92 protein-coding genes and 6 pseudogenes (1 of these 98 running past the window's edge) are annotated in these 115,022 nt (G+C 70.6%); 56 read left to right on the top strand and 42 right to left on the bottom strand.

The annotated features are described in order from the left end of the window. The 4 genes from ACH5AC_RS21935 to ACH5AC_RS21920 form a co-directional block, all read left to right on the top strand. A protein-coding gene (locus ACH5AC_RS21935; protein ID WP_398863668.1) for a DUF4357 domain-containing protein crosses the window boundary here: on the top strand, positions 1-1,651 show its 3' portion. The gene continues 179 nt to the left of window position 1, outside the view; only the last 1,651 of its 1,830 coding nucleotides appear in the window; the start codon falls outside the window, past its left edge; the stop codon is at positions 1,649-1,651. After that, on the top strand, positions 1,648-2,871 hold the full coding sequence (locus ACH5AC_RS21930) for an McrC family protein (RefSeq protein WP_398863667.1): 1,224 nt from the start codon (positions 1,648-1,650) through the stop codon (positions 2,869-2,871). Before ACH5AC_RS21935 ends, ACH5AC_RS21930 begins: the two co-directional genes overlap by 4 nt. A gap of 625 nt (positions 2,872-3,496) precedes the next feature. Then, on the top strand, positions 3,497-5,407 hold the full coding sequence (locus ACH5AC_RS21925; RefSeq protein ID WP_398863666.1) for a DNA/RNA helicase domain-containing protein: 1,911 nt from the start codon (positions 3,497-3,499) through the stop codon (positions 5,405-5,407). A 177-nt stretch (positions 5,408-5,584) separates the two neighbouring features. Then, on the top strand, positions 5,585-7,702 hold the full coding sequence (locus ACH5AC_RS21920; protein WP_398863903.1) for a DUF2075 domain-containing protein: 2,118 nt from the start codon (positions 5,585-5,587) through the stop codon (positions 7,700-7,702). 51 nt (positions 7,703-7,753) lie between these two features. Here the strand turns inward: ACH5AC_RS21920 and ACH5AC_RS21915 are convergent, their stop codons facing one another. After that, complete coding sequence (locus ACH5AC_RS21915) at positions 7,754-7,882, bottom strand: DUF6408 family protein (RefSeq protein WP_398863665.1); 129 nt, start codon at positions 7,880-7,882, stop codon at positions 7,754-7,756. 687 nt (positions 7,883-8,569) lie between these two features. Here ACH5AC_RS21915 and ACH5AC_RS21910 point away from each other — a divergent pair. Both ACH5AC_RS21910 and ACH5AC_RS21905 read left to right on the top strand, forming a co-directional pair. Then, positions 8,570-9,231 (top strand): annotated as a pseudogene (locus ACH5AC_RS21910) (Scr1 family TA system antitoxin-like transcriptional regulator); the annotation flags it as partial. Between the two features lie 34 nt (positions 9,232-9,265). Continuing rightward, a complete protein-coding gene (locus ACH5AC_RS21905; RefSeq protein WP_398863663.1) occupies positions 9,266-9,490 on the top strand; it encodes a DUF397 domain-containing protein in 225 nt (74 codons plus the stop codon). A gap of 63 nt (positions 9,491-9,553) precedes the next feature. On the opposite strand, the gene ACH5AC_RS21900 is transcribed toward ACH5AC_RS21905, so the two are convergent. Both ACH5AC_RS21900 and ACH5AC_RS21895 read right to left on the bottom strand, forming a co-directional pair. Continuing rightward, positions 9,554-10,405 carry a helix-turn-helix domain-containing protein gene (locus tag ACH5AC_RS21900; protein ID WP_398863662.1) on the bottom strand — a complete coding sequence of 284 codons (852 nt, stop codon included), beginning with the start codon at positions 10,403-10,405 and terminating at the stop codon, positions 9,554-9,556. A gap of 10 nt (positions 10,406-10,415) precedes the next feature. Continuing rightward, positions 10,416-11,169: pseudogene (locus ACH5AC_RS21895) on the bottom strand (DUF6879 family protein). Between the two features lie 174 nt (positions 11,170-11,343). Between ACH5AC_RS21895 and ACH5AC_RS21890 the strand changes: the two are divergent. The 4 genes from ACH5AC_RS21890 (at position 11,344) to ACH5AC_RS21875 (ending at position 13,213) form a co-directional block, all read left to right on the top strand. Next, positions 11,344-11,553: a hypothetical protein gene (locus ACH5AC_RS21890; RefSeq protein ID WP_398863661.1), complete on the top strand. Its 210-nt coding sequence runs from the start codon at positions 11,344-11,346 to the stop codon at positions 11,551-11,553. Next, on the top strand, positions 11,546-11,782 hold the full coding sequence (locus ACH5AC_RS21885) for a hypothetical protein (RefSeq protein ID WP_398863660.1): 237 nt from the start codon (positions 11,546-11,548) through the stop codon (positions 11,780-11,782). Before ACH5AC_RS21890 ends, ACH5AC_RS21885 begins: the two co-directional genes overlap by 8 nt. Positions 11,783-11,985: 203 nt before the next feature. Continuing rightward, complete coding sequence (locus tag ACH5AC_RS21880; RefSeq protein ID WP_398863659.1) at positions 11,986-12,486, top strand: hypothetical protein; 501 nt, start codon at positions 11,986-11,988, stop codon at positions 12,484-12,486. A 70-nt stretch (positions 12,487-12,556) separates the two neighbouring features. After that, positions 12,557-13,213: a class I SAM-dependent methyltransferase gene (locus tag ACH5AC_RS21875; protein WP_398863658.1), complete on the top strand. Its 657-nt coding sequence runs from the start codon at positions 12,557-12,559 to the stop codon at positions 13,211-13,213. A 412-nt stretch (positions 13,214-13,625) separates the two neighbouring features. Here the strand turns inward: ACH5AC_RS21875 and ACH5AC_RS21870 are convergent, their stop codons facing one another. The 3 genes and pseudogenes from ACH5AC_RS21870 to ACH5AC_RS21860 form a co-directional block, all read right to left on the bottom strand. After that, positions 13,626-14,708, bottom strand: a complete 1,083-nt coding sequence (locus ACH5AC_RS21870) for an SGNH/GDSL hydrolase family protein (RefSeq protein ID WP_398863902.1) — start codon at positions 14,706-14,708, stop codon at positions 13,626-13,628. A 459-nt stretch (positions 14,709-15,167) separates the two neighbouring features. After that, positions 15,168-16,240: pseudogene (locus tag ACH5AC_RS21865) on the bottom strand (zinc-binding dehydrogenase). 123 nt (positions 16,241-16,363) lie between these two features. Then, on the bottom strand, positions 16,364-18,562 hold the full coding sequence (locus tag ACH5AC_RS21860) for an MMPL family transporter (RefSeq protein WP_398863657.1): 2,199 nt from the start codon (positions 18,560-18,562) through the stop codon (positions 16,364-16,366). A gap of 40 nt (positions 18,563-18,602) precedes the next feature. Between ACH5AC_RS21860 and ACH5AC_RS21855 the strand changes: the two genes are divergently transcribed. The 3 genes from ACH5AC_RS21855 to ACH5AC_RS21845 all read left to right on the top strand — a co-directional run bounded on the left by ACH5AC_RS21855 (position 18,603) and on the right by ACH5AC_RS21845 (position 21,490). Next, positions 18,603-20,246, top strand: a complete 1,644-nt coding sequence (locus tag ACH5AC_RS21855) for a flavin monoamine oxidase family protein (protein WP_398863656.1) — start codon at positions 18,603-18,605, stop codon at positions 20,244-20,246. Positions 20,247-20,281: 35 nt separating this feature from the next. Continuing rightward, complete coding sequence (locus ACH5AC_RS21850; protein WP_398863655.1) at positions 20,282-20,767, top strand: SRPBCC family protein; 486 nt, start codon at positions 20,282-20,284, stop codon at positions 20,765-20,767. Positions 20,768-20,902: 135 nt separating this feature from the next. Then, positions 20,903-21,490, top strand: coding sequence for a TetR/AcrR family transcriptional regulator (locus ACH5AC_RS21845; RefSeq protein WP_398863654.1), 588 nt, complete (start codon positions 20,903-20,905; stop codon positions 21,488-21,490). A 304-nt stretch (positions 21,491-21,794) separates the two neighbouring features. Here the strand turns inward: ACH5AC_RS21845 and ACH5AC_RS21840 are convergent, their stop codons facing one another. Beyond that, positions 21,795-22,916 carry a sensor histidine kinase gene (locus tag ACH5AC_RS21840; protein WP_398863653.1) on the bottom strand — a complete coding sequence of 374 codons (1,122 nt, stop codon included), beginning with the start codon at positions 22,914-22,916 and terminating at the stop codon, positions 21,795-21,797. Further along, complete coding sequence (locus ACH5AC_RS21835) at positions 22,913-23,584, bottom strand: response regulator (protein ID WP_398863651.1); 672 nt, start codon at positions 23,582-23,584, stop codon at positions 22,913-22,915. Before ACH5AC_RS21835 ends, ACH5AC_RS21840 begins: the two co-directional genes overlap by 4 nt. Before the next feature lie 491 nt (positions 23,585-24,075). Here ACH5AC_RS21835 and ACH5AC_RS21830 point away from each other — a divergent pair, with 491 nt between their 5' ends. From ACH5AC_RS21830 to ACH5AC_RS21800, 7 genes are all read left to right on the top strand, one after another. Then, positions 24,076-25,128, top strand: coding sequence for a LacI family DNA-binding transcriptional regulator (locus tag ACH5AC_RS21830; protein ID WP_398863650.1), 1,053 nt, complete (start codon positions 24,076-24,078; stop codon positions 25,126-25,128). A 129-nt stretch (positions 25,129-25,257) separates the two neighbouring features. Then, positions 25,258-26,502: an extracellular solute-binding protein gene (locus ACH5AC_RS21825; RefSeq protein ID WP_398863649.1), complete on the top strand. Its 1,245-nt coding sequence runs from the start codon at positions 25,258-25,260 to the stop codon at positions 26,500-26,502. Between the two features lie 31 nt (positions 26,503-26,533). Next, on the top strand, positions 26,534-27,523 hold the full coding sequence (locus ACH5AC_RS21820) for a carbohydrate ABC transporter permease (protein ID WP_398863648.1): 990 nt from the start codon (positions 26,534-26,536) through the stop codon (positions 27,521-27,523). Positions 27,524-27,591: 68 nt separating this feature from the next. After that, positions 27,592-28,353 carry a carbohydrate ABC transporter permease gene (locus tag ACH5AC_RS21815; RefSeq protein WP_398863901.1) on the top strand — a complete coding sequence of 254 codons (762 nt, stop codon included), beginning with the start codon at positions 27,592-27,594 and terminating at the stop codon, positions 28,351-28,353. A gap of 52 nt (positions 28,354-28,405) precedes the next feature. Continuing rightward, positions 28,406-30,142, top strand: coding sequence for an amylo-alpha-1,6-glucosidase (locus ACH5AC_RS21810; RefSeq protein ID WP_398863647.1), 1,737 nt, complete (start codon positions 28,406-28,408; stop codon positions 30,140-30,142). Positions 30,143-30,215: 73 nt separating this feature from the next. Further along, positions 30,216-32,069, top strand: a complete 1,854-nt coding sequence (locus tag ACH5AC_RS21805) for an RICIN domain-containing protein (RefSeq protein ID WP_398863646.1) — start codon at positions 30,216-30,218, stop codon at positions 32,067-32,069. Positions 32,070-32,201: 132 nt separating this feature from the next. After that, the gene (locus ACH5AC_RS21800; protein ID WP_398863645.1) at positions 32,202-33,605 is read left to right on the top strand and encodes a glycoside hydrolase family 43 protein; all 1,404 of its coding nucleotides are present in this window, start codon (positions 32,202-32,204) and stop codon (positions 33,603-33,605) included. Between the two features lie 87 nt (positions 33,606-33,692). Here the strand turns inward: ACH5AC_RS21800 and ACH5AC_RS21795 are convergent, their stop codons facing one another. From ACH5AC_RS21795 to ACH5AC_RS21785, 3 genes are all read right to left on the bottom strand, one after another. Beyond that, positions 33,693-34,226: a TerD family protein gene (locus ACH5AC_RS21795; protein ID WP_398863644.1), complete on the bottom strand. Its 534-nt coding sequence runs from the start codon at positions 34,224-34,226 to the stop codon at positions 33,693-33,695. 61 nt (positions 34,227-34,287) lie between these two features. Then, complete coding sequence (locus tag ACH5AC_RS21790) at positions 34,288-34,665, bottom strand: MazG-like family protein (RefSeq protein ID WP_398863643.1); 378 nt, start codon at positions 34,663-34,665, stop codon at positions 34,288-34,290. 46 nt (positions 34,666-34,711) lie between these two features. Continuing rightward, positions 34,712-35,287: a DoxX family protein gene (locus ACH5AC_RS21785; RefSeq protein ID WP_398863642.1), complete on the bottom strand. Its 576-nt coding sequence runs from the start codon at positions 35,285-35,287 to the stop codon at positions 34,712-34,714. A gap of 135 nt (positions 35,288-35,422) precedes the next feature. Between ACH5AC_RS21785 and ACH5AC_RS21780 the strand changes: the two genes are divergently transcribed. Next, positions 35,423-35,749 carry a nuclear transport factor 2 family protein gene (locus ACH5AC_RS21780; protein ID WP_398863641.1) on the top strand — a complete coding sequence of 109 codons (327 nt, stop codon included), beginning with the start codon at positions 35,423-35,425 and terminating at the stop codon, positions 35,747-35,749. A gap of 242 nt (positions 35,750-35,991) precedes the next feature. Here the strand turns inward: ACH5AC_RS21780 and ACH5AC_RS21775 are convergent, their stop codons facing one another. The 4 genes from ACH5AC_RS21775 to ACH5AC_RS21760 form a co-directional block, all read right to left on the bottom strand. Continuing rightward, positions 35,992-36,762: an SDR family oxidoreductase gene (locus ACH5AC_RS21775; protein ID WP_398863639.1), complete on the bottom strand. Its 771-nt coding sequence runs from the start codon at positions 36,760-36,762 to the stop codon at positions 35,992-35,994. 37 nt (positions 36,763-36,799) lie between these two features. After that, positions 36,800-37,804 (bottom strand): small ribosomal subunit Rsm22 family protein, encoded by a 1,005-nt coding sequence (locus ACH5AC_RS21770; protein WP_398863638.1) that lies wholly within the window; start codon positions 37,802-37,804, stop codon positions 36,800-36,802. A gap of 158 nt (positions 37,805-37,962) precedes the next feature. After that, a complete protein-coding gene (locus ACH5AC_RS21765) occupies positions 37,963-39,141 on the bottom strand; it encodes a serine hydrolase domain-containing protein (RefSeq protein WP_398863637.1) in 1,179 nt (392 codons plus the stop codon). Continuing rightward, entirely contained in the window at positions 39,093-40,388 is a 1,296-nt protein-coding gene (locus ACH5AC_RS21760) for a multidrug effflux MFS transporter (protein ID WP_398863635.1), read from the bottom strand. Before ACH5AC_RS21760 ends, ACH5AC_RS21765 begins: the two co-directional genes overlap by 49 nt. 106 nt (positions 40,389-40,494) lie before the next feature. Here ACH5AC_RS21760 and ACH5AC_RS21755 point away from each other — a divergent pair, with 106 nt between their 5' ends. From ACH5AC_RS21755 to ACH5AC_RS21745, 3 genes are all read left to right on the top strand, one after another. Next, the gene (locus tag ACH5AC_RS21755) at positions 40,495-41,496 is read left to right on the top strand and encodes a Gfo/Idh/MocA family protein (protein WP_398863634.1); all 1,002 of its coding nucleotides are present in this window, start codon (positions 40,495-40,497) and stop codon (positions 41,494-41,496) included. A gap of 141 nt (positions 41,497-41,637) precedes the next feature. Further along, positions 41,638-42,261 (top strand): TetR/AcrR family transcriptional regulator, encoded by a 624-nt coding sequence (locus tag ACH5AC_RS21750; RefSeq protein WP_398863633.1) that lies wholly within the window; start codon positions 41,638-41,640, stop codon positions 42,259-42,261. Between the two features lie 91 nt (positions 42,262-42,352). Beyond that, on the top strand, positions 42,353-43,081 hold the full coding sequence (locus ACH5AC_RS21745; RefSeq protein WP_398863632.1) for a bifunctional DNA primase/polymerase: 729 nt from the start codon (positions 42,353-42,355) through the stop codon (positions 43,079-43,081). A gap of 7 nt (positions 43,082-43,088) precedes the next feature. On the opposite strand, the gene ACH5AC_RS21740 is transcribed toward ACH5AC_RS21745, so the two are convergent. Together ACH5AC_RS21740 and ACH5AC_RS21735 are read right to left on the bottom strand one after the other, a co-directional pair. Next, positions 43,089-44,069, bottom strand: a complete 981-nt coding sequence (locus tag ACH5AC_RS21740; RefSeq protein WP_398863631.1) for a hypothetical protein — start codon at positions 44,067-44,069, stop codon at positions 43,089-43,091. A gap of 36 nt (positions 44,070-44,105) precedes the next feature. Beyond that, a pseudogene (locus ACH5AC_RS21735) lies at positions 44,106-44,461 on the bottom strand (ATP-binding cassette domain-containing protein); the annotation flags it as partial. Positions 44,462-44,506: 45 nt separating this feature from the next. On the opposite strand from ACH5AC_RS21735, the gene ACH5AC_RS21730 reads away from it, so the two are divergent. Further along, entirely contained in the window at positions 44,507-45,151 is a 645-nt protein-coding gene (locus ACH5AC_RS21730) for a PhzF family phenazine biosynthesis protein (protein WP_398863630.1), read from the top strand. A gap of 69 nt (positions 45,152-45,220) precedes the next feature. Here ACH5AC_RS21730 and ACH5AC_RS21725 read toward each other — a convergent pair whose 3' ends face one another. Further along, positions 45,221-45,868 carry a heme oxygenase (biliverdin-producing) gene (locus ACH5AC_RS21725; RefSeq protein ID WP_398863629.1) on the bottom strand — a complete coding sequence of 216 codons (648 nt, stop codon included), beginning with the start codon at positions 45,866-45,868 and terminating at the stop codon, positions 45,221-45,223. A gap of 128 nt (positions 45,869-45,996) precedes the next feature. Continuing rightward, positions 45,997-46,854, bottom strand: a complete 858-nt coding sequence (gene map / locus ACH5AC_RS21720) for a type I methionyl aminopeptidase (protein ID WP_398863628.1) — start codon at positions 46,852-46,854, stop codon at positions 45,997-45,999. Positions 46,855-46,915: 61 nt separating this feature from the next. Between map and ACH5AC_RS21715 the strand changes: the two genes are divergently transcribed. Then, positions 46,916-47,149, top strand: coding sequence for a hypothetical protein (locus ACH5AC_RS21715; RefSeq protein WP_398863627.1), 234 nt, complete (start codon positions 46,916-46,918; stop codon positions 47,147-47,149). A 37-nt stretch (positions 47,150-47,186) separates the two neighbouring features. On the opposite strand, the pseudogene ACH5AC_RS21710 reads toward ACH5AC_RS21715, so the two are convergent. Both ACH5AC_RS21710 and ACH5AC_RS21705 read right to left on the bottom strand, forming a co-directional pair. Then, positions 47,187-48,499: pseudogene (locus ACH5AC_RS21710) on the bottom strand (MFS transporter). A 69-nt stretch (positions 48,500-48,568) separates the two neighbouring features. After that, positions 48,569-49,050 (bottom strand): annotated as a pseudogene (locus tag ACH5AC_RS21705) (hypothetical protein). Positions 49,051-49,153: 103 nt separating this feature from the next. On the opposite strand from ACH5AC_RS21705, the gene npdG reads away from it, so the two are divergent. Together npdG and ACH5AC_RS21695 are read left to right on the top strand one after the other, a co-directional pair. After that, positions 49,154-49,876 (top strand): NADPH-dependent F420 reductase, encoded by a 723-nt coding sequence (gene npdG / locus ACH5AC_RS21700; protein WP_398863626.1) that lies wholly within the window; start codon positions 49,154-49,156, stop codon positions 49,874-49,876. 74 nt (positions 49,877-49,950) lie between these two features. Continuing rightward, positions 49,951-50,130 carry a hypothetical protein gene (locus ACH5AC_RS21695; RefSeq protein ID WP_398863625.1) on the top strand — a complete coding sequence of 60 codons (180 nt, stop codon included), beginning with the start codon at positions 49,951-49,953 and terminating at the stop codon, positions 50,128-50,130. Here ACH5AC_RS21695 and ACH5AC_RS21690 read toward each other — a convergent pair. Further along, positions 50,115-50,885 carry a site-2 protease family protein gene (locus ACH5AC_RS21690; RefSeq protein WP_398863624.1) on the bottom strand — a complete coding sequence of 257 codons (771 nt, stop codon included), beginning with the start codon at positions 50,883-50,885 and terminating at the stop codon, positions 50,115-50,117. The two genes, ACH5AC_RS21695 and ACH5AC_RS21690, sit on opposite strands and share 16 nt — an antisense overlap. Before the next feature lie 113 nt (positions 50,886-50,998). On the opposite strand from ACH5AC_RS21690, the gene ACH5AC_RS21685 reads away from it, so the two are divergent. Continuing rightward, positions 50,999-51,412, top strand: a complete 414-nt coding sequence (locus ACH5AC_RS21685; RefSeq protein WP_398863623.1) for a DUF6578 domain-containing protein — start codon at positions 50,999-51,001, stop codon at positions 51,410-51,412. Between the two features lie 35 nt (positions 51,413-51,447). Beyond that, entirely contained in the window at positions 51,448-54,774 is a 3,327-nt protein-coding gene (locus ACH5AC_RS21680; RefSeq protein ID WP_398863622.1) for an AfsR/SARP family transcriptional regulator, read from the top strand. On the opposite strand, the gene ACH5AC_RS21675 is transcribed toward ACH5AC_RS21680, so the two are convergent. Together ACH5AC_RS21675 and ACH5AC_RS21670 are read right to left on the bottom strand one after the other, a co-directional pair. Next, on the bottom strand, positions 54,775-55,593 hold the full coding sequence (locus ACH5AC_RS21675) for an ABC transporter permease (RefSeq protein WP_398863621.1): 819 nt from the start codon (positions 55,591-55,593) through the stop codon (positions 54,775-54,777). It lies immediately after the preceding gene. Beyond that, positions 55,590-56,615 (bottom strand): ATP-binding cassette domain-containing protein, encoded by a 1,026-nt coding sequence (locus ACH5AC_RS21670; RefSeq protein ID WP_398863620.1) that lies wholly within the window; start codon positions 56,613-56,615, stop codon positions 55,590-55,592. Before ACH5AC_RS21670 ends, ACH5AC_RS21675 begins: the two co-directional genes overlap by 4 nt. Positions 56,616-56,804: 189 nt before the next feature. Between ACH5AC_RS21670 and ACH5AC_RS21665 the strand changes: the two genes are divergently transcribed. Continuing rightward, on the top strand, positions 56,805-58,001 hold the full coding sequence (locus tag ACH5AC_RS21665; RefSeq protein ID WP_398863619.1) for a glycosyltransferase: 1,197 nt from the start codon (positions 56,805-56,807) through the stop codon (positions 57,999-58,001). Positions 58,002-58,069: 68 nt separating this feature from the next. Here ACH5AC_RS21665 and panB read toward each other — a convergent pair whose 3' ends face one another. Next, entirely contained in the window at positions 58,070-58,945 is an 876-nt protein-coding gene (gene panB, locus ACH5AC_RS21660) for a 3-methyl-2-oxobutanoate hydroxymethyltransferase (protein WP_398863618.1), read from the bottom strand. Between the two features lie 412 nt (positions 58,946-59,357). Here panB and ACH5AC_RS21655 point away from each other — a divergent pair, with 412 nt between their 5' ends. Together ACH5AC_RS21655 and ACH5AC_RS21650 are read left to right on the top strand one after the other, a co-directional pair. Then, positions 59,358-60,335 carry an endonuclease/exonuclease/phosphatase family protein gene (locus ACH5AC_RS21655; protein WP_398863900.1) on the top strand — a complete coding sequence of 326 codons (978 nt, stop codon included), beginning with the start codon at positions 59,358-59,360 and terminating at the stop codon, positions 60,333-60,335. Further along, complete coding sequence (locus ACH5AC_RS21650) at positions 60,332-60,481, top strand: hypothetical protein (protein WP_398863617.1); 150 nt, start codon at positions 60,332-60,334, stop codon at positions 60,479-60,481. The genes ACH5AC_RS21655 and ACH5AC_RS21650 overlap by 4 nt, the downstream gene beginning before the upstream one ends. Here ACH5AC_RS21650 and ACH5AC_RS21645 read toward each other — a convergent pair. The 3 genes from ACH5AC_RS21645 to ACH5AC_RS21635 form a co-directional block, all read right to left on the bottom strand. Next, the gene (locus tag ACH5AC_RS21645; protein WP_398863615.1) at positions 60,453-62,207 is read right to left on the bottom strand and encodes an NAD+ synthase; all 1,755 of its coding nucleotides are present in this window, start codon (positions 62,205-62,207) and stop codon (positions 60,453-60,455) included. The genes ACH5AC_RS21650 and ACH5AC_RS21645 overlap by 29 nt on opposite strands. An 80-nt stretch (positions 62,208-62,287) precedes the next feature. Further along, entirely contained in the window at positions 62,288-62,911 is a 624-nt protein-coding gene (locus tag ACH5AC_RS21640) for a DUF305 domain-containing protein (RefSeq protein WP_398863614.1), read from the bottom strand. Next, on the bottom strand, positions 62,908-63,579 hold the full coding sequence (locus tag ACH5AC_RS21635; RefSeq protein ID WP_398863613.1) for a DUF3105 domain-containing protein: 672 nt from the start codon (positions 63,577-63,579) through the stop codon (positions 62,908-62,910). The genes ACH5AC_RS21640 and ACH5AC_RS21635 overlap by 4 nt, the downstream gene beginning before the upstream one ends. Before the next feature lie 152 nt (positions 63,580-63,731). On the opposite strand from ACH5AC_RS21635, the gene ACH5AC_RS21630 reads away from it, so the two are divergent. After that, positions 63,732-64,169 carry an RrF2 family transcriptional regulator gene (locus ACH5AC_RS21630; protein WP_398863612.1) on the top strand — a complete coding sequence of 146 codons (438 nt, stop codon included), beginning with the start codon at positions 63,732-63,734 and terminating at the stop codon, positions 64,167-64,169. Positions 64,170-64,188: 19 nt separating this feature from the next. On the opposite strand, the gene ACH5AC_RS21625 is transcribed toward ACH5AC_RS21630, so the two are convergent. Next, complete coding sequence (locus tag ACH5AC_RS21625) at positions 64,189-65,370, bottom strand: globin domain-containing protein (protein WP_398863610.1); 1,182 nt, start codon at positions 65,368-65,370, stop codon at positions 64,189-64,191. Between the two features lie 321 nt (positions 65,371-65,691). Between ACH5AC_RS21625 and glnA the strand changes: the two genes are divergently transcribed. The 6 genes from glnA to ACH5AC_RS21595 all read left to right on the top strand — a co-directional run bounded on the left by glnA (position 65,692) and on the right by ACH5AC_RS21595 (position 77,174). Further along, on the top strand, positions 65,692-67,053 hold the full coding sequence (glnA, locus tag ACH5AC_RS21620) for a type I glutamate--ammonia ligase (protein WP_398863609.1): 1,362 nt from the start codon (positions 65,692-65,694) through the stop codon (positions 67,051-67,053). Between the two features lie 491 nt (positions 67,054-67,544). Then, complete coding sequence (locus ACH5AC_RS21615; RefSeq protein ID WP_398863607.1) at positions 67,545-67,775, top strand: mersacidin/lichenicidin family type 2 lantibiotic; 231 nt, start codon at positions 67,545-67,547, stop codon at positions 67,773-67,775. After that, a complete protein-coding gene (locus tag ACH5AC_RS21610; protein WP_398863606.1) occupies positions 67,705-71,217 on the top strand; it encodes a type 2 lanthipeptide synthetase LanM family protein in 3,513 nt (1,170 codons plus the stop codon). Before ACH5AC_RS21615 ends, ACH5AC_RS21610 begins: the two co-directional genes overlap by 71 nt. Then, on the top strand, positions 71,202-71,774 hold the full coding sequence (locus ACH5AC_RS21605; RefSeq protein WP_398863605.1) for a hypothetical protein: 573 nt from the start codon (positions 71,202-71,204) through the stop codon (positions 71,772-71,774). Before ACH5AC_RS21610 ends, ACH5AC_RS21605 begins: the two co-directional genes overlap by 16 nt. Beyond that, positions 71,771-74,038, top strand: coding sequence for a peptidase domain-containing ABC transporter (locus ACH5AC_RS21600; RefSeq protein WP_398863604.1), 2,268 nt, complete (start codon positions 71,771-71,773; stop codon positions 74,036-74,038). The genes ACH5AC_RS21605 and ACH5AC_RS21600 overlap by 4 nt, the downstream gene beginning before the upstream one ends. A gap of 130 nt (positions 74,039-74,168) precedes the next feature. Further along, positions 74,169-77,174, top strand: coding sequence for a bifunctional [glutamine synthetase] adenylyltransferase/[glutamine synthetase]-adenylyl-L-tyrosine phosphorylase (locus ACH5AC_RS21595; protein WP_398863603.1), 3,006 nt, complete (start codon positions 74,169-74,171; stop codon positions 77,172-77,174). 26 nt (positions 77,175-77,200) lie between these two features. Here ACH5AC_RS21595 and ACH5AC_RS21590 read toward each other — a convergent pair whose 3' ends face one another. Both ACH5AC_RS21590 and ACH5AC_RS21585 read right to left on the bottom strand, forming a co-directional pair. Further along, positions 77,201-78,091 (bottom strand): phosphatase PAP2 family protein, encoded by an 891-nt coding sequence (locus tag ACH5AC_RS21590; protein WP_398863602.1) that lies wholly within the window; start codon positions 78,089-78,091, stop codon positions 77,201-77,203. 132 nt (positions 78,092-78,223) lie between these two features. Beyond that, complete coding sequence (locus ACH5AC_RS21585; protein WP_398863601.1) at positions 78,224-79,258, bottom strand: LacI family DNA-binding transcriptional regulator; 1,035 nt, start codon at positions 79,256-79,258, stop codon at positions 78,224-78,226. Between the two features lie 510 nt (positions 79,259-79,768). Here ACH5AC_RS21585 and ACH5AC_RS21580 point away from each other — a divergent pair. From ACH5AC_RS21580 to ACH5AC_RS21525, 12 genes are all read left to right on the top strand, one after another. Continuing rightward, positions 79,769-81,046, top strand: coding sequence for an extracellular solute-binding protein (locus ACH5AC_RS21580; protein ID WP_398863600.1), 1,278 nt, complete (start codon positions 79,769-79,771; stop codon positions 81,044-81,046). Between the two features lie 104 nt (positions 81,047-81,150). Further along, positions 81,151-82,098 (top strand): carbohydrate ABC transporter permease, encoded by a 948-nt coding sequence (locus ACH5AC_RS21575; protein ID WP_398863599.1) that lies wholly within the window; start codon positions 81,151-81,153, stop codon positions 82,096-82,098. Positions 82,099-82,111: 13 nt separating this feature from the next. Beyond that, complete coding sequence (locus ACH5AC_RS21570; protein WP_398863598.1) at positions 82,112-83,014, top strand: sugar ABC transporter permease; 903 nt, start codon at positions 82,112-82,114, stop codon at positions 83,012-83,014. A gap of 158 nt (positions 83,015-83,172) precedes the next feature. Continuing rightward, the gene (locus ACH5AC_RS21565; RefSeq protein ID WP_398863899.1) at positions 83,173-84,912 is read left to right on the top strand and encodes a glycoside hydrolase family 13 protein; all 1,740 of its coding nucleotides are present in this window, start codon (positions 83,173-83,175) and stop codon (positions 84,910-84,912) included. Positions 84,913-85,047: 135 nt separating this feature from the next. Further along, positions 85,048-86,424 (top strand): alpha-amylase family protein, encoded by a 1,377-nt coding sequence (locus ACH5AC_RS21560; protein WP_398863597.1) that lies wholly within the window; start codon positions 85,048-85,050, stop codon positions 86,422-86,424. Between the two features lie 90 nt (positions 86,425-86,514). Next, positions 86,515-88,233 carry a trypsin-like serine peptidase gene (locus tag ACH5AC_RS21555; protein WP_398863596.1) on the top strand — a complete coding sequence of 573 codons (1,719 nt, stop codon included), beginning with the start codon at positions 86,515-86,517 and terminating at the stop codon, positions 88,231-88,233. Next, positions 88,230-90,563, top strand: coding sequence for a tetratricopeptide repeat protein (locus ACH5AC_RS21550; protein ID WP_398863595.1), 2,334 nt, complete (start codon positions 88,230-88,232; stop codon positions 90,561-90,563). Before ACH5AC_RS21555 ends, ACH5AC_RS21550 begins: the two co-directional genes overlap by 4 nt. A gap of 73 nt (positions 90,564-90,636) precedes the next feature. After that, positions 90,637-92,085 carry a VWA domain-containing protein gene (locus tag ACH5AC_RS21545; RefSeq protein WP_398863594.1) on the top strand — a complete coding sequence of 483 codons (1,449 nt, stop codon included), beginning with the start codon at positions 90,637-90,639 and terminating at the stop codon, positions 92,083-92,085. Next, entirely contained in the window at positions 92,082-93,017 is a 936-nt protein-coding gene (locus ACH5AC_RS21540; protein WP_398863593.1) for a hypothetical protein, read from the top strand. Before ACH5AC_RS21545 ends, ACH5AC_RS21540 begins: the two co-directional genes overlap by 4 nt. Further along, positions 93,014-94,216, top strand: a complete 1,203-nt coding sequence (locus ACH5AC_RS21535) for an extracellular solute-binding protein (protein WP_398863592.1) — start codon at positions 93,014-93,016, stop codon at positions 94,214-94,216. Before ACH5AC_RS21540 ends, ACH5AC_RS21535 begins: the two co-directional genes overlap by 4 nt. Positions 94,217-94,413: 197 nt before the next feature. After that, entirely contained in the window at positions 94,414-99,846 is a 5,433-nt protein-coding gene (pulA, locus tag ACH5AC_RS21530; RefSeq protein WP_398863591.1) for a pullulanase-type alpha-1,6-glucosidase, read from the top strand. A gap of 33 nt (positions 99,847-99,879) precedes the next feature. Continuing rightward, positions 99,880-100,236 carry a 5-carboxymethyl-2-hydroxymuconate Delta-isomerase gene (locus ACH5AC_RS21525; RefSeq protein WP_398863590.1) on the top strand — a complete coding sequence of 119 codons (357 nt, stop codon included), beginning with the start codon at positions 99,880-99,882 and terminating at the stop codon, positions 100,234-100,236. Here the strand turns inward: ACH5AC_RS21525 and ACH5AC_RS21520 are convergent. From ACH5AC_RS21520 to ACH5AC_RS21510, 3 genes are read right to left on the bottom strand one after another with little or no spacing between them, the layout of a single operon-like run. Then, positions 100,233-100,922, bottom strand: coding sequence for a TetR/AcrR family transcriptional regulator (locus ACH5AC_RS21520; protein WP_398863589.1), 690 nt, complete (start codon positions 100,920-100,922; stop codon positions 100,233-100,235). The genes ACH5AC_RS21525 and ACH5AC_RS21520 overlap by 4 nt on opposite strands. 48 nt (positions 100,923-100,970) lie before the next feature. Then, entirely contained in the window at positions 100,971-102,905 is a 1,935-nt protein-coding gene (locus ACH5AC_RS21515) for a hypothetical protein (protein ID WP_398863588.1), read from the bottom strand. Positions 102,906-102,955: 50 nt separating this feature from the next. After that, positions 102,956-103,456 carry a tetratricopeptide repeat protein gene (locus ACH5AC_RS21510; RefSeq protein ID WP_398863587.1) on the bottom strand — a complete coding sequence of 167 codons (501 nt, stop codon included), beginning with the start codon at positions 103,454-103,456 and terminating at the stop codon, positions 102,956-102,958. 100 nt (positions 103,457-103,556) lie between these two features. On the opposite strand from ACH5AC_RS21510, the gene ACH5AC_RS21505 reads away from it, so the two are divergent. Further along, entirely contained in the window at positions 103,557-103,952 is a 396-nt protein-coding gene (locus tag ACH5AC_RS21505) for a hypothetical protein (RefSeq protein WP_398863586.1), read from the top strand. Between the two features lie 86 nt (positions 103,953-104,038). Here ACH5AC_RS21505 and ACH5AC_RS21500 read toward each other — a convergent pair whose 3' ends face one another. The 6 genes from ACH5AC_RS21500 to ACH5AC_RS21475 all read right to left on the bottom strand — a co-directional run bounded on the left by ACH5AC_RS21500 (position 104,039) and on the right by ACH5AC_RS21475 (position 110,593). After that, positions 104,039-105,580 (bottom strand): DUF1996 domain-containing protein, encoded by a 1,542-nt coding sequence (locus tag ACH5AC_RS21500; RefSeq protein ID WP_398863584.1) that lies wholly within the window; start codon positions 105,578-105,580, stop codon positions 104,039-104,041. A 173-nt stretch (positions 105,581-105,753) separates the two neighbouring features. After that, positions 105,754-106,410 carry a LuxR C-terminal-related transcriptional regulator gene (locus tag ACH5AC_RS21495; protein WP_398863583.1) on the bottom strand — a complete coding sequence of 219 codons (657 nt, stop codon included), beginning with the start codon at positions 106,408-106,410 and terminating at the stop codon, positions 105,754-105,756. After that, positions 106,395-107,681: a sensor histidine kinase gene (locus tag ACH5AC_RS21490; protein ID WP_398863582.1), complete on the bottom strand. Its 1,287-nt coding sequence runs from the start codon at positions 107,679-107,681 to the stop codon at positions 106,395-106,397. The genes ACH5AC_RS21495 and ACH5AC_RS21490 overlap by 16 nt, the downstream gene beginning before the upstream one ends. Before the next feature lie 31 nt (positions 107,682-107,712). Further along, positions 107,713-108,765 (bottom strand): NAD-dependent epimerase/dehydratase family protein, encoded by a 1,053-nt coding sequence (locus ACH5AC_RS21485; protein WP_398863580.1) that lies wholly within the window; start codon positions 108,763-108,765, stop codon positions 107,713-107,715. Positions 108,766-108,893: 128 nt separating this feature from the next. Beyond that, entirely contained in the window at positions 108,894-109,922 is a 1,029-nt protein-coding gene (gene glnII, locus ACH5AC_RS21480; RefSeq protein ID WP_398863579.1) for a glutamine synthetase, read from the bottom strand. 200 nt (positions 109,923-110,122) lie between these two features. After that, a complete protein-coding gene (locus ACH5AC_RS21475) occupies positions 110,123-110,593 on the bottom strand; it encodes a MarR family transcriptional regulator (RefSeq protein WP_398863578.1) in 471 nt (156 codons plus the stop codon). 77 nt (positions 110,594-110,670) lie between these two features. Between ACH5AC_RS21475 and ACH5AC_RS21470 the strand changes: the two genes are divergently transcribed. Next, positions 110,671-111,528: an alpha/beta fold hydrolase gene (locus tag ACH5AC_RS21470; protein WP_398863577.1), complete on the top strand. Its 858-nt coding sequence runs from the start codon at positions 110,671-110,673 to the stop codon at positions 111,526-111,528. Positions 111,529-111,532: 4 nt separating this feature from the next. On the opposite strand, the gene ACH5AC_RS21465 is transcribed toward ACH5AC_RS21470, so the two are convergent. Further along, on the bottom strand, positions 111,533-112,195 hold the full coding sequence (locus tag ACH5AC_RS21465) for a hypothetical protein (RefSeq protein WP_398863575.1): 663 nt from the start codon (positions 112,193-112,195) through the stop codon (positions 111,533-111,535). Positions 112,196-112,388: 193 nt separating this feature from the next. Next, complete coding sequence (locus tag ACH5AC_RS21460; RefSeq protein WP_398863574.1) at positions 112,389-113,018, bottom strand: TetR/AcrR family transcriptional regulator C-terminal ligand-binding domain-containing protein; 630 nt, start codon at positions 113,016-113,018, stop codon at positions 112,389-112,391. Positions 113,019-113,123: 105 nt separating this feature from the next. Here ACH5AC_RS21460 and ACH5AC_RS21455 point away from each other — a divergent pair, with 105 nt between their 5' ends. Together ACH5AC_RS21455 and ACH5AC_RS21450 are read left to right on the top strand one after the other, a co-directional pair. Beyond that, positions 113,124-114,176 carry an aldo/keto reductase gene (locus ACH5AC_RS21455; RefSeq protein ID WP_398863573.1) on the top strand — a complete coding sequence of 351 codons (1,053 nt, stop codon included), beginning with the start codon at positions 113,124-113,126 and terminating at the stop codon, positions 114,174-114,176. 308 nt (positions 114,177-114,484) lie between these two features. Then, positions 114,485-114,826, top strand: coding sequence for an SCO0607 family lipoprotein (locus tag ACH5AC_RS21450; RefSeq protein ID WP_398863572.1), 342 nt, complete (start codon positions 114,485-114,487; stop codon positions 114,824-114,826). Positions 114,827-115,022 lie beyond the last annotated feature (196 nt).

Here is a 115,022-nt window from a genome sequence, read left to right as displayed (position 1 = left end):
CACACGGCAGCACCTCATCTCGCAGGGATTGCTGCGGCAGTCGGAAAGGTGGCCGGGATACCTGGAGGCGGCCTGGGACATCGAGTGCACCTCGCCCTCGGCTGCTGCGGAGATCCTGCGAGGCTGCAGTGTCAATGGCTGGGGCGCGTGGAAGTCGGCCGATGGGCAACCACTTGCCCACCTCGATCACATGTCGACTGCGCCCAACCGCGCCTGGTTCATCCGCGGCTCCAACGTAACCGGTGTCGATCTTGTCCAGCGGCTGTGGCTTGCGGAGGGACTCGTCAGTGTCGCCGCCGCCCGACTGCGGCAGGGTGTCGAAGCGAACCCGGACCGCAACCTGCTGAGCGCCTTGGTGGAGGAGGACTACGAGTCGGCGGCCACGTACAACCAGAAGCAGGAACTCGTGGAGGCGCTGTATGTCTTCCTCACCCGGATGAAGCCGGACGACACGGTGTGCACGCGCTCCGACGGACGGCTCCACGTCGGCAAGGTCACCGGAGCGGCGGAGCAGATCGCCTCTGAGGACGGGCGCTCCAACCTGCGGCGGCCCGTCGACTGGCAGGACACAAGCTACAAGTGGGAAGAACTGCCAGAGGAGCTCCGGCAGAAGCTGTCGGTCCAGCACGATGTCGTCGACCTGACCGCCGTACAAGCCCTCATAGACGGGCTGGGGTTGACCGATGAGCAATTGGCCGACGAGGCCGAGGCCACCGTGAGCGACCCGAGCGCAGAACTGCCGGCCCTCACCGCCCGTCGCAAGCTGGAGCTTCCCGAACCGGACCAGGCGCTCACGGACCGCCTCAACGTGCACAGTGTTTCGTGGCTGCGCGAGGTGCGTGACCTGCTGTGGGACGAGAAGCAGCTTGTGTTCTACGGGCCGCCTGGAACGGGCAAGACACATCTCGCGCTGGAACTGGCCGAGTTCCTCGGCGGCGGTCCCGAACAGGTCAAACTGGTGCAGTTCCATCCTTCCTATTCCTACGAGGACTTCTTCGAGGGCTACCGCCCCAAGGAGGATCCGAAGACCAAAGAGGTCGCCTTCCGCCTCACAGCCGGGCCGCTGCGAGAACTCGCGGACCGCGCCGACAAGGAGGGGAACCGGCACATTCCCCACTTCCTGATCATCGACGAGATCAACCGGGCCAACCTGGCGAAGGTCTTCGGGGAGCTGTACTTCTTGCTGGAGTACCGGCGCCAGACCCTGCGGCTCACCTACTCCGGTGACGACTTCTCCCTGCCGGACAACCTCTTCATCATCGGCACCATGAACACGGCCGACCGTTCTATCGCCCTCGTGGATGCGGCCATGCGGCGCCGCTTCGCCTTCGTCGAACTGTCCCCGCGCACCGAGCCGACGAGTGGCCTGTTGCGCCGCTGGTTGGCGGGGAAGGAGAAGGACGCAGAGCGGGCCGATCTGCTGGACGAGCTCAACTCCCGCATCGACGATGTCGACTTCCAGATCGGGCCGGCGTACCTGATGAAGCCCGGTGTGGACAGAGAGGGCGGTCTGGAACGCACCTGGCGCACCAAGATCCTTCCTCTGCTGGAGGAACACCACTACGGAGAGGGCGTGAAAGTCGAGAAGCGGTACGGGCTCGCGTCCCTGCGCGCGGCGCTGGCGGCCCGCAGAGACGAGCCTGTCGGGTGAGTGCCGTCGCTGGGCCCATCGAACTCGTCGAGCATGCGCGGGCGACGAACTGTCCTCTTCCCGATGCGGTGGGCCGGGCCCTCGCGGCCTCGCGCATCGTCGAGGCAGCGCCCGACCCATACGTGGCCGGTAACTGGGTCCTGAAGGCCGGTAGCAAGGTGGGCGCCGTGTCCGTGGTCGTGCCCGGCGTAGAGCCGGTCACGGTACGGATCACCCCGAAGATGCCGATGGCCCGGCTGTTTTTTCTGCTGGGCTACAGCCTCGATCCCCGCGGCTGGCGGGACGGTCAGGTGGACGTGGCCGAACACCGGGAGGTGCTGCCCGCGCTGGCGCATGCATTTGAACGCCAGGTGGAACGCGCGATTCGAGCAGGGTTGCTCCAGGGGTACCGGACGACCGAGGACACCGCTCTCGTTGTCCGGGGCCGTATCCGCGAGGCCGAGCAGATCCGCAGACAGTTCGGCGCCGCGCTGCCCGTCGAGATCGCGTACGACGAGTTCACTACCGACATCCCCGAGAACCGGCTGCTGCGCGCCGCCACTGAACGGTTGCTGCGCCTGCCCGGCGTTCCGCGTCCCGTAAGGGCCCGGCTGTTGCGCCAGCGGACGCGGCTCGCCGACGTCACCCCGCTCGTACGCGGGCAGAGACTGCCCGAGTGGCGTCCGTCCCGGCTCAACGCGCGCTATCAGCACCCGCTTCACTTGGCGGGGGCGATCCTCGACGGGGCTTCGGCCGAGCACCGTCCAGGCGGTCTGCGGATCGACGGGTTCCTCTTCGACATGAACAAGGTCTTCGAAGACTTTGTCTGCGTCGCCCTGCGCGAGGCGCTGCGTCCGTATGGCGGGCGCTGCGTGCTCCAGGCCAAGGGCGTGCACCTGGACGAGGACGAACGCGTCCGGATGCGACCGGACTTCGTGTGGTACGGCGACGGGAACCAGGGCCGTCCTCTCGCCGTCGTCGACGCCAAGTACAAGGCGGAGAAGAAGGACGGTTATCCGGACGCCGACCTGTACCAGATGCTGGCGTACTGCACCGCGTTGGGGCTCCCCGCAGGTCATCTCGTGTACGCGAAGGGCAACGCCCCGCTCGCCGGCCATCGCGTTCGTCAGGCGGGAATCGTCCTGCATCAGCACGCCTTCGACCTTGACCAGTCGCCGGACAGCCTCCTGACCGAAGTGAGCGAGTTGGCCGGGAAGATGGCCGCGAGCGTAAACGAATGATCGCCGCCGATGACCACCGTTGCCGACCGGCGTGATGAATTCACCTTTCACAACTCGCCTTCACACCCACATCCCGAGAGAGCTACGACATCCTGGACAAGCCGGTCAAGGCCGGTGTGCGCAAGGTGATGGCCGGGCCCAGGCAGCTGGCCGCGGTCGAACTGCATGCACACCCTGACTGCCCAGCGGCCCGGGTCGAATCGGGGTCGAATCAGAGCGGTTTCCTCTGACTGCCTCCGATCGCCTCTGCAACCCGTCCTTGCAGGTCACAGCTGGCCCGATCTGGAAATCCGCAGGTCAGAAAGGTGCTCCAGGAATACCCGGCGTACAGCCCCACTCGTCTGCCGCTCTGCGTTTCCAGATCAGAGGCCATGTTTCCGGATGAACAAACGCCCGGCCCGAATCCACCGCTGACAGTTGACGACGGGCCTCTGGATGTTGGCGGGGGAGACCGGGCACGCCGTCCACTGCCGCCACGGTGGCCACCGGTACGGCTGTCCGTACCGCCAGGTACCCTCAAGGACATCGTCAACGCGGCCCGACGGGCTTCCGCTCCACCCCGGTGGAGTCTCGTAGGACATGCCCCCACCCGCACGAGTCTCTTCGTGCTGCCTGGGGGAAGTCCTTGCTGTTCCGCGCGTCCGCGAAAACGGTCGCCGTCATGGCACTCGACGGTTCGCTGTTCCTGCACCTCACCGACAAGTTCGTCCACATGCACGGCTATCGGCCCGGCGCCTCCGAGGTGCGTTCCTGGGAGCGCAGCATTCCCTTCCTGGCCGCCGCACTCAACGACGCCGGACTGGGCGACGTGGAGGTCATGCTGGAGTACGCCCTCCCGCTGAACAGCAAGCGCGCCGACGTCGTCCTCGCCGGAGTGCACCCGGTCACGGCAGAGCCGTCCTACGTCGTGGTGGAGCTGAAGCAGTGGAGCCAGGCACTGCCCCACGAGGACGACCCCGCTCTGTGTCATGTCGACGCCTATGCCCATCCGGTCCTCAACCCCATCGAGCAGGTCCGCCGCTACTGCGAATACCTCGTCAATTTCAACGGGGCGGTGGCCGAACACGGGCACCGGGTGACCGGAGTGGCGTATCTGCACAACGCCACCGAGTTCGGCGTGACCGGGCTGCGGGAGATCGAGCGTGACGGCCACGGACTGCTCTTCACCGCGGAACGCCGTGGCGCCTTCCTCGACTACCTTCGTACGAGGCTGAGCGACAAGCACCCCGGGGCCCGGGCGGCGGACGAACTCCACGCAGGCGCCACGGTGCCGTCGAAGCAGCTCATGTCCGTGGCTGCTGAGGAGGTACGCGAACGCACGCAGTTCGTCCTCCTCGACGAGCAGCAGGTCGCCTACCGCATGGTGCTCAACGCGGTGGAGAAGGCGAAGCACGCCGATCGCAAGGAGGTCGTCATCGTCACGGGCGGCCCCGGCACCGGCAAGAGCGTGATCGCCCTCCAACTGCTCGGCGAGCTCTACCGGCGCGGGGTTCCGGCACTGCACGCCACCGGCTCGCAGTCCTTCACGAAGACGATGAGGAAGGTAGCCGGAGCCCGTAAGCGGGAAGTCCAGGACCTGTTCAAGTACTTCAACAGCTTCATGACGGCCGAGAAGAACAGCCTGGGTGCCCTGATCTGCGACGAGGCACACCGCATCCGGGAGACCTCGGCCAACCGCTACACCCGCGCCGAGCACCGTACCGGCAGGGCACAGATCGACGAACTCATCGACGTCGCCTACGTGCCCGTCTTCTTCCTCGACGAGCACCAGGTCGTCCGCCCCGGTGAGATGGGGACCGTTGCCGACATCAAGGCGGCAGCGGCCAAGCGGGGCATCCCCTGCAGTGTCGTCCCGCTGGACAGTCAGTTCCGCTGCGGCGGCAGTGACGCCTACCTGCGCTGGGTGGTCCGCCTTCTCGGCCTGGAACCGGGCGGGCCGGTCGCGTGGGAACCCGACGACCGCATGCAGCTGCTGGTCGCCGACAGCCCGCGGGAGATGGAAGCCTTCCTCCAAGCCCGTCGGAGCCAGGGCTACGGGGCCCGTATGTCCGCGGGCTACTGCTGGCGCTGGTCCCCGGAGCCCAAGCCCGGCGAGCCGCTCCCGCCCGACGTCGTCATCGGTGACTGGGCCCGTCCCTGGAACCTGCGCGGTGACCGCTCGGTCTCCGGCGCGCCCCCGGCTGCCCTGTGGGCCACCGACCCGGCGGGCTTCGGACAGGTCGGCTGCGTCTACACCGCCCAGGGCTTCGAGTACGACTGGTCCGGCGTGATCATCGGCCCCGACCTGGTCTGGCGGGGTGACCGGTGGATCACCGACCGCACTGCTTCGAAGGACCCGGTGTTCAAGAAGTCCACGCCGGACACAGATGTGGACCGTCTCATTCGGAATACGTACAAGGTGCTGCTGACGCGCGGGATGGTCGGCACGATCGTGTACTCGACCGATCCGGAGACCCGGGAGAAGCTGCGGGAACTGGTGTCCAGCCGACCGGAGCCACGGCCTGCGCCGATCGGGGAGCCCCTTCTGCGGCGGTGAGCGCGCGATATCCGGCCATGATGTCCGCGCTTCAAGCCGACCGACGTGTCCTGTGCGTCCGGAAGGCGATCACTTACCTAGGATCCCAGGCGTCATTGCGGCCCGACGGGCTTCCCCACGTGGACATGCCCCCATCCGCACGAGTCACTCGTGCCCTGGGGGATCCACCTCGTGTCCATGCTCCTGCTGAAACTGGCAGCGCGGGATCTGCTGAACCTGAACTCGAGACGCCGTATGGTGCCCCACCTCGCCGCGAGGTGGAAGCACTTCCTCAGCACCGACGCCTCGTTGACAGAACGTTCCGCCTGGGCAGAGAGCCTGGTGCATCTTGCCGAAGACCTGGTCGCCGCCGACCGCGGGAGCGTCGAGATGGTCGTCGAATGCGCGGCCACGCTCGACGAGATCGACCGCGGTGGGGACCCCCGGCTCATCGACGTCGTCCTCGTGGGCCATCATCCCGAAGAGAACGGGCTGTCCGTCCAACTCGTCGAGTTGAAGCGATGGTCGACGGTGACCCGGGTGGAGCGAGCCACCGCGGAGCTGGTGCACGTCCCCGGTATGGGGGAGAAGAAGCATCCGGCGCTGCAACTGCGCGAGTACTACGAGGCGTTCACGAGTGACAGAGGACCGCTGCACGGACTGGACTACGAGTGCGGCGGCTTCGCCTATCTGCACAATGCCACCGACGCCGCAGTGCTTCCGCTGGTCGGCGTGGACGCGCCGACAGGTTCCTACGCCCGTGTCTACACCAGCGATCGCCGGCCCCAACTGCTGTCCGACCTGCGGAGCAGCTTCGCTGCCGACGGTGCCGACTCGGCTGCCGAGATCCTCTTGCGGAGCATGGGCCTGCGCAACACCCCGCTCCTCGACGCCATGATCCGCTCCAGCGGCGAGGACACGGTCTTCACCCTGCGCGGCCGTCAGAAGAAGGTCGCGGACCAGATACTCGAGACCGCCGCCAAGGTGCTTCCTGACCCCCACCGGCCCACGCTCGTCCCCGACGAGCGACGGGTGGTGTTCCTCGTCACGGGTGGTGCCGGCACGGGCAAGAGCGCCATCGGCCTTCAGCTCAAGGCCGAACTGGAAGCAGACGGCCGCACGGTCAAGTACGCGAGCGGCAGCAGGGCCTTCAACGGCGCACTGCAGGAGCATGTCGGCTTCGGTGACCGGGAGTTCAAGGAGACCTTCACCTACTTCAGCAACTTCGTCACCCCGCCCGACCCGCCGCTGGACGTGCTGATATGCGACGAGGCCCACCGTCTGCGCGACCGCTCCACCAACCGTTTCTGGAAACCCGAGGACTGGGGCACCAAGCCTCAGGTGGACGAGCTCCTCGACGCCTCCCGGTTGACGGTGTTCTTCCTCGACGAGGGTCAGTCCGTGCGCCCGCATGACGTCGGCACCGTCGCTCTCGTGGAGGACGCGGCACGGCGCTACGACGCCCACCTGGTCCGTTGCCGCCTGCGGGAACAGTTCCGGTGCGGCGGCAGCGACGCCTACATCCGCTGGGTGCGCGGCGCGCTGGGGGTGTCCGGCGCGGAGCCGGAGCTGTGGACCCCGGACGGACTGATGCACGTCGAGGTCGTCGACAGCCCGGAGGAACTCGAGCGGATCATTCGTTCCGAGGCCGCGGCGGGAGCGTCCGCGCGCATGGTCGCCGGATACTGCTGGCCCTGGACGAAGCCTCTGGGCAAGGAGAAGCGACTTGAGCCCGACGTCCGGATAGGTGACTGGCACCGGCCGTGGAACGCGGACAGCGAATCCTTCTGCGAGAACAAGACCGTCCCGCCTTCCAAGATCTGGTCCGTGCACGAGAACGGCCTCGGCCAGATCGGCTGTGTGTATACCGCGCAGGGCCTGGAGTGGGACTGGTGCGGCGTGATCATGGGCGAGGACATGGTGCGCCGGGGCGATCGCTGGGTGTTCCGCCGGGGCAAGGAGAGGGCGGACAAGGAGGCGGGCGTCAAGCGGGTGGCCGTTCCCGGGTCGTTCGATCCCAAGGTGAAGCCGAAGAGCGTGGACGACGACGAGTTCGCCCGCCTCGTCCGGCACGCGTACCACGTGCTGATGACCCGGGCGAGCCGGGCGACCGTGCTCTACTCCACGGACGGGGAGACCCGCGACTACCTGAAGGAGCTGGTCGGCGACGTCCAGATCCACGGTCTGCGCCCCACCTGGGAGAACCTGCCGGAGCAGGCGCGACAGCCACATCTGCCCCGTCCCGCCCGAGGGCGGCGCCGCCGCAGGAAGCGTCAGAAGAAGGACAGTCCGCCTGGAGAGCTGCGTCTTTTCTGAAACGGTGAGCTGTACGTGCAGTGGCGGGCTCCCGGGCCCGCCACTTGCCGGTCAGAAGACCAGGCGCGCCACCACGGTCAGGGCCGTCACCAACAGGTTGGTGATGACGCCCACCATGACGTCGATAAGGATCTGACGAATCCGGTCACGACGTGCAAGCTTGTACTCAACGGGGTTCATGGGTCTCCACTCCTGAGCGTGAGCTGGGAATGGCAGGGATCGCCCTACCGGGCATCCGCAGTCACACCGCGTGTGGCACGCGGTGGAGACCACTCGTCGCTCATCGCCGAGGACCGGCACCTCGAACACCGCCGACGTACCCTCCGGGAAGGTGCGCAGCGGGTAACGATATTAGTGCAAGCGCCAGTTGACAGTGATCGATTTCGGGCCCGGTGCGTGCGCGGGTGGCCCTGTTGCTGCACGCGCAGTTCCGCCCACACGGTTTTGCCCGGGCGAGGTAAAGGTGGAAGTCCCGGCCGGGGACATGGCCGTGGCGTACGGCGTTGGCGGAGAGTTCCGCCGTGATGAGAGTGAGTGTTTCGTTGATGTGGGTGGTGTAGGGGTGGCCCCAGTCGTCCAGGCGGTGTGAGACGAGTCGGCGGGCGAGGCGGGCACCGCGTGGGGTTGAGGTGAAGCGCATGGCGAACTCGCGTTCGGCTGTGAGGTGCTGTGGCATATGCCCGTTCGGGGGAGTTGCTGACTTCATGGGGTAAAAGTTCGCGGACTCTGCGTAGCTTTGACCAGGAGCGATGTGCTGACGAGTACGGGCTGTGCACGCGGGCGGTGCGCTTGTGCGTGGTGTTGGGCGTGACCGCTTCCCGGGCCCTGAGTTGGCCGGCCGGGCGGTGGTTCGAGAGGAGCTGCGGCGTGGACGACGAGGTTCAGCAGCCGGAGTACGAGGTCGGAACGGGCATGCTGTGCGTGTTCGGGCGGCAGCTGAAGCTGTTCCGGGAGCGGGCGGGGATGGACCGCGCGAAGTTCGGTTCTCTGACTGGGGACTCGTCCTCGACGATCGCGTCGTTCGAGCAGGCGAGACGTACCACCGCCGAAGTTCATCGACAAGGCGGATGAAGTGCTGGCGGCGGGCGGTGTGTTGAGTGCGAGCAAGGAGGAGGTGGCTCGGGCTCAATACCCGGCGTTCTTTCGGGATGCAGCCAAGTTGGAGGCCGAGGCGGTCGAGCTTTACGTGTACGAGACTCACGTGGTCAACGGCCTGTTGCAGACAGAGGAGTACACGCGGGCTCTGGCCCGCTCCGTTGCTGAGCTTCGTCATGGAGGAGCCGGTTGTGCGGCGGCCGCTTGGCGGTGAGCAGGTATGGCGCGGACAGCTTGAGCAGCTCCTCTTGCTCGGCCAGAAGCGGAACGTCGAGCTTCAGGTGATGCCGCTTGACCGTGAGGACCATGCTGGTGTGGATGGTGCGTTCACCTTGCTGCTGCCGAGGCAGGGACAACAGGTCGGTTACATGGAGGCTCAAGGCCGGAGCACGCTGGTCACCGAGCGAGATGCGGTCCATGCGCTGTCCGCACGCTAGGGGATTATCCGAGCGCAGGCCCTCACCCCGAGTGAGTCCCTGGCCTTCATCGAGAAGCGCTGAAACGAAGCGCGGTCCCGCGCCTGCGCTTGTCTGGGTCAAGAGCAGCTACAGCGGCGCTGAGGGCGGTCAGTGTGTCGAAGTGGCCGCCACCCTCGCCAGGGTCCACGTCCGCGACTCGAAGGACACAACCCGCACCGCCCTGGCCGTAGAACCCACGGCGTGGACCGCGTTCGTAGAGTTCGTGACCCTCTGACAAGGGCAGGACCGGACCCCTGGGAGGCGGGGCCTGCTCAGGTCCCTATGGCCCACAACGTCGTCAACGCACATTCAGGGCTCGGCGGGCCGAGTTGATGACGTGGTGGGCGTTGGCCCCGTACACCGCAGACTCGCTGAGGGTCTTCCAGACCTTCTTGTACAAGGCGACGTTGTCGGCGTCGTCCAGCCACAGTTCCGCGTGCCAGTCCTCGGCGACGACCAGCCGGTCGTCGAGCACCCAGAAGCCGTTGGCAGGCACGATCTTGACGGACGCCGTGAAGGGGATGACACCCAGCTCGACCGTGTCCATACCGATCATGCCGTTGAGGCGGTCGAGTTGGCTCGCCAGCACCGAGGGCGGACAGATCAGCGACCGCAACGCCGCTTCCCACATCAGCACGTGCAGCTTGCGGCCGGACCGGTACAGCCATTCCTGGCGCTGCACCCGGGAGCGGACGGCTGCCTCGATGTCGCCGGGTCCGTCCAGCAGCTCCGCATACCGCTGGATGACGTGCCGGGCGTACTCCGGGGTCTGCAGCAGTCCGGCGATCACCGACTCCTCCCAGACCCACATGTCCGAGGTGCGGTCGATCTCGGCGCTCAGCCCCTCGTGAAGAGGCTTGAAGCCGTTGGCCAGCGCTCGACGCCATGACCTGATGTGCGACTCGAACCCGGCCAGTCGGGCTGCGAGTTCGGGGTACACCCCCGGCTGCCCGGTCGCGTCGGCCCATGCCCTCAGGTCCTCGGGGGTGGCCGTCTGCCTGCCGTTCTCCAGCTTGCTGACCTTGGAGCCCGGCCAGCTGAGTCGCTGCGCGAGCTGTTGGCCGGTGAGCCGACCACCGGGGCAGGTGAAACGGAGTTCGCGCAGCCGCGCCCCCAACGCCGCCCGTGCCTGCTGGTAGTCAGTGCTCACCGGTCACGTGCTATTCGGTCGTGGCCACCTGCGCGGCGAACTGCTCGCGCGGGATCGCGTGGTGCATCGCCGCGCCGCCGCGCGATGGCGTACCGCACGACCTCAGCCGGTTCGGTGATCAGCTCGATGTCGAGCAGGTTGTCCTCGTCATCGAAGTGCAGCAGCGTTACCAGCCGTGAATCGAAGATCCAGAAGTCCTCGCCGGGCAGGCCGGCCCGCGCGGCGTCCTCGCGCCACAGGTACCGGATGTCCTCGCCGGAGGTGGCGTTGTGCCGGGAGTAGTCGAGCAGGAACAGCTGTTCCGTGGTGGGCGGGTTGTCGGCGACGCGGACACGGCCGACCGTCTTACCGGCGCCCGTCTGGGCCTTGATGTTGACGAACCAGGGTTCGTCAGGGTCGCAGGGTGACGAGCCGGTGGCCAGGAAAGCCTGAAAGTCGGGGTCTTGTCGGTCCGACGCGTAACCGCGCCGCGTCTCCAGCCGCCAGGCGGTGTGCTCGAAGGTCTCGAACAGGCGGCGGAAGGTGGCCCGGTCCACGAGTTCCGGCACTCGCTCCATCTCCTTCGGCCCCCAGTTCACAAGCAGTTCGCGCGGCACGGCCACCGCTGCCTCGTCGACTCCGAAGTGCTTGAGCTGTGCGAGGTCTTCGGGGGCGGTGACGGGCGTGCCCTGAACGATGATCTCGCCGGTGTTCTCGTCCGTGTGGAGGGCGGGGCAACCGTCGACCTTGCTGTCCGTGCCGGTGAAGCGCAACCGACGAACCATGGACGCTCTCCCTTCCGCGGGGTGTTGATCCCATCAGCATGGTCGGGGGGCCGGCCCGGCACTACTGGGCCAGACAGGGTTCAGGAGAAAACACTGGCAATCTCGGCCGCGTGGCGAGCAAATTCGAGAAAACAGCGTACCGCCAGTCAACGCCCCCCTTCTAGCGTCCTGCTCATGGCTACGAAGGAACGGAACAACGTCGACCCGCACACGGCGACGGAGACCCTGCGAGCGGCGATGTCCGACGTCGGGCTCGTCCTGCCCTCGCTGAGGCTCGGCCCTGCCTCCCCCACGCTGCGGCTCATTGAGCTGGGGCGGGGGCGCTCCGACGTGGCCGCCCGCCTGGCCGGAGCGATCCGACGGGGGGTGACGCGTGATGCCTGAGGAACCGCAGCCGGAGGGCGCCCTGGTCGTCGACATCGAGCGCGACAGGCTCGGCTACGCCATGGGTCGCCTCGGACGGGTCGTGCGGCTTCGGCCGGTGACGGGCGGACGCGAGTGGGACGTCGACCCTGCTCGTGTCCGCCGCGCAACGGACGAGGAGCGACAGCAGGCCATGCGGGAGCGAACCCGTGCTCTGAACTCGGCAAGCAGCGGCGGGGTCTTCTCATGACCACTCCGGCCACCTCGACCATGTCTGCTGAATGGGCAACCGCCAGGGCTCCACCCAAGCCGCCCGCTCCAGCCAGGTCACCCAGTAGCCCTCGCTGGAACGGGACCCGCAAGGCGCCCGCGCCGCGCTTTCAGCCGGGACGGGCTGACAGGCGGGGCGGGCTCGAACCGGTACGACACGACCTGTCTCCGAAGGAGTAGTCCATGACCGCCACACTCGACCGGCCCGTGAGCACCCGCACACGGGACCCGAAGGGACTCCTCAACGCAGTCCAGCCCAGTATCAAGCACCTGACCATCAACGTGCTGGACGGCGACATGACCATCTGGGACCGCGAAGTGGCCCTGCTGCTGCGCGACCACACGATGGTCCGCGACATGGCCGAGCGGATCCTCGGCAACGCCGTCATGTACACCATCGGCTGCATGGAGCACCCGGAGGTCCACCTCGGAGTCGGCAAGCTCGTCGACATCGGCGTTCACCAGCTCATCCTCGACACGCCCGTGTGGTGGGCCCTCTGCGAGGCGTACAACGAGGGCCGCTACAAGCACCATGCCCCGTTCATCGAGCGCCGCCGTGACGGTCTGTGTCTGCGCACAGCGGACTTCCTGAAGTCCATCGGCTTCGACATCGACGAGGAGCTGTGGGCGATCGACGGCACGGACTGCTCGCCGTGCGACAACAAGGTCCCCGACAGCCACTGAACGGCCCTACCCTGGCCCCTGCCCTCGGCCCCCGGAGGACAGGGGCCAGCCCCTGCGAAGAGGAATCGACTTGCCCGCACAACACGACATCGCCGCCGAGACGGAGCTGTGGGACACCTTCGCCGCTTCCGCCTTCAAGGACGACGCGGAGCCGAGTTTCTGCTGGACCCAGTACGCCGGTCATGGACCCGGCCCGGAGTTGCTGGGCGACCCGCGCCGCGTGCTGGAGATCGGCTGCGGCACGGGCCGCGCTCTCGCCCACCTCGCTCAGCACGGCATCGCCGCTCGGGGTGTCGACCTGTCTCCCGTCATGGTCGAGAAGACCACCGCGAAGTGGGCGGGTACCGGTGCGGAGTTCGTGTGCTCCGAGGTGCTGGAGTACCTGAGCGAGCACGAGGAGGTGTACGACGCGGTCTACTCGATCTTCGGAGCCGCCTGGTTCACTGACCCGGGCCGTCTCTTCCCCCTTGTCCGCCGACGGCTCGGGCCCGGTGGCGTGTTCGTGTTCTCGCAGCCGCCGGCCATCCCCGGTGCGTACGGGCCGCAGGGCATGTACAAGGGAGGCTTCGCGGGCAGGGCGATGTTCACCTACCGCTACAGCTACCGCCCGGCCGTCTGGGAGCGCCTGCTCACCCGGGCCGGGTTCGCCACGGCCGACGCGCGGGTCCTTGACGCTCCTCAGTCGGGGCATATCGGGACGCTTCTCGTGCGCGCGGTCGCTCCGTGACGGACCCCGGTCAAGAGCGTCTTTGTGATTCGATCTGTGACGACTGGTCCAGGGCCGCACGAGGAGGAGGCTGCGGCTCGGGGCGCGTCGGTGCGTGGGCCGGTGCCATCCTCGTGTTCAGGCCGGACGAGTGGACCGGCTTCGTCCGTGGCGTCGTTGACGGGCGGTTCCGCGGGTAGCCACGTCACGCACCGGCGCCCCGCTCCAGCCTCGGAGCGGGGCGCCGGTATGCGCTGCGAGCTCGTCAGCCCTCGCCGCCCGGGTCCGTGGCGGGGGCCAGGTAGTGCTTGCTGTACGCGGAGGATCAGCACGACATCGTTCACGATAGTGACGGCGCCACCGCCGAGTGGGGACAGGCCGCTCGCGACACCGCGAGCGGCCTGCTGTTCACCCGCGAGCTACTGACTGCTCGTCAGCTCTGTTCGCTGGTGCGGCGCTTGCGTGCGAAGTAGATCGCGGCGGCGCCGACCGCGGCGACGGCGAGTCCGGCACCCGCGAGGACGGGGGTGCTGCTTGAGGAGCCGGTTTCGGCGAGGTCTCCGTTCGTGGTCGGGTCGTTCGACCCCGTGTCCGTGTCCGTGTCCGTGTCCGTGCCGGTGCCGGTGCCGGTGCTGGGCTCGGGTGTGGTCGGCTCGGTGGGGGTCGGGGACTCGCCCGCGCTGGGCGGGTTGGTCTCGGTGAGCACGGAGGCGAAGGTGCCGGCGATCGCCTTGTGGCCGTCGGTGTTGGGGTGGGGGTCCTTCTTCGTGCACGCCCAGGTGAGCTGGCAGATCTTGGCCACGTTCGCGGGTACTTCGCCCGCGCCGGGCATGTTCACCTGGGTGGTGAAGTCGTCGGAGGAGAAGGCGCCGGCCACGTCCGCCACCGTGAAGCCCGTGGACTTGTACACCTGGGTGATCCCCGTGTTGGCGGCCGCGACCAGGGGTGCCGACTCCTTGGCGGCCTGCTGTCCCTGGGCGCCCAGCAGCCAGGTCGCCAGGAACGGGTTGTGGTACGTCGAGCCAACGAACTGGGTGTTGTCCGCACCCGCCTGGCGGAGCGCGCCCGCGATCTGGGCGAGGTTCTTGCCCATGGTCTGGCTCTTGCTGTTCAGGCAGTTCGAGTCGAGGGTGCCGAGCGGGCTGACGCAGTTGAGGAGGATGTCGTTCGCGCCCACGCTGAGGGTCACATAGGCGACCTTGCCCTGGTGCTGGGCCAGGGTCTTGAGAGCGGCGTCCAGTTGGGACTTGGCGTTCGGGTAGTCGCACTTACCGCCGTTGATGAAAGAGTCGGTGGTCTCGGCGGTGCAGCCGAGGCGTATGTGCTTCAGCCCGGGGGTGCGCTGCTTGAGCTGTGCGTAGAGCTGGTCGGTGTAGGCGGCGTCGGTGTCCTTGTCGACGTCCGGCTGGTAGCCGCTGGCCAGGGAGTCGCCGAGCGAGACGTAGTACGTGGTGTCCTTGGCGTCGGTCGCCTCGTCGGCGGTGGCCAGTGCGGGCGTGCCCAGCACGATCGTCATGGCGGAGATGGCCAGCCCGGGGCCGAAACGCTGAAGGGATCTCATCACTTGCTTGCGCTTTCCAGTGTGTTGGGGGGGTTGGATGCCGAAAGGCATGGCATGAAGCGGGCACCCAAAGAAAGCCTTGGTCAAGGCATAGGGGGAATCTGCCTTCGCGAGCTGCGGGAGTTGCCCGACTGCGTGGCGGAGGAGCGGGTGTCAATCTAGCAAGGGTGACACCGGCTTGGGTATGGCAAACGATAAAGGGACGATCACAACGGCACGCTTAATCGTCAGAAAGGCTTTGGAGCCCGGGAATTGGTGACCGGACCCGTCGGTAGCCATTCGCTGAGTGATCGTCCGGGGATTTGAAATCGTCGTGTTCGACGGGTCGAATGGAACTGATTATTTGACGGCCGGTCGAACACGGTCGGCCGAACTCGGAAAAGGCCGACGCCGCCTTCTGGGGTCGTCGATGGTTCATGGGGTGTGAGGGGTGAGCACGAGGCGGATCGGGTTGCCGGTCTTCTTCTCCGGCCGGGTGACGGCGTCGGCCGCCTCGGCCAGTGGAATGTGATCGGTGATGGAGGGCGCCAGGTCGAGTCTGCCGACGGCGGCCAGGCGGATGAGCTGGGTCACGTGTTCGGGTCCGGAGCCGTAGTGGCCGCGGATCTGGTTGCCGCGGTAGCAGAAGGACGTGCCGTCGGTGACGGTGAGTGGTTCCGGGGTGAGCCCGGCCAGGACGAGGACACCGCCTGCGCCCAGGACCGAGGCAGCCTGCTCGCGGACCGCGGGAAATCCCGCGAAGTCGAAGGCGACGTCGAGGCCGTGGCCTTCGGTGGCCGGGCCGACGGCTTCGGCGAATCCCGGGTCGGCGGGGTCGAGCGCGAGGTCGGCGCCGAAGGCGAGGGCCCGTTCACGGGCCTCGGGCAGTGGGTCGACGGCGATGACGGGCGTGGCGCCGGCCAGGCGGGCGAGCCGGATGCCGTGGGCGCCCAGACCGCCGGCGCCCCAGACTCCGACGCACTGGGCCGGCCGGACCGCCCCGGTCTCGATGATCGCGGCATACGGGGTGGAGACCGCGTCGGGGATGATGGCGGCCTGGTCGAAGGGCAGGTGGTCGGGGAGGGGAGCGAGGGTGTCCTCGCGGGCGACGGCGTACTGGGCCAGCCGCCGTCGTAGTCGACGCCGCGTGTGAGCGGCCGCCGACACGGGGCGCGGCGCGTGCAGTCGGCGCATGCTCCGCGCGGCTGGCCGGCCTGCAGGGCGACCCGCATGCCGGGGGCCCAGTCCCCCGACAGGCCGGGGCCCAGGGCGTGGACGACGCCCGCGACCTCGTGGCCGAGGGTGACCGCGCCCGAACGGGTGACCGCCTCGACAGGAAAGGCAGGGGTGAGGCTGCCGTCGATCAGGTGGACGTCGGACAGGCACACTCCGGCGGCCCTGACCTCGATGAGCATCTCTCCGGGACCTGGGACGGGAACGGCGACCTCTTCGACCGCGAAGGTGCGGGTGTCCAGGTGGAGGCGTCCGGCCAGCATGGTGGTGGACATGAGGCGAACCTCGGTTCTGCGGATAAGGGATGGATCTCCGGGAAGGGGCGGGCCGGAGTCGCCGAGGACCCCGGGCCAGGCCCCCTGCGCGCGGCGGCGGATCCGCCGCCGCGCGCAGCCGGTTCAGGAGACTCGCGCGGGCTCCTTGTGCTCCACCTCCGGGGCCTTCTGGAGGCGTGTGCCCTCGACGTCGAGGTCGGGCAGGACGCGGTCCAGCCAGGCGGGCAGCCACCAGGCGTGCCGTCCGGCGAGGGCCAGGACCGCCGGGACGAGCGTCAGGCGGACGGCGAAGGCGTCGATGGCCACGCCGACGGCCAGCGCGAAGGCGATGGGCTTGATCAGGGCGTCGTCGAGGGGGAAGAACCCGGCGAAGACGGTGAACATGATCAGGGCGGCCGCGGTGACGACCCGGACGCTGTGCCGCGCGCCGTCGATCACCGACCCGCGGGCCACGCCGGTGTGGACCCACTCCTCCCGCATCCCGGAGACCAGGAACACCTCGTAGTCCATGGCGAGTCCGAAGAGCACGCCGATCAGGATGATCGGCAGGAAGCTGACGACGGGACCGGTGTGGGCGAGGCCGAGGGCGTCCGCCAGCCAGCCCCACTGGAACAGCGCGACGACCATGCCCAGCGAGGCCGCCACCGACAGCAGGAATCCCACGGCGGCCTTGAGCGGGATGACCAGCGAGCGGAACACCATGGTCAGCAGGATCAGGCTCAGGCCGACGACGATCGCCATGAACGGCAGCAGGGAGTCGCTGAGCCGGTCGGAGACATCGATGTTGACGGCGGTGGTGCCGGTGACCGCGACGGAGGCTCCGGTGGTGTCACGGATGCCCGGGGCGGCGGCACGGATGTCGCGGACGAGTTGGGCCGTGCGGGCGCTGTCGGGACCGGTCTCGGGAATGACCTGGATGACGGTCTGCGCGGGGTCGCGCGTGGGCACGGGCGGCAGGACGGCCTCGACCCCCTTGAGGTCCCGCAGCTTCTGCGCGGCCTGAGCCCCCGCCTGCGCCCCGGGCCGGTCGTCGGCCTCGGTCAGCACCAGGAGCGGGCCGTTGAAGCCGGGGCCGAACTTGTCGTCGACCGTGTCGTACGCCTTGCGTTCGGTGGAGGTGACCGGGGCCGAGCCGTTGTCCGGCAGCGCCAGGCGCAGGTCCGCCGCGGGGAGTGCGAGTGCGACGAGGATGCCGGCGACGGCCAGGACGGTGAGCAGGGGCTTGGCGACGACGGCGCGCACCCAGCGGGCGCCCAGGGTCGCCCTGCCGGCGGGTCCGTCGGGATCGGTGGCCCGCTGGGCCTCCTTGCTGCCGGACTTCGGGGTCAGCCGGGTGCCGGCGAATCCGGCGAGGGCCGGGAGCAGGGTGATCGCGGCCAGGACCGCGACGAGGACGGCTCCGGCGGCACCGAGACCCATCACGGTCAGGAACGGGATGCCGATGACGCTGAGTGCGGCCAGGGCGATGATCACGGTGCTGCCGGCGAAGACGACCGCGCTGCCGGCGGTGCCGTTGGCCAGTGCGATGGACTCCTGCGGGTCGGTACCGCGGGCGAGCTGCTGGCGGTGGCGGGACAGGATGAACAGGATGTAGTCGATACCCACGGCCAGCCCCAGCATCAGCGCGAGCGTGACGGCGGTGGAGGAGATGCTGACCGCCGGAGTGAGGGCGAACAGCCCGGCGAGTCCCACGGCCACACCGAGCAGGGCGGGCAGCAGCGACATGCCCGCGGCGAGCAGGGAGCCGAAGGTGACGACCAGGACGAGCAGGGCGACGGCGACACCGATGATCTCGGACGGGCCTATGTGCACGCCGTTGCTGCCGTAGGCACTGCCGCCGACCGAGGCCCTGAGCCCGCTCTTCTCGGCCGCCTCGGCCACCCGTTCGATCTCTTCCAGGGACGAAGGGCGTACCTCGGCCCGCTGCACCGAGTACTGCACCTGCACGATCGCCGTGCTCCGGTCGGCCGAGACGGCCCCGGAGAGACTCGGGCCGATGACGGCTTTGACCTGGGGCGCCTTCGCGACCGCCGCCTCGGCTCCGGCGATGGCCGCGGTGTACGGGGCCTCGGTGACGTGGTGGCCCTCGGGTGCGGTGAAGACGATCTGGGCGTCCGCTCCGGAGGCTTCGGGCAGCGTCTTGCCGAGCGTGTCCAGGGCGCGCTGCGACTCGGTCCCCGGCACGGTGAAACGGTCGTCGAGCTTCCCGCCGAAGACACCGGCGCACGTGATGAGCGCGGCGAGGACCACGAGCCAGATACCGAGCACCAGCGTGCGATGGCGGTAGGCGCTGCCGCCCAGCCGATGGAGCAGGACTGCCATGGCGAACTCCCAAGGTCGGTAAGGGATTGGGGCAGGAGGCATGCCGGTGCCTGTGCGGCGTCCGAGCTGCTTCCGGGACCGACTTTATCACTTGCTCAAGTCGTGCGATCAAATCATTCAACTGAGACCACTGACCTTGTCGCTCGACAATGTCATCTGTATGGTGATGGCCACCGGAGCACACCGCCGCCGGGAATCGCCAGGTCATGGGCCTGCGCCGCGTTCCCCGCGGAGCGCTTCCGCAGCGCCGGGACCACCCCCACGACAAGGAGTGATCATGAGCAGCACGCAGAACAGGGACATCGCCGCGTCACACCAGGCCCGCAAGGCGGATGTGGTGGTGATCGGTGCGGGGCTGGCCGGCCTGACGGCGGCACGGGAACTCGTCGCGGCGGGCAAGTCGGTGGCCGTCCTGGAGGCCCGTGACCGGGTCGGCGGCCGGCTGCTCAACCACCACCTCGGCGACGGCCAGGTCACCGAGATCGGCGGGCAGTTCGTCGGCCCGACCCAGGACCACATCCTGGCGCTGGCCAAGGAGGTCGGCGTGGACACGTACCAGGCCGCCGTCCCCGGCGAGACCGTCTACGTCAACGACGGCAGGGCCAAGCGCTTCACCGGGCACACCCCGCCGGACCTGTTCGCGCTGCCGGACATGGGCATCGCCCTGGCCCGCATCGGCCAGGCCGCGGCCAAGGTGGACCCGGCGGCCCCGTGGCAGGCCCCCGACGCCCGTGAACTGGACGGCATGACCTACGAGACCTGGCTGCGCAAGGCCGAGATCACCGGCGACGCCGTCGACATGATCAACCTCTTCCTCAACTCCGCCTACGGCGGCGAGGCCCGCGACGCCTCCGCCCTGTTCAGCCTCTGGTACGTCTCCACCTTCGGCAACGAGACCCACCCCGGCACCATGGAACGCGGCACCGGCACCACCGGCGGCGCCCAGGACAGCCGGTTCGTCGGCGGCTCGCAGCTGGTCGCCGAGCGGCTGGCCGAGGAACTCGACGGCCGGGTCCACCTGTCGGCGCCGGTGCGCCGCATCAGCCAGGACTCCAGCGGCGTCACCGTGGTCTCCGACGCCGGCGACTGGCGCGCCGAGCGGGTGATCGTCGCCGTACCGCCGCTGGTGGCCTCACGGATCGTGTGGGACCCGCTGCTGCCGGCGCAGCAGGACCAGCTCTTCCAGCGGCTGCCGTTCGGCACCCTCATGAAGTGCGTGGCCGTCTACGACAAGCCGTTCTGGCGGGAGGACGGGCTGTCCGGCATGGGTCTGCTGCGCGGCGGCTCCCCCATCCGCGAGATGTTCGACAACACCCCGCCCGACGGCGGACCCGGCGTCCTCATGGGCTTCCTGGGCGGCAGGGAGTGGCGCAAGTGGGCCCACCGCCCGGCCCGCGAGCGCCGCGGCGCGGTGCTGCGCTGCTTCGCCCAGGTCGTCGGCGACCGTGCCTTCGACACCGTCGACTACGTCGAGCAGGACTGGACCGCCGAGCAGTGGACCCAGGGCGGCCCCACCTCCGTCGCCGCCCCCGGCGTGCTCACCGACTTCGGCCCGTGGATGGGCCGCCCGCACGGCCGCGTGCACTGGGCGGGCGCGGAGTTCTCCCCCTACTGGAACGGCTACATGGACGGCGCGGTCCGCTCCGGGCAGCACACCGCCACCGAGCTCCTCCACCAGATCTGAGCGCAAGAACCACTGACAAGCAAGGGAACCCTGCCATGAACCGTTTCGTCGTCGCCGAGACCGCCGTCATCGACGCCCCGCTCGGGCGGGTGTGGGACGTCATCTCCCGCACCGACCGGTACGCCGAGTGGGTCGCCGGAGCCATCGAGGTCACCGACCACCACGGCGTCGCCACCGTCGGCAAGACCTACGCCGAGCGCAACCGCACCCTCGGCCCGCTCAGGACCGACTCCGTCTGGACCGTCAGGGAGATCGAGCCGCTCAAGCGCCGCGTCGACACCGGCACCGGCTTCGCCCCGCTCCAGGACGTCACCAACACCTTCGAGTTCCGCCCGGTCCAGAGCGCCGACGGCCGGGAGGTGACGGAGATGCTCTACCAGGTCGAGTACACCATCGGCCTCGGCCCCCTGGGACTGCTCCTCGACTCCATACAGCAGCCCGCGATGCGCGCCGGCATGCGCACCTCCATGGCCAACCTCAGCACCCTGCTCCGTTCCGAGGCGTCGAGGACCGCCCTCTGACAGGCGGCGAGTGCCCCCGCGCCGGGCGGCCGGTCCACCCGCCGCCCGGCCGCCGGCCCAGAAGCGGCCGTCATCCTGCACCCGATGATTTGTCGAGCGACCTGTTCGACAGACTGAGTCGGATAGGATCGTGTCATGGCTCATGTATCCGCGGCGGAGCGCCGCCCCCAACTGATCAAGGCGGCCATCGGCCTCATGGCCAGGGAGGGCGTCGCCGCCGGCAGCACCCGCGCCATCGCCGCCGAGCTCGGCGTGGCACAGGCGACCGTGCACTACACCTTCGGCACGAAGGAGGAGCTGTACCGGGCCGTCATGGAGCAGGTCACGCACGACCTGACCGCCCAGGTGACACGGTCCGCGCCCACGGACGCGAGCTTCGAGGAAACCATCGTCACGCTCGCCGAGGCACTCTGGCGTACCGTGCTCGAACAGCCCGCCTCGCACCAACTGCTCACCGAGCTGAGCATGTTCGCCATGCGTACGCCACACCTGCAGGAGGCTCTTCGGAGCCACTACAGCGAGGTCCTGGCGGTGACGGCGAAGCTGGTCGAGGAGACCGCCGAACGCACCGGTCACCGGCTCGGCCAGCCCGCCGAGACGATCGCGAGGTTCTTCCTGGCCGGCTTCGAGGGACTGACGATGCAGCACCTCTCCCTGCCGGACGAGGAAGCCGAGCGCGTCTGCCTGCGGGCCCTGGTCTCGTCCGTCCTGGCCATGGCCTGAGGCCGCACCCGACACGATGCCGCACCGCGGCCTCCGTCCCCGGCGGTTCAGTCTCCTCGCCGCGCCGGTGGTGGTCGCGCGGCGCGCCGTGGCGTTCGTCGCGGCGACGGTGAGGATGGGGGTTCCGGACGCCCTGCGGGCGTGCTGGTGCTGATCGGCGGGGCGCTCGCCTGGTGATGCCGAAGATCACGCGTGATCACCGAGCGGTCTCGGTGGCGGGTCGGGGAGATCTCCAACGCGCTGGAGCGGGTCTTCGGGGCGCTTCGGGCGGTGCGAGGCTGGGCCACCCCGCTCCTACGCCCGCCTACGGACCCGTCGCCGTGCTGAGGGGGATGCGCAGCCGGATCCGGTAGCCGCCCTCGTCGGTGGGGCCCGCCTCCAGGGTGCCGTGCAGGATGTCGGCCCGTTCCCGCAGACCGACCAGGCCCTGCTGCGAGCCGGGCAGGGGCAGGGAGGGACGCGTGGGCGCGGTGTTGGTCACGGTCACTCCGACGTCGTCGCCGTCCTGCCACAGTTCCACGCGCGCCGTGGCGCCGGGGGCGTGCTTGCGGACGTTGGTCAGCGCCTCCTGGACCGTGCGGTAGACGGCCCGTTGGGCCGGGGTGCCCACGGCGGGCGGAAGCTCACCCTTCAGATGTGCGTGCGTCCCGCTGGACTCCACGAGCTTGTGCAGGTCGGCCAGGGTGGGCTGAGGCGTCAGCTCGGTGGCGTGGCCGCCGGAGGCGCGCAGCAGGGTGACCATGGTGCGCAGTTCGTCGAGGGTGGTGACGCTCAGCGAACGGATCGTGCGGGCGGCTTGTCTGGCGTCCTGGTCCTTGGTGGCGACCTGCATGGCTCCGGCCTGTACGGCGATCAGGCTGACCTGGTGGGAGACCACGTCGTGCATCTCGCGGGCCAGCTGGGCGCGTTCCCGGGCGAGCACGGCCTGGGCGTGCAGGGTCCGCTCGTGTTCCCTGGCCTCCTCGATCTCGACCAGCCGCCGTTCCAGGTCCCGTTGGGCCTGGAGAAGCTGGCCGAAGAGGACCGGGGCCGCGGCGGTCGCCAGGCCGTACACGAAGAAGACCAGTGTCATGGTCCGGTCGACCTCGGCCAGGGGCCACGGAGTGCTGCTCGCGACGGCGGACAGGGCGACGCACACCGCGAGGAGACGGCGGTTGCGGGAGCGTTCGGCCAGGGTGAACAGCGCCACGAGCACCGCGACGGCGACGTCCTGCATCAGCGCGATGGGCAGGGTGAGCAGGAACACGCCGAGCGGGAACCTGCGCCGGAACGCCAACGCGGCGCAGCCGACCGCGGCCAGCGCGACCTCGAGACGCGTGTGCTCCCAGATGTTCACCACCCGTACGTCCACGGCCGCGACCGCGACCAGGGCGAGGTCGGTGACCGGTGCGGGAACCCGCTGCCACACGGCGCGTGCACGGCTCATCGTCCGGCCTCCGACCGAGGGCGCTCGTCGAGCAGTCCGGCCCGCTGCGCCAGCAGCGCGGCCTGCACCCGGCTCGTCACCCGCAGCTTGGTGAGGATGGCGCTGACGTGGTCCTTGACCGTGCCGGCACCCAGGTGGACGCGGGCCCCGATCTCGGCGTTCGACAGGCCCTCCGCCACCAGGACGAGGACGTCGCGCTCGCGGGCGGTGAGCAGGCGGACCCGGGCCGCCTCCTCGTCGACGGCCGCCCCGGTGCCGGGGTGGCTGTGCAGCAGGGTCCGGGACGCCTTGGGGGAGAGCACCACACCGCCGGCGGCCAGGGTGCGCACCAGGTGGGCGAGTTGCTCCGGCTCGGTGTCCTTGAGCAGGAAACCGGCAGCGCCGGAGTGCAGCGCGGTCAGGATGTACTCGTCGGCGTCGAACGTGGTCAGCATCGCCACCACCGGGGCGTCCGGCAGCGTCCGCAACTCGCGCAGGACGGTGAGCCCGTCGACGTCCGGCATCCGGATGTCCAGCAGCACCACGTCGGGCCGCTCGCGGCGGACGGTCTCGACGGCTTCGCCACCACTCGCGGTCGCGACGACCTCGATGTCCTCGGACGCGCCCAGGATGAGCCCGAACCCCGACCGGACCAGGGCCTCGTCGTCCACCACCACTACCCGGATCACGTGTGCTCCGCCTCACCTTCGTCCCGACCGTCCGGCTCTCGCCGCCTCGACCATAAAGCCCCGATGAGTCCCCGGAACCCCCCGGACGGCAGCTCCAGCCGCCCGGCGGGGTATCACCCTCCGGTCGGCGGGTGCACCGCAGCCGTCCGCCGGACACCGCGTGGCCCGCCCGCTTTCCAGGGCGAGAGCCATGGCACAGCGCGCGGCCCGTCGGAGTGGCCCATGGCGAGGGCGACCGGCATCGCGCGCCGCGTCCGGTGAGCGGATGCGCGGCGCCTTGCGCCGCGGCTGAGTGCGGTGCAGTACACCCGCGGACCGGTTTCCGATGTGTTTCACGAGGTGTGCGCGCGGTATTGACACCCGCACGGTCGGCTCCTACCTTTCCTAACGCGAACCGGTTCGACGCCGGATTCGAAGATCGCTCCAGCCTCCCACCTGACCGGTCTCCTTCTCCTCCGGAGAATGTCGAACCGGTTCGACGAAGGAGTCCCGTGAACATCGGTGAGATTGCCCGGCGGGCCGGTGTCTCGCGGAGCACCGTCTCGTATGCGCTGAGCGGCAAGCGCCCCGTCTCGGAGGAGACCCGGGAGAAGATCCAGCGGGTCATCGACGACCTGGGCTACCGGCCCAACGCGAGCGCACGTGCCCTGGCCAACGGCCGGACCAGCACCATCGCGCTGGTCTTCCCGCCGGCCGGCGAGCACTACACCGGCATGCAGCTCGATTTCATCGGCAGCGTGGTGGAGGCCGCAGCTGTCCATGACTACGACGTGCTGCTCTCCCCGAGCGGCGTGGACAGCGACCGCTCGTTCCAGCGGCTGCTGGGCGAGCGGCGGGTCGACGGCGCGATCCTCATGGAGATCAGGCTCCAGGACGACCGGGTCGACCACCTCGTCGCCGAGGGATTCCCCGCCGTCTGCATCGGCCGCACCGCCCGGCCGGAGGGCGACTGGTGGGTCGGCCTGGACCACACCGCGCTGGCGGCGGCCTGTGTCCACCACCTCGCGGACCTCGGCCACGACAGGGTCGCCTTCGTCAACCGGCCCGAGCGGCTGCTGCGCGCCGGGTACGAGTCCGGGCACCGGGGGCTGGACGGCTTCACCAAGGCCGCCGCGGAGCGTGGGCTCACCGTCCGGACGTACAACTGCGAGGACGACGCCCCCTCGGGTCAGGCGTGCCTGGAGCGGATCCTCCACGACGACCCCGCCACCACGGCCCTCGTCACGCTGAACGAGGCCGCGCTCGGCGGCATCTACCGGGGCCTCGCCCACGCGGGCCGCCATGTGCCGCGCGACTTCTCCGTCACCGGTGTCGTGGCCGCCCGGTGGGCGGAGACGGTGACCCCGCAGCTCACCGCGGCCGACGTACCGGCCGAGGAGATGGGCCGGCGTGCCGTCGACCTGCTCATCGAGCGGCTCGCCCACCCGGACGCACCCCCGCGCCACCAACTGCTCGCCCCGCCGATCTCGCTCCGTGCCAGCACCGGGCCCGTCGGCCCCCGCTCCGCGGGCACAAGAGGGATCCCGGACGACTCGACCGCCTGACAGGCCGCCCGTCACCGTTCAACCGGCCGCTTCGCGACTGTGCGACTCGGCGCGCCGTTCAGCCTGCCTTGCCCTGCCATCCATCCGTGCATTGGCATGCCCATGCCTGACATACGCAAGGAACGCCCGATGAACAGATCCACCAGACGCCGTCTCACCGCCACCGCCATGACTGTCGTCGCCCTCACCACCGTCAGCACCGCATGCTCCTCCGGCACCGGCGCGACGTCCGCGAACGCGGCGGACAGCGGCACCTACACCATCTGGGACCCGTACCCGCAGTTCGACAAGAGCTCGGCCTGGGCGAAGCTGCTGGACGCCTGTGGCACCGACGCCGGTGTGAAGATCAAGCGGACCGCGTTCGACACCAGCGACCTGTCGAACAAGGCGCTGCTGGCGGCGCAGCAGGACAACTCCCCGGACGTCCTCATCCTCGACAACCCCGTGGTGTCGACCCTCGCCGAGGCCGGCGTGCTCACCACGACCGACGAGAACAAGCTCGACACCTCGAAGGCGGACCCCAACCTGCTCGCCGCCGGCCAGTCGGGCGGCAAGACCTACGGCACACCGATCGGCGCCAACACCCTCGCCCTCTACTACAACAAGGACGTCCTGAAGAAGGCCGGTGTGGACATCGCCTCGGTCAAGGACTGGGCGTCGCTGACGGCGGCGCTGGCGAAGGTGAAGGACGCGGGCAAGAAGGGCATCACGTTCTCCGCGATCGGCACGGAGGAGGGCAGCTTCCAGTTCCTGCCGTGGTTCTGGGGCGCCGGGGCCCAGCTGACCGACCTCGACTCGGAGCAGGCCGTCTCCGCGCTCTCCCTCTGGAAGGGCTGGCTGGACAAGGGGTACGCCCCCAACTCGGTCATCAACAACACCCAGACGACCAGCTGGCAGGAGTTCGCGACCGGCGACTACGCGTTCGCGGAGAACGGCACCTGGCAGCTCGCCAACGCCCGGAAGGCGGGCTTCGACTACGGCGTCCTGCCCATCCCCGCCGTCGCGGGCGGCAACGCGGCGGCCCCGACCGGCGGCGAGTTCGTCACCCTCCCCGTGCAGGGCGACACCGGCCGCTACGCCACCACCCGGAAGCTGGTGTCCTGCCTGACCAGCACCGAGAACCTGTACGACACCACCACCACCCTCTCCTACGTCGCCCCCACCAGCGAGGTGCAGGACAAGCAGGTGGCGCAGAACGCCGAGCTGAAGCCCTGGGTCGACGCGGTCAAGGCAGCCAAGGGGCGCACCAGTGACGACCTCGGCACCAAGTACCCGAAGATCTCCGAGCAGATGTGGAAGGCCGTCCAGTCCGCCCTCAGCGGCTCCAAGTCGCCCAAGGACGCGCTCACCGCGGCACAGGACGCCGTCAAGTAAACCGTCAGGCAACCGCGACCCAGGGCTTTTGATGAAGCGCACGACACAACTGCCGGACCGCCGGCCGGTGCGTGACCGGAACGGGGCGGCGGCCATCGCCGCCCCGCCCCCGGCCAGCACCGCTCCCCGGCGCCGTCGCCCCAGCTCCCCACAGTGGGCCGCCTGGGCCTTTCTCGCCCCGGTCACCCTCTACTTGGTCCTCTTCTACGCCTATCCGCTCTTCCGGAACGTCGACCTGAGTCTGCGCGACTACACCGTCCGCTCCTTCGTCCAGGGCAACGCGCCGTTCACCGGACTGGACAACTACCGGAAGGTCTTCGACGACCCGACCTTCGGCCCGGCACTCACCCACACCGTGGTGTTCACCGTGGTGTGCCTGTTCTTCCAGTACGCCATCGGCCTGGCCCTCGCGGTCTTCTTCAACCAGCACTTCAAGCTCTCCGCGACCCTGCGGGCGCTGTTCCTGGTGCCGTGGCTGCTGCCGCTGATCGTGTCGGCCTCCACCTGGTCGTGGATGCTCAACAGCGACTCCGGTGTGGTCAACGCGGCTCTGCACGCGGTCGGCATCGATCCGGTGAACTGGCTGACGTCACCTGAGTGGTCGCTGACGTCGGTGATCATCGCGAACATCTGGATCGGCGTCCCGTTCAACCTGGTCGTGCTCTACAGCGGCCTCCAGGCCATCCCCCACAGCCTCTACGAAGCGGCCGCCCTCGACGGCGCGAGCGCCTGGCGACGCTTCTGGAGCATCACCTTCCCGCTGCTGCGCCCGGTGTCCGCGATCACCCTGCTGCTGGGCCTGGTCTACACGCTCAAGGTCTTCGACATCATCTGGATCATGACCAAGGGCGGCCCGGCGGACTCGTCCACCACCTTCGCCACCTGGTCCTACCAGCTCGGCTTCGGCAACCTGCTGCCCGCCTTCGGCCCCGGCGCGGCCGTCGGCAACCTGCTGGTGGTCGCCGCCCTGGTCTTCGGCCTGGTGTACCTGAGGGTCCAGAGAAAGCAGGCACCGGCGTGAACAACCTGCTGCACCGGTTCCGCGGCACCGGGTGGAAGACCGCTCTCGGCCTGGCACTCACCGCCGTGATGCTCTTCCCGGTCTACTGGATGCTCAATGTGTCCTTCACCCGCGACCAGGACATGCGCAAGTCCCCGCCGGACCTGTTCCCCGTCCACGGCACGCTGGCCGGCTACCGCGCGGTGTTCGACCAGCAGTTGCCCTACCTGGGCACCAGCCTCGTCGTCGGCCTCGGCACGGTAGCGCTGACCGTGGCGCTGGCAGCGCCCGCCGGATACGCGCTGGCGAAGCTCCGCCCCCGCGGCGGGGGAGTCCTCAGTTTCCTCTTCCTGGTGGCCCAGATGATTCCCGGCATCATCATGGCGATGGGCTTCTACGCCATCTACCTCCAGCTCGGCCTGCTCCAGTCCGTGCCGGGTCTGATCATCGCCGACTCCACCCTCGCCGTCCCCTTCGCCGTCCTCATCTTCACCGCGTTCATGTCCGGCATCCCCGGCGAACTGCTCCAGGCCGCACAGATGGACGGAGCCGGGCCCTGGCGCACCTTCCGGTCCGTGGTGCTGCCGATGAGCCGCAACGCGGTCGTCACCGTGGCGCTGTTCGCCTTCCTGTGGTCGTGGTCCGACTTCGTCTTCGCCAGCACCCTCGCCAGCGGCGGCGCCCACGAGCCGATCACCCTCGGCATCTACCACTACATCGGCAACAACAACCAGGAGTGGAACGCCATCATGGCCACCGCCGTCGTGGCCTCGCTGCCGGCCACGGTGATCCTCGTCCTCGCCCAGCGCTACGTCGCCGCCGGCGTGACGACCGGAGCCGTCAAGGACTGACCACCACACGACACCCGCCGGTCACCCCTGCTGAAGAAACGAGTCACACCACATGACCGCCGCCCGATCCGGCCCGGCCTTCTCCATCCATGACATCCCGTTCAGCACGCACGGCTCCTGGTTCGGCATCTCTCCCGTGCTCGCGGAGAAGACCCGGGCCGAGGACCTCCACCTCGTCTCGCACCAGAACGGCATGCACGCGGTCCTGCGCCTCACGCCCCTCGACGCGACGACGGGCGACCGCGCGGGAACCCGCGTCGAGGCGACTGCGGGCCTGCTCAGCTGGACCGGTGAGCAAGGGAGCGTAGCCCTCGCCTACGCCTCACCGGACACCGTCCGTCTGCGCGGCGAAGGACTCGGCCTGCGCATCGACGCGGCGGCGGACGCCCTGACCCCCTTCACGGGCACCTACTTCTACCGCGACCCGGTGGACGGGGCGTACGTGTTCACCTCGTACGAGACCGGGCGCCGGTACCGGGTCACCGTGCTGTCGGGTTCCGTCGCCGAGGTGGCCGGCAGCCAGGCTCTCGGTAGCGGTGAACGAGGCGTCACCGTCACCGCGGACCCCGGCGGCGTCTGGGAAGCGGCGATCGAGGAACTGGACAGCGCACGCCTGCCCTACACGTCCTCGGAGACGTTCGACGCCGTCGTGGCGGCCGCCGAGCAGGCATTCGCCGCCTTCGCCGACGCGGTGGCACCCTGGCGCTCGTCGGGCACGCCGGCCGCCGAACTCGCCGCGTACGTCCTGTGGTCGGCGACCGTACGCCCGGCGTCCCTCGTCACCAGGCCCGCGGTGCTGATGTCCAAGCACTGGATGGACAAGGTCTGGAGCTGGGACCACTGCTTCAACGCCCTCGCCCTGGCGCCCGGCGCCCCCGCCCTGGCCCGGGACCAGTTCTCCCTGCCGTTCGACCACCAGGACGAGACGGGCGCCCTGCCCGACTCCGTCACCCACTCCGAGGTCCTCTACAACTTCGTCAAACCGCCCATCCACGGCTGGACCCTTTCCCACCTGCGCAGACGGCTCCCCGAGCCCCTCAGTCGTACGGAACTCGCGGAGATCTACGGCAGGTTGGCACGGTGGACGGACTTCTGGCTGACCGCCCGCCGCGCCCCGGGCGCCGCCCTGCCCCACTACCAGCACGGCAACGACAGCGGCTGGGACAACGCCACCACCTTCGACCCCGAGCGCGTGGTCGTCACCGCCGACCTGGCCGCCTTCCTCGTCCTCCAGCTCCACCAGCTCGCCGACCTGGCCACCGAACTGGGCCTTGCCGACGAGGCCCGCCGCTGGACCCGTACCGCAGAGGCGACCCAGGCCGCGATGCTCGACGAGCTGTGGACGGGGGAGCGGTTCGTGGCGCGTGGCGTCGACACTTCGCAGACCTGGCACAGCTCCAGCCTGCTGGACCTGATGCCGATGGCCCTCGGCGAGCACCTGCCCGAGAGCATCGGCAAGACCCTGGCCGCCCGGATCGAGACCCACCTGACGCCGTACGGACTGGCCACCGAACTGCCCGCCTCACCCCACTACCTGTCCGACGGCTACTGGCGCGGCCCGATCTGGGCGCCGGCCACCGTCCTCATCGAGGACGGCCTGCGCCGCGCCGGTCACCGGCGCCTCGCGGACGAGATCAGCGCCCGTTTCCGGGCCCTGTGCGAGACCCACGGCTTCGCCGAGAACTTCGACGCCCTCACCGGCACCGGTCTGCGCGACCGCGCCTACACCTGGACCGCCGCCGCCTACCTCCTCCTCGCCGAAGCCCACGCACACCGGGACAGCCGCTGACCGGCCGTCTCCGCACAGCCCCCGGGGACGTCCCGACCCCGGCCATCCTCCCCGCTCACGAAGGAGCCGCAGCATGAAGTCTCGCTGGACACTTCCCAGCCCCGCAGCCCGCACCGGACGCCGAGCGACCTCGTCCGTGGCCGTCCTCCTGGCCGCCCTGGCGGCGACCCTGGTGCCCGCCGGCCCGTCGCAGGCCGTGGACACCGGCGTCACCGTCGATTTCGCGACCACCAAAGGCGCCCCCACCTACCGCGCCTCGGGCATGATCTACGGGCTGACCGCCGACGGGTCGCTGCCGCCGGACCACTTCTTCAAAGACATCAAGTGGCAGTTCATGCGGGCCGGCGGTGCGCAGCTCAACGGCGGCGGCTACGCCACCAGCCTCGCCGACTACCAGACCCGCTGGAGGGCCACCCTCGCCCAGTACCAGCGCACCGTCGCCCTCGGCGGCACGTTCGTCATCCTGCCGCACGACCTGTGGGGCGCCGACGGCACCACCAGCCAGCCCTTCCCCGGAGACAACGGCAACTGGACGCAGTTCGACAACTTCGTCCGGCAGCTCATCTCCGACGTCAAGGCCAACAACATGACGGTGCAGTGGGACCTGTGGAACGAGCCGGACCTCGGCGGCTTCTGGGACCGGTCCCAGAGCCAGTACCTGCAGATGTGGTCGCGGTTCCACGCCGCCGTGCGGGCCGAACTCCCCGGGCAGCTCATCGTCGGCCCCAGCACGGCGAACACGCCCAACTCCTCCAACACCTGGTGGAGCACCTACCTGAACCACGTCAGGGCCAACAACGTCGCCCCCGACATCTACAGCTGGCACGCCATCCCACACGACCCCGTCCAGGCCGTCAGCGACGCCAACTCGTCCCTCGCCGCCGCGGGCCTGACCAACACCCGCCCGTACCAGATCAACGAGTACGCCGGGCGCGAGCAGCAGCACCCCGGTGGCGGCGGCTGGTTCATCAGCCGCCTGGAGCGGGCCGGCGCCGACGGCATGCGCGCCAACTGGGGATGGGGCCCCAACCTGCACGACTACGCGGCCAACCTGCTCACCAAGAACAGCTCCGGCCAGTACCTGCCGCTCGGCGAGTGGTTCACGTACCGCTACTACGGCTCCCAGACCGGCAACATCGTGAACCTCACGCCCGGTACGAACACCGACGGGGTGGCGACCAAGGACAACTCCGCGCGCAACGCGAAGATCCTGCTGGGCAGCAACGGCAACACCGGGAACGTCGCCGTCAACCTCAACCGTCTCGACACCACCTCGGTGGTGGAGAACAGCCGGGTGCGCGCGATAGTCCAGCGCATACCGCACAACGGCGGCGGCGCCGTGACGGGGCCGGTGACGGTGTCCGACCAGACCCTGACCGTCAGCGGCAACTCGGCTTCGGTGAGCGTGCCGTGGACGGACGCCGCGGACGGCTACACCATCACGCTGCTGCCACCGTCGAACACCACCGTCTCCACGGTCGCGGTGGTACAGCACAGCGGTCAGTGCCTGGACGACACCGATCTCAGCACCGCCGACGGCACGCAGTACCAGCAGTACAACTGCGAGGGCGGCTACCAGCAGATGCTCGACTTCAAGCCGGTCGCCGGCCGGGCGAACACCTACACCATCGTGAATGAGCACAGCGGTAAGTGCCTGGACGTCTCGGGCGCTTCCACGGCCGACGGTGCCGCCGTCATCCAGTGGAGCTGCAGCGGCACCACGAACCAGATGTTCACCCTCAACCCCGTCTCGGCGCTGGGCAACAGCAAGGACTACCAGCTGGTCGCGGTGCACAGCGGCAAGTGCGTGGACGTCAGCGGGATCTCGACCGAACCCCGCGCGAGGATCCACCAGTGGACCTGTGACACGGCGACCGACATGACCTGGAAGAGGAACCAGATCTGGCACCTCCAGGGCATGAGGTGAATTCCCGTGCCCTCCTCATCCGTCGTTCTCGGGAGAACCCGTCGGAAACATTGACGGAGACACGGCTCAAACCTATCTTCTGCTCGAAGTGTCGCACATCGTTCGGCATTTCGAACGATCACATCCCTCGCCATGGCGATCGGCCAAGCGGACTGGCCGGGGCCCCTGGAGGAAGAGTTGAACAGAACCGCAAGAACGCTGCTCGCCCTGCTGGGCCCGCTGATGCTGCTCCTGCTGGGGGTCCCCGCCCTTCAGGGCACCGCATCCGCCGCCGCCCCACCGGCCGGGCAGGCCACGCGGTACACGATGACCGCGTTCACCAACAGCAGTGAGTCGAACATGTATGTGTACGACTCGCCGGACGCCACCGGATTCACCCTGCAGAGGGGCCCCGCCTACACCCCGCCGTCCGGTCTGATCCGGGACCCCAGCATCTTCAAGCACACCGACGGCTTCTACTACCTCACCTACACCACCAACTGGACCGGGAACACGATCGGTTTCGCCCGCAGCGCCGACCGGCTGAACTGGACGTTCCTGTACAACCACACGATCCCGATCAGCGGGCTGACCCGCACCTGGGCGCCCGAGTGGTTCATCGACACCGACGGCAGCGTCAACGTCATCGTGTCCCTGACGTCGGCGAGCACCGCCACCCACTTCACCGCCTTCAAGATCACGGCGACCGACTCCGCGCTGACCACCTGGTCCGCGCCCACCCAACTGTCCGGCATCGGCCCGAACAACATCGACACCTTTGTCGTCAAGGTCGGCTCCACGTACCACGCGTTCACCAAGAACGAGACGACGAAGTACATCGAGTACGCCACCGCCCCCAGCTTCACCGGCCCCTACACCAAGCAGAAGACGGGCGACTGGGCCGGATTCGGCGACTGGGTCGAGGGCCCGGCCCTGGTCCAGCTCGACAACGGCGGCTGGCGCATCTACTACGACGGCTACCGCGCCGGGAAGTACTGGTACAGCGACAGCTACGACAACTTCGCCACCTGGTCCACGCCCACCGAGGTGCCCGGGCTGACCGGCTTCATACGCCATGCCACCGTGCTGAAGGAGACGGTGCCCGGCGGCGTCACCCTGCCCGCCAACACCACCAGGTCGCTGCAGTCGGTCAACTTCCCCGGCCGGTACGCCGTGGTGCGCTCCGACAACCTCGGCTACATCGACCCGGTGAGCACCTCCAGCAGCAGCGCTGTCAAGCAGAGCGCCACCTTCACCGTCGTGCCCGGCCTCGCGGACGCCAACTGCTACTCCTTCCGCGACTCCTCCGGCCGCTATCTGCGCCACTGGGACTTCCGGGTCCGCTTCGACAGCAGCAACGGCACCGACACCTTCCACAAGGACGCCACCTACTGCGCCCGCCCCGGCACCACCGCCGGTTCCGTCCGCCTGGAGTCGTACAACTACCCGGGCCGCTACCTGCGCCACTACAGCTACGCGCTACGCGTGGACCTCTACCAGAACACCGACACGTTCCGCGCCGACAGCTCCTTCACGGTCGTCAGCCCCTGGGCCTGACCTGTCCGACCCACCCCCGGCCGTGCCGTCGCGGACCCCCACCCGCGGCGGCACGGCCGCGTTCGAGCCTGCTGCACGCCAAGCGGGTCAGGGCTGGGGGATGCGGCCCATCTCCATCGGGAAGAGCGCCGGGTCGCTGTCGAAGCCGTGGATCAGCTCGCGCATCAGCCACTGCCCCGACTCGTCCCGGACGAACTCCGCCACCGTCGCCGCCGTGGCCGAGGCGAGGGCGCCGAAGTCGTCCGTGAGGAGCTGCCGGTGGCCCTCGGTGACGAGGACGCCCGGGCGCGAGACGTCACCGAAGGTCAGCGGGCCGTGGTCCTGGTGGATGACCACGCCCACGACGACCCGGGCGTAGGCGGTGGAGAGCCGGTCGAACTCGAGGGTCATCGCCTCGACATAGCCGAAGCCCTGGCCGGTCCGGCTGTGCCGGGTCATGTTGATGGTGCCGTCCGGTGAGCGGCTGTCGTAGTGGACGACGTACGCCGGACGTCCGTGCGGCGCGGCCGCCGGGTAGGTGGCGGCGACGATGTCGAGGTGATGCGGCGACCTGCCCAAGGGGCTGGGATCCCAGCGCAGTTTGACCTCGACCTTCCCCAGACCCGCACCGCTGTCGCTCATAGGGCGAGTGTGTCCCCCTGACGGCCTGTTGATGCCATCCTCCGCCGAGGCTTGATCAGCTCTATACCCGGGAGGTGTCCGTCTCGATTCCCGAGCGCTCCGCGACCCGGGCCAGATGGCGGGCGAGCACCTCCCGTGGCTCCGGGCTCAGCGTCCGCAGGGCCACCAGGGCCGTGATGACCACGTCGCACAGTTCCCCGCGGACGTCGTCCCAGGTGTGGCTGGTGCCCTTGCGGGGGTTCTGGCCGGTCGCGCCGATGACCGCCTGGGCCGCCTCCCCGACCTCCTCGGAGAGCTTCAGCATGCGCAGCAGCAGGCTCTCACGGCCGGCGATCGGCTCATCGGCCTCCAGCCAGGCCCACAGGGCGTCGACGGTGCCCCAGAGGTCGATCGGAGATTCGGTGGGAGTGCCGTCGGTGCGGGTGTCGTGGTCTGCCATGGGGGCAGCCTGCCACGGGGCTGTGACACCGCCGTCCGGAGTCGCCCTAGGCGTCCGGCCCGCCCTGCATCGCGTCCCGTTCGTCGAACAGCGTCTCCTGCTCGCCCTCCTTCTCCCTCCGCAGCCGCTTGGTGCGCAGCCCGATCACCACCGCCGTGGCGGCCGCCGTCACCCCCAGGGCGGCCGGGACCATCCAGCCGCGGTTGACCGCGTGGCCGAGAGCGGCGTCGAGGGAGAGGCGGCCGGGGCCGGTGACGGCCAGGCCCGCCGCGGTGAGGCCGAGGGTGGCCGCGTACTCGTAGCCGCCGCTCTGGTTGAAGAAGCCGTTGGGCGTGTGCACGGTCGCCGCGCCGGCCATCGCACCGGCCGCCGCCGCGCCCGCCGCCGGGGTCGCGAGGCCCAGCGCCAGCAGGGTGCCGCCGCCCGCCTCCGCCAGCCCCGCCATGGTCGCGCTCGTCCTGCCGGGCCGGTAGCCGACGGACTCCATGAACTGTCCGGTGCCCTCCAGGCCGTGCCCGCCGAACCAGCCGAAGAGCTTCTGCGTGCCGTGCGCGGCCAGCACCCCGCCGGTGCCCAGCCGGAGCAGCAGCAGGCCCAGATCACGTCGGTCGTAAGAGGTCACGGTGACTCCCTGTCCAGACAGCGGCCCCCACACCGCTCCACTGTCGCACCGTCGCCACCCGCCCGGCCCGCCCGGGGCGCCGTTCGGGTGGCTCTCGGGGTGCGGGGCGCCGGGCGCGGTGTGAGGCTGGCGGGCATGACGATTCAGCCAGCCAAGCTCAGCGATCCGGCCGTCCGGGCCTTCGTCACCGCCGTCAACTCCCATGACCGCGAGGCGTTCCTCGCCTGCCTCACCCCCGACGCGACCATGTCGGACGACGGATCCGAGCGGGACCTCGCCCAGTGGATCGACCAGGAGATCTTCTCCTCCAACGGTCACATGGAGGTCGACAACGAGTCCCGCGGCGGCCGCGACCTCCTCGCCCACTACCGCAACGACGCGTGGGGCGAGATGCGCACCCGGTGGCACTTCGAGGTCGACGGGGACGGCAAGATCACCCACTTCGCCACGGGACATGCCTAGACGGGGTATGGCAGCCGCCCCCGGCGCCGGAGCGCACCTCGCGGTCCCATGCGAGGTCCACCCCCACCCGGAGCCGTGGGGCGGCTGCCTCCTCCCCCCTCGGAGTGGCTTGCGGAACAATCGTGCTTCAACTGTGAAGTTCACGTGAAGGAGAGTCGAGCATAAGACTCCTACCGGGTGCAATAGCGCGGATGGCTAAATTCCGCTTGTGCAGGTTGAGGAGTTGACGGTCCGTGGGCCGGTCAACCGCGCCCGACGTACGGCATCGTCGTCGCCAGCACCGTCGCGAACTGCACGTTCGCCTCCAGCGGCAGCTCCGCCATGTGCCGCACCGTGCGCGCCACATCGGCGACGTCCATCACCGGTTCCGGCGCGATCTCGCCGTTCGCCTGCAAGGCACCCGTCCGCATCCGCGCCGTCATGTCCGTCGCCGCGTTCCCGATGTCGATCTGCCCGACCGCGATCCGGTACGGCCGCCCGTCCAGCGACAGCGACTTCGTCAGCCCGGTCAGCGCGTGCTTGGTCGCCGTGTAGGCGACGGAGTGCGGACGCGGCGTGTGCGCGGAGACGGACCCGTTGTTGATGATCCGCCCGCCCTGCGGCCGCTGCTCCTTCATCTGCCGGTAGGCCGCCTGCGCGCACAGGAACACCCCGTTGAGGTTGGTGTCCACCACGTGCCGCCACGCCTCGTACGACAACTCCTCGACCGGCACCCCGCCCGGCCCGAACGTCCCCGCGTTGTTGAACAGCAGATCCAGCCGCCCGTACCGCTCCCGCACGGCGGCGAACAGCGCGGCCACGTCGTCGGGCCGCGCCACATCCGTCCGTACGACGAGGAAGTCCGCGTCGGGCACCAGCGCGGCCGTCTCCTGAAGGGGTTCGGGGCGCCGGCCGGCCAGCGCCACCGACCAGCCCGCGCGCAGCAGTTCCACGGCCACCGCGCGGCCGATGCCGGAACCGGCGCCGGTGACGACGGCGACCTGCGTCTTCTCTTCCGTTCGCATGGCATTCATGGGGGCGCAGCGTAGGCGAGGTGCGCCGGCCGGGGCGTCAAGCCGGTGTGACGTCGGCGGGCGGCGGCCAGGGATCGCCCCACTCCGCGTCCCGGGCCGCCTTGTACAGATCCCCGTGGCGCCTGGTCACCGTGGTCCGGCGCAACTGCTCCTCGGCCTCGCACAGGTCGAGGAGCACCTGCCCCTTGCGGATCTGCGGACGCCGTACGACCCGTGCGGGCGCCGGGGTGACGGGGAGGCGGGTGGCGGCGACGTAGCTGAACTTCTCGTCCTCGTACGCCAGTGAGCCGCCCTTGACCTGCCGGTGCAGCGAGGAGCGGCTGACCCGCGCCGAGAAGTGGCACCAGTCGGTGCCGGGGGCGATCGGGCAGGCGGCGCTGTGCGGGCAGGGGGCGGCGATGTGGAAGCCGGCGGTGATCAGCCGGTCGCGGGCCTCGATGATCCGGCCGTATCCGTCCGGCGTGCCCGGCTCCACGATCACGACGGCGGCCCGCGCGGCTGCGGCCACCGCCTCGACGAGGGCCGTGCGGTCGGAGGTGCTCAGCTCGTTCAGCACGTACGACACGGTGACGAGGTCGGTCTCCGGGAGCGCCGGCGAGCCTCCGATACGGGCGCGCTGCCAGCGCACGTCCCTGAGCGCGGGCTGTCCTGCGGCGAGCTCCCGGCCCAGCGCCAGCGCGGGCTCGGCCCAGTCCAGCACGGTCACCGGTCGCTCCGCGTCCCAGGTGGCGGCCACGGCCCAGGTCGCGGCGCCGGTGCCGCCGCCGACGTCCAGATGGCTGTCGGGCGCCCAGCCGGGGGCGGCCTGCGCGAGCGCCTCCAGCGCCGACCGTACCGCCTCGAACGTCGCGGGCATCCGGTACGCGGCGTAGGCGGCGACGTCGGCGCGGTCGCGGAGGATCGGGGCGTCGGTGGGGGTGGTGCCCCGGTAGTTGGCGATGAGCCGCTCCACGGCCTGTGCGGCCTGCCTGGGCGGGAGGCCGTCGAGGAGCTGGTCGAGGGCGGCGCGAAGAGTTTCGGCCGGGGACACGGGGACGTTCACCCGCCGATTCTATTTCGCCCCCGCCGCCCCTACCCGTCCCATCCTGAAGGGGCTCTGCCCCTTCGACCCCGGCCAGGGGGCTGCCGCCCCCTGGACCCCCGCCTCGGCCCTGAACGGGCCTCGTCCTCAATCGCCGGACGGGCTGAGATACAGCTGGGTTACGTCGGTCTCACCGCTCGGGCCAGTCGCGTTGCCGCCGCTGCCCTGGGGGCGCTGTTCGGGGCGCGGCGGCGGGGGTGGACCGTGTTGGCCAGGAGGATCAGGAAGGTGTCGGTGGCCGGGTCGAGGACGAGGGACGTTCCCGTGAAGCCCGTGTGGCCGGCGGCTCCCCGCCCCGCGAGCTCTCCCATGAACCACGGCTGGTCCACCGCGAAACCCAGCCCGGGCGCCGCCAGCAGGAGCTCCACGAAGTCGGGGCCGAGGATGCGCGCGGGACCGTAGGAGCCGCCCGAGAGCAGGGTGCGGCAGAAGACCGCGAGGTCACACCCCGTGGAGAAGAGCCCCGCGTGTCCGGCCACCCCGCCCAGCGCCCACGCGTTCTCGTCGTGGACCACACCTCGCAGCATCCCCCGGTCCGCCTTGGCCCACGGCCGCCGCTGGTCCTCCGTCGCCGCCGCCCCGGCACACGGCCCGAAACCGGTCGACAGCATCCCCAGCGGCCGGGTGATCCCGGTGTGCAGCAACACGTCCAGCGTGCGGCCCGTCAGCCGCTCCAGCAGGTGCTGCAACAGCAGCATGTTCAGGTCCGAGTAGACGTACCGCACCCCCGGTTCCCCCACCGGCGTCTCCGCCCGCAGCCGCGCCAGCCGCTCCGCGTCGCCCGCGCAGTCGTACAGCGGCAGCTCGGGCCGCAGCCCGGAGGTGTGGGTGAGCAGTTGCCGTACCGTCACCCCGCTGTCGGCGACGCCACGGAAGTCCGGCAGATACGCCCCCACCCGCGCGTCGATGCCGAGCGTCCCCCGCTCGATCTGCTGCACCACAGCCACCGACGTGAACAGCTTGGTCAGCGAGGCCAGGTCGAACGGCGTGTCCACGGTCGTCGCAACCCGCTCGGCGGGCGGCAGCTCGACACCCCGGTCCGTCTCCGGGTCGTACGCCGCGTAGCGCACCGCCCACCCGGCCGCCTCCCGCACCGCGATCACCGGGCCGCGCCCGGCGACCACCACCGCGCCCGCCGCCCACGGACGGTCACCGGCCGTCAGGTCGCGCACCTCGCGGGTGAGCAGACGCATCTGTTCGGGGTCGAGCCCGGCCTTCTCCGGGGTGTCGACGCGCAGTCTCGGTGCGCTCAGCTCTCTGCCCCTTCCGCGCCCGCAGCGGTCCTCCACGGACGGCACAGTGCCACGAAGCAGCCCACCGCGACCAGGGACGCCACCAGCTGGACCACCGCCATGGGCACGGCCGTGCGCTCCCCGGCGACCCCGACGAGCGGCGAGGCGATCGCCCCGATGAGGTAGGACGACGTACCGAGCAGCGCGGACGCCGACCCGGCGGAGTGCCTGGTGCGCAGCAGTGCGAGCGTCTGCGCGTTCGGCAGGACCAGACCCATCGCCGACATCAGCACGAACAGCGCGGCGGCCACCGGGGCCAGCCCCGCCTCGCCGAACGCCCCCGCCGCCATCAGCAGCAGCGCCGTCGCGGCCACCACGACCACCGCCAGTCCGCACGTCAGCACCTTGTCCAGGCTGACCCGCCCCACCAGCACTTTGCCGTTGATCTGCCCGGCCGCCACCAGCCCGATCGAGTTCAGCCCGAACAGCAGGCTGAACGTCTGCGGGGAGGCACCGTAGATCTCCTGGATCACGAACGGCGACGCGGAGATGTACGCGAACAGCGCGGCGAAGGCGAAGCCGCCGCTCAGCATGTACCCGGTGAACGGCGCGTCGGCCAGCAGCCGCCGCATCGAGCGCAGCGCCTCGCCGACCCCGCCGGAGTGCCGCCCGTCGGGCCCCAGCGTCTCCGGCAGCCGGGCCCACACCAGGCCGGCCAGCAGCATCCCGACCACCGTCAGCACGGCGAACACGCCCCGCCAGTCCGTCACCCGCAGGACCTGCCCGCCGATCAGCGGGGCCACGATCGGCGCGACCCCCGAGACCAGCATCAGCGTGGAGAAGAAGCGGGCCATCGCCACACCGTCGTACAGATCACGGACCACCGCCCGCGCGATGACGATGCCCGCCGCACCCGCCAGGCCCTGCGCCAGCCGGAAGGCGACCAGCAGCTCCACGGTCGGGGCGAGCACGCACAGCGCGGTCGCCAGCACGTACACCGCGAGCCCGGCGAGCAGCGGACGCCGCCGGCCCCACCGGTCGCTCATCGGCCCGACCACCAGCTGCCCCAGCGCCATCCCGGCCAGACAGGCGGTCAGCGTGAGCTGGACGGTCGCGGCGGGCGCGTGCAGAGCGCGGGTGACCTCGGGCAGGGCCGGGAGGTACATGTCCATCGCCAGCGGGGGAGTGGCGGTCAGCCCGCCCAGCACGAGCGTCACCAGCAGTCCGGTGCGCCGCCCCGCACGCGCGCGTGGCGCGTCCTCACGCGCCGCGTCCGCTGTGGATTCCGGTGTCGATGGCCCGCCTTCGGCCATGTGCCCCTCCCCTTTCGATGCGTGCGGCACCTATGCTCTCAGCTCGTACGACGTTCGTACGACGTCGTACAGACCGCTGGGACGGACGCGAGGGGCGGGGCGAGGCATGACGACGGACACGGTGCGGTGGGGGGTTCTGGCGACCGGCGGGATCGCCGCCGCCTTCACGGCAGACCTCATCGATCTGCCGGACGCGGAGGTCGTGGCGGTCGCGTCACGCACCGAGGCCGGCGCGCAGGCGTTCGCCGAGCGGTTCGGCATCCCGCGCGCGTACGGCGACTGGGAGGCGCTCGCCAAGGACCCGGACATCGATGTCGTCTACGTCGCCACCCCGCACGCGGCCCACCGGGCGGCGGCCGGCCTCTGCCTGGAGTCGGGGCGGAACGTGCTCTGCGAGAAGCCGTTCACCCTGAACGTCCGCGAGGCCGAGGAACTCGTCGCGCTGGCCCGGCGTGAGGGGCGCTTCCTGATGGAGGCCATGTGGATGTACTGCAACCCGGTCATACGGCGCCTGAGGGACCTCGTCGCCGACGGGGCGATCGGTGACGTACGGACCGTGCAGGCCGACTTCGGGCTGGAGGGGCCCTTCCCGCCCTCGCACCGGCTGCGCGACCCCGAGCAGGGCGGTGGCGCCCTGCTCGACCTCGGCGTGTACCCCGTCTCCTTCGCCCAGCTCCTGCTCGGCGAACCGAGCCGTGTCGTCGCGCAGGCGGTGCTCTCCGAGGAGGGGGTCGATCTGCAGACCGGGATGGTGCTGTCCTGGGCGTCGGGGGAGCTGGCGACGCTGCACTGCTCGATCGACGGCGGCACGGGGACGACCGCGTCCGTCACCGGGACGCGGGGGCGGATCGACATTCCGTCCGGGTTCTTCCATCCCGAGCGGTTCGTTCTGCATCGGGCGGGGCGGGATCCGGAGGAGTTCGTGGCGGATCCCGCGGACGGTCCGCGTACGACGTTCCGGCACGAGGCACGAGAGGTCATGCGGGCGATTGCCTCCGGCGAGACCGAGTCGCCGTTGGTGCCGCTGGAGGGCACGTTGGCGGTGATGCGGACGTTGGACGCGGTGCGGGGGTGGATCGGGGTGCGGTATCCGGGGGAGGGCGTCTAGGGCGTGTTGCCGGGTGCTGGTTGTCTGTGGCCGTCGCGCCCGCGCGGCGGAGCCGCACATTGATGCAGCCCCGCGCCCCTCGGGGCGCTGCCCCCGGCGGTGACGAGACGAACCGTCTCTTCTGCTTGCTACCGTCGAGCCATGGTCACAAAGTCCGCCAAGCCCGCCCCCGACTCCTCCCGCCGCAGCGAGAAGTCCCGCCGTGCCATCTACGCCGCCGCCCTCGCCCTCGTCGGTGAGGTCGGGTATCAGAAGACGACCGTCGAGGGGATCGCCGCCCGGGCCGGGGTCGGCAAGCAGACGATCTACCGGTGGTGGTCGTCGAAGGCGGATGTGCTGCTGGAGGCGTTCCTGGATCTGAGCGCGCAGGCCGCCGAGGCCGCCGGGCAGGAGACGTACGCCGTCCCGGACACCGGCGACCTGGCCGCCGACCTGAAGACGGTGCTGCGGGCCACCGTCGACGAGCTGCTGGACCCCCGCTTCGAGGTCCCCACCCGCGCGCTGGCCGCCGAGGGCGTGGTCAACGAGCAGCTCGGCCGGGAGTTCGTGGCCAAGCTGCTGGAGCCTTCGCTGCAGCTGTACGTCGACCGGCTGCGTGCCGCCGAGGAGGTCGGGCAGGTGCGGGCCGGTCTGGACCTCCGTATCGCCCTGGAGCTGTTCGTCTCCCCGCTCGCCCAGCGCTGGCTGCAGCACACCGGTGAGATCTCCCACGCCTACACGGACACACTGGTCGACTACGCGCTGTACGGGCTGGCGCCCCGCTGAGGTGTCCGAATTGGGGGGACCGGCCCCCCGATGCGCACGATGGTGGGACCATAGGGCATGCTGTCCGCACAACAGCGAGGCGAGGGGACAGATGAGCGCGGAGTTCGGGGGCCTGACCAGCCTGCGGGGCAAACTCTCCCAGTGGCTGCGCGGAGGCGGCCCGAAGGAGGCCGCCGACGACGGCGGCCGTGAGGCCCTGCTGCTCGCCGCCGCCGAGGCCGGACTGCCCCTGGCCCCCGCCGCCCACCCCGCCCCCGGCTACGGCTGTTCCTGCGACCGGGTGGGCTGTCCCACCCCCGCCCGGCACCCGGTGTCCTTCGCCTGGCAGACGCAGTCCACCACCGACCGCGCCCAGATCGAACGCTGGGCCCGTCACCAGCCGCAGGCCAACTTCATCACCGCGACCGGCATGACCCACGACGTCCTCGACGTCCCCGTTCAGGCCGGCCAGGAGGCCCTGGACCGCCTCCTCGCCGCCGGTGTCGAGGTGGGCCCGGTCGCGGCGAGCGACGACGGCCGTATGTTCTTCTTCACCCTCACCCGCGGCACCCCCGAGGACGAGGACGAGTGGTGGCCCTGCGAGCTGGACTGCCACCCCGAGACCATGGACGAACACCCGGGTCTGCGCTGGCACTGCCGGGGCTCGTACGTCCTGGTCCCCCCGGCCGCCCTCCCCGGCGACGACGGCCGGTCGGTGCACTGGGTGAAGGGCCCGGAACACCCGCTGCCGGACCCGTTGACCCTTCTGGAAGCCCTGACGGACGCCTGCGCCCGCCATGCGAACGACCACGCGGGCACGGCCTGGCCGCTGCGCCACTAGGGCAGCCTCACTCCCCCTTGGCCGCGGTCAGTCCCTCGACCCGTCCGAGTACCGACACCTTGCCCGGTCCCGCGGGGTCCACGGCCACGGAGTTCGCCACGAACTCCATCGTCAACGACTGCTTGACCTCTCCCGTGGTCAGCGCCCGCACATTCGCGTTGGGCGTCGGCACGGCCGCCCCCTGCGCGGCCGTCTGCTTCACGAAATGGCGTGAGCTGAAGAACACCACGGCCCCGCCGTCGGCGGTCCGCAGCGCCACCGGCGCGTAGTCGCCCTCGATCAGCGGCTGGTCGATGTACTGCGTGACAAGCCCGGGCTTCTCCGCGTTCTTCTCCCGCCGGGTCCGCAGCTCACTGGTGTACGTCCCCTCGGCGAACACGGCGCCGCCCTGCTGGAGATACGTCGTGTACCCCTTGCTCAGCTCCTGAGGAGCCACCGCCAGCCCGGCCGTGTCCGCCGGTACGGCCTCGCCCCACCCGTCCTTGTCCTTGGCGAACTCGGGCAGCGCGCCGGGCGCCACCAGCGTCAGATAGGCCGCCTGCCAGGGCTCGGAGATGTCGTTGCGCAGGAACACCAGCAGCCAGCGTGACGTGCCGCCCTTGTTGGCCTTCGCGTCCGCGACGAACCAGCGTGGCCAGCCGGCCTTCTTCGGGATGGTGTAGTCCACGTCCGACAGCACCAGATCCGTGTGCTTCGGATTGCCGTCCGGGTTGTTGACCCGCCCGGCCTTCAGCCGGGCCGAGTCGATCACACCGAGCGGCCCGGTGGTGTACTCGGCGTCCAGCGAACCGTCGTACGCCGCGTCGGCTTTGTTGTACGCGGTCGTGAACTCCGCGACCGCCTTCTCGGCCTCGGCGGGCGTGGTGGTGGGGATCACCTCGCGTTCCCCGTGGACCACCACACAGCCGCTCGCCGTCGTCAGCGTGACGAAGGCGGCGAGCGAGGCCGTCAGCAAGGAACTCCGGTCACGCCTGCGTCGACTGGTCATCCGGTGTCTTCACCTTCCCCTTCCCGGAGGCGAACCCTACCGGGGCGAGGAGTGGGGCAGCACCCCGACCGGTCGGTCGCAGACCTCCGACAGCGGCCGCTCGGTGAACACCTCGACCCACGACCACCGCGTCCCGCGCCCGCGCCCGCGCCCGGCACAGCCTCAGCGCCAACTCCTGGTGTTTCAGATCCAGTGCGGCCGTCGGCTCGTCCAGCAGGAGCATCGGGGCGCGCTGCGCCAGGACCCGGGCGAGCGCGACACGGGCCCGCTCGCCGCCGCTGAGCGCGGCCGGGAGATCGGCGGCCGGCGCCGGCCAACGGGGTCGACCTACCGGCCCCGTCGGGCCCCACCAGCGCGACCACCTCACCGGCGCGGACACCAAGGTCCGCACCACACCGGTACCGCAATCCACGCCCACCGGTGCTTCAATGCCCGACGTGACTGATTACGACGTGCTCCGCGTCTTCTGCGCGGCGAACGGTGGCTACGGCAATGAACTCGGTGTGGTCCGGGACGGCTCGACGGTGCCCGGGCGCGCCGACCGGCAGGAGCTCGCGGCCAAACTCGGCTTCAGCGAGACCGTGTTCGTGGACGACCCCGAGCGCGGCGTCATCGACATCTACACGCCCACCCTGCGTCTGCCCTTCGCCGGTCACCCCTGCGTCGGCACGGCCTGGCTGCTCGACGTGCCCGAACTGGTCACCCCGGCCAGCGTGGTGGGCGCCCGGCTGGACGGCGAGTTCAGCTGGATCGAGGCCCGCGCCGAGTGGGCGCCGCCGCGCACCCTGCGCCAGTACGCGACGGCCGCCGAGGTCGAGGAGCTGCCGGTGCCGCCAAGGGGGGACTGGATCTACGCCTGGGCGTGGGAGGACGAGCCCGCGGGCCGGATCCGGGCCCGCGCCTTCCCCGGCCGGGACGACGGCATCGACGAGGACGAGGCGACGGGCGCGGCGGCCCTGCTCCTCACGGACCGCCTGGGCCGCGCCCTGAACATCACCCAGGGCTCCGGCTCACAGATCCTCACGGCACCGCAGCCCGGCGGCTGGGTGGAGATCGGCGGCCGGGTGTATCTGGAGCGGTGACGCGCCGGGCGCCGACGACGGCCGGTGCCCTGCGACGACTACTCCGGCGGCGTCCGCACCGACTCCGGCTCAGGCCGACAGCCGGAACTCCTCGCCCAGCGCCCTGAACACCGCCGTGTTCAGGGCGAACGCCTTCCTGCACTCCGCCACGACCCGCTGCTTCTCCAGTTCGTCGGCGCGGACCGCGTCCAGCCGCTCCCGGTACTCCCGCTTGAAGGCGGCCGGGTTGCCGATGCCCTCGAAGACGTAGAAGCGGACGCCGTCGCCCTTCTTCTCGAAGCCCCAGGTCCGCTCCGCCCTGTCGCGGATGATCTGCCCGCCGGAGAGGTCGCCGAGGTAGCGGGTGTAGTGGTGGGCGATGTATCCGGCGGGCCACCGCTCGGCGCACTCGCGCACCCGGTCGGCGTACACGCGCGTGGCGGGCAGTGCGGTCAGGGTGGAGCGCCACCCCGGCCCGCGCAGATGCGCCAGGTCCCGCTCCAGCGCCGCCAGCCGGAACAGCTCCGGCCGGACGAAGGGCCCGGCCACCGGGTCCGAGGCCAGCCGCTCGGCCCCGCTCTCCAGTGCCTCGTACACGAACCACAGCTGCTCGGTGTAGCGCGCGTAGGCATCCACGCCGAGCCTGCCGCCGAGCAGGTCACCCATGAAGGGGGAGGTCTCGGCCTCCGCGTGCTGCTCCTGCGTCGCGGTGCGGATGACTGTCGAGAAGGAGTCCATGCGGCACATCCTCTGAGGTAAGGCTTACCTAAGTCAATAGGTTTGCCGACAGCCTGTCGGTAAAAGCGTATAGGACAAAGCCCGTCCTCCGCAGAGGACGGGCTTCATGAACCGGCTCTACGCCACGGTCACGGCAGCGTCAGGATCTCCGCCCCGGTCTCCGTCACCACCAGCGTGTGCTCGAACTGGGCCGTCCGCTTGCGGTCCTTGGTCACGACGGTCCACCCGTCGTCCCACATGTCGTACTCGTGCGTGCCCAGCGTCAGCATCGGCTCGATCGTGAAGGTCATTCCGGGCACGATCACGGTCGTCGCGTGCGGGCTGTCGTAGTGCGGGATGATCAGCCCCGAGTGGAACGACGAGTTGATGCCGTGGCCCGTGAAGTCCCGCACGACGCCGTAGCCGAAGCGCTTGGCGTACGACTCGATGACCCGGCCGATGACATTGATCTGCCGGCCCGGCCTGACCGCCTTGATCGCGCGGTTGAGGGACTCCCGGGTCCGCTCCACCAGCAGCCGCGACTCCTCGTCGACGTCACCGACCAGATAGGTGGCGTTGTTGTCGCCGTGCACCCCGCCGATGTACGCGGTGACGTCCAGATTGACGATGTCCCCGTCGCGCAGCACGGTCGAGTCGGGGATGCCGTGGCAGATCACCTCGTTGACCGAGGTGCACAACGACTTGGGGAAACCGCGGTAGCCGAGGGTGGAGGGGTAGGCGCCGTGGTCGCACATGTACTCGTGCGCGACCTTGTCCAGCTCGTCGGTGGTGACGCCCGGCGCGATGATCTTCGCGGCCTCCGCCATCGCCCGCGCGGCGATCCGCCCGGCGATCCGCATCGCCTCGACGGTCTCGGGCGTCTGCACCTCCGGTCCGGTGTACGGCGTCGGCGCGGGCCTGCCGACGTACTCGGGGCGGCGGATGTTTCCGGGCACGGAACGGGTGGGGGACAGCTCCCCTGGGACGAGCAGCGACTGGCCAGACATGCCAGCGAGTCTAAGACAGCGGCGATGGGGGACCATGTCCGTGCGACGAGAGGAGTGCGTCATGGCCCTGTTCAAGAAGCGCACGGCCGGCAAACCGGGCGAGTGGTACTACTGCCTGGAGCACAAGAAGGTCGAGGAGGGGCCGGAGTGCCCCGGCAAGGACCGCTTCGGACCGTACGCCAGTCGGCAGGAGGCCCAGCACGCGATGGAGACCGCCCGCGAGCGCAACCTCCAGTGGGAGAACGACCCGCGCTGGCACGACGCACCGGCCGGCGGGGCGGCGGACGAGGACTGAGGGACGAGGAGCGACGAAGACGGGACCCGGCGCGCGCTCACGCGCCGCCGGACTCCGCGCCGACCGTGCCCCGCCGCTCACGCATGCGCACCGCGTGCTCGTTCGTCCGTACGTCGTACGCCATCAGCCCCGGCAGACACAGCGCCAGCAGCCCCACCGCGCCCACGCACAGCACCCCGCCCGACCACACCGAGGCCCGCACCCCCCACCACGCGGCGAACCCACCGCCGCGCACCTGGCCGAGGGTCGGCCCCACCGAGTACGACAGCAGCTCGATCCCGGCGAGCCGGCCGCGCAGCTCGTCCGGGATCGTCTGGTCCCAGATCGCCCCGCGGAAGACACCGCTGACCATGTCGCAGGCCCCGGCGAAGGTCAGACAGAGCAGCACCAGCCAGACGTTGTGCACCAGCCCGGCGGCGGCGACGGCGAGCCCCCACAGCGCGGCGGCGAGCACCACCATCCGGCCGTGCCGGTGGACCCGGGAGACCCAGCCGCTGGTCAGGCCGACCAGCAGAGCCCCGGCCGGCACACTCGCGTACTCCCCCACTGCCTTAAGGGTGTGGGGGGACCCCCATGCCCCAGCGACCACTGCGCGTCCAACTCGTCGGCCAGGAACGGAAGTACGGCCAGCGGCATCGCCAGGAACATCGCGGCCAGGTCGACGGCGTAGGTGCCCAGGAGTTCCTTGCGGCCCCAGGCATAGCGGGCGCCCTCGGCGATGGCGGCGAGGGACGGCTTCACGGCCTCGTGCGCGGCGGGGGAGGGGGCGATACCGACGATCAGGGCCACCGACACGACGAAGGTGAGCAGATCGGCGCCGTACGCCCAGCCCAGACCGGCGTACGCCACGACGACCCCGGCGAGCGCGGGCGCCGCGACGCCGCCGACCGTCCAGCGCAGGGAGTTCAGGGCGGTCGCGGCCGGCATGTGCTCGTGGGCGACGATCCGCGGCCACAACGAGTCCAGGGCGGGCCGCTGCACGGAGACCAGCGCGGAGGACAGGGCGGCGACCAGGTAGAGCGGCCAGACGGAGGGCTGCGGCAGCAGCGCGTTGACGAGCAGCCCGGCGGACAGGGCCCCCTGCCCCACCTCCGTCCACACGATCAGCTTCCGCTTGTCGAGCGCGTCGGCGAGCGCGCCCCCGTACAGCCCGAACACCACCAGGGGCACCAGCTCCACGGCCCCGATCGCCCCCACGGCGGCCGCCGACCCGGTGAGTTCCTTGATCTGCACCGGCAGCGCCACGAACGTCAGAAAGCTCCCGAAGTTCGACACCAGCCCGGACACCCAGAGCCGCCGGAAGTCCCGGGAAGCTTTCCAGGGGGCGAGATCGGGGAGGAGGGCGGTCACGAGGGGCCATGCTCGGGGGAGCGTGAGGGAGGGGGCAACTGCTTTTCTACGGTGGGGAGTTCGCCTGCGTCACCAGGGCGCCGGCGGCGGTGCCGTCAAGGACTCCGCCGGCCTCGCCAGCCGGTCCCGGAAGCGGCGGCGCCCCCTGCCCGACGGCACCGCCTCCTCGCCCGCGGCCGCGCTCTTCACCCCGGCCCGCCGCGCCCCGTGCACCCGCTCCAGCACCGCGGCATCCCCCTCCGGCGCCACCACCAGCAGCGTCTCACCCCGCCGCGCTGCCCCGGCCCGACCGCCGGACGCGCCGGGTCCGAGGGCCGCGCGTCATGCCGTACGAGCGTCGGCGCCAGCTCCGGCGTACCCGATCACGCCGCCTCGTCGACCAGATGCGCCGCCAGATGCCACGGCTCGTACGCCGCCGTCCCCACCAGCAGCAACCCGCCCCCGTGCGACACCACCGACCCCCCGCAGGGCCCCGCGAAGCGGCGCGTGGCCCCCGGCCACTCGGTCCCGGCAAGCACCTCGCGCAGCAGCGCGACCCGTACGGCGTCCATGCGGCCGCATCCTGCCGCAGCCGGCCGGCCCCGGTCCGCGGTTCGCGCGTGATTCCCACGACATGACGAAAGGCGCCCCGCCACCCCCGCGTAAGGTCGGCCCATGACCTCTACCGACAGTGCACAGTCCGCCCCCGCTGCCCAAAAGGCCCCCGCCAAGGACCCCTGGGACCTGCCTGACGTCTCCGGTCTCGTCGTCGGCGTGCTGGGCGGCACCGGCCCGCAGGGCAAGGGCCTCGCCCACCGCCTCGCCAAGGCAGGCCAGAAGGTGATCATCGGCTCGCGCGCCGCCGACCGGGCCCGGGACGCGGCCGAGGAACTCGGCCACGGTGTCGAGGGCGCCGACAACGCCGAGTGCGCGCGCCGCAGCGACATCGTGATCGTCGCCGTACCGTGGGAGGGCCACGGCAAGACCCTTGAGTCCCTGCGCGCGGAACTGTCGGGCAAGCTGGTCGTCGACTGCGTCAACCCGCTCGGCTTCGACAAGCAGGGTGCCTACGCGCTCAAGCCCGAGGAGGGCAGCGCGGCCCAGCAGGCCGCCGCCCTGCTGCCGGACTCCCGGGTCACCGCCGCCTTCCACCACCTGTCCGCCGTCCTCCTCCAGGACCCGGAGATCGACGAGATCGACACCGATGTGATGGTGCTGGGCGAGGCGCGCGCGGACGTGGAGATCGTGCAGGCGCTGGCCGGCCGCATCCCCGGGATGCGCGGCATCTTCGCCGGCCGGCTGCGCAACGCCCACCAGGTGGAGTCCCTGGTCGCGAACCTGATCTCCGTCAACCGCCGCTACAAGGCACACGCGGGGCTCCGCGTCACGGACGTATGACCCCATGGGGGACACTGGACGACGACCGCACGCACGAACGCAGCAGTGTCCCCCGTCTCACAGGAGCCGACCCCATGCCCCGCCTCGCCCTCTACGCCCTCGTGGTCTGCGTCCTCTCCGTGGCCGCCGCCGTGGTCTCCTTCACCCAGGGCAGCTGGCTGGGCGTCGTCTGGGTGCTGCTGGCGGGGCTGTCGTCCAACATGACCTGGTACTACGTGCGACAGGGCCGGGCCGGCGCCTACCAGAAGCGGTAGAGCTCCCGGCCGTAGTACGTCTCGGACTCGCTCACCCCGAGGCCCTTGAGGACCGCGTCGACCGCGTCGAAGAACGCGCCGTTGACCGACGGCACCCATAGCAGCGCGAACACGAACAGCAGCCCGAACGGCGCGAACGGCTCCACCTGCCGCTTCACCTTGTACGACAGCCAGGGCTCGATGACGCCGTAGCCGTCCAGGCCGGGCACCGGCAGGAAGTTCAGGATCGCGGCCGTCACCTGCAGCAGGGCGAGGAAGGCGAGCGCGAACCGGAAGTCCGCCGGGACGCCGTCCAGGGCGTCCAGCCAGAACGGCGCGGTGCACACCGCGGCGAACAGCACGTTCGTCAGCGGGCCCGCCGCCGAGACCAGACTGTGCCGCCAGCGCCCCCGGATCCGCCCCCGCTCGATGAAGACGGCACCGCCGGGCAGTCCGATACCACCCATGATCAGGAACACCACCGGCAGCACGATGCTCAGCAGCGCGTGCGTGTACTTCAGCGGATTCAGCGTCAGATAGCCCTTCGCGCCGACCGTGATGTCCCCGCCGTGCAGGGCGGTGCGCGCGTGCGCGTACTCGTGCAGGCACAGCGACACGATCCAGGCGGAGGTCACGAACAGGAACACGGCCACACCGGGCTGCTCCGCGAACCCGGTCCAGACGGCCCAGCCGGTCACCGCCGTCACGGCCAGGATCCCGACGAAGACCGAACTGACCCGCCGGTCGCTGTACCGGCGCGCGGTGGTGGTGGTCATGGGGCTCCCTGGCTGTCTCGGACGTCCGGCACGGGCTGCGGACCGCCCGACCGTACCGGGCGCACGGGGAAAACGTCTCGCGGCCGGTCGGTGGTTCCATGGAAGGTGGGGGCATGGGTCTTCGGCAGGTGTTCTACGCGGACTGGCAGATGGAGTGCTGCGGTACACCCTTCTCGGTCGGGGACGAGGTGAGCTGGCCGCTGCGGGTCGCCGCCGCCGACGACGTCCTCGGTGGCGGCTGGCCCGACCCCGGCCTGCTGATGGTCGAACGCCACGGTGACAAGTGGCCCGAGACGACCGGCCGGGTGCGGGCGATCCACCTCGTGGTCCAGGGGTACGCCGAGACGGCTCCCGGTTCCCGGACCTGGGAGCCGGTGCCCGGGATGCGGTCGCTGCGGCCGGTCGAGACGTGCCCGAAGTGGTTCAAAGGCGATGAGCCGGGCAAGGGCGGCATACGCCACGGCCAGGTGGGCGTCCTGGTGACACTGGAGGCGGACCTGCCGGCGGGCACGACCGCGGCACGCTGAGCCCGCCCCGCCCCCCACTTGGACCGACAGAGACAATGGACCCCGTGCGCTACCGCATCCTCGGCCCCGTTCAGGCGTTCCGTCCCGACGGCAGTCCCCTCGCCGTCGGCGGGGCGCGGCTGCGTGCCCTGCTGACGGTGCTGGCGCTGCGGGCCGGCCGGACGGTGCCCGCGGGGCTGCTGGTGGAGGAGGTCTGGGCGGGGGACCCGCCGGCCGACGCCATCGGCGCGCTCCAGGCGCTGGTCGGCCGGCTGCGCCGGGCGCTCGGCGCGGACGCGATCGCCTCGGCCGACGGCGGCTACCGGCTCACCGCCGACCCCGACGACGTCGACCTGCACCGCTTCGAGCGGCTCACCGCCGACGGCACCCGTGCGCTGGCCGACGGCGACGCCACCAGGGCGGCCGCCACCCTCGGCGACGCGCTCGCCCTGTGGCAGGGCCCGGCCCTGACCGACCTGCCCGACCGCACCGCCGAAGCGCCCCGCTGGGAGGCCCGCCGACTGGACGCGCTGCGCGCCCGCCACACCGCCGCGCTCGCCCTCGGCCACGCCGAGCGGTCCCTGCCCGAACTGACGGCCCTGTGCGACACCCACCCCCTGGACGAACCCCTGCAATGCCTCCGCCTGCGCGCCCTCCGCGACGCGGGCCGCACCGCCGAGGCGCTGGCCGCCTACGAGGACGTACGACACCTCCTGGCGAACCGGCTCGGCTCGGACCCGGGGCCGGAACTACGGGCGCTGCACGGGGAGTTGCTACGCCCGGAGCAGGGTGCGCACAGCGGCGGGACAGCTCCGCGCCCGGGGCGGGGGTGGGGCGAGGCCGGTGGGCCGAAGGGTGCCGGGCGGGCCGGGGGCGCGGGCCGTACGGGCAACCTGCGGGCCCGGCTCACCTCCTTCGTCGGGCGGGAGGACGAGATCGAGGCTCTGCGCGGGGACCTTGCCGCCGCTCGGCTGGTGACCCTGATCGGACCCGGCGGGGCGGGCAAGACGCGGCTGTCGCAGGAGGCCGCCGAGCAGGTGCGGGACGCCGCGCCGGACGGGGTGTGGCTGGCGGAGCTGGCGCCGGTCGACGACCCCGAGGCCGTACCGCAGGCCGTGCTGACCGCCGTAGGGGCTCGGGAGACCGTGCTGCACGGGGCCGGCGCGGAGGAGATGCGGGCCGTCGCCGAGCGGCACGACGACCCCGTGGAGCGGCTCGTGGAGCACTGCGGCCGGCGCCGCATGCTGATCATCCTCGACAACTGCGAGCACGTCGTCGGGGCCGCCGCCCGCCTCGCGGAGGAACTCCTCGCCCGCTGCCCCCGGTTGACGATCCTCGCCACCAGCCGCGAACCCCTCGGCGTCCCCGGCGAGTCACTGCGCCCCGTGGAGCCGCTGCCGCAGCCCGTCGCCCTGCGGCTGCTCGCCGAGCGCGGCGCGGCCGCCCGCCCGGGGTTCCGTACCGACGAGGACCCTCAGGCGTGCGCGGAGATCTGCCGCCGCCTCGACGGCCTGCCCCTCGCCATCGAGCTCGCCGCCGCCCGCCTCCGCATGATGACCCCCCGTCAGCTCGCCGCCCGCCTCGACGACCGCTTCCGCCTGCTCACCTCCGGCAGCCGCACGGTCCTGCCCCGCCAGCAGACCCTGCGCGCCGTCGTCGACTGGTCCTGGGACCTGCTCGACGACGACGAACGCGATGTCCTCACCCGGCTGTCGGTCTTCGCCGGCGGCTGCGACCTCGCCGCCGCCGAGGCCGTGTGCGGCCCGGCCGCCCTGGAGGCGGTGGGCTCCCTCGTCGACAAGTCCCTGGTGGTCGCCGCCCCCTCGGGCGACGGCGAGATGCGCTACCGGCTCCTGGAGACCGTCGCCGAGTACGCCGCCGAACGCCTGGACGAGGCCGGCCGGCGCGCCGACGCCGAGCGCGCGCATCTGACGTACTACCGCGAACTCGCCCGCATCACCGACCCGTTGCTGCGCGGCCCGCGTCAGCGCGCGGCCATCGCCCGGTTCGAGACCGAGTACGAGAACCTGCGCACCGCCCTGCGCCACGCCGTCGCCGCGGGCGACGAACAGGAGGGGCTGTATCTCGTCCACTCCCTGGTCTGGTACTGGCAGACACGCGACCTGCGCATCGAGTCCCGCACCTGGTGCCGCGCGGTCATGGCCCTGGGCCCCGACCCGTTCGCCGAGCCGCTCCGCCCGGCCGCCCCGGTGTCGCGGCGGTGCATCGACGTCCCGCCCCCACTGACCGGCGAGGACCTGGCCGAGGCCCGGCGCGGGGTGCACCTCACCGAGCTCGCCACCATGGACACCGACCTGGACCTCTGGCAGACCCCGCGGGGCCAGGCCAAGCTGCACGCCATCGCCGCCACCTACACCCCCGGCCTGCCGCAGACCTGCCGCGCCCCCGGCATCGTCTGGTTCTACGCCGTGATGCTGACCGGCGACGTGGAGCAGCTGCGCCGCATCATGGACGCCAACGTCGACACCTGCCGGGAGCTGCCCGGCTTCGACTGGGAGCTGGCCTTCTGTCTGCAGCTGCGCGGCAACCTCCTCGCCAACCGCAGCGACTGGACCGGCGACGCCGCCCGTGACGCCGACGAGGCGCTGGAGATCTTCCGGCGCCTCGGTGACACCTGGGGCGCGGCCGAGGCGCTGGCCGCCTGCGCGGAGGCCCATGAGCGGCGCGGCGCCTACCGGGAGGCCGCCGCCGACTACGAGGACGCCATGGCCCACGCCGAGCGGATCGGCGCCCGCGCCCAGCTGTCGGTCCTCGGCGCCCGGCTGGGCAGTGTGCTGCTGGAGGCCGGAGACGAGGAGCGGGGCGAGCGCGTCCTGCGCGAGGTGATCGCCCGCACGGACCCCGCGGGCGAGGCGATGCCCGCGGCCCGGCTGTTCCTGTCCGGCTGGCTCGGCCTGTCCGGCCGCAGCGACGAGGCCCGCGAGCAACTGCGGCTGCTGAGGGAGGAGTTCAACCTCGCCCACTTCGTCGTCTTCGACGCCTTCCTGGTCGGCAACGAGGCGTGGCTGGACGCCTTCGACGGCCACCACCAGCGGGCGCTGGTCACCGTACGGCGGGCCCTGGAGCAGGCCGGGGACACCCTGTCCGTGGCCATCGCCCCGTGGCTGCGCCCCCTCTACCTCACCGTCGCCGCCGTCGCCCTCGGCGGCGTCGACGGCGGCTCCCGCGCCGCCGACGCCGCCCGCTGCCTGGGCGCCGCCCAGGCCCTGCTCCCGCCCCGCCACTTCCGCTCCCGGCTGGAACGCGCCTCGCTGGAGCTGGCCGAACGCCGGGTGCGCTCCGCGCTCGACGAGGAGACGTACGAGCGTGCGTACGCCGAGGGCGGCGGCCTCTCCTACGCGGAAGCCGCCGCCCTGGTCTGATCAGCTCTTCGTACGGAACTTGTGGATGGCGACCGGCGCCATCACGGCGGTGATGGCCGCGGACCAGCCCAGCGTCATCCACAGGTCGTGGGCGACGGGCCCGCCCACCGTCAGTCCGCGGGCCGCGTCCGCGAGCGTGGACATCGGGTTGTAGTCGGTGAAGGTCCGCAGCCAGCCCGGCATGGAGTCCGTCGGCGCGAAGATCGACGAGCCGAACTGCAGCGGGAACAGCACCAGGAAGCCCATCGCCTGCACGGACTGCGCGTTCTTCAGCACGACCCCCAGGGTGAGGAACACCCACATGACCGACGAGGCGAACACCGCCGACAGCGCCAGGGCCGCCAGCAGCCCCGGCCAGCTGTCGATCTCGAAGCCGACCAGGACGGCGACCACCACCAGCACGGCCGCGGCGAACAGCATCCGCCCCAGCTCGACCGCGATCTTCGCGAAGAGCACGGACCCCCGCCCGATGGGCAGCGACCGGAAGCGGTCCATGACCCCGCTGTTGAAGTCCTGGCTGAAGCCGGTACCGACCCCTTGGGACATGCTCATGCTCATCATCGCCAGCATGCCCGGGATGACGTACTGCACGTACTGGTCCTGACCGCCGCCCAGCGCCTGCCCGATCGAGCCGCCGAAGACGTACACGAACAGCAGGGTGAACACGATCGGCATCAGCAGCGCGTCGAACATCGACTCGGGGTCCTGGCGGATCCACAGCAGGTTGCGGCGGACGAGCGCCCCGGTGTGCCGCAGATGGGCCCGCAGGGAGATCGGCGCGTCGGCGGCGGAGCCGCGCACAGGGGCGGTGGCGCTCATACGGCGACCTCCTGGCGGGCGTCGGCGGGCGCGGCGTCCCGCGGGGCACCGGCACGGTGGCCGGTGAGGGACAGGAACACCTCGTCCAGGCTGGGCAGTTCGGTGGTGACGGAGGCGAGGGTGAGACCGCGCGCGGTGACCGCGCCGAGCACGGCCGTCAGCTGCTCGTCGCTGAGGACCGGCACGAGCAGGGTGCCGGTGGCGGGGTCCACGGTCGTCGTGGCGAGCCCGGTGATGCCCAGCTCGTCGAGGAACCCGGCGAGCGGGCGCAGCTGCAGCGGATCGACCGGCCGCACCCGCAGTGTCCGTCCCCCGACCCTGGCCTTCAGCTCCTCGATGCCGCCGCCCGCGACGACCTTCCCCCGGTCGACGACGGTCAGCTCGGCGGCCAGCTGCTCGGCCTCCTCCATGTACTGCGTGGTCAGCAGCACGGTGACCCCGTCCCCGACCATCGCCTTGACCTCGTCCCACACCTCGTTGCGGGTGCGCGGGTCGAGCCCGGTCGTCGGCTCGTCGAGGAACAGCACCGCGGGCCGCCCGATCATCGACGCGGCCAGATCCAGCCGCCGCCGCATGCCCCCGGAGTACGTCCTGGCCGGCCGTCGCGCCGCCTCGGCCAGCGAGAACCGCTCCAGCAGCTCGTCGGCCCGGGCCCGCGCGTTCCTCCGGGACAGATCGAGCAACCGCCCGATCATGTACAGGTTCTCCCACCCCGGCAGCTTCTCGTCCACCGACGCGTACTGCCCGGTCAGCCCGATCACCCGCCGCAACTGCCGGGGCTGCCGTACGACGTCGTAGCCGGCGACGGTAGCCCGCCCCCCGTCGGGCGTCAGCAGTGTGGACAGGATCCGCACCAGCGTGGTCTTCCCGGCCCCGTTCGGCCCGAGCACCCCCATCACGGTGCCCTCCCGCACGTCCAGGTCCACCCCGTCGAGCGCCTTGGTCTCCCCGTAGTGCTTCACCAACCCCCGCACGGCCACGGCACTCCCGGCACCGACGAGGTCCTTGTCGATTCGCGTCATGCCGAGAACGCTGCCAGCCCCCACCGACAAACCACCGACAGCCCGCCTACAGCGGCGAAAACCAAAGGCAAGGAGACTTCCTCTCCTTGCCGTGCTCAACGTATAGCGCGCCGGGGGGCTTTGCGGCAAGGCCCCCGTCAGGCCGCAGAATCGGCGACCGATGCCAGTACCTGCGGAAACGGGAGTCACATGGTGCGTGTGTTGTTGTCGACGTATGGGTCGCGCGGGGATGTCGAACCGCTGGTGGCGCTCGCGGTGCGGTTACGGGAACTCGGCGCGCGGGTGAGGGTCTGTGCGCCGCCGGACGAGGTCTTCGCCCGGCTGCTGGCCAGGGCGGAGGTGGAACTGGTGCCGGTCGGCAGGCCGATGGGCACCATGACGGCGCCGTCGACGGAGTCGGCGGCCGCCCGGCGTGCGGCCGAGCTGTCCGCGCAGTTCGGCACCGTCGTCGCCGCCGCCGAGGGATGCGACGTCCTGCTGGCGACCGGGCTCGCACACTTCTCCTCGCGGTCGGCGGCCGAGAAGCTCGGTATCCCCTACGTGTACGCGACCTTCTGCCCGTTCCTGCTGCGGTCGCCGCACCAGGCGCCCCCCGCGCTGCTGCCGGGCCAGTCGTTCCCGCCGGAGGTGACCGACAACCGGGAGCTGTGGGACCTGACCGCCCGGACCTTCAACGAGCTGCACGGCGGGGCGCTCAACGCCCACCGGGCCTCGGTCGGCCTGCCGCCGGTGGACGACGTCCACGGTTTCATCTTCACCGACCGGCCGTGGCTGGCGTCGGACCCGGTCCTGGGGCCGTGGCGGGAGACCCCGGAGCTCGACGTCGTGCACACCGGGGCGTGGATCCTGCCGGACGAACGCCCGCTGGCGGACGACCTGCTGGCGTTCCTGGACGCGGGCACACCCCCGGTGTTCGTCGGCTACGGCAGTATGCGCGGCGTCCCGGCGGACATCGCCCGGGTGTCCGTCGAGGCGATCCGCGCGCACGGTCGCCGTGCGCTAGTCGGCCGGGGCTGGGCCGAGCTGGGTCTGATCGACGACCGGGACGACTGTTTCGCCGTCGGCGAGGTCAATCAGCAGGCACTGTTCCGCAGGGTGGCCGCCGTCGTGCACCACGGCGGCGCGGGCACCACGACGACAGCCGCGCAGGCCGGAGCGCCGCAGGTGGTGGTACCCCAGGCGGCGGACCAGCCCTACTGGGCCGCCCGGGTGGCCGCCCTGGGCATCGGCGCGGCACACGACGGCCCGACCCCGACCACCGAGTCCCTCTCAGCCGCCCTCGGTACGGCCCTGCGCCCCGAAACCCTCGCCCGTGCGAGGACGGTGGCCGACGGCATCCGCACCGACGGAGCGGCAGCGGCCGCGAAACTACTGCTCGACAGGTGACCGGCACCGGAAAGGGACAGCCCGCCGATGGGGGAAGTCGGCGGGCTGTCCGTGGTGCGGGTGGTGGATCAGTGGACGGAGTGTTCCTCCTGGGGGAACGTTCCGCCGACGACGTCCTCCGCGAAGGCGCGGGCGGCGCCGGTCATGACCTCGCGCAGGTTCGCGTACTGCTTGACGAACTTCGGGACCCGGCCCGAGGTCAGTCCCAGCATGTCCGTCCAGACGAGGACCTGCGCGTCGGTGTCCGGGCCGGCGCCGATGCCGACCGTCGGGATGTGCAGGACCCGGGTGACCTCGGCCGCCAGCTCCGCCGGGACCAGCTCCAGGACCACCGCGAAGGCGCCGGCGTCCTGCACGGCCTTCGCGTCGCGCAGCAGCTGTGCGGCCGCCTCGTCGCCGCGCCCCTGGACGCGGTAGCCCATGGCGTTGACGGACTGCGGGGTCAGCCCGATGTGGGCCATCACCGGGATGCCGGCCTCCACCAGCAGCCGGATCTGCTCGTACGAGCGCTCGCCGCCCTCCAGCTTGACGGCACCGACCCCGGCGTCCTTCACCAGGCGGGTCGCCGAGCGCAGCGCCTGGACGGGGCCCTCCTGGTACGACCCGAAGGGCAGGTCGCCGACGATCAGGGAGCGCCGGGTGCCTCGGACGACGGCCGCCGACAGCATGGTCATCTGGTCGAGGGTGACGGGGACGGTGGTGTCGTAGCCGAGGTGGCAGTTGCCCGCCGAGTCACCGACGAGGATCACCGGGATGCCGGCCTCGTCGAAGACGGACGCGGTCATCGCGTCGTACGCGGTGAGCATGGGCCACTTCTCGCCGCGCTCCTTGGCGGCGGCGATGTCGCGAACGGTGATGCGGCGGGTGCCCTTCCCCCCGTACAGCGCCCTGCTGCCGTCGGAGGTCTTCTGCGATGCAGTCTGGGCAGCCGAAAGCTGCGTCATTGCAACGGCTCCTTACGTCATCTCGAGGCGCCCTCACGGCGTCCCCGGACCACCCCCCATGGTGGCACTTCGTGCCGGGCAGGGCCAGAGCACGCCCTGTGGGCAAGGCCACCCCCTTCGACCACCCCCGTCGGTTCAACGGACAACCAATTGCAATGTGCACGTTTCGTCACAGACGCCCCGTCAGGAACCGTTGGTGGAACTCCTGACGACGCCCCGCTCGTCCTCGTGCCCGTACGGCCGTCCCCGACGGCAGGAACGAAACCGATCATCCCCTAGGGTCGTACCCCGGGGGACGGACGGTGTGCACGGCAGGCAGTGAGGCGACGGTATGGCGCAGCAGGCGTACATGACGGAGACGGACAACGGCGGCTCGGGTCCCGAGCCTCGGGGAAGCCGGCTTCGGCGCCTGATGGGACGTATCACCGGCCGTCTCGCCGCCGGGTGGCGCGGCGATCCACGGATCTGGCGCCGGGGCATCGCCCTCGCCGCGATCGCGCTGCTGCTGTCCCTGGTGATGCTGCTGCACGCGCGCATCCCCAACCGCTACGGCAACCTCGGCAGCCTCATCGAGACGTTCCTGCCCTGGCTGGGCCTGTTCGTCCCGCTGCTCCTGCTGTGCGCGCTGCTGCGCCGGTCCGCGACCGCGCTGATCGCGACGGTGCTGCCGCTGGCGGTCTGGCTGAACTCCTTCGGCGGGTTGCTCACCGACAAGACCGGCGGCGGCGGCGAACTCACGGTCGCCACCCACAACGTGAACGCCGACAACCCCGACCCGTCCGGCACCGCCCGTGACGTGGCCGCCGCCGGCGCGGACGTGCTCGCCCTGGAGGAGCTGAAGGCGAGCGCCGTACCGACGTACGAGGAGGCGCTGGCGCCGACGTACCGGTACCACGAGGTCGTGGGCACCGTCGGGCTGTGGAGCAAGTACCCGATCAGCGCTGTCCAGGCCGTCGACATCAAGCTGGGCTGGAAGCGCGCGATGCGGGCGACGGTGGCCACCCCCGAGGGCCCGGTCGCGGTGTTCGTCGCGCATCTGCCGTCGGTACGGGTGAAGGCGGAGGCCGGGTTCACCGCCCAGCAGCGCGACAAGAGCGCCGACGCGCTGGGCGAGGCGATCGCCGCCGAGGCGCTGCCGCGCAAGATCCTGCTCGGCGACCTCAACGGCACCATGAACGACCGCGCCCTGAACGCCGTCACCTCGCAGATGCGCTCCACTCAGGGCGCGGCGGGCAGCGGGTTCGGCTTCAGCTGGCCGGTGTCGTTCCCGATGGCCCGGATCGACCAGATCATGGTCAGCGGTGTGGAGCCGGTCACGTCGTGGACCCTGCCGGCGACGGGCAGCGACCATCTGCCCGTCGCGGCGCGGGTGAAGGTCACCGGGTCGTGACCGCCCGGACCGGCGGACCGTCCTACGACACCGACACCGACACCGACACCGACACCGACACCGACACCGACGCCGACGCCGACGCCCGCTCCGTGGATGCCTCCACCGCGCACATGGCTACGCCGTCTCACGCCAGCCGTTGGTGATCGGCAGCCGCCGGTCCTTGCCGAAGCCCTTCGCGGAGATCTTGGTGCCCGGCGGGTACTGGCGCCGCTTGTACTCCGCGGTGTCCACCATCCGCAGCGTCTTCGTCACCAGGTCCCGGTCGAAGCCGGCGGCGACGATCGCGTCGGCGCCCTGGTCCCGGTCGACGTACATTTCGAGGATCGCGTCGAGGACGGGATAGTCCGGCAGGGAGTCCGTGTCGACCTGGCCCGGCCGCAGCTCGGCGCTCGGCGGCTTGGTGATCGAGTTCTCGGGGATCGGCGGGGTCTCGCCGCGCTCCTCGGCCGCCCGGTTGCGCCACTGGGCGAGGCGGAAGATCGACGTCTTGTACACGTCCTTGATGGGGCCGTACGCGCCCACCGAGTCGCCGTACAGCGTCGAGTAGCCCACCGCCAGCTCCGACTTGTTGCCGGGGGCCAGCACGATGTGGCCCTCCTGGTTGGAGATCGCCATCAGCAAAGTGCCCCGCAGCCGGGACTGGAGGTTCTCCTCGGCCAGCCCGGTCAGCTCCGTCGACGCCATGTACGCGTCGAACATCGGCGCGATCGGAACGGTCCGGAAGTTCAGCCCCGTGCGGCGGGCCAGCTCCGCCGCGTCGCCCCTGGAGTGCTCCGAGGAGTACTTCGACGGCATCGACACGCCGTACACGTGCTCCGCGCCCACCGCGTCGCAGGCGATCGCCGCGACCAGCGCGGAGTCGATGCCGCCGGACAGGCCGATGAGGACCGACCGGAAGCCGTTCTTCCGCACGTACGCCCGCAGGCCGACGACCAGCGCCGAGTAGACCTCCTCGTCGTCGTCGAGCCGTTCCGCGTAGCCGCCGGTGTGCTCCGGCTCGTACGCCGGCACCGGGTCCTCGGACAGCACCACCCGGTCGATGCGCAGACCGTCGTCGACCACACCCATGGGCGCGTCCTGCTCCGCCGCCGGCAGGTCCAGGTCCAGGACCACACAGCCCTCGGAGAACTGCGGCGCCCGCGCCACGACCTCGCCGCCGGAGTCGACCACGATCGAGTCGCCGTCGAAGACCAGCTCGTCCTGGCCGCCGATCATCGCCAGGTAGGCGGTGGTGCACCCGGCCTCCTGGGCACGCTTGCGCACCAGCTCCAGCCGGGTGTCGTCCTTGTTGCGCTCGTACGGGGAGGCGTTGATGGAGATCAGCAGGCCGGCCCGCGCCGACCGTGCCGCCGGGACGCGGCCGCCGTCCTGCCAGAGGTCCTCGCAGATCGCCAGGGCCACGTCGACGCCGCGCACCCGCAGCACCGGCATGGTGTCGCCGGGCACGAAGTAGCGGAACTCGTCGAAGACGCCGTAGTTGGGGAGGTGGTGCTTGGCGTACGTCAGGACCACCTCGCCGCCGTGCAGCACCGCGCCCGCGTTCTGCGGGGCGCCGGCCGGCTGGCCGTACTTCGGCTGGGCGGTCTCGGACCGGTCGAGGTAGCCGACGATCACCGGCAGCTCGCCGAGACCCTCGTCGGCGAGGCGCGCGGCGAGGGAGCGCAGGGCCGCGCGGGACGCCTCGACGAAGGACGGGCGCAGGGCCAGGTCCTCGACGGGGTAGCCGGTCAGCGCCATCTCCGGGAACGCCACGAGATGCGCTCCCTGCTCGGCGGAGTGCCGGGTCCAGCGGAGGATCGTCTCGGTGTTGCCGGCGAGGTCGCCGACGCGCGAGTCGATCTGGTTCAGGGCGAGGCGAAGTTGAGGCACCCGTTCAGTGTAATCGTCAGAGCGACGCAATGGGGGTGCCGTGGGGTGTGGTCCACCCCACGCCGTCCCAGCCGCCGGTCCTACGACCGCGCCTGCGCGCCCCGCTTCTCCAGCATGCCCTTCATCAGCGCGATCTCCGACTCCTGCCCGTTGACCATGCCCTGGGCGAGCCGCTTCTCCACGCCGACCGTGCACTTGGCGACACAGCCCTCGGCCATGTGAATGCCGCCCTTGTGATGGTCGGTCATCAACTGGAGGAAGAAGACCTCGGCCGCCTTGCCGCTGAGCCCCTCCAGCTTCTTCATCTCGGTGTTCGTGGCCATGCCCGGCATCAGCGCGCCGTCCTCGCCGGAGGCCGCGCCTCCCATGCCCATCCAGGCCATCGGCGGCTCGGAGGACACCTTGGGCAGTCCCCACAGGTCGAGCCAGCCCAGCATCATGCCGCGCTGGTTGGCCTGGGTCTGTGCGATGTCGTAGGCGAGGCGCCGCACCTCCACGTCGTCGGTGCGGTCGCGCACGAGGTACGCCATCTCGACGGCCTGCTGGTGGTGCACGGCCATGTCCCGGGCGAACCCGGCGTCCGCCGAGCCCGCCGACGGCACGGTGGCCGAGCCGCCGTCCTCGGCGACCGCGTAGGTGATCGCACCGCCCGCGACCAGAACCGCCGCGGCGGCGCCCGCGACCCAGCCGATGTGCTTCCTCACTTCATCGTCCCGCCCGTGCACGAGGCACCCGGCTCGGGGGTCTGCTCACCCTGGACGTACTTCTCGAAGAACTTGTCGACGTTCGGGTCGCTCGCACCCGTCACCGTGCGCTGCGCGCCCCACGCCGTCATCATGATCGGGTCGGTCTGCTTGTCGTCCGGGCTCATGAACGTGTACGGCGTGCTCTTCACCTTGGCCGCGAGCGCCTCCACGTCGGCCTTGGGCGCCGCGCTGGTGTACGTCACCCACACCGCGCCGTGCTCCAGCGAGTGCACCGCGTTCTCGTTCTTCACGGGCTCGGTGTAGACGTCGCCGTTGCAGTTGAGCCAGACCGGGTGGTGGTCGCCGCCGACCGGGGGCTCGACCGGGTAGTCCACCGACTTGGTGACATGGGTCTGGGACAGTTTGCCCTTCCACGTCCGCACGCCGTCCGTGCCGGTGGTGAAGTTCTCCGCCACCGACTTGGCGTCCGCCACCGTCTTCGACCCGTCGTCGTCCGACTGCGAGCGCACCAGGAAGACACCGCCGACGACGAGCCCCGCGACCACCACCACGCTCGCCGCGACGGTGAGGATCCGGTTGCGCCGGTCGCGCGCCTTCTCGGCACGGCGCATCTCCTCTATGCGCGCCTTGCGCGCGGGGTTGCTGCTGTTGTTGGCGGAACCCATGGTCAGTCCTTCTGGGGAAAAGGGGCTGGGACGGCGGGACGTGCGTGACGTTCGGGTCCGCTGATCGTAGTGGGACGGCGGAAGATCCCCTAGGGCGCGGTGGCTGAAACGATTTTTTGAAGCGGAGATGCGCATTATTTACGCTGCTTCTCATGCGGCTGCTGCGCTCCACCGACCTGGCCCTGCGGATCCTCATGCGGCTCGCCGCCGTCGAGGCCGGGGCCACCCCTGCCACGCGCGAGGTCGCCGAGGACATGGGCGTGCCGTACACACACGCGGCGAAGGTCGTCGCCGAACTCCAGCACATGGGCCTGGTCGACGCCCGCCGGGGCCGGGGCGGCGGCCTCTCGCTCAGCGAGCGGGGGCGCACCGCCTCCGTGGGGGCCGTGGTGCGCGCCTTCGAGGGCGATACGGAGGTCGTCGAGTGCGAGGGCGAGACCCCGTGCCCGCTCAGCCCCGGCTGCCGGCTGCGCGGCGCGCTGCGGCGGGCCCAGGAGGCGTTCTACGCCTCCCTGGACCCGCTCACGATCGCCGACGTGACGGCCGACCCCACGGGGCCGCTGCTGCTGCAGATCAGGCGCGTTCCCTAGGCGGGTTCCCCGGGCGCTTTCACTGGCCCAGCCACAGGTCCGGCCCGAACACCTCGTAGTGGATGTCGGCCGGGGCCACGCCCTTGGCGATCAGCTGGCCGCGCACCGCCCGCATGAACGGCAGCGGACCGCACAGGTACGCGCGCGTGCCGGGCACGACCGCCACCTCGGCCAGGTCGACCAGGCCGCCGTGGGCGCTCAGGGGCGCGTCCTCCTCGTACCAGAGGTGGACGTCGGCCTGCGGGAGCTTCGCCGCGTACGCCAGGTGCTCGGCGCGCAGGGCGTGCGCGGCGGGGGAGCGGTCGCCGTGGACGACGGTGACCGGGGCGTGGTGTCCGCCGTCGGCGAGCTGGGCCAGCATCGCCACCATGGGCGTCACCCCGATGCCCGCCGAGGCCAGCAGCAGGGGCGTGTCGGCGGCGTCGTCGAGGACCAGGTCGCCGTACGGGTCCGACAGCTGGACCGTGTCGCCCTCGTGCACGCGCGCGTGCAGGTGGTGGGAGACCTCGCCCTCCGGTGTCGTGCCGCCGTGGACGCGCTTGACGCTGATCTGCCGTACGGAGGAGCCGGGGGCGCCGGTGAGGCTGTACTGCCGGATCTGCCGGGCGCCGTCCGGGAGGCGGACGCCGACGGACACGTACTGGCCGGCGCGGAAGTCGCGCACCGGGCCGCCGTCCACCGGGCGCAGCCGGAAGGTGACCACGTCGTCGGTCTCGGCGACCCGCTCGACGACCTCCCAGTCCCGCCACTCGAAGCCGCCGCGCTCGTCGTACAGCCGCTTCTCCAGGGCGATCAGGGCGTTCGCCATCAGCCAGTACACCTCGTCCCAGGCGGCGGCGACCTCCGGGGTGACGGCCTCGCCGAGGACGTCGACGATCGCGGCGAAGAGGTGCTCGTGGACGATCGGGTACTGCTCGGCGGTGACGCCGAGGGAGGCGTGCTTGTGCGCGATACGGCCGAGCATCGCGTCCGGGCGCTCGTCCGGGTGCTCCACGAGGTACGTGGCGAAGGCGGCGATGGACCCCGCCAGGGCCTGCTTCTGGGTGCCGGCCGCCTGGTTGCCGCGGTTGAACAGGTCGCGCAGCAGCTCGGGGCGGGCGGCGAACATGCGCGGATAGAAGCGCTCGGTGATCTCGCCTATCGCCGCCCCGACGACGGGGAGGGTGGCACGGACGGTGGCAGCGGACTGCTCGGACAGCATCAGGGCTCCTCGGGACTCGACTGACTGTCGGCATCCATTAAAACTTGCATCTGGGATACCAATTAACGCGGGGTGGGTCCGATGGGGGTCCGGCGTGCTTTTGAGGCAGGGCCGGGCATTACGGATGTCGGTCCGAGCAGGCAAGATGGGCGGCAGAGCGGTACACCTGCCGTACGCGGGGCGTTCACACCGGGGTCGGTCGGCCGATCATGGTCCGCAACGCGCATGAAATGCTGTTGTGGTGGGATGCTCAGGTGCCCGACCGCCTCCCGACGGTTGCGGAGACAGGCGGCCTGACCAGCAAGGATGGGGAAGCGGAAGATGGACAAGCAGCAGGAGTTCGTGCTCCGGACGTTGGAGGAGCGCGACATCCGGTTCGTACGCCTGTGGTTCACGGACGTGCTGGGCTTCCTCAAGTCCGTCGCCGTGGCCCCGGCCGAGCTCGAGCAGGCGTTCGACGAGGGCATCGGCTTCGACGGCTCGGCGATCGAGGGCTTCGCCCGGGTCTACGAGTCCGACATGATCGCCAAGCCCGACCCGTCCACCTTCCAGATCCTGCCCTGGCGCGCCGAGGCCCCCGGCACCGCCCGCATGTTCTGCGACATCCTCATGCCGGACGGGTCGCCCTCGTTCGCCGACCCCCGATACGTACTGAAGCGCGCCCTGGCCCGCGCCTCCGACCTGGGCTTCACCTTCTACACCCACCCCGAGATCGAGTTCTTCCTGCTGAAGGACCGCCCGCTGGACGGCTCCCGGCCGACCCCCGCCGACAACTCCGGCTACTTCGACCACACCCCGCAGAACATCGGCATGGACTTCCGCCGCCAGGCGATCACCATGCTGGAGTCGATGGGCATCTCGGTCGAGTTCTCCCACCACGAGGGCGCGCCGGGCCAGCAGGAGATCGACCTCCGCTACGCCGACGCGCTGTCCACCGCGGACAACGTGATGACGTTCCGCCTGGTCATGAAGCAGGTCGCGCTGGAGCAGGGGGTCCAGGCGACCTTCATGCCGAAGCCGTTCAGCGAGCACCCCGGCAGCGGTATGCACACCCACCTGTCCCTCTTCGAGGGCGACCGCAACGCGTTCTACGAGTCCGGCGCCGAGTACCAGCTCTCCAAGGTCGGCCGGTCCTTCATCGCCGGCCTGCTGCGGCACGCGGCGGAGATCTCCGCGGTCACCAACCAGTGGGTCAACTCGTACAAGCGCATCTGGGGCGGCACCGAGCGCACGGCAGGCGCCGGTGGCGAGGCCCCCTCCTACATCTGCTGGGGCCACAACAACCGCTCCGCGCTCGTCCGCGTCCCGATGTACAAGCCCGGCAAGACCGGCTCGGCGCGCGTCGAGGTCCGCTCCCTCGACTCCGGCGCGAACCCCTATCTGGCCTACGCGGTGCTGCTGGCCGCCGGCCTCAAGGGCATCGAGGAGGGCTACGAGCTCCCTCCGGGTGCCGAGGACGACGTCTGGGCCCTCTCCGACGCGGAGCGCCGCGCGATGGGCATCGAGCCGCTGCCCCAGAACCTCGGCGAGGCCCTCACCCTGATGGAACGCAGCGACCTGGTCGCCGAGACCCTCGGCGAGCACGTCTTCGACTTCTTCCTCCGCAACAAGCGCCAGGAGTGGGAGGAGTACCGCTCCGAGGTGACGGCGTTCGAGCTGCGCAAGAACCTGCCGGTGCTGTAGGCGCAGGTCTGAGCGGGTTTCCCGCTGGTCAGGCGGAGGGGGCCGACGGTCGCGGACCGTCGGCCCCGCGGACCGTGCCGCCGGCGCCCGAACAGCCCTAGCCGGCCCAGCACTTGATGCCGGCTTCATGTCGTGCTTCTGTGCTCGCCGGCCGTCTTGACATGCCGTGGAGGCGAGAGTAAGGCTGGACATACAGGTGTTTGTCCACCCAATACCCCGCAGAGCGGGCGGGCCCTCCCCGTACAGGGAGTCAAAGGCCGATGCCGCTCGTGGCATCTGCGTTCCGTCATTCTCGGTGAGCGGTGCACGCATTTCCGATTTTCAAAGGTGCTGACGCGCAACGTCGTGGTCGCTCTCTGGTGATGCCCGACCAGGTCATGTTCTTGGTTCTGTGTTCCGTCCGTTCTTCTGGGGTTGCTGCCTTGGGGTCTTGAGCGGTGAACCCCACGGCAAGAGGAAGACGGAAGAGGGGGAAATCAAGGAGCGCATCCATGGATCTCCACAAGATCGTCCGGGCCTGGGAGGACCGGGAGTACCGCAGCGGCCTGAGCGCCGCGGAGTTGGCCGACCTGCCGGACAACCCGGCGGGCGTCATAGAGCTGACCGACGCCGAACTGGGTCACGTCATGGGCGGCGCCCAGAGCGGCAACAGTGTCGGCTGTAACACGAAGACCTGCACGCGCGGCAACTCGGGGAACCCCTGCCGCGACTGCCAGACCTAGCCGTCCGCGAGGCGAGGGCTGCCAGACGCCGTCCAGCAGCCCTCGTCGGCGTGCCGAGCCGAGCAGCGGGGGTGGACGTCGAGGGAGCCGCTGGGTCATGAGATCGGACGAGGTGTGGCAGGCAGCTGACTGGTACCGGGCGTTTCCCCTCTCCGAACGCGATGGCACACGCAGTGCCCGCGGGACGGGGCCGCCGCTCGTCTCGGACCTCGCCCTTGAGGGAGCGCGGGGTCGTCTGCGTGCTTGGAAGAGCCAGAAGCCCTTCGAGCAGGAGCAGCTGTTCGCCCGGCGGCTGGGGCTCGACTCGCTCTCCGAAAATGATCTGCTGGCTCTGCTGGCGGAGCCCGCGGCGAGTCTGAAAGCCCGTATCCCGAGCGACCCTGACTGGCTGATCGTTCTCCGGCAGGCGTTTACGCACCCGGACGGCGCCGAGAAGCTGGCGCCGCTGCTCGAGAAAGCCGAGGCCGATCACCCTCTTGCCGGTTGCCTGCCCGCGATCAGCCCTCTTCTCGGGCACTTTCTTGGCCGTCTGCAGGAAAGGGTGAGCAGGCTACGGAGGGCAGTCGAGCCCTTTCCCCTCGAAATGGGAACGCTCCCAGGCATTTTCCTGAGAAATCTCACATCCCTCGTCCTCTTCCAGATCAGCAAACCGCTCCTGGTCGAGCTGCATATCGCACGCCTGGAAGGACGTTTGAGGGGCGAAACACCGGAGGAACGCTTCGAGGACTTCATCCGGCGGCTCGGTCACGAAGGCTGGATCGTGGGGCTCCTCGCCAAGTACCCGGTGCTCGCACGCCAACTGGTGCTCACCACACAACAGTGGGCCGATTACCTCTACGAGTTCCTGACGCATCTGTGCGCGGACTGGCAGTCCATCCGTACGACTTTCGCCCCGGTCGGCGATCCAGGACCGCTGGTCGACGTGGAGGCCGAGAAGGGTGACCGGCATCGCCGCGGCCGCAGCGTGCTCCTGCTGCGGTTCGGCTCGGGGACGAAGTTGCTGTACAAGCCGAGGTCGCTGGGTGTGGACGTGCACTTCCAGGAGTTGCTGGCCTGGTTGAACGACCGAGGAGCCGAGCCCCGCCTGCGGCCCATGAAGCTGATCGACTGCGGCGACCACGGCTGGTCGGAATTCGTCGAGGCGGCCTCCTGCACGTGCGAGGAGGAGGTCGTGCGTTTCTACGAGCGTCAGGGAAGCTACCTGGCGCTCCTGTACGTCCTGGACGCCACCGACCTGCACAACGAGAACCTGGTTGCCGCAGGTGAGCATCCGATGCTCGTGGACCTGGAGGCGCTGTTCCACCCCCGTGTCCATCCCGAGGGACCGGCCGCGGCGAACCTTGCGGTGAGAGCACTGGATCATTCCGTGTGGGGGGTCGGGCTGTTGCCGCGGCGCGTGTGGGCCGACGAGCATTCCATCGGCGTGGACATGAGCGGCCTGGGCGGGCAGGCGGGGCAGATGAACCCGCATCGGCTTGTCAGTTGGGAAAGAGCGGGGACGGACGAGATGCGGGTGGGCCGGCGGCGTGCCGAGCTGCCCGTGAGCGACAACCAGCCCCGTCTGGGCGACCGGGAAGTCGAGGTCTCGGAGTACAAGGACGCCGTGCTCACAGGCTTCACCAGGATGTACCGTCTGCTCCTGGAGAACAGGGCGGCTCTGTTGTCGCAACAGCTCCCGCGCTTCGCGCATGACGAGACACGCGCCGTCATCCGCTCGACCAACGTCTACGGCCTTCTCTGGTACGAGAGCTTCCATCCGGATCTGCTGCGTGACGCACTCGAACGTGACCGCTTCTTCGATCACCTGTGGACCGAAGCAGCGCAGCGTCCCGGTCTCGTCCCGCTCATCCCGGCGGAGCAGCAGGATCTGTCGCACGGTGACATCCCGCTGTTCCGCACCTGCCCAGGCGGCCAGGCGATCCTCACAACGGAGGGGGAGCGCCTCGAGGACTTCTTCGACGGCGCCAGCCTCGAACTGGTCCGGAAGCGGGTGGAGCAGCTCGGCGAGGACGACCTGGCCAAGCAGAGCTGGATCATCAAGGCGTCGCTCGCCACGCTGCTCATGGACCCCGAGGACAGGAACAACCGGCCGGCACAGGCTCCGTCGGCGAACCGTCCTTCACCGGTGACCCGGCGGGTGCAGCGACAACAGCTGCTGGCACTGGCGAGCGCCGTCGGGAGGCGTCTCGACGAGCTCTCCCTCCAGAACGAAGACGGCGCCTACTGGCTCGGCGTGGGCCCTCTGGACGAATCGACCTGGGGCCTCCTCCCCGCGGGCAGCGATCTCTACTCCGGGACCAGCGGAATCGCGCTCTTCCTGGGCTACCTGGGGGCGATCACCGGCGAGCCCTCCGCCACGCTGCTCGCACGCCGGGCCCTGACCGCGGCACGATTCCAAGGAAGAGAGTGGCTCCGGGAGCAGATGGACGCGGATGAATCCCCGACCACGGTCGGCGCGTTCGACGGCCTGGCCTCGGTCGGCCACGCCCTGACGAACCTGGGCGTCCTGTGGGCCGAGCGGGACCTCCTCGACGAGGCGGCCGAACTGGTCGAGAAGCTGCCCTCGCTCATCTCCAGGGACCGTTCGCTGGATGTGATCCACGGTTCGGCCGGGTGCCTCCTCTCGCTGCTCAGCCTGCACACGGTCCGTCCCTCGCCGCGCACCTTGGACGTGGCGATCCGCTGCGGCGAACGGCTCCTGGCCACGGCTCGGCCCGTGCATCGAGGGATCGCCTGGACGACGCTCGAGGATCAGCCGCCGCTGGGCGGGTTCTCGCACGGCACCGCCGGCATCGCGCTGAGCCTGCTGCAGCTCGCTGACCGCAGCGGCGAGGACCGCTTCCGGCAAGCTGCCCTCAGCGCTCTCGGCTACGACCGCAGCCTCTTCGTTCCCGACCTGAACAACTGGGCCGACCTGCGTGTCTTCCCGCCCCGGACCATCGAGGCCGACCCGTTCGACCCGGCCGCCGGACCACCTGCGAAGAGCATGGTGGCCTGGTGCCACGGCGCCCCGGGGATCGGCCTGGCGCGCCTCGCCGCCCTGGACCAGCTGGCCGACACGACGACACGGGACGAGATCGACATCGCCCTGAGCGCCACGAAGCAGTACGGCTTCGCCATGGGCCACTCGCTCTGCCACGGCGCGCTCGGGAACCTCGAGCTTCTCCTGGCGGCGGCGCGGATGCTGGACAGACCTGAGGACCATGACGCCCTCGAACGAGCGACGGCGTCGGTCGTGGCGAGCATCGAGACCAACGGCTTCCTCACGGGAGTGCCCCTCGGGGTGGAGACGCCCGGACTCATGACCGGACTCGCGGGGATCGGGTACCAGCTGCTCCGGCTGGCCGAGCCCGACAAAGTGCCGTCCGTTCTCCTCCTGGCACCTCCACGGTGGCAAGCGCGGGGTGAGAGAAGGGATCTCTGGTCGTGGCCCAGCGGGTGATCTTCCGGGAGAACGCCATCCAGTCCTACCGGCGAGGCACGGCGAAGGACATCGTGCCTCGCCTCACCATGCGGCCGGTCATCGTCTGCCTGTGGCTGTTGCTGGCGGTGCTGATCGCCGCCGCGGCACTGTCCTGGTCGATACGGGTGCCGGCCTACGTCAGTGCCCAGGGCACGATCCTCCGGGACGGTGCCGGGGCGGGACCGAGCGGCGGAACGACCGCGGCCCTGTTCCTGCCGGCGGATCAGTCGGTGGACGTGCGCGTCGGCCAGCCGGTCCAAGGTCTGATCGGCTCTTCGGGTCCGTCCGCCTCGGGCACGGTCGTCAGGGTCGAGCCGGGCGTGACGAGCCCGGACTCGGCGCGGGCGACCTACGGATTCGAGCCCACGGCCGATACCGTTCGGCAGCCCTGGAAAGTCGTGATCGTGCGGCTCGAACAGTCGCTGCCACCGGCCACCTATGACGGGAGCTCCCTGACCGCTCGGCTCCAGACCGGGTCGCAGCGGCTCCTGTCGTTCTTCCCCGGACTGGGCGACGCCGCCGGCGGTGCCTCATGACGAACCTGTTTGCCCTGTTCCGCACCGGAACCGGCAGGACCCGCACAGCACACCGCAGGAGAGTTCCCGAAGTCAGACAGATGAGTGAGGTGGAATGCGGCCTCGCCTGCCTGACGATGGTGCTCAACTACTACGGCTGCGGGATCGCCCTGTCGGAGATGCGGGCACGCTACGGTGTCGGCCGCGACGGCCTCTCCGCGCTGGAGATCGTCAGGGCCGCACGCGACCACGGAATGCGGGTGAGGACCGTCTCGCTGCCGCGGAACGACCTCCGTTTCGTGGCACTCCCCGCGATCGTCCACTGGGAGTTCACCCACTTCCTCGTCGCCGAACGGTGGACGGGCAAGTACGTCGATGCGGTGGACCCCGCCCGAGGGCGCTGCCGGCTGACGAGGGACGAGTTCGACGCCGGGTTCACGGGGGTCGTCATCCTCCTCGAACCGGGCGTGGCCTTCGACCGTCGTCCGGCCGTTCCCCACCGCGCGACCTTCCGTGCACTCGCCCTGCGGTACCTGCGTCAGGCGCCCGGGACATCTCTGCAGCTGCTCGGGATCTCCCTGCTGCTGATCCTGTTCGGGCTGGTCGTGCCGATCCTGACCAAGGTGGTGCTGGACCAGATCCTCCCCTTCCGGATGAGCGACGTCATGCCGGTCCTGGCGATCGGCATCGCGGCGATCTTCGTCGCCCAGACCGTCGCGACACTGCTGCGGGAATGGCTGTTGGTGCACCTACGGGCGCGTATCGACGTCAGCATGATGCTCGGCTTCGTCGAGCACCTTCTCGAACTGCCCTACAAATACTTCCAGCAGCGGTCGACCGGTGATCTGCTGTCCCGGGTGGCCAGCAACGCCATGCTGCGCGAACTGCTGAGCAACCAGCTCCTGTCCAGCGTCATGGACAGCGGGCTGGTGATGTTCTACCTGCTCCTCCTGTTCTGGCAGTCCCCGCCGTTCGGCGCGCTCACGCTCGGCGTCGGCCTGCTGGGGGCGGTGGTCCTCATGATCAGCAACGGCCCCGTCAGCAGGTTGGCGGGCCGAGAGCTGACCGCCTTCGGAAAGTCCCAGGGATATCTGGGCGAAGCGATGGTCGGCATGGGCACGCTGAAGGCGGCCGGCGCCGAAGAACAGGCATTCGGCCGCTGGTCGAACCTGTTCTTCGACCACCTCAACATCTCGCTGCGCCAGAACTATGTTTCCGGCGCCGTGGCCTCGATCCTCGGGTCCCTGCCCCTGTTCGGTCAGCTCGGGTTGCTGTGGGTGGGTGCCACCCAGGTCCTCAACGGATCGATCAGTGTCGGCACGATGGTGGCGCTCCTTGCCCTGGCCGCAGCTTTCTTCGCTCCGCTCACCGCGCTCGTGGACAGCGCCCAGCAGTTCCAGCTCGTCAGCGCCAACCTCGACCGCATACGTGACGTGACCGAGGCCGAGCCGGAGCAGCAGCGGCAGGCGGCACGACCGGCCCCCCGGCTGTCGGGGCACCTGAGGGTGGACAACGTCGGTTTCCGCTACGCGGAGACGGGCCCCCAGGTGCTGCGGGACGTCACCCTGACCGCACGGCCCGGAGAGAGGATCGCGCTCGTCGGGCTCTCCGGTTCGGGCAAGAGCACGCTGGGGAAACTGCTGCTCGGACTCTACGTCCCCACCGAGGGAGACATCCTCTACGACGGCGTCTCACTGCGGGATGTCAACCTTCAGGAGCTGAGACGCCAGCTCGGCGTCGTCCTTCAGGAGAGCGCCCTGTTCAGCGGGTCGATATGGTCCAACATCGCCCTCAGCAACCCACTGATCAAGCGCGAGCGAGTGGAAGCGGCCGCCCAGCTGGCCGCGATACACGACGACATCATGGCCATGCCGATGCAGTACGACACCTTCGTCTCCGAGGGCGGGAGCGCCCTGTCCGGCGGTCAGCGACAGCGCCTGGCCATAGCACGAGCGATCGCTCACAAACCGGCGATCATCATGCTCGACGAGGCCACGAGCCATCTGGACGTCGAGACCGAGCGGAAGGTCGCGGAGAACCTGCGCGGCCTGGCCTGTACCCAGATCATCATCGCGCACCGCTTGAGCACGATCCGCGACGCCGACACCATCCTGGTGCTCGACCAGGGAACCATCGTGGAGCGGGGGAGCCATCAGGACCTGCTCCGGCGCGCCGGTCACTACGCGAGACTCGTGGGCCAGCAGCTGGAGTCCCGGGAAGAGGCACGGCCGCGCCCCGGTGCCGCTGACGGGACGACGAGGCCGGGGCCGGCCGCGGCAGGCTGACGGCAGAGCTCGCCGCGTTCGCGGCGCTGCTCGCCCACGAAGCTGCGCAGGGCGCCCACCGAAAGGCGCTCACCGCAGCCACTCCGGTTAGGCTCGACGCCGTACCACCTTGATCGATGGGAGGCCGGGGATGGCGGGGCCGGGGCGCAGGAGCAGTACCTTCAGCCGGCTGCTGCGGCACGGTTTCACCGACCCGTCCGCCGCCGAGCGGCTCCTGGACAGCGCCGAGCTGGCCCCCGTCCGCAGCGATCCCGTGCTGCTCGACGCGCTGGGCGCGACCGCCGACCCGGATCTGGCGCTGCACGGCCTGGTACGGCTGCTGGAGGCGCAGCCCGGCCCCACCGCCCGCCGTGAGCTGCTGGACACGCTGACGGCGGCCAAGCCGCTGCGTGACCGGCTGCTCGGCGTGCTGGGCGCCTCCGCCGCCCTCGCCGACCACCTCGCCCGGCATCCGCGGGACTGGTACGCCCTCGTCCAGTACGAGCCGCGCGACCTGCACCCGGGCGTGGAGGAGTTCGAACGCGGACTCGCCGAGGCCACCGACCCGGTCACCCTGCGTGTCGCCTATCGGCGCTGTCTGCTGTCCATCGCCGCCCGCGACGTGTGCGGTACGACGAATGTCGCCGAGTCCGCCGCCGAGCTGGCCGACCTCGCCACCGCCACCCTGCGCGCCGCCCTCGCCCTGGCCCGGGCCGCCGCGCCCGACGACGCCGCGCTGTGCCGGCTCGCGGTCATCGCGATGGGCAAGTGCGGAGGCCACGAGCTGAACTACGTCTCCGACGTCGACGTCATCTTCGTCGGCGAGGCGGCCGAGGGCGCCGACGAGGGCAAGGCGCTGCGCGCCGCCACCAAGCTCGCCTCGCACATGATGCGGATCTGCTCCGAGACGACCGTCGAGGGGTCCATCTGGCCCGTCGACGCCAACCTGCGGCCGGAGGGCCGCAACGGTCCGCTGGTGCGCACCCTCAGCAGCCACCTCGCCTACTACCAGCGCTGGGCCAAGACCTGGGAGTTCCAGGCGCTCCTCAAGGCCCGGCCCGTCGCCGGCGACCTGGAACTCGGCGAGGAGTACATCGCCGCCCTCGAACCCCTGGTCTGGAAGGCAGCCGAACGCGAGAACTTCGTCGCGGACGTGCAGAAGATGCGCCGCCGGGTGGTCGAGAACATCCCCGCCGCCGAGATCGACCGCGAGCTGAAACTCGGCCCCGGCGGCCTGCGGGACGTCGAGTTCGCCGTCCAGCTGCTGCAGTTGGTGCACGGGCGGGCGGACGCGTCGCTGCGCAGCGGCACCACCCTGGACGCGCTGAGAGCCCTCGCCGCCGGCGGCTACGTCGGTCGCGACGACGCCGCCCGCCTCGACGAGGCGTACCGCTTCCTGCGCTCGATGGAGCACCGCATCCAGCTCTACCGGCTGCGCCGCACCCACCTCGTGCCCGAGAGCGACACCGACCAGCGCCGCCTCGGCCGCTCCCTCGGCCTGCGCACCGACCCGGTCGCCGACCTCAACCGCGAATGGAAGCGGCACGCCTCCGTCGTACGCCGGCTGCACGAGAAGCTGTTCTACCGGCCGCTGCTCGACGCCGTCGCCCAACTCGCCCCCGGCGAGGCCCGGTTGCGGCCCGAGGCGGCCCGTGAACGCTTTGTCGCCCTCGGCTACGCCGACCCCGCCGCCGCCCTGCGCCACCTGGAGGCGCTGGCCTCCGGCGTCACCCGCAAGGCCGCCATCCAGCGCACCCTGCTGCCCGTCCTGCTGGGTTGGTTCGCCGACTCCGCCGACCCGGACGCCGGACTGCTCAACTTCCGCAAGGTGTCGGACGCGTTGGGCAAGACGCCGTGGTATCTGCGGCTGCTGCGGGACGAGGGTGCGGCGGCCGAGAACCTCGCCCGGGTGCTCTCCGCCGGACGCCTCGCCCCCGACCTGCTGATGCGCGCCCCGGAGGCGGTGGCCCTGCTCGGCGACGGCGACGGCGGCGAGGGCGGCGGACTCCAGCCGCGCGGGCGCGCCCCGCTGGAGCAGGAGATCCTCGCGACGGTCGGCCGCGCCGGGAACGGCGAGCAGGCCGTCACCGCCGCCCGCGGCGTCCGCCGCCGCGAGCTGTTCCGTACGGCCGCCGGGGACATCGTCAGCTCCTACGGCACCGAGGCCACCCCCGCCGAACCCGACCAGGGTGCCCTGGTGGACCGGGTGGGTGCCGCCGTGTCCGACCTGACGGCGGCCACCCTCGCGGGCACGCTGCGGGCCGTCGTCCGCGACGGCTGGGGCCACACCCTGCCCACCCGGTTCGCGGTCATCGGCATGGGCCGCTTCGGCGGCCACGAACTGGGCTACGGCTCCGACGCGGACGTCCTCTTCGTCCACGAGCCCCGCGACGGCGTCGACGAACGCGAGGCCGCCGACGCCGCGAACCGCGTCGTCTCCGAGATGCGCCGCCTGCTCCAGATCCCCAGCGCCGACCCACCCCTGCTCATCGACGCCGACCTGCGCCCCGAGGGCAAGTCCGGGCCGCTCGTCCGTACGCTCAAGTCCTACGAGGCGTACTACCGCCGCTGGTCCCTGGTCTGGGAGTCGCAGGCACTGCTGCGGGCCGAACCGGTCGCCGGGGACGAGGAGCTGGGCCGCCGCTTCATCGAGCTGATCGACCCCCTGCGCTATCCCGAGCGAGGGCTCGGGGACGAGGCCGTCCGTGAGATCCGGCGCCTGAAGGCCCGGATGGAGTCCGAGCGCATGCCCCGCGGCGCCGACCCCAAGCTGCACACCAAGCTGGGGCCCGGCGGGCTCTCCGACGTCGAGTGGACGGTCCAGCTGCTGCAACTCCGCCACGGCTGGTCCGAACCGGGCCTGCGCACCACCCGCACCCGCGAGGCGCTGGCGGCGGCCCGCGCGGCCGGGCTGATCGAGGCGGAACACGCGGAGATCCTCGACGAGGCGTGGGTGCTGGCGACCCGGGTGCGCAACGCGGTGATGTTGGTGCGGGGGCGGGCGGGGGACACGTTTCCCTCCGGGGGGCGCGAGCTCGCCGCCGTGGGCCGGTATCTGGGATACGGGCCGGGGCATGTGGGCGAGTTGCTGGACGCGTACCGGAGGACGGCGCGTCGGGCCCGCACGGTGGTGGACGAGCTGTTCTACGGGGCGTAGAGGACCCGGCGCGGCACCCGCCGGGACTACGCCTTCGTCGGGAGCATCGGTCCGCCCGCCCCCCGAGGCGGGACCAGTTGCGGAAGGGCGTACGGCAGGGCCCCGTACCAGAGCCTCACGACCGCGAAGCCGAGGGCGAGGCAGAGGACGCCGCCGACCGCGTCGAGCCAGAAGTGGTTGGCGGTGGCGACGATGACGACCAGGGTCAGGGCGGGGTAGACCAGGCCCAGCACCCGCACCCACGGCACCCGGCACAGCGCGAAGATCGTCAGGCCGCACCACACGGACCAGCCGATGTGCATGGAGGGCATCGCGGCGTACTGGTTGGACATGTTCTTCAGGTCGCCGGAGGCCATCGAGCCCCAGGTCTGGTGGACCAGCACCGTGTCGATGAAGCGCCCGTCGGTCATCAGACGGGGCGGCGCGAGTGGATACAGGTAGTAACCGACCAGGGCCGCCGCGGTCGTGGCGAAGAGGACGAGGCGGGTCGCCGCGTACCGCCCCGGATGACTGCGGTAGAGCCAGATCAGGACACCCAGCGTGACCACGAAGTGCAGTGTCGCGTAGTAGTAGTTCATGCCGATGATCAGCCAGGTCACCGAGTTGACGGCGTGGTTGACCGACTGCTCGACGGCCATGCCGAGCTGGTGCTCCAGCTTCCAGATCCAGTCCGCGTTGCGCAGCGCCGCACCCCGCTGCTCCGGCACGGCGTTACGGACGAGCGAGTACGTCCAGTAACTCACCGCGATCAGCAGGATCTCCAGCCACAGCCGGGGCCGCCCGGGGGTGCGCATCCGTTTCAGGAGCGTATGCCCGCTCTCGGGTGCGACAGGGGTCGGGGCCGGGACCGGGGCCGTAACAGGGTGCGGAACGGCCTCATCGCGACCTTCCAGTGACGACACGGTCGAATCACCCATGGACACAGAGTCTGCCAGAAAAGCCTTCTCTCTCCGATCATCCCCCGGTCGGGTGACGCGCGCACGTTCTACCGCGGTCGTACGGCGCCCGCGTACTGCGCGGGCAGGGCACGAACCCCCTGCTTCTCCGCCCTACGGACGATTCCGCTCCCCAGGTGCCGAAGCCGTCGAACCGCGCACCACCAGCTCCGGCATGAACACGAACTCACTGTGGGGTGCAGGAGTCCCGCCGATCTCCTCCAGCAGCGTGCGGACCGCGGCCTGTCCCATGGCCGGCACCGGCTTGCGGACGGTGGTCAGCGGCGGGTCGGTGAAGGCGATCAGCGGGGAGTCGTCGAATCCGACCACGGAGACGTCCCGCGGGACGGCGAGACCCCGCTGCCGGGCCGCCCGTATCGCACCGAGGGCCATCATGTCGCTGGCGCACACCACCGCCGTGCAGTCACGCTCGATGAGCGCGCTCGCGGCCGCCTGACCGCCCTCCAGCGTGTACAGGGAGTGCTGGATCAGTTCCGACTCGATCGTCTCGGGGGTCAGGCGCAGCTGGTCCTGCATGGCGCGGACGAAGCCCTCGATCTTGCGCTGCACCGGCACGAAGCGCTTCGGACCCAGTGCCAGCCCGATCCGGGTGTGGCCCAGTGAGACCAGGTGCGTGACCGCCAGCTGCATCGCCGCGCGGTCGTCGGGGGAGATGAACGGCGCCTGCACCTTCTCGGAGAAGCCGTCGACGAGGACGAACGGCACTCCCTGCGCGCGCAGCTGCTCGTAGCGCCGGGTGTCGGCGGTGGTGTCCGCGTGCAGCCCGGAGACGTAGATGATGCCCGCGACACCCCGGTCGACCAGCATCTCGGTCAGCTCGTCCTCGGTGGAGCCGCCCGGCGTCTGGGTGGCGAGCACCGGGGTGTAGCCCTGGCGGGTCAGCGCCTGGCCGATGACCTGCGCCAGGGCCGGGAATATGGGGTTCTCCAGTTCGGGGGTTATCAGCCCGACCAGGCCCGCGCTGCGCTGCCTGAGCCGCACCGGACGCTCGTAGCCGAGCACGTCGAGCGCGGCGAGCACGGACTCGCGGGTGGTGGCGGCGACGCCCGGCTTCCCGTTGAGGACGCGGCTGACGGTCGCTTCGCTCACCCCCGCCTGCGCAGCGATATCGGCAAGCCGTGTGGTCACAGGGGTGGACTGTACCGGCCGACTGTCGCCTTGCACACCGAACGGACGCCTGGTGCGGGCGGTGGGGCGGCCCGGTCCGGGCTGCTGCGTCATCGCGCTCCCTCGTGAGTGATGCGTGGGGGTGGGGTGGTGCGTGGGTGATGTCGGGCGTGGGGCCGGCCGCTCCTGCAAGGGGCCGCTGCCGTGATGGTCCCCCTGCCGCAAGCCGATGGCAAGAGCTTGCAGAGTCTTGCACAACCCGCGCCCTGAGGTGGGGCGCCGTATGAAACAAGGGGTCAACGGGCCCTGCAAAGAGGGTCGAGGCGGTCTCCGGTCGGTCTACAACAGGTCACGCCCGAATAACTTCCGCGATGTCTTGCACTTTTTTTCTGCAAGGTCTTTCGCAAGCCTTGCACGGCTGTTACGTTCCCACTCGCCCGGCGGCCGCAACGGCGCAGTCGGCGAAGTCGGCAGGGAGACGGACGGGACCGCTCCCTGCGCTACACGGGCTTTCACCCTCAAGGAGAACTCATGCGGCGTGGCATAGCGGCCACCGCGCTGGTGGCGTCCCTCGCTCTCGCGGCGACGGCCTGCGGCGGGGACGACAGCGGCAGCGACTCGAAGAGCGGGCCGGTCACCATCACCTGGTGGGACACCTCGAACGCCACCAACGAGGCACCGACGTACCAGGCCCTGATCAAGGAGTTCGAGGCCGCCAACAAGGACATCAAGGTCAAGTACGTCAACGTCCCCTTCGACCAGGCGCAGAACAAGTTCGACACGGCCGCCGGTGCCTCCGGCGCCCCGGACGTGCTGCGCTCCGAGGTCGGCTGGACCCCCGCCTTCGCGAAGAAGGGCTTCTTCCTGCCGCTGGACGGCACCGAGGCCCTCGCGGACCAGGACAAGTTCAAGTCCAACCTGCTGGAGCAGGCGAAGTACGACGGCAAGACCTACGGCGTGCCGATCGTCACCGACACCCTCGCCCTGGTCTACAACAAGGAGCTCTTCGCCAAGGCCGGCATCACCGAGGCCCCGAAGACCTGGGACGAGCTGAAGACCGCCGCCGCCACCATCAAGGACAAGACCGGCGTCGACGGCTACTGGGGCGCCGCCACCTCCGCCTACTACGTCCAGCCCTTCCTCTACGGCGAGGGCACCGACACCGTCGACGCCGACGCCAAGAAGATCACGGTGAACTCCGACGCCGCGAAGAAGGCGTACGGCACCTGGCAGAGCCTCTTCGACGGCAAGGGCCTGCACAAGGCCGACACCACCGCCGACGCCTACGCCCACATCCAGGACGCGTTCGTCAACGGCAAGGTCGCCGCGATCATCCAGGGCCCCTGGGAGATCACCAACTTCTACAAGGGCTCGGCGTTCCAGGACAAGAACAACCTCGGCATCGCCACCGTCCCGGCCGGCTCCACCGGCAAGGCGGGCGCCCCGACCGGCGGCCACAACCTCTCGGTCTACGCCGGCTCCGACAAGGCCCACCAGCAGGCCGCGCTGAAGTTCGTCAACTTCATGACCTCCGCGAAGTCCCAGGAGACCATCGCGCTGAAGAACTCCACGCTGCCCACCCGCGACGACGCCTACACCGACCAGGTCAAGGCCGACCCGGGCATCGCCGGCTACCAGACGGTCCTCGCCGCCGCCCAGCCGCGCCCGGCGCTGCCGGAGTACAGCTCCCTGTGGGGCCCGCTGGACACCGAACTGCCCCAGATCGCGGGCGGTAAGAAGCCCCTCGACAAGGGGCTGAGCGACGCCGAGCTGGCCATCGCCAAGCTGGTGCCGGACTTCAGCAAGTGAGCCCCGCGTGGCCGTCGGATCCTCCTGGACCAAGGGGGGAAGGATCCGGCGGCCACCGGCCTGTGCGCCGTACTCCCTGATCGTCTCCGAAGGTGCCGAGAACCATGACACTGGCCCAACGCCTCAAGCGCAGTTACCAGAAGAACTGGTACGCCTACGCGATGATCGCCCCCGTGGTGGTCGTCCTCGGCGTCCTCGTGATCTATCCCCTGGTGTACGGCTTCTACCTCACGCTCACCGACGCCAACAGCCTCAACACCGCGCGCACCATCGGCGCCAACCACATCGAGGCCACCTACGAGTTCATCGGCTTCGACAACTACGCCGACATCCTGTGGGGCCCCACCGCGTACGAGCGCTTCTGGTCGCACTTCATCTGGACGATCTTCTGGACGGCGGCCTGTGTCACCCTGCACTACGGCATCGGCCTCGGCCTCGCGCTGCTGCTCAACCAGAAGCTGCGCGGCCGCACCTTCTACCGGCTGATCCTCATCCTGCCGTGGGCCGTGCCCACCTTCGTCACCGTCTTCGGCTGGCGCTTCATGCTCGCCGAAGGCGGCATCGTCAACATCGGGCTCGACGCGCTCCACCTGCCGACACCGGCCTGGCTGGAGGACACCTTCTGGCAGCGGTTCGCCGCGATCATGGTCAACACCTGGTGCGGGGTGCCGTTCATGATGATCTCCCTGCTGGGCGGTCTGCAGTCCATCGACTCCTCCCTGTACGAGGCCGCCGAGATGGACGGCGCCAGCGCCTGGCAGCGGTTCCGCTACGTCACCCTGCCGGGTCTGCGGTCGGTCAGCTCCACCGTCGTCCTGCTCGGCATCATCTGGACCTTCAACCAGTTCGCCGTGATCTTCCTGCTGTTCGGCAACACCGCCCCGGACGCGCAGATCCTCGTCACCTGGGCGTACTACCTCGGCTTCGGACAGCAGCCACGTGCCTTCGCCGAGTCGGCCGCCTACGGCATGCTGCTGCTGGCCGTCCTCGTCGTCTTCACGTCGTTCTACCGCCGCTGGCTGAACCGCAACGAGCAGCAGCTCGCGATCTGAGGCAGGAGTTCCCATGAGCACCACCACAGTCGAGACCTCCGCCCCGGTGACCCAGCACGCGGAGGCACCCCGCAAGGTCCGCGGCCGCGGCGAGCGCAGCCCGCTGGCCTCCGTCGCCTCCCACGGCGTGCTGATCGTCGCGAGCCTCATCGCGCTCTTCCCGGTCGCCTGGCTGGTCTTCCTCTCCCTGGGCCCCGACAAGGACGACTATCTGCACCCGGGCGGCATCTGGGAGAAGATGACGTTCGACAACTACTCGTTCGTCCTGCAGCACACGAACTTCTTCGACTGGATGAAGAGTTCGCTGATCGTCTCGCTCGGCACCACGGTCGTCGGCGTCTTCGTCGCCGCCACCACCGGCTACGCGGTCTCCCGCATGCGCTTCCCCGGCTACAAGAAGCTGATGTGGGTGCTGCTGGTCACCCAGATGTTCCCGATCGCCGTGCTGATCGTGCCGATGTACCAGATCCTGTCGGAGTTCCAGCTCATCGACAGCTACCTCGGTCTGATCCTGGTCTACTGCTCGACCGCCGTGCCCTACAGCGCCTGGCTGCTCAAGGGCTACTTCGACACCATCCCGTTCGAGATCGACGAGGCCGGCCGGGTCGACGGACTGTCGCCGTTCGGGACGTTCGTCCGGCTGATCCTGCCGCTCGCCCGGCCCGGTCTGGCGGTCGCCGCCTTCTACAACTTCATCACCGCCTTCGGCGAGGTCGCCTTCGCCTCGACGTTCATGCTCGACGACACCAAGTACACCTTCGCCGTCGGCCTGCAGAGCTTCGTCAGCGAACACGACGCCCAGCGCAACCTGATGGCCGCCACCGCGGTGCTGATCGCGATACCCGTCTCCGCGTTCTTCTACCTTGTGCAGAAGAACCTGGTGACCGGCCTCACCGCGGGCGGCACGAAGGGCTGACGCCCACCCGCAGGTGAAAAAGGCTCCCGCGCGCCTGACCGCGCGGGTAGGCGGCCGCGGTGCCCATCCGACCCCGCTGACACCGCGGCCGCCTCGTCACCCTCACCAGCCGCCGACCCAGACCCGAACCGATGACTCCGTTATTCCTCAAGGACACCATGAGCCAGCAGCACACCGCCGCCACCGACCCGGCACCGAACTCCGCCGTCGCCACCGTCGCCAAGCGCCGCGACTGGTGGCGGGACGCGGTGATCTACCAGGTGTATCCGCGCAGCTTCGCCGACAGCAACGGCGACGGCATGGGCGACCTGGAAGGCGTCCGCTCCCGCCTCCCCTACCTGCGTGACCTCGGCGTGGACGCCGTGTGGCTCAGCCCCTTCTACGCCTCCCCGCAGGCCGACGCCGGCTACGACGTCGCCGACTACCGCGCGGTCGACCCCATGTTCGGCACCCTGCTCGACGCCGACGCGCTGATCCGCGACGCCCACGAGCTGGGCCTGCGCGTCATCGTCGACCTCGTCCCCAACCACTCCTCCGACCAGCACGAGTGGTTCAAGCGCGCGGTGGCGGAGGGCCCCGGCTCCCCGCTGCGCGACCGCTACCACTTCCGCCCCGGCAAGGGCAAGAACGGCGAACTCCCGCCCAACGACTGGGAGTCCATCTTCGGCGGCCCCGCCTGGACCCGGGTGACGGAACCCGACGGTACCCCCGGCGAGTGGTACCTGCACCTCTTCGCACCGGAGCAGCCCGACTTCAACTGGGAACACCCCGCCGTCGGCGACGAGTTCCGCTCGATCCTCCGCTTCTGGCTGGACATCGGCGTCGACGGCTTCCGCATCGACGTCGCCCACGGCCTGGTCAAGGCGGAGGGGCTGCCCGACCTCGGCGCCCACGACCAACTCAAGCTGCTGGGCAACGATGTCATGCCGTTCTTCGACCAGGACGGCGTGCACGAGATCTACCGCGAGTGGCGGCTCGTCCTCGACGAGTACGCGGATAAAAAGGGGCCCGAAGGGCCTTCGTCAGAAGGGCGGTGGTGGGAGACGGGCGGGCGCATCTTCGTCGCCGAGGCATGGACGCCGACCGTCGAGCGCACCGCGAACTACGTCCGCCCCGACGAACTCCACCAGGCGTTCAACTTCCAGTACCTGTCCACGGACTGGGACGCCCAGGAACTGCGCGTCGTCATCGACCGCACCCTGGACGCCATGCGCCCGGTGGGCGCCCCGGCGACCTGGGTCCTCTCCAACCACGACGTCACCCGCCACGCCACCCGCTTCGCCAACCCGCCCGGCCTCGGCACCCAGATCCGCACCGCCGGAGACCGCGAACTGGGCCTGCGCCGGGCCAGGGCGGCGACGCTGCTGATGCTGGCGCTGCCCGGCTCGGCGTACATCTACCAGGGCGAGGAACTCGGCCTCCCCGATGTCGTCGACCTCCCCGACGAGGTGCGTCAGGACCCCGCGTACTTCCGGGGCGCCGGCCAGGACGGCTTCCGCGACGGCTGCCGGGTGCCGATCCCGTGGACCCGTACGGGATCGTCGTACGGCTTCGGCGCGGGCGGCAGCTGGCTGCCCCAGCCGGCGGAATGGGCCGAGCTGAGCGTCGAGGCGCAGACCGGCCGGGCCGGGTCCACCCTGGAGCTGTACCGCGCGGCGCTCTCCGCCCGCCGCGCCCAGCCCGACCTGGGCACCGGCGACCGTGTCGAGTGGCTGAAGGCCCCCGAGGGCGTCCTCGCCTTCCGCCGCGGCGAGTTCGTCTGCGTCGCCAACACCACCGACGAATCGGTCCGCGTCCCGGCCTACGGCCGTCTCCTCCTCGCCAGCGGCGAGGTCGCGGAGACGGACGGCGAGGCCAAGCTGCCGGCGGACACCACGGCGTGGTGGACGACCGCCTGACGGCCCGTCTGTAACTTCTTTCAACAACTTCACGCCGGCCCGCTGCCTTTCGAGGCGGCGGGCCTTTAACATCTCCGCCACCGCAAGTTTGCGGAAAGTTTTCAGCAAGAACCTTCAACGGAGAAGGAGCCCCACATGGCAAGCAGCAGAACCCTCGCGGGCGCGCTCGCACTCGCCGCGGCCGCGGCGGTCGCGGCGCCCACCTCCGCCCAGGCGTCCCCGCCCGGCACGAGGGACGTCACCGCGGTGATGTTCGAGTGGAGCTACGCCTCGGTGGCGAAGGAGTGCACCAGCACCCTCGGCCCCGCCGGTTACGGATATGTCCAGGTGTCGCCGCCCGCCGAGCACATACAGGGGGCGCAGTGGTGGACGTCGTACCAGCCGGTCAGCTACCGGATCGCGGGGCGGCTCGGTGACCGTACGGCGTTCCGGTCGATGGTGGACACCTGCCACGCGGCGGGGGTGAAGGTCGTCGTCGACACCGTCATCAACCACATGGCGGCGGGCAACGGCACGGGGACGGGCGGCTCCTCGTACACGAAGTACGACTACCCGGGCCTGTACTCCTCGTACGACTTCGACGACTGCCGGAGCGAGATCACCAACTACGCGGACCGCTGGAACGTCCAGCACTGCGAACTGGTGGGCCTCGCCGACCTCGACACGGGCGAGGACTACGTCCGGGGCGCGATCGCGGCGTACATGAACGACCTGCTCTCCCTCGGCGTGGACGGCTTCCGCATCGACGCGGCGAAGCACATGCCCGCGGCGGACCTGGCGAACATCAAGAGCCGCCTGACGAACCCGTCGGCGTACTGGAAGCAGGAGGTCATCCACGGCGCGGGAGAGGCCGTCCAGCCCACCGAGTACACCGGCAACGGCGACGTCCAGGAGTTCCGCTACGCCTACGACCTCAAGCGCGTCTTCCACCACGAGAACCTCGCCTACCTCAAGAACTACGGCGAGGGCTGGGGCTACATGAACAGCGGTGTCGCCGGCGTCTTCGTCGACAACCACGACACCGAACGCAACGGCTCCACCCTCAACTACAAGGACGGCGCCGACTACACCCTGGCCAATGTCTTCATGCTCGCCTGGCCCTACGGCGCCCCCGACATCAACTCCGCCTACGAGTGGTCGGACATCGACGCGGGCCCGCCGAACGGCGGCACCGTCGACGCCTGCTGGCAGAACGGCTGGAAGTGCCAGCACAAGTGGCCCGAGATCATCCGCATGGTCGCCTTCCGCAACGCGACGCGGGGCGAGGCCGTCACCCACTGGTGGGACAACGGCAACGACGCCATCGCCTTCGGCCGGGGTGCCAAGGGCTACGTGGCCATCAACCACGAGTCCTGGTCCCTGACCCGTACGTACCAGACGTCCCTGCCCGCGGGCACCTACTGCGACATCCAGAGCAACACCACCGTGACGGTGAACAACTCGGGGCAGTTCACGGCGACGCTGGGATCCAACACGGCGCTGGCCATCCACACCGGGAAGAGGGCCTGCTGACGCCTCCGGGCAACCCGCCTCCCCAGAAGTCCCGTTGAACCCCCGTCGCGCCAGTATGCGACCGGAGCATGCGCCCGTATAGTTTCAAGCATGGCTGCTGGCGGGGGAGTCCAGGCCGCCTCGTTGACGGAGACGCCGAGCTGGGCGGTGCGTATCCGCGGAGCGAACGGGGCCATCGTGGGGGCGGGCATTCTGCTGGCACCCGACCGGGTGCTCACCTGCGCTCACGTGGTGGACGAGGCCGCCGGACGGATCACCGCGGAGTTCGTCGGGGCCGCCGATCACAGCGTGCCCTCGGTGGCCGCGTGGGTGGACGCCTATGTGCCGAGGACTCTGGACGCCGACCGCGATCCCAGCGGGGACGTGGCCCTGCTGACACTGGAGCGGCCCAGGCCCGCCGAGGAGTCGGTACGCCTCCATCGCCTGTCCGCCTCCAACCGCGAGGTGTGGATGTACGGCTTCCCCCTGGACCACGACGGCGGCATCCGGTTCCGGGCCACGGTCATCGGCGGCTGTGGACGCGACGGGCAGGTGCAGCTCGCCCCGCCCAGCCCCGGTGAGCTGGCCAGCCCCGGATGCAGCGGTGCCGGCGTCGCCGACAGCCGGACCGGTGAGGTCTTCGGCATGGTGCTGTCCGGGCAGAAGGACAGGCACGGGAACCTCTTCTCCTTCATGACGCCGGCCGAGACCATCGTCCGGCACCTGCCCCAGGTCCGCCCGTTCCTGGTGGGCCGTACCGCCGTCGACGACCGACTCAGATCCACCGACGACGACGCCTGCGAGCCCCTGCTCGACGAACCGTTCGCCCAGCGTCTCGCCGCCTGGCTGCGGGACGACGGGCAGCAGGTGAAGATCAGCGTCGTCCGGCCCGGTGACCGCGCCCGGGCCGTCACCCTGCGCCGCGCCATCACCCTCGCCGACCGGGAGTTACGCACCCCCGCGTCCGTCCAGCGGGCCTCCCTCGATCCCCCGGGCACCGTCCCCTCGGTCGGGGGCCACGATCTGGCGGTGGACGCCGAAGGGCTCACCTGCGCCGAGATCGCCGAGCGGATCGCCGAGCGCATGGGGCTGCGGCCGTACCCCGCGGACTGCGCGACCGATCGGATCCGGGCCGCCAAGGGCGCCCTCAGCCTGGTCGTCGTCGACGTCGACCAGGCCGTGGACCCGCCCGCCCTGCTCGATCTGCTGGAGGTGCTGCGCACCGGGGGCAGCCGGCTGCTGCTGGTCTTCCGCAGGGACGACGCGCTCTGCCGCAGGGCCCGTGACCAGTTGCTGGTCCGGCCCGCGCGGGAGCGCCGCGGGCGGCTCGTCGAGCAGCTGAAGGAGATCACCGGGCCGCTCACCGCGGCCCTGTCCGAGCGCCGGGCCGCCGTGGTGCCCGACGGCATCGGGCCCGTCGACTCGGATCTGGTCGCCGCCCATGCCGCCCTCGCCGACCTCACCCGCTCGGCGGACGCCCCCGGTCCGGGGCCGGACCTGTCCCGCTACGAGCGGCTGGCCGAACGGGTCGCCGCCCGGCTGGCGAGGCACATCGATCGCCTCGACCGGCTCCGCGACCGGCGCGACGAACTGGGCGGCCGGCTGCGCAGTTACCACGTCCTGCACCAGCACGCCACCCAAGGCGAGGAGGACCCGGCAGTGGACGCTCTCTACCTCCGGGCGCACGCACTGCTCCAGGCCAGGCCCTGCGACGTGCGGGCGGCCGAGACGGCGGTGGACGCCTACACGCGCGAGGTCGACGGCCGTACGCGCGAGCCCGGAAGCCGCGACGGGCAGCTGCGCGGTCCCCGCGGGGGTGCGTCGTCATGACCGCCACGGCGTGCGTCAGACCCGCGTGCCGGGGCGGCCACATCATGGTGACCGGCTTCTGCAGCACCTGCGGCCGGCGCCCCGCCGCCATCGAGGCCCCGCCCGCGCGCACACCGGGGGAACCGGAAGCCGAGCAGCCGGAGCAGATCGGGCACCCACCTCGCACCTCCGCCACGACTCCCGGCGAACTCGACCGCGACGGCCTGCTGGTCCTGCCTCATCTCCCCTCCCCGGATCCCTCGGAAGCAGCCGACACCACCGCCCGGCCGCCCACCGGCGGGCGGCGCTGCGGTGAGGACGACTGCACCGGCACCATCGGCAAGTCGTACGACGGCGGTCCGGCCCCCGACCACGGGTTCTGCCCGGAGTGCGGTACGGAGTACTCGTTCCGGCCCAAACTGCACCCCGGCGACGTGGTCGGCGGCCACTACAAGGTGCTCGGCTACCTCGGGTTGGGCGGCCAGGGCTGGATCTACCTGGCCGAGGACACCCGTGTGCCGGATCTCCACGTCGCCCTCAAGGGGCTGATCAACACCGGTGACAAGGCGGCCCGGCGGGCGGCCGTGGAGGAGCGCCGCTCGCTCACCACCCTTCACCACCCGGACATCGTCCGCATCATCACGTATGTGGAGCACCAGGCGCCCGGGGACTCCGAGCCCACCGGCTACACCGTGATGGAGTACGTCGGCGGCCGCTCGCTCCACTGGATCCGATTCGCCCCGGACGAGGAACTGGCGCGGCTGTTAGGCGGGCCCCTCGAGTTCGGGCATGTGATCACCTACGGCTGCATGATCCTCGGCGCTCTGGAGTACCTGCACGACCAGGGCCTGCTGTACTGCGATCTGAAGCCCGAGAACGTCATGCACTTCGGGCGCCGGATCAAGGTCATCGACCTCGGGGCCGTCCGCCCGATCGGCGACCGGTCCTCCGAACTCACCTCCACACCCGGGTTCGGGCCCGGCAGGGAGGAGTTCGAGGAGCGCGGCTTCCACATCGACAGCGATCTGTTCACCGTGGGCCGGACCCTGAAGCTCCTCGCCGAGGGCGCCACGAAGCCCGAAGGGCTCGCCGCCCGTTCCTTCGACGCGCTGATCCGCCGCGCCACCCACGAGGAGGTGGCCGCCCGGTTCGACTCGGCGGCCGAGATGTCCCGTCAGCTGTGGGAGGTGCTGCGCGAGCATCAGGCGCTCAGCGGGCACGAGCCGTACCCGGAGCGGTCCACCCGTTTCGAGCCGACCGCTTCGGTCTTCGGCGGCGAACTCGGCACGGTCCCGGAGCTGCGGCACTGGACGCACCGCTCCGGAACCGGGGCGCCGCAGCTGCCCTTCGGGGCCCCGGACCCCCACCAGACGGCCCTGGCCCTGCCCGTTCCGATCCCCGACGCCGGCGACGACGCCACCCCGCTGCTCGGCGGGCTCGCCGCCGACACCCCGGACCGTATCGCCGAGCGCGCGCGACAGGACCCGAAGCTGCGCACCGCGGAGGCAGCGCTGTGGCTGTGCCGCGCCTATGTGGACGCCGGGAAGGCGGAACAGGCCGACGAGTGGGTGGAGACGGCCAAGGAACGGAGCGGCGACCACGACTGGCGGATCTTCTGGCACCAGGGCCTGGTCCATCTGATCCGCGGCGAGGTGGAGGAGGCGAAGGACCGGTTCAAGGCCACCTACGACGCGCTGCCGGGCGAGTCCGCGCCGAAACTGGCACTCGGATACTGCATGGAGTACCTGGCCCGGCAACCGCAGGAGACGGCACGGCCCGCCAGGGTGCGCGCCCTTGAGCGGCAGGCCGCGCAGTACTACGAGGCCGTCCGGCGCCGCGATCCCACCCAGGGCAGCGCCGCCTTCGGTCTGGCCCGCATCCATCTGCACGGGGGCGAGCGGGACCGGGCGGTCGCCGTGCTGGACGAGGTGCCGACGACGTCACGGCACTACGACGCCGCGCGGATCGCCGCGATCCGGGTGCTGGTGGGACGGCTGCCCGACGGATCGGGACCCGGCGGTGACGAGCTGGGTGAGGCCGTCCGGCGGCTGGCGGGGCTGCAGCTGGACGGCAGCGGTTCCGAAGACCGGCTGTTCACCGAGGTGCGGGAGCAGGCGCTGGCCTGCCGCCCGCCCGGCGGGTGGGGGAGCGGCTTCCCCGCCGGTGAACTGCTCGGGCCGGCGGACACCCCTCAGGCGCTGGCCGCCGTGCTGTCCGGCTCGCTGAAGCGGCTCGCGGACCAGGCGGGCAGCGTCGGCGAACGCGGCGACCTGCTGGACCGGGCGTACGCCGTGCTCCCCGAACCGCCAGGGCTGCGGAAACTGCTGCGCGGACTGCGGCGTGCCGGGTGACGGAGCGACGGCACTGACGACGAGGGCACCGACGACAAGGGCACCGACGACGAGGGCGAGGAGCACGGACACCGTGAAGACGACAACGCCCAGGACGGACGAGGCGGCCGGACAGGTCACCGTCGGGCTGGAGATCAGCCAGTGGAAGTACCTGTCCGTCGAGGCGAGAGACCCGCAGATGCACGCCGTCCTCAGCATCCAGGTGGAGGGCACGGAGGGCGGCGGCTCCGGGCCGGTGCTCGCGCAGGTCCTGGCCGTAGACTGCTCCAGCTCGATGACCTGGCCGCCGGAGAAGATGCACGCCGCACAGCAGGCGGCCGCGGCGGCGATCCGGATGCTGCCCGACGGCACCCCGTTCGCGGTGGTCCGGGGCAACGAGACGGCGGCCATGGTGTATCCGGACACCCCGGGCATGGCACGGGCCTCCGCCGGCAGCCGGGCGGCGGCGCTGCGGGCCGTGCACCGGCTGGTCGCGGGCGGAGGCACCTGCATCGGCGCCTGGCTCGATCTGTCCCGCCGGCTGCTGGCGGAGCAGGACGCGCCCATCGGACATGTCCTGCTGCTCACCGACGGCAAGAACCAGCACGACGAGCGGATGCCGCTGGCGGAGGTGCTGGAGACCTGCGCCGGCCGTTTCGTGTGCGACGCCTGGGGTATCGGCGACGGCTGGGACGGCCGGGAGCTGCTGCGTATCACCCGCCGGCTGCACGGCAGCGCCTCCTCGGTGCGCGAGGAGTCGGCCCTGCCCGCGGAGTACGAGAAGCTGATGGACCGTCTGCTCACCAAGACCGTGCCCGAGCTGGGGATCTCGGTGACCCCGACGGCGGGAGCAGGGGTGCGCTACCTCAAGCAGGTCTTCCCGACCGAGGCCGAGCTGACCCCTGAGGGAGACACCCAGCGGTTCGTCACCAGGGCGTGGGGCGACGAGACCCGCCGCTACCAGCTGTGCCTGTCCGCCGACCCGGCCGGGCACCCGAGCCGCGAGGACATCCAGCTCGCCGTGGTGGCCGTCGATGTGCCGGGCGGCAGGGGCGTGCGGCTGCCGTTGCCGCAACCCTGCTTGGTGCACTGGACCGACAACCCCGCCCTGTCCGCACAGACCGACGCCCAGGTCGAGCACTTCGAGCAGCACCAGCGGCTCGGCGAGGCCGTCGCCGCCGCGACCGACGCGCACCGCCGCGGTGAACGCGACCAGGCGGAGCGGCACCTCGGCTGGGCCGTGCGGCTCGCCCACGCCATGGGCGCGAAGCAGCAACTCGCCCGGCTGGCCCGGCTGGTGGAGATCGACGACGCCGCCGCCGGGCGGGCCAGGCTGCGTCCCGACGTGGCGGCCGTCGACTTCGAACATCTGATCACCGCGAGCAGCCACACCACGTACGGCCCGAGAAACGGCACCGGCGGAGCCGCGGGCGACGCCGGGCCAGGCAAGGCCACCGTGCGCTGCCCGAACTGCTCCGGCACGGCACCGGCCACCGCCCGGTTCTGCCCCGCCTGCCGGCACCGCTTCGAGGGAGGGGCATGAGCACCACCGGCCGCGAACTGACCCTGAGACTGCGGCTGCTGCTGGCGCTGGGGGCCGCCGCCACCCTCGTACTGTTCTTCGCGTACCGGGGCGTGCACGACGACACCGTGCCGCTGTCGACGTCCAGCACTCCAGGCATCCTCGCCGTCGACACCGCGCAGAACGCGCTGCGCAAGGCGCACGAGGTGGTCCGCGACAGCGGACCGGAGGGCGATACGAGCGGTGAGTTCCACACCCAGATCTCGGTCGCCCACCAGAGCCTCGCCCTGGCCGCCTCGGAGAACATCATCGGCGTCGAGGGCCGCCACGACCTGCAGACCATCACCGGGCTGATCGCCGTCTACTCGGGCTGGGTGGAGCGCTGGGGCCAGGAGGAGCACCGGGCGCTGAGCGCCGCCTACCTGTACTACGCGGAACAGGTGCTCGGCCTGCAGTCCGCACCCGGAACCGACGGGGACGTCATGAGCCGCCTCGACGCCCTGCGCGGCAAGCAGTTCGCCGAGGCGGAGCGGCAGGCGACGTTCCCCTGGCAGCTGTGGCTCGGATGGAGCGCGGTCGCGGTGCTGTGTCTCGCGCTGTGCCTGGCACTGCTGGACACCCAGCGGTTTCTGCGGCGCCGTTTCCGGCGTCCCGTGCAGCCGCAGCTGCTCGCCGCCGCGGCGGTGTGCGCGCTCGGCACACCGGTTCTGGGCTGGAACACGCTGACGGCGCAGCGCGCGATGAGTGACTCCGTCGACGAGATCCGCGAGCCGGAGGAGAACCCGGACCTGATTCCCCAGGCCGCCGACCGGGTGCAGGACGCGCTGGCGGACGCCGGTTTCTGGACGTCGTTGTCCCCCTGGGTGCTGTTGGGAGGGGCCGTGGTGATGGCGCTGACGGTGTGGGGGCTGTGGCCGCGCATCGCCGAATACCGGTTGAGGGTGCCGCGATGAAACGACCAGGACCCCGCACGCTCGGCATCCTCTGCGTCTGCCTGTTCCTGCTCGGCGCCGGCGTGTTCACCGGGGTGCGCTGGGCGCAGGAGAGGGGCTCGGTGACGCTGCTCGCCAACTGGAGCGGCACGGAGCGCGAGCAGTTCGAGACGGACGTCATCGAGCCGTTCGAGGAGAAGTACCGGATCGATGTCGTCTACCAGGGCAGCTCCGCGCTCAGTCAGGTGCTGGCCGCCGACATGGCGGCCGGGAGCCCGCCGGACGTGGCGGTGCTGCCCGGCCCGGGCGAGCTGCTGGCGTACGCCCTCGCGGGTCGGCTGCACCCGCTGGACGGCCTGTTCGACGCCACGCACTACGACACGATCTGGGCTCCCGAGGTGACGGTCCCCGACCAGGGCCGCCACACGTACTGGCTGCCGGTCAAGACCGGCCTGAAGAGCATGGTGTGGTACGCGGGCGAGAGGCCCACCGTGGAGTCGGCGGGCGCCCCGGACCGCTGGTGCCTGGGCATGGAGTCCGGCGCGACCTCCGGCTGGCCGGGCACCGACTGGGTGGAGGACATCCTGCTTCAGCAGGCCGGACCGCGGAAGTACGAGGACTGGGCGAACGGCCGGCTGGACTGGACGGACGCCGTCGTGCGCACGGCATGGACGACGTTCGGCGAGCTGGCCGGCGCGGGCGAACGCGGCGCCGAGCAGTCGCTGACGACCGGTTTCGCAGAGGACTGCGGGCCAGGGCGGCTGGAACACCAGGGCTCCTTCCGCGCCGGTCACTGGCAGCAGGCCGGCGGTGGCTACGTCCACTCCGCGGAGGTCATCCCCGACATCGGCCCGGACGCCGGGGCCTGGGAGGTCTCCGGGGACCTCGCGGCCCTGTTGAACCCGACCGAGGAAGCACGGCAGCTGATCCGCTATCTGGCCGACCCCGGCGCCGCCCTGCCCGACCACACGGCGAACAAGGAGGCGGTACCGGAGGGCGACCAGGAGGGGACGCGACAGGAGATCGGCGAGATCCTGCGCGGCGAGCGGAGGCAGACCCGCTGCTGGGACGCCTCCGACGTGATGCCCCGCCCGCTGAGGGACGCCTTCCACCAGGCGGTGCTACGCCATCTTGTCGAACCTGAGGCACTGGACGCCCAGCTGAGGGAACTGCAGGAGCTGAGCGTCGAGCAGTCACTGCCGGTGTGCGGTCGGAACTGAGTGGACCGGCGGGACTCCTTCGCCGTGCCCGGTGCTCACGCCAGGGGCGCAACGGCAAGACGTTTGTTGAAAGTTCTTGCTGCCGGTTTCAAAAGTCTTGCTGTAAGCCTTTCGTTGGCGATACGGTCGCGCGGGGTCGGACCCGTGGGGGCCCTCAGGGCCCCGATCGAGCCGCACATCGCAAGGAGTTCACGCCTGTGACACCGAGCTGGACGGCGCCCGCGAAGCGCCGAATACCGCAGGTCAGACGAGTCGCGGCAGTCACCGCCGCCGCCCTGGCGACCGCCCTTGTGCAGCCACTGGCCGCGCACGCGGACACCCCGCCCCCGCCGCCCTCGGACGCCAGGCTCGCCGCCGAGCCCGCCCGCCACGATGCCACCCGGGAGCAGTTCTACTTCGTCCTCCCGGACCGCTTCGCCAACGGCGACCCGTCCAACGACCGCGGCGGCCTCACCGGCTCCCGCCTCACCACCGGCTACGACCCCACCGACAAGGGCTTCTACCAGGGCGGCGACCTCAAGGGCCTGATCCAGAACCTCGACTACATCAAGGGCCTGGGCACCACCGCCCTCTGGATGGCCCCCCTCTTCAAGAACCAGCCCGTCCAGGGCACCGGCGCCGACGCCTCCGCCGGCTACCACGGCTACTGGATCACCGACTTCACCCAGGTCGACCCGCACTTCGGCACCAACAAGGACCTCAAGACCCTCATCTCCAAGGCACACGCCAAGGGCATGAAGGTCTACTTCGACGTCATCACCAACCACACCGCCGACGTCGTCGACTACGAGGAGAAGTCCTACGACTACCTCTCCAAGGGCGCCTTCCCGTACCTGACCAAGGACGGCAGGCCCTTCGACGACACCGACTACGCGGACGGGACGCGGAAGTTCCCCGCGGTCGACGCCGACTCCTTCCCGCGCACCCCGAGGGCCGCCGGCACCAACAAGGTCCCGGCCTGGCTCAACGACCCGACGATGTACCACAACCGGGGCGACTCGACGTACGCCGGCGAGTCGACCACGTACGGCGACTTCTCCGGCCTGGACGACCTGTGGACGGAGCGTCCCGAGGTCGTCAAGGGCATGGAGAGGATCTACCAGCGCTGGGTGAAGGACTTCGACGTCGACGGCTTCCGCATCGACACGGTCAAGCACGTCAACATGGAGTTCTGGACCCAGTGGGCCACCGCCCTCGACGCCTACGCGGCGAAGAAGGGCCGGGACGACTTCTTCATGTTCGGCGAGGTCTACTCCGCCGACACGGACATCACGTCCCCGTACGTCACCCAGGGCCGCCTCGACGCCACGCTCGACTTCCCCTTCCAGGAAGCGGCCCGCCAGTACGCCTCCCAGGGCGGCAGCGCCCAGAAGCTCGCGGCCGTCTTCGGTGACGACTACAAGTACACGACCGACAAGGCCAACGCCTACGGGCAGGTCACCTTCCTCGGCAACCACGACATGGGCCGCATCGGCACGTTCCTGAAGCAGGACAACCCGAACGCCTCCGACGCCGAACTGCTGAGGAAGGACCGCCTCGCCAACGAGCTGATGTTCCTCAGCCGTGGCAACCCGGTCGTCTACTACGGCGACGAGCAGGGCTTCACCGGCAACGGCGGCGACAAGGACGCCCGCCAGCCCCTCTTCGCCTCCCGCACCGCCGACTACCTCGACGACGACCAGCTCGGCACCGACCGCACCCACGCGAGCGACGCCTACGACACCGGCGCCCCGCTCTACCGGCAGATCGCCGCCCTCGCCAAGCTCCGCAAGGCGCACCCCGCCCTCACGGACGGTGTCCAGACCGAGCGGTACGCGGCCGACGGGCCCGGGGTCTACGCCTTCTCCCGCACGGACGCGAGGACCGGCGTGGAGTACGTCGTCGCCTTCAACAACGCGGCGGAGGCGAGGACGGCGACCTTCGCGACCGGCTCTGCGGACATGGGCTTCGACCCCGTCTACGGAACCGACCAGCACCTGAAGTCCGACGCCGACAAGAAGCTCACCGTCACCGTCCCGGCGGGTTCCGCCGTCGTCCACAAGGCCGCCGGCAAGCTCGCGACCCCCGCCGCCAAGCCGGCGATCACGCTCAGGGCCCCGGCCTCCGGCGTCACCGGCACCGTGGAGCTGGCCGCCGACGTTGGGGGCACCTCCCGCTCGAGCGAAGCCGAGAGTGGGGGAGGCGGGCAGCTCAACCGCGTCGTCTTCGCCGCCCAGGTCGGCACCGGCAAGTGGCAGGTCCTCGGCTCCGCCGACCACGCCCCGTACAAGGTCACCCAGGTCATCGGCAGGGCCGTACCGGCCGGTACGGCCCTGCGCTACAAGGCGGTCGTCATAGACTCGGCGGGCCGCACCGCGAGCGCCACCGCCACCTCGTCCACCGGCACCCCGCCCGCCGAGGAGATCCCCACCGCCTCGTCCCGCGACCACGCGATCGTCCACTACAAGCGCGCGGACGGCGACTACACGGACTGGGGCCTGTACGCCTGGGGCGACCTCGCCGACGGCGAGGCGACCGACTGGCCCGACAGCCACCCCTTCATCGGCCGGGACGCCTACGGCGCCTTCGCCTACGTCAAGCTGAAGCCGGGCGCCTCGAACGTCGGCTTCCTGGTCATCGACAAGGACGGCAACAAGGACGTCTCCGCCGACCGCACCATCGACGTCACCCGGACGGGTGAGGTGTGGGTCGAGCAGGGCAAGGCCGACATGCTGACCGAGCGGCCCGACTACCCCGCCCAGGACAGGGCCAAGGCGGTCCTGCACTACCACCGCGCCGACGGGAACTACGACGGCTGGGGCCTGCACACCTGGACGGGCGCCGCCCAGCCCACCGAGTGGTCGAACCCACTGAAGCCGGTGAAGACTGATGCCTATGGCGCGGTTTTCGAGGTGCCCCTCACCGAGGGTGCCACCAGCCTCAGCTACATCGTCCACAAGGGCGACGAGAAGGACCTGCCGGCCGACCAGTCGCTGGACCTTCGCACCAACGGGCACGAGGTGTGGCTGTTGAGCGGCCAGGAGAAGTACCTGCTGCCCCAGCCCGCCGGCAGCGCGGCCGCGCTCGACCTGACCACCTCAAAGGCGGTCTGGATCGACCGGAACACGCTCGTCTGGAACGGCTCCGACGCGGCCGCCTCCACCCAGCTGCTCTCCTCCCGCACCGGCTCGATCACCGTCGAGAACGGCGCGCTGACCAGCAGCGACGAGAAGTGGCTGCGGCTGTCGAAGACCACGCTCACCGACGCCCAGAAGGCGAGGTTCCCGCACCTGAAGGACCACACCGCCTGGTCCGTCGACCCGCGCGACCGCGACCGGGTCCGCGAGGCCCTGCGCGGCCAGCTGGTCGCCTCCCAGCGGGCGGCGAACGGCGCGGTGCCGGCCGCCACCGGCGTCCAGATCGCCGGCGTCCTCGACGACCTGTACGACGCCACGGCGGCGAAGCTCGGCCCGACCTTCGAGAACGGCCGGCCGACGCTGGCCGTCTGGGCCCCGACGGCACAGAGCGTCGCCCTCGAACTCGACGGCAGGACGGTCGCCATGAAGCGGAACGACACCACCGGCGTCTGGTCCGTCACCGGCTCCAGGTCCTGGAAGAACAAGCCCTACCGGTACGTCGTGAAGGTGTGGGCGCCCAGCGTCCGCGCGATCGTCACCAACAAGGTCACCGACCCCTACTCGGTCGCCCTCACCGCCGACTCCGAGCGCAGCCTGATCGTCGACCTCGCCGACAGGGCCCTCGCCCCGAGCGGATGGTCGACGTACGCCAAGCCGAAGGCCGTACCCCTGAAGGACGCCCAGATCCAGGAGCTGCACATCCGTGACTTCTCGGTCGCGGACGCCACCACCAGCCATCGCGGCACCTACCTCGCCTTCACCGACAAGGACAGCGACGGCTCGAAGCACCTGCGTGACCTGGCCGGGGCTGGCACGTCCCACGTCCACCTCCTCCCCGCGTTCGACATCGCGACCATCCCCGAGAGGAAGGCCGACCAGGCCACCACCGACTGCGACCTGGCCTCCCTCCCGGCCGACTCCGACCGGCAGCAGGCGTGCGTGGCGGAGATCGCCGCGAAGGACGCCTACAACTGGGGCTACGACCCGTACCACTACACGGTCCCCGAGGGCTCCTACGCCACCGACCCGGACGGCACGGCCCGCACGGTCGAGTTCCGCAGGATGGTCAAGGCGCTCAACGAGGACGGCCTGCGGGTCGTGATGGACGTCGTCTACAACCACACGGCGGCGAGCGGCCAGGCCGAGACGAGCGTCCTGGACCGGATCGTCCCCGGCTACTACCAGCGCCTCCTCGCCGACGGCTCGGTCGCGAACAGCACCTGCTGCGCCAACACCGCCACCGAGAACGCCATGATGGGCAAGCTGGTCGTGGACTCCGTCGTCACCTGGGCGAAGGAGTACAAGGTCGACGGCTTCCGCTTCGACCTCATGGGCCACCACCCGAAGGCCAACATCCTGGCCGTCCGCAAGGCCCTCGACGCGCTCACCCTCCAGAAGGACGGCGTCGACGGAAAGAAGATCATCCTCTACGGCGAGGGCTGGAACTTCGGCGAGGTCGCCGACGACGCCCGCTTCGAGCAGGCCACCCAGCGGAACATGGCCGGCACGGGCATCGCCACCTTCTCCGACCGCGCCCGTGACGCGGTGCGCGGCGGCGGCCCCTTCGACGACGACCCCGGGGTCCAGGGCTTCGCGTCCGGGCTGTACCTGGAGCCCAACTCGTCCACGAACAACGGCACTCCGGCCGAGCAGAAGGCCCGCCTGCTGCACTACCAGGACCTGATCAAGGTCGGCTTGTCCGGCAACCTGGCGAGCTACCGCTTCACCGACACCAGCGGCAAGGAGGTCAAGGGCTCCGACGTCGACTACAACGGCGCACCGGCCGGCTACGCGGCCGCCCCGGGCGACGCCCTCGCCTACGCCGACGCGCACGACAACGAGTCCCTGTTCGACGCCCTCGCCTACAAGCTGCCCGCGTCGACGAGCGCGGCCGACCGGGCCCGGATGCAGGTCCTCGCCATGGCCACGGCCACCCTCTCGCAGGGCCCGTCCCTCTCCCAGGCCGGCACCGACCTGCTGCGCTCCAAGTCCCTGGACCGCAACTCCTACGACAGCGGCGACTGGTTCAACGCCATCCACTGGAACTGCGCCGACGGCAACGGCTTCGGACGCGGACTGCCTCCGGCGGCCGACAACGCCTCCAAGTGGCCCTACGCCAAGCCGCTGTTGAGCAGGGTGAGCGTGGGCTGTGAGCAGATAGGCGGAGCATCGGCGGCATACCGGGACCTGCTGAGGATCCGTACGACGCAGAAGGTCTTCTCCCTCGACACCGCCGAGCAGGTCCAGTCGACGCTGTCCTTCCCGCTGTCCGGCACCGACGAGACACCCGGTGTGATCACCATGCGCCTCGGCGACCTGGTCATCGTCTTCAACGCGACCCCGGACACCCAGCGGCAGACGGTCGCCGCCCTCGCCGGCTCGGCCTACGGACTGCACCCGGTGCAGGCGGCGGGCGCGGACCCGGTGGTGAAGACCTCCGCCTACACGGCCGGCACGGGCACGTTCACCGTCCCGGCACGGACGGTGGCGGTGTTCACCCGGGCCGGGAACTAGGGTGACCCCCGTCGTCGTAGAACAGGAGTGCTGATGCCGCAGATCACTGTCGAACGGTCCGCAGGGCTCGATCACGTCCCCTGGGAGGAGTTCGCGCTCGCCCTGCACCCGGTGGTCGTCGAGACGGCGGCCGCGCGGATCGAGGCGTGCAAGACGCGGGTCCTGCGGACCGAGGACGAGGCGGTGGGGTCGGAAACGGGCGATCGGCACTCCATCGTGCACGTCACGATCGCCCTGCTCGCGGGACGGACCGACGAGACCAAGGCGAAGCTCACCGAAGCCACGCTGGAGCTGCTCCGCAAGTACGTCGAGCCGATGGACGGGGTCACGCTCCACCTGTCGGCCGAGGTGCGCGACCTGGACCCGTCCTACCGCAAGGCCGAGATCTAGGACACCAGCGAGACGAGCCGGGTGACCAGGTCCCCGAAGGGGCCGTCGCCCGGCTCGTCGAGCAGTACGGGCCGCAGCAGCGCCCGCAGCTCCTCGTCGTACGCGGCGCTCACCGCCGTCAGCGCGGCGAAGTCGTGCACCAGCTGCAGCTCCAGCTCCTCGCGGGGGATGCGCCGCCCGTCCAGCCAGATCAGCGCGGTCGACTCGGCGAGCGAGATCCACGACCGTACGAGCAGCTCCAGCCGGGCCGGCGGCTCGGTGATCCCCAGGTGCGCCAGGATCTGGTCGTACGCCGTCTGCCGTACGGAGTCGACGAGTGCGTTGGTGGCCGACGAGCCGACCGCCGGACCGCCGCGCATCAGCGCCGAGAAACCGGGGCCGTGGTCGTCGACGAAGTCGAAGTAGCGCCGCACCACCCGCAGCAGCCGCGCCCCGAGCGGGCCCTCGTGCGGCTCCACGAACCGGCTCGCCAGATCCTGAGCCGCTCGCTTCAACGCGGCCTCGTACAGGCTCACTTTGCCGGGGAAGTAGTGGTAGACCAGCGGCCGCGAGATCCCCGCGGCCGCGGCTATCTCGTCGATGGAGACCTCGTCCGGGGAACGGCGGGCGAACAGTTCGAGGGCGACGCCGATCAGCTGCTGCCGACGCTCCTCCACACCCATTCTGCGGCGAACCCCGGTTGTCATGCGAACACCTTACCGAGCGGAGATGCTCGCATATCCAGCACCAGTCGCTCACCTCAGGCCGCTGATCGCCTTCCCGCCCTTCAGGGTGCCCTCCAGCCCGGCCTGCACCCCCTGCTTCGTCGGCACCGCCAGCACAGGGCCCCGACCGGAGCCCTTCACCCCGCCGGTCGTCCGGATCGACTCCGTGCTCCTGTCGCCCGCCGCGAGGAGGTACCAGCCCCCGCCCTTCGACTTCCACAGCACCCCGGCCAGCACATGCGGATCGCGCGGGCCGCACGCCGGGACGTCCCCGGCCTGCGCCGCCACCGCCCCGAACAGCCCGCCCGGCGTCTGGAACTGGGCCTGCACCCTGCTGCCGTCGCCCCGCCAGGTCTCCGCCCGCGTGCACACCCACCTGCCCGTGCCGCTCCGGTCGGGCAGCGGCTGACGCGCGTACTCCCAGGCGTTCACGCTGCGCACACCCTGCCCGCGCACCGTCCCCAGCGAGCAGGCGAACGGCGCCCAGGTACGCAGCGCGTCCGCGCCCGTCGCGTCCTTCGGCGAGGCCGGCCGGCCCGCGGTGAGCAGCGCCGGCACCAGCTCACCGAGGTCGCTCAGCAGATGGGAGCCGGAGGCGTCGGTCACCTGCAGCACGTTCCACGTCGTGCAGGCGCCGGCCCGGGTGGCCGGGCTCGCCAGCGGTGAGGTGATCCCGTCGGTGAGGGTCAGGGCCATCTCCCCGGCGCCGGGCTTGGACAGGTCCCGCTCGGTGGCCCTGGTCACCCACGGGGCGGTGAGATAGCGGACGTTGCCGTCGGTCCGCTCCAGCACCATCGCGCTCGCCCCGGCGCCGGTCGCGCCGTCGACCCGCGCGAAGTCCATGGCCGCCCCGGCCGTGCCGTCCTTCGGCTCGGCGTAACGGGCGATGCGCAGCCCGTCGTAGAAGATCACCACCCGCGCCCGGTCCACGGTCCCCGCGTACAGCAGCTGGGGCGGTCCGGCCGGGCCGCCCGACGGGGTGTCGGTGGTCGCGGAGACCCGCACCCGCTCCCCGGGGCGCGCCCAGACGGCGAGCGCCCGCCGCAACAGGGCCTTGTCGCCGGTCAGTTCACCGCGCGCGGGCCAGACGGAGAAGTCGGTGCGCGCCGAGGTCCGCCACGCGGCGGGGGAGACCTTCACCAGCCGGCCGGGGTCGAGCGCGGCCTCGGCGGCCGGGTTCTTCGCGTAGGGCGGGGCGGCCGCGCCGTCGCGGTCCCAGCCGTCCCCGGGCAGCGCGACCAGCGCCCCGCACACCGCGAGCGCTGCCGCCGCGGCGAGGGCGGCCCTGGTGTACCGGCGGCGGCGCATCAGATCGGTGGGCCGGGCCTGCAGCGAGCAGGGGTCGAACTCGGGGGACTCCAGCAGCGCGTACCGCGCGGCCACCGCGTCGGCCTCGGCGAGCGCCGCGGCCACGTCCTCGACGCCGCACTCGGTGAGCACCTCCCGCACCTCGCCGTCCGGGAGCTTCTCCAGGCCGCGCAGCACGTACGCCGCCCGCGCCGGACCGGACAGCGCGGACAGCTGCTGCTCCAGGGCGAGTTCGTCGGCTCCGCCGGAGCGCGGGAACAGTCTGAGCCCCCACACCTGGGGCAGTGGCGGCGGCAGCTGCGCCCGCTTCGGCCACGCCGCGCGCCTCAGCGGCAGTCCGGCCTCCAGCGCCGTACGCACCACCCGGAGGCGGACGAAGGCGTACCCGGGGTCGCCGTCGCGGCCGGTCGACTGGGCCGGGATGACCGGCGCGGAGGCCCGGCCGCGCGGCAGGGCGCACTGGGCCAGGGCGTGCGCGGTCAGGACCCGCCGGCTACGGCCGAGGCCGGACGGCAGCACCAGATAGGCGAGCCGGACAAGACGCGGATAGTGCTCGACGAGCGCGGCCTCGGCCTGCTCGACATCGACGACCCGGTCGGCGACGGAACCGGGTCCTGAACCGGGGGCGGGGCGCTGGGCGACATCCTGTGACTGCACGTCCCCCAGAACGAGTGGGCCGACCGGTAGGTCACCACCGCCCGAGCGACTCAGCCCTCCGGGTGAACCAGCGCCCGCGCGTAGTTCGCCATCGAGCGCTGGTAGCGCGGCAGATGGGGAGCCAGCGCGCCGAGCACGAGGGACAGCCCTTCGCGATCACGGCCCAGACTGGACAGACACAGTGCGAGAGTCGCCCGCACCGCGTCGTCCAACTCGTCGGACGGGGCGTCCAGTTCGGGTGTCAGCAGCGCGACGCCCTCGTCCGCGCGGCCGATGTTCCGCAGCGAGCTGGACAGCTGGATCCTGGCACGCCTGCCCCGGTAACCGTCCAGGCCGAGCGCCAGCGCCTCCCGGTACAGCGGTACCGCCTTGTCCGAGCACCCCGTGGAATCCCAGGCGCAGGCCCGTTCGAACAACCCGAGCGGGCTGTCCGGCGGCAGCTCGTCGGCGAGGGCGTCGATCACGGCCCGGAAGTCGGCCGCGGTCGCTTCCGTGTAGTCGTCGTAGGTCGCCCAGGCGGCGGCCACGCGATCTTCCCAGTCCTGGTTCACCGGCCCACTCTCGCACGCTCGTCCGCGCCCCGCGGAGGTATTTTGAGCGCTCCGCGTGCGGGAGCCGTATCGAGGGGGAGGCCCCTGCAGGGAGGAAGACATGAAGGTGACCCGACCGATGCTCGCCGCGGCCGGTGCCGTGGCGGCGCTGGCGCTGGCGGGATGCGCGTCCCAGGCGGAGCGGGCGGCGGTGCCGGAACCGGCGACCGGCAGCCTGGAGCAGCTGGCCGCCGAGGTGAAGTGCACGCCCGACATCCAGATCGACACCGACGACTTCCGCCAGGCCCTCTGCAAGGGGGACGACGAGAAGTACGTCCTCCTCACCTTCGCCACCGACCGCGGCCAGCGCGACTGGATCAACGAGGCCAAGCCGTACGGCGGCCACTACCTCGTCGGCCGCAAGTGGATCGCCGTCGGCGACGAGAGCGTGGTGACATCGCTGCGTGGCGAGCTGGGCGGGGACGTGGAAGTGGGCAGGGACCACTCGGGTCACTGACCGGGGCGGAGCAGGCAGAAGCCGGCGGTGGGAGACCCCACCGCCGGCTTTCCCGTGCTGTGTCCTTTGCTGTGTCCTTCAGTGCGTCACCGGCAGTTGCGCCCGCTGTTGATGCACTGGACCACCTTGTTCATCAGGTTCTCGTCCATGACGTTGATGAAGTCGTTGTGGTCGGTGATCGGCTTGTGCAGCTGCTCCGGGAACCCGTCCACCGCGTACGGCGCCTTGACCTGTCCGTTCTCGATGACCGGGGCGGGCACGTTGTACACCAGGCGGATCTGCAGCTGGGGGATGGCCTTGAAGCCGTTGTCGCAGGTGCCGTCCGCGTTCACGAAGTCCACGTGGTCGCGGTGGTTGGCGCTGTCGATGTTCTGGCCGTCCCAGCAGCTCTGGAAGTTGGCCGTGCGCACGACCTTGCTGCCCTGCGGGCAGATCGGGTACTTGTCCGTCAGCTGCCGGTTCTCGAAGCCGGTGCAGCTCCACGAGGCGTTGGCGTTCGCGTCGCCGTTGGTGAACGCGTTGGCGGCACCGGTGATGATGCGCAGGAACTTCGGCATCGCGACGACGGGGCCCCGCTTGTTGCCGACGAACTTGATCTGGGCCTGCTCGGCCTTCAGGATCCGGCCGACGTTGCCCTCGGCGCCACCGCCCAGCTCACCCGCGTCGAACTCCTGGCTGCCGTCCTGGAGCCGGAGCACCGGCCAGTAGTAGGTCGACTTGTCGCCCTGGTTCCGGCAGGAGGTGCCCGCGTTGGCCAGGTCCTGGTCGCTGGCGAAGGCGTCGTTGCCCTGGTTGCCGACGTAGTCGTGCGTGTGGTGCGCGCCGTTGTCGACACCCGGGGAGACGATCAGGTTGTCGGTGTTGAACAGGTTGTTCTGGTTCACACCGCAGAAGGTGGAGAAGCTGCCCCGCGAGCCGCCCCTGCCGTTCGCCTTCAGACCGTTGCCGTTGGACGGGGGAACGTTGGGCTGCACCTGGGTGATGTCGACGAAGTCGGCCGCCACCGGACCGGCGGCACCGTTGCCGTTGTCCCCGACCTGACCCTGGCCGTTGTCCTGCCCGTTGTCCTGACCCTGGTCCTGCCCCTGGTCCTGACCCTGGCCGTTGTCCTGGCCGCCGTTCTGGTCACCCTCGCCGCCGTCGAGGACCTCGTTGGCCCCCATGCCCTTGCACTCGGCGAGCTGCTCCAGCCCGTTCGGGGCGGTGCCGCCCACGCGCCGGATGTTGATGCCGATCCGGTCGATGGTCGCCACGCGCTTGGACTTCAGCGGACCCAGGATCGCGTTCTGCACGAAGCCCGGGTCACCCGCCTGTGCCTGGCGCGTGGAGGCGAGCCGCGCGTACGCCTCGGTGATCTGCTTGTCCAGGAGCGACAGCTCCTTCGCGACGCCCTCGCGTGCTCGGTCCGGCACGTCCTTCAACTGCTGGCCGACGTCAGGGCACTGGATCGTGGCGATCTGGGCGCCCGCGGCCTTCGTCTGGTTCTGCTCCCACGAGTTCTTCGGCTCGTGCGCAGAGGCATAGAAGTTCGCCCAGATCAGCCCGCCCCCACCGAGCGCTAGGGCCGCCGACGCGGCTATGGCCTTGGTGGCCATCGACGAACGGCGTTTACGTGTGTTGCGTCCCATGGAACTCCTCTGACTTCCTTGCGGGGCAGCATCGAGGCGCCCGACAGGAGTGAAGCGGCGCCCTCCCATACGGACGCCGCCCCAGAGGTGTTCAGCCGACTCGGAAATTTCTGTGAACCCGCGTGGGACATTTACGCCCCAACTGTCTCACGCCGCAGGTCAGTTGAACGCGATCAACGGTCCCGGTCCAGATGCGCGAGCACGGCCAGAACGCGCCGGTTGTCGTCGTCCGACACCTCAAGGCCCAGTTTGGTGAAGATGTTGGCGGTGTGCTTGGCGATGGCCCGTTCCGTCACCACCAGCTTCCCGGCGATCGCCGCGTTGGACCGGCCCTGCGCCATCAGCTCCAGCACCTCCCGCTCACGCGGCGTCAACCGGTCCAGCGGCCGGCCGTCACCCCCGCCGCTCCGGGCCAGCAACTGCTGGATCACCTGCGGGTCCATCGCCGTACCGCCCGCCGCGACCCGTCGTACGGCGTCCACGAACTGTTCCGCGTCGAACACCCGGTCCTTCAGCAGATAGCCCACCCCGCCGGTGCCGTCGGCGAGCAGCTCACGCGCGTACAGCTGCTCCACGTGCTGCGAGAGCACCAGCACCGGCAGCCCGGGCCTGGCCCGGCGGGCCGCCAGGGCGCACTGCAGCCCCTCGTCGGTGTGCGTCGGCGGCAGCCGTACGTCCACCACCGCGACGTCCGGTGCCAGCTCGGCCAGCGCCCGCTCCAGTTCGGGGCCGGACTCCACGGCGGCGGCGATCTCGAAGCCGTATGCCTCCAGCAGCCGCACCAGCCCGTCCCGCAGCAGGAACAGGTCTTCGGCTAGGACAACGCGCACGGAATCTCCATGGTCACCATGGTGGGACCGCCGGCGGGACTGCTGACGGCCAGGACGCCGTCGAATGTACCCAGCCGCCGCTCCACCCCGGCCAGCCCCGAGCCGGCGCCGACCGTCGCGCCGCCCCGGCCGTTGTCGGTGACCGTGATCCGCAGCAGGCCGTCGGTGTGGTGCAGGTCGACCCAGATCCGGTCGGCGCCGGAGTGCTTCACCGCGTTGGTGAGCACCTCGCTCGCCGCGAAGTACGCCGCCGACTCCACCGGCGCGTCCGCCCGCCCGTCGAGCTCCACCGCCACCTCGGTGGCGACCGGCAGCCGCAGCGCCGACGCCCGTACGGCGTCCCCGAGTCCACGCTCGGCGAGCACCGGCGGATGAATGCCCCGCACCAGGTCCCGCAGTTCGGACAGGGCCTCGGCGGAGGACTGCCGGGCGTGCGCCAGGAGCCGCTTGGCCTGCGCGGGGTCCTTGTCGACGAGCATCTCGATGGTGCCGAGGTCCATGCCCATCGCCACCAGCCGGGCCTGCGCCCCGTCGTGCAGGTCACGCTCGATGCGGCGCAGTTCGGCGGCGGAGGTGTCCACGGCGTCCCGCCGGGTCTCGGTCAACACACGGACCCGCTCGGCGAGTTGGGCCTGGTCCGGGGAGAGCACGGCACGGGTCAGCCGGAAGTGCGCGGTCAGCAGGAGCGGCGCGTACCGGTAGGCGAGGAACAGGAAGCCGACCGCGAGCACGGCGGCGCCGAACGCGGTCGCCTGGTCGCTGACCGGCACGAACCCGTACCAGTACGGTCCGTACTCGCCGTAGGGGCCACCCGTCATGACCCGCCACAGCCCGAGCGGGAGAGCGAGGCCCTCCAGGGGGTACAGCACCAGCACCGCCGGCAGCAGCGCGGTCAGGAACCCCGCCGTGATGTCCACCGCCAGCCAGCGCAGATGCCGCCAGGTCGCCGGGTCGCTCAGCATGCAGAAGGTACGCGTCCAGGGGGTCGCGTCCTGCGGCAGCGGACGGTACGCCGACGGTATGCGCACCCCGCACCACTCGGCCGCGAGCCGGCGTCGCACGTCCGCGAGGGCCCTGACCCCGGTCAGCACCGGCGGGGTGGTGAGGAGGCCGACGCCGAGCGGGATCAGGGCGATGGAGACCAGGGCCAGGGAGAGGAACAGCACCCCGAGGGGCAGCACCACCATGGCCAGCACCAACCCCCTTACGGCGGCCAGCAGTACCTCGCGGGCGCGCTCGCGGACGCCGCCCATCCGTGTGTCCGTGTTCATGCCGCCAGTCTGGTCGAGCCGCCCGGGAGGTTCACTCGCCCGAGGCCCCCTCTGCGGGGGTGGTGCCAGGTACACCCCCCGACGCCGCGGCCAGCACCTTCGCCTCCACCTCCGGGTCGAGGCCCTTCACGGCGCGCGGTGAGAAGGGCGGCTCGCCGTCGAGGCCGCACACCCACTCCCAGGCGCCCGCGACGGTCTCCTCCACCGGTCGGCACACCAGCCCCGCCGCCAGCGCCCGCGAGACGTCGGCCGCGTGCAGCGCGTCGTGCAGGTCGGTGCCCGGCGGCACCCACACCGGCAGTTGGGTCCACGGCTCGATGCCGGCGTCGAGGATCACCCGCGGGTCGGTCCAGCGCAGCTCGGCATCGCCGCCGGTGACCTCGACGCACGCGTCGAGCAGCTCGCCCATCGTGGCGTGTCCCTGCGCGCTCATCAGGTTGTACGGGCCGCTCAGCCTCTGCTCGATCGCCCCGAGGATCCACTCGGCGAGGTCCCGGACGTCGATGTACTCCAGGGGCAGTTCGCGCGGGCCGGGCGCCAGGACGGGGCCGCCGCGCGCGATCCGGGTCAGCCACCAGGGCAGCCGGCCGACGTTCTCGTACGGGCCGAGGATCAGTCCGGCGCGCACCAGCACCGAGTGCTCCGCGCCGAAGGCGTCCAGGGCGGCCAGTTCGCCGCCCCGCTTGTCGCGTTCGTACGCGGTCTGCTCGGCGTCGGGCGCGGCGCCCTCGACGACCGGCGCGCTCTCGTCGTACCCGGCGGGCGGCGCCCAGTCGTACACCGAGCAGCTCGACACATACACATACCGCTCGGCGCGGCCGCGCAGCAGCCGCGCCGCCTCGTGCACCGCGCGCGGCGCCTGCGACCAGGTGTCGACGACCGCGTCCCAGGGACCCTCCGCAGGGTCTGCGAGCGCGGCGAGCCCGCCGGGCGCGGTCCGGTCACCGGTCAGCGCCCGCACCCCGTCCGGCGGCGCGGCGAGCTGCCCCCGGTTGAAGACCGTCACGTCCCATCCACGGGCCAGGGCCGCCTCGACGACGGCCCGCCCCGCGAACTTCGTACCACCCAGCACCAGAAGTCTCATACGGCCGACTCTGCCGGGTCGCGGCGCGGGAGGGAACCGGAATTAGCCGAGGGCAGAGCGGGCCCCGGCGGTCACGCAGAAGGGGCGCCCGCCGGGATGGCGGGCGCCCCTTCGGGGGATCCGGTGGATCAGACCTGGCCGGCCTTCTCCAGCGCCGAGCAGCAGGTGTCGACGAGGAGGCGGGTCACGACGTACGGGTCGACGTTGGCGTTCGGGCGGCGGTCCTCGATGTAGCCCTTGCCGTCCTTCTCGACCTGCCACGGGATACGGACCGAGGCACCGCGGTTGGAGACACCGTAGGAGTACTTGTCCCACGGGGCGGTCTCGTGCAGACCGGTCAGACGGTCGTCGATGCCGGCGCCGTAGTTCTTGACGTGGTCGAGCGGCTTGGAGCCCTCACCGAGCGACTCGCACGCGGTGATGATCGCGTCGTAGCCCTCGCGCATCGCCTTGGTGGAGAAGTTGGTGTGCGCGCCGGCGCCGTTCCAGTCGCCCTTGACCGGCTTGGGGTCGAGGGTGGCGGCGACGCCGAAGTCCTCGGCGGTGCGGTAGAGCAGCCAGCGGGCCACCCACAGCTGGTCGGAGACCTCCAGCGGGGCCAGCGGGCCGACCTGGAACTCCCACTGGCCGGGCATGACCTCGGCGTTGATGCCGGAGATGCCCAGGCCCGCCTTCAGGCAGTTCTCCAGGTGCGCCTCGACGACGTCACGGCCGAAGATCTCGTCGGCGCCGACACCGCAGTAGTAGCCGCCCTGCGGGGCCGGGAAGCCGCCCTTGGGGAAGCCGAGCGGGTAGCCGTCCTTGAAGAAGGTGTACTCCTGCTCGATGCCGAAGATCGGCTCCTGGGTGGCGAACTTCTCGGCGACCTCGACGAGCGCGGCACGGGTGTTCGTGGCGTGCGGGGTCATGTCGATGTTCAGGACCTCGCACAGCACCAGGATGTCGTCGCCGCCGCGGATCGGGTCCGGGCAGGAGAAGACCGGCTTGAGCACACAGTCCGAGGCGTGGCCCTCGGCCTGGTTGGTGGAGGACCCGTCGAAGCCCCAGATCGGCAGCTCGGCACCCTTGGCGTCGTCTCCAAGAATCTTCGTCTTGGAACGCAGCTTGGCCGTCGGCTCGGTGCCGTCGATCCAGATGTACTCAGCCTTGAAGCTCACGGGACACATCCTTCGGGGGTGGGTCTGGGCGCACTTGCGGGTGCTGCGGCGCTGCGGCACTGGGGCGCCGCTGTGTCGTCCGCGAGCCTGTCAACAGGCGATTTCCCGGTCATTGCTCGAATGTGAACCCCGTGTTACCTGGCAGCGCTGTGGCGCGACTCACGCAGTGTCGTATGCGATGGGTTTAGCGGTTCACCCGTTCACCGCGGCCGAGCGGCCTCGGCCTCCGGCCCGCCGGCCGCTTCCCGTACGCCCTCCAGAAACCCGCGGATCGCCGCCCGCTCGCGCTCGTCGTAACCCTGGAGCAGTTCCACCGCCCGCCCGATCAGCGGCCCGAAGTGCGCCCGGCCGAGCGCCACCGCCCGCTCCTGAAGCTCCACGACCACCTGCCGCCGGTCCCGCCGCCCCCGCACCCGCCGCACGTGCCCGGCCCGCTCCAGGCGGTCGAGCAGCGCGGTGGTGCCGGCCGAGTTCAGCCCGAGTACCGCGCCGAGCCGCCCGGCGGTCATCTCCTCGTCCGCCCGTGCGGCGTCCATGAGGGCGATCAGGGCCCGTACGTCGGTGGGGTGCATGCCGTTGTCCTGCGCGAACCGGGCGCTGTGCAGGCCGAGTTCCACGGTCACCGCGCGCAGCAGGTGGACGATCTCCATCTCGGGTGGTTCGGCAGGCATGTGGTCCCCTTTACCTCGTTCAGCGAGTATTTTGGTCAGGCAATGTCTCGCTCGACGAAATAATAGGGGGTACGGCGATGAGCGCGTACGACGGTGACGCCTTCCGGGCGGCGTACGACAAGGTCATGGCGAAGTGGCCGGCGGACCGGGAGGCAGTGGACGTCCCGACGCCGTACGGCACCACCCACGTCAACGTGTGCGGACCGCGTGACGCGCCCGCGCTGCTGCTTCTGCCGGGCGGCGGGGGAGCGACCTCGGCGTCCTGGTACGCGCAGGTGGGGGAGCTGGCGCGGGTGCGGCGCGTGTACGCCGTCGACCTGGTCGGGGCGCCGGGGCGCAGTGAGGCCGGCCGTGCCCCGCGTACGGCGGCCGATCTCGCCGCCTGGCTGGACGGGTTGCTCGATGGCCTGGGGGTGGCGCGGGCCGACCTCGGCGGGCACTCCTACGGCGCCTGGATCGCCCTGCGGTACGCGCTGCACGCGCCCGAGCGGATACGCCGTCTGTTCCTCCTCGACCCGACGCAGTGCTTCGCCGGGTTCAAGACGGCGTACCTGCTGCACGCCCTGCCGATGCTGCTGCGGCCCACGCCGCGCCGGGTGCGGGCCTTCCTGGAGTGGGAGACCGGGGGAGTGGGGCTGGACGCGGACTGGCTGCGTCTGCAGGAGGCGGCGGCCGGCTTCCCGGCGGCGAGGCCGGTCACCGGACCGCGTCCGGCGGCGCAGGAGTTGCGTGCGCTGGACATGCCGGTCCTGCTGCTCGTGGCCGCGAACAGCAGGACTCATGACACGTCAGCGGTGACGGCCCGGGCGGGGGAGGCGCTGCGTGATGCCGAGACGGTTATCCTGCCCGGCGTCTCGCACCACGCGCTGCCCTATGCCGCCTCCCCGGCCCTGGGCCGCCGCCTGAGCGACTTTCTGACCTCCTCTACGGCCTGACGCATCACCCCACCTTCTCGATCAGCGCCCGGCGGATCAGGAACTTGCCGGGCTCACGGACCTGTTCGAAGGCCGCGTCGTTCAGCAGGACGCAGCTGCCGGAGACCGAGGTGACCTCGACGGTCGTGGACTTGTTGTTGTCGAGGTTCGTCACCTTCAGCTTGGTCCCCGCCGGGAACTGGTTGCTGGACGCGGCCGGGGCACCGCCCTCGCCGGAGAGAGTGACCGTGGACCCGTTGCAGACCTGCTGCCCGGTGGCGGCACCACCGTTTCCCGGGTCTCCGGCGGGAGGAGCGGACTGAGGGGGCTGCGGCGCGGGTTGCGCCGGCTGTGCGGGTTGCGCCGCCTGGGAGCCCTGAGCCGACTCCCCAACGACACAACCCGACGCCTTCTGCTGCACCTTGATCTGCTCGACGACCGCCTGCCGGTTGGCGATCCGGGCCTCCGACTGGGCGTCCGGAGCGGCCCGTTGGCCCTCGATGAACCGCTCGTTGTTGCCGAGCGCGGTGGCCAGGCCCTGACAGACGGAGGACTGGGCCGCCGTCTGCGGGGGCTGGGCGGCGTTCGACGTGCTCGCCAGCACGAAGGCGCCGCCTCCGGCCACACTCGCGGCACTCACCAGCAACGCGAGCTTCTTCTTCGTGCTGAGCCTTCTCCTGCGCGACATGCGCGCCTCCTGAAGAGGTAGGGGAGCGTACGCCGCTATGTACGAGATACCGAACGGGCTGACTCAGTTGGTGACAGGAGTCAATGAAGTGATGTGGGTCACGCGGAAGTTACCGCTCCAACTCCGCACGAGTCGGCGCTCCGTTGAACGCTACCTGGGCCGGTTCATGCCGGTGACGGATGCGGAAAGCCGGTCACGCACGCCCTTCGTCACCCCGCAGGTACGCTCCCGCACGCGCCGCAGCCGCTGCGGCCTCGGCGGCCTGATCCGCGGCGGCTTCGTCGAGGCCGCCGCTGCTGGTCAGCAGCCGGTAGTAGAGGGGGGCGGAGACAGCACGGATCACCTCGTGGACATCGGTGCCCTCAGGCACCTCGCCCCTGTCGATGGCCTGCTGGACACAGGGTGCCCATTCCTTGACGCGGATGTCGTAGAAGCGGTGCAGGGCCTCGGCTGTCTTCGCCTCGCAGGTGGCAGCGGCGATCACTGCTTTGAACAGCGCTCCTTGCCGCGGATCGGCCAAGGTGCGCTGCACGAGCCGGGCGTTGGCCTTGAGATCACCGAGCAGCGAGCCGGTCTCGGTACGTGGCAGTGATTGCTCGGCCATGTCCATCAGCAGGTCGGCCACCAAGATGGTCACCGTTCCCCAGCGGCGGTAGACGGTGGTCTTGCCCACCTCGGCACGGCGCGCGACGTCGGCGAGATCCAGGCCGGCAAAGCCCTGCTCCGCCAAGGCGTCCCCAGCCGCCTGCAGCACCGACGCCCGTACCCGCGCCGTGCGCCCTCCAGGACGGACGGTTCCCGGATCCGCACTCTCAATCCCCATAACGGGACTCCAGTTTCGTTAATCACGCACACCTGCTACGTTGAGGCACACGCTAACGGAACTTCAGGACCATTAGCCAGGTCAGGCGACGAGAGAGGAACAGCCATGGAGTACAGGCGGCTGGGCGCATCCGGCCTCAAGGTCCCCGCATTGGGCTTCGGCGCCGGCACCTTCGGCGGTCGAGGGCCGCTGTTCGGTGCCTGGGGCAACACCGATGCGCAAGAAGCCCGCCGTCTCGTGGACATCTGCCTCGACGCCGGGATCACGATGTTCGACACCGCCGACGTCTATTCCAGCGGGGCCTCGGAGGAGGTACTGGGCGAAGCGATCAAAGGCCGCAGGGACGAGGTGATCGTGTCCACCAAGACGAGCCTGCCGATGGGTGACGGTCCAGGCGATGCGGGCTCCTCTCGTGCGCGCCTGATCACCGCGTGCGAGGACGCCCTGCGCCGGCTCGGCACCGACTACATCGACCTGTTCCAGCTGCACGCCTTTGACGCCGGCACGCCGATCGAGGAAGTCCTGTCCACACTCGACGATCTCGTACGAGCAGGGAAGGTCCGCTACCTCGGCATCTCCAACTTCTCCGGCTGGCAGGCGATGAAGTCCCTCGCGAGCGCGGAGAGACACGGCCACCCGCGCTATGTCGCCCATCAGGTCTACTACTCCCTCATCGGCCGCGACTACGAATGGGAGCTGATGCCCCTCGGGCTCGATCAGGGCCTCGGAGCCCTCGTCTGGAGCCCGCTCGGCTGGGGACGGCTCACCGGCAAAGTCCGCCGCGGCCAGCCGCTACCGGCCAACAGCCGACTGCACCACACTGCGGACTACGGCCCACCGGTCGAGGACGAACACCTCTACCGCGTGGTCGACGCCCTCGACGAGATCGCGCAGGAGACCGGCAAAAGCATTCCGCAGATCGCCATCAACTGGCTGCTGCAGCGGCCGACCGTCTCCTCGGTCATCATCGGCGCCCGCGACGAGAACCAGCTTCGCCAGAACCTCGGTGCCGTCGGCTGGACTCTCATGCCCGACCAGATGGTGAAACTCGATGCGGCCAGCGACAGGACAGCGCCCTACCCGTACTTCCCTTACCAGCGCCAGGAAGGCTTCGCCCGCCTCAACCCGCCAGTTGTCGCGCGTCCGCCTGCCGCCTGACATCGGCGTCAAGTAGCAGGAACAGCCGCGTATCCCGGACTCGGGCCGGCAGGGTCTCCCCCTGCCGACCATCTTGCCGGCGCGACCACACAGGGTCGCCACGGGACCCTACGCACCGAGGAATAGGCGATCTGAGAGCCGCCGCGCGCTCGTCGCCGGAACCACGGCGCTTGAGTGAACCTCCGTGAACTGCCTGCGGGCCCGGGCATGTTGAGCATCCGCCCGGGGCGCGTGTGAGTACGCCTACTCAGGGCACGACAGCTGTCCGGAGGCGAGAGTGGTGGCACACCGAACGACTGGAGAAAGTCATGAACACGTCCCGCAGAACGGGCCTCACCACCAGCGTCCGCCCTGGAAGTACGCGCCTTGTGGCCGCCGCTTTCGCGAGCGTGGCCGCGGTTGTGGCACTCACCGGCTGCTCCGGCTGGGAGTACCGGGAAGACGTGTGCGCGAGTGGCGAGTACCCCGTCCTGTCCGTGGGCGGAACCGGCAGCGCCTGCGTCCCGGACGGGAAGGAACCCCCGGCGGGCTTCGCGCGGTACCCGCAGGGCAAGGTGCCGCAGGAGGTCGGCGACGAGTGGGACACGTACTGGGACACCCACACCCTGGACAAGGACGGCAACGTCATCGACGTCCCGGCGGGGGGCTGACCCGGACGCCCGCATCCGGCGGGCATCCCAAAACGGATCACCGCGCGGCGCGCGGAACCGGACGACCTCGAAGAACAACTGGTCGAGCAGCCGGCAAGGTTCTAGTGCCGCATCAGTCAACGTTCGCCCTGGGCGGTCTGCGACGATGACTCCGTGGACGAAGAAGTCATTCCCATTCTTCGCGTAGGGGACGCTG

Origin of the sequence: Streptomyces sp. NPDC018693, assembly GCF_044391385.1 — a bacterium.
Taxonomy (GTDB): Bacteria; Actinomycetota; Actinomycetes; order Streptomycetales; family Streptomycetaceae; genus Streptomyces.
This window is presented reverse-complemented; position numbering and strand designations above follow the sequence as displayed.

Excerpts from the sequence above, each read along its gene's own strand:
- ACH5AC_RS21850 (WP_398863655.1), top strand. The coding sequence starts at position 20,282 with ATGAACCGTTTCGTCGTCGCCGAGACCGCCGTCATCGACGCCCCGCTC.
- ACH5AC_RS21780 (WP_398863641.1), top strand. The coding sequence starts at position 35,423 with ATGACGATTCAGCCAGCCAAGCTCAGCGATCCGGCCGTCCGGGCCTTC.
- ACH5AC_RS21855 (WP_398863656.1), top strand. The coding sequence starts at position 18,603 with ATGCCGGTGCCTGTGCGGCGTCCGAGCTGCTTCCGGGACCGACTTTAT.
- ACH5AC_RS21915 (WP_398863665.1), bottom strand. The coding sequence starts at position 7,882 with ATGAACCCCGTTGAGTACAAGCTTGCACGTCGTGACCGGATTCGTCAG.
- ACH5AC_RS21825 (WP_398863649.1), top strand. The coding sequence starts at position 25,258 with ATGAACAGATCCACCAGACGCCGTCTCACCGCCACCGCCATGACTGTC.
- ACH5AC_RS21500 (WP_398863584.1), bottom strand. The coding sequence starts at position 105,580 with ATGGGACGCAACACACGTAAACGCCGTTCGTCGATGGCCACCAAGGCC.
- ACH5AC_RS21455 (WP_398863573.1), top strand. The coding sequence starts at position 113,124 with ATGGAGTACAGGCGGCTGGGCGCATCCGGCCTCAAGGTCCCCGCATTG.
- ACH5AC_RS21520 (WP_398863589.1), bottom strand. The coding sequence starts at position 100,922 with ATGACAACCGGGGTTCGCCGCAGAATGGGTGTGGAGGAGCGTCGGCAG.
- ACH5AC_RS21690 (WP_398863624.1), bottom strand. The coding sequence starts at position 50,885 with ATGACCACCACCACCGCGCGCCGGTACAGCGACCGGCGGGTCAGTTCG.
- ACH5AC_RS21460 (WP_398863574.1), bottom strand. The coding sequence starts at position 113,018 with ATGGGGATTGAGAGTGCGGATCCGGGAACCGTCCGTCCTGGAGGGCGC.
- ACH5AC_RS21755 (WP_398863634.1), top strand. The coding sequence starts at position 40,495 with ATGACGACGGACACGGTGCGGTGGGGGGTTCTGGCGACCGGCGGGATC.
- ACH5AC_RS21600 (WP_398863604.1), top strand. The coding sequence starts at position 71,771 with ATGACGAACCTGTTTGCCCTGTTCCGCACCGGAACCGGCAGGACCCGC.
- npdG (WP_398863626.1), top strand. The coding sequence starts at position 49,154 with ATGACCTCTACCGACAGTGCACAGTCCGCCCCCGCTGCCCAAAAGGCC.
- ACH5AC_RS21810 (WP_398863647.1), top strand. The coding sequence starts at position 28,406 with ATGACCGCCGCCCGATCCGGCCCGGCCTTCTCCATCCATGACATCCCG.
- ACH5AC_RS21805 (WP_398863646.1), top strand. The coding sequence starts at position 30,216 with ATGAAGTCTCGCTGGACACTTCCCAGCCCCGCAGCCCGCACCGGACGC.
- ACH5AC_RS21565 (WP_398863899.1), top strand. The coding sequence starts at position 83,173 with ATGAGCCAGCAGCACACCGCCGCCACCGACCCGGCACCGAACTCCGCC.
- ACH5AC_RS21665 (WP_398863619.1), top strand. The coding sequence starts at position 56,805 with ATGGTGCGTGTGTTGTTGTCGACGTATGGGTCGCGCGGGGATGTCGAA.
- ACH5AC_RS21680 (WP_398863622.1), top strand. The coding sequence starts at position 51,448 with ATGGACCCCGTGCGCTACCGCATCCTCGGCCCCGTTCAGGCGTTCCGT.
- ACH5AC_RS21625 (WP_398863610.1), bottom strand. The coding sequence starts at position 65,370 with ATGCTGTCCGAGCAGTCCGCTGCCACCGTCCGTGCCACCCTCCCCGTC.
- ACH5AC_RS21470 (WP_398863577.1), top strand. The coding sequence starts at position 110,671 with ATGAGCGCGTACGACGGTGACGCCTTCCGGGCGGCGTACGACAAGGTC.
- ACH5AC_RS21670 (WP_398863620.1), bottom strand. The coding sequence starts at position 56,615 with ATGACGCGAATCGACAAGGACCTCGTCGGTGCCGGGAGTGCCGTGGCC.
- ACH5AC_RS21595 (WP_398863603.1), top strand. The coding sequence starts at position 74,169 with ATGGCGGGGCCGGGGCGCAGGAGCAGTACCTTCAGCCGGCTGCTGCGG.
- ACH5AC_RS21870 (WP_398863902.1), bottom strand. The coding sequence starts at position 14,708 with ATGACGATCGTGCTGGGCACGCCCGCACTGGCCACCGCCGACGAGGCG.
- ACH5AC_RS21555 (WP_398863596.1), top strand. The coding sequence starts at position 86,515 with ATGGCTGCTGGCGGGGGAGTCCAGGCCGCCTCGTTGACGGAGACGCCG.
- ACH5AC_RS21685 (WP_398863623.1), top strand. The coding sequence starts at position 50,999 with ATGGGTCTTCGGCAGGTGTTCTACGCGGACTGGCAGATGGAGTGCTGC.
- ACH5AC_RS21675 (WP_398863621.1), bottom strand. The coding sequence starts at position 55,593 with ATGAGCGCCACCGCCCCTGTGCGCGGCTCCGCCGCCGACGCGCCGATC.
- ACH5AC_RS21725 (WP_398863629.1), bottom strand. The coding sequence starts at position 45,868 with ATGGACTCCTTCTCGACAGTCATCCGCACCGCGACGCAGGAGCAGCAC.
- ACH5AC_RS21580 (WP_398863600.1), top strand. The coding sequence starts at position 79,769 with ATGCGGCGTGGCATAGCGGCCACCGCGCTGGTGGCGTCCCTCGCTCTC.
- ACH5AC_RS21885 (WP_398863660.1), top strand. The coding sequence starts at position 11,546 with ATGCCTGAGGAACCGCAGCCGGAGGGCGCCCTGGTCGTCGACATCGAG.
- ACH5AC_RS21890 (WP_398863661.1), top strand. The coding sequence starts at position 11,344 with ATGGCTACGAAGGAACGGAACAACGTCGACCCGCACACGGCGACGGAG.
- ACH5AC_RS21800 (WP_398863645.1), top strand. The coding sequence starts at position 32,202 with ATGGCGATCGGCCAAGCGGACTGGCCGGGGCCCCTGGAGGAAGAGTTG.
- ACH5AC_RS21840 (WP_398863653.1), bottom strand. The coding sequence starts at position 22,916 with ATGAGCCGTGCACGCGCCGTGTGGCAGCGGGTTCCCGCACCGGTCACC.
- ACH5AC_RS21740 (WP_398863631.1), bottom strand. The coding sequence starts at position 44,069 with ATGACCAGTCGACGCAGGCGTGACCGGAGTTCCTTGCTGACGGCCTCG.
- ACH5AC_RS21860 (WP_398863657.1), bottom strand. The coding sequence starts at position 18,562 with ATGGCAGTCCTGCTCCATCGGCTGGGCGGCAGCGCCTACCGCCATCGC.
- ACH5AC_RS21590 (WP_398863602.1), bottom strand. The coding sequence starts at position 78,091 with ATGGGTGATTCGACCGTGTCGTCACTGGAAGGTCGCGATGAGGCCGTT.
- ACH5AC_RS21560 (WP_398863597.1), top strand. The coding sequence starts at position 85,048 with ATGGCAAGCAGCAGAACCCTCGCGGGCGCGCTCGCACTCGCCGCGGCC.
- ACH5AC_RS21795 (WP_398863644.1), bottom strand. The coding sequence starts at position 34,226 with ATGAGCGACAGCGGTGCGGGTCTGGGGAAGGTCGAGGTCAAACTGCGC.
- ACH5AC_RS21820 (WP_398863648.1), top strand. The coding sequence starts at position 26,534 with ATGAAGCGCACGACACAACTGCCGGACCGCCGGCCGGTGCGTGACCGG.
- ACH5AC_RS21535 (WP_398863592.1), top strand. The coding sequence starts at position 93,014 with ATGAAACGACCAGGACCCCGCACGCTCGGCATCCTCTGCGTCTGCCTG.
- ACH5AC_RS21845 (WP_398863654.1), top strand. The coding sequence starts at position 20,903 with ATGGCTCATGTATCCGCGGCGGAGCGCCGCCCCCAACTGATCAAGGCG.
- ACH5AC_RS21655 (WP_398863900.1), top strand. The coding sequence starts at position 59,358 with ATGGGACGTATCACCGGCCGTCTCGCCGCCGGGTGGCGCGGCGATCCA.
- ACH5AC_RS21475 (WP_398863578.1), bottom strand. The coding sequence starts at position 110,593 with ATGCCTGCCGAACCACCCGAGATGGAGATCGTCCACCTGCTGCGCGCG.
- ACH5AC_RS21815 (WP_398863901.1), top strand. The coding sequence starts at position 27,592 with ATGCTCTTCCCGGTCTACTGGATGCTCAATGTGTCCTTCACCCGCGAC.
- ACH5AC_RS21490 (WP_398863582.1), bottom strand. The coding sequence starts at position 107,681 with ATGAACACGGACACACGGATGGGCGGCGTCCGCGAGCGCGCCCGCGAG.
- ACH5AC_RS21715 (WP_398863627.1), top strand. The coding sequence starts at position 46,916 with ATGGCCCTGTTCAAGAAGCGCACGGCCGGCAAACCGGGCGAGTGGTAC.
- ACH5AC_RS21485 (WP_398863580.1), bottom strand. The coding sequence starts at position 108,765 with ATGAGACTTCTGGTGCTGGGTGGTACGAAGTTCGCGGGGCGGGCCGTC.
- ACH5AC_RS21635 (WP_398863613.1), bottom strand. The coding sequence starts at position 63,579 with ATGGGTTCCGCCAACAACAGCAGCAACCCCGCGCGCAAGGCGCGCATA.
- ACH5AC_RS21575 (WP_398863599.1), top strand. The coding sequence starts at position 81,151 with ATGACACTGGCCCAACGCCTCAAGCGCAGTTACCAGAAGAACTGGTAC.
- ACH5AC_RS21750 (WP_398863633.1), top strand. The coding sequence starts at position 41,638 with ATGGTCACAAAGTCCGCCAAGCCCGCCCCCGACTCCTCCCGCCGCAGC.
- ACH5AC_RS21505 (WP_398863586.1), top strand. The coding sequence starts at position 103,557 with ATGAAGGTGACCCGACCGATGCTCGCCGCGGCCGGTGCCGTGGCGGCG.
- ACH5AC_RS21760 (WP_398863635.1), bottom strand. The coding sequence starts at position 40,388 with ATGGCCGAAGGCGGGCCATCGACACCGGAATCCACAGCGGACGCGGCG.
- map (WP_398863628.1), bottom strand. The coding sequence starts at position 46,854 with ATGTCTGGCCAGTCGCTGCTCGTCCCAGGGGAGCTGTCCCCCACCCGT.
- ACH5AC_RS21525 (WP_398863590.1), top strand. The coding sequence starts at position 99,880 with ATGCCGCAGATCACTGTCGAACGGTCCGCAGGGCTCGATCACGTCCCC.
- ACH5AC_RS21745 (WP_398863632.1), top strand. The coding sequence starts at position 42,353 with ATGAGCGCGGAGTTCGGGGGCCTGACCAGCCTGCGGGGCAAACTCTCC.
- glnA (WP_398863609.1), top strand. The coding sequence starts at position 65,692 with ATGGACAAGCAGCAGGAGTTCGTGCTCCGGACGTTGGAGGAGCGCGAC.
- ACH5AC_RS21550 (WP_398863595.1), top strand. The coding sequence starts at position 88,230 with ATGACCGCCACGGCGTGCGTCAGACCCGCGTGCCGGGGCGGCCACATC.
- ACH5AC_RS21695 (WP_398863625.1), top strand. The coding sequence starts at position 49,951 with ATGCCCCGCCTCGCCCTCTACGCCCTCGTGGTCTGCGTCCTCTCCGTG.
- ACH5AC_RS21540 (WP_398863593.1), top strand. The coding sequence starts at position 92,082 with ATGAGCACCACCGGCCGCGAACTGACCCTGAGACTGCGGCTGCTGCTG.
- ACH5AC_RS21880 (WP_398863659.1), top strand. The coding sequence starts at position 11,986 with ATGACCGCCACACTCGACCGGCCCGTGAGCACCCGCACACGGGACCCG.
- ACH5AC_RS21630 (WP_398863612.1), top strand. The coding sequence starts at position 63,732 with ATGCGGCTGCTGCGCTCCACCGACCTGGCCCTGCGGATCCTCATGCGG.
- ACH5AC_RS21775 (WP_398863639.1), bottom strand. The coding sequence starts at position 36,762 with ATGAATGCCATGCGAACGGAAGAGAAGACGCAGGTCGCCGTCGTCACC.
- ACH5AC_RS21615 (WP_398863607.1), top strand. The coding sequence starts at position 67,545 with ATGGATCTCCACAAGATCGTCCGGGCCTGGGAGGACCGGGAGTACCGC.
- ACH5AC_RS21450 (WP_398863572.1), top strand. The coding sequence starts at position 114,485 with ATGAACACGTCCCGCAGAACGGGCCTCACCACCAGCGTCCGCCCTGGA.
- ACH5AC_RS21920 (WP_398863903.1), top strand. The coding sequence starts at position 5,585 with ATGCTCCTGCTGAAACTGGCAGCGCGGGATCTGCTGAACCTGAACTCG.
- ACH5AC_RS21465 (WP_398863575.1), bottom strand. The coding sequence starts at position 112,195 with ATGTCGCGCAGGAGAAGGCTCAGCACGAAGAAGAAGCTCGCGTTGCTG.
- ACH5AC_RS21570 (WP_398863598.1), top strand. The coding sequence starts at position 82,112 with ATGAGCACCACCACAGTCGAGACCTCCGCCCCGGTGACCCAGCACGCG.
- panB (WP_398863618.1), bottom strand. The coding sequence starts at position 58,945 with ATGACGCAGCTTTCGGCTGCCCAGACTGCATCGCAGAAGACCTCCGAC.
- ACH5AC_RS21790 (WP_398863643.1), bottom strand. The coding sequence starts at position 34,665 with ATGGCAGACCACGACACCCGCACCGACGGCACTCCCACCGAATCTCCG.